The organism is Spongiibacter pelagi (assembly GCF_014705705.1).
Classification (GTDB): Bacteria; Pseudomonadota; Gammaproteobacteria; order Pseudomonadales; family Spongiibacteraceae; genus Spongiibacter; species Spongiibacter pelagi.
On record NZ_JACXLD010000001.1, the window covers coordinates 173,015 to 288,357 of the forward strand.

General features: G+C 51.3%; 105 protein-coding genes and 1 pseudogene. 58 read left to right on the plus strand and 48 right to left on the minus strand.

Annotated elements, in window-relative coordinates:
* The first annotated feature begins 162 nt into the window (after positions 1-162).
* Entirely contained in the window at positions 163-735 is a 573-nt protein-coding gene (locus IB286_RS00830; protein ID WP_190761768.1) for a heme-binding beta-barrel domain-containing protein, read from the plus strand.
* Between the two features lie 38 nt (positions 736-773).
* Here the strand turns inward: IB286_RS00830 and IB286_RS00835 are convergent, their stop codons facing one another.
* Entirely contained in the window at positions 774-1,709 is a 936-nt protein-coding gene (locus tag IB286_RS00835) for a hydrogen peroxide-inducible genes activator (RefSeq protein WP_190761769.1), read from the minus strand.
* Positions 1,710-1,875: 166 nt separating this feature from the next.
* Here IB286_RS00835 and IB286_RS00840 point away from each other — a divergent pair, with 166 nt between their 5' ends.
* Together IB286_RS00840 and IB286_RS00845 are read left to right on the plus strand one after the other, a co-directional pair.
* The gene (locus IB286_RS00840) at positions 1,876-2,517 is read left to right on the plus strand and encodes a carbonic anhydrase (protein WP_190761770.1); all 642 of its coding nucleotides are present in this window, start codon (positions 1,876-1,878) and stop codon (positions 2,515-2,517) included.
* Between the two features lie 27 nt (positions 2,518-2,544).
* Positions 2,545-4,182, plus strand: a complete 1,638-nt coding sequence (locus IB286_RS00845) for a SulP family inorganic anion transporter (protein ID WP_190761771.1) — start codon at positions 2,545-2,547, stop codon at positions 4,180-4,182.
* Between the two features lie 97 nt (positions 4,183-4,279).
* Here the strand turns inward: IB286_RS00845 and IB286_RS00850 are convergent, their stop codons facing one another.
* The 6 genes from IB286_RS00850 to ectA form a co-directional block, all read right to left on the minus strand.
* The gene (locus IB286_RS00850) at positions 4,280-5,692 is read right to left on the minus strand and encodes a sodium/proline symporter (protein ID WP_190761772.1); all 1,413 of its coding nucleotides are present in this window, start codon (positions 5,690-5,692) and stop codon (positions 4,280-4,282) included.
* A 9-nt stretch (positions 5,693-5,701) separates the two neighbouring features.
* Positions 5,702-6,586: a tetratricopeptide repeat protein gene (locus IB286_RS00855; RefSeq protein WP_190761773.1), complete on the minus strand. Its 885-nt coding sequence runs from the start codon at positions 6,584-6,586 to the stop codon at positions 5,702-5,704.
* The gene (locus IB286_RS00860; RefSeq protein WP_223826033.1) at positions 6,574-8,046 is read right to left on the minus strand and encodes an aspartate kinase; all 1,473 of its coding nucleotides are present in this window, start codon (positions 8,044-8,046) and stop codon (positions 6,574-6,576) included. The genes IB286_RS00855 and IB286_RS00860 overlap by 13 nt, the downstream gene beginning before the upstream one ends.
* A gap of 45 nt (positions 8,047-8,091) precedes the next feature.
* Entirely contained in the window at positions 8,092-8,487 is a 396-nt protein-coding gene (locus tag IB286_RS00865; protein WP_190761774.1) for an ectoine synthase, read from the minus strand.
* 102 nt (positions 8,488-8,589) lie between these two features.
* On the minus strand, positions 8,590-9,861 hold the full coding sequence (gene ectB, locus IB286_RS00870) for a diaminobutyrate--2-oxoglutarate transaminase (protein WP_190761775.1): 1,272 nt from the start codon (positions 9,859-9,861) through the stop codon (positions 8,590-8,592).
* Positions 9,862-9,925: 64 nt separating this feature from the next.
* Entirely contained in the window at positions 9,926-10,438 is a 513-nt protein-coding gene (gene ectA, locus IB286_RS00875; protein WP_190762658.1) for a diaminobutyrate acetyltransferase, read from the minus strand.
* A 325-nt stretch (positions 10,439-10,763) separates the two neighbouring features.
* On the opposite strand from ectA, the gene IB286_RS00880 reads away from it, so the two are divergent.
* From IB286_RS00880 to IB286_RS00905, 6 genes are all read left to right on the plus strand, one after another.
* Positions 10,764-11,291: a MarR family winged helix-turn-helix transcriptional regulator gene (locus IB286_RS00880; protein ID WP_190761776.1), complete on the plus strand. Its 528-nt coding sequence runs from the start codon at positions 10,764-10,766 to the stop codon at positions 11,289-11,291.
* Between the two features lie 58 nt (positions 11,292-11,349).
* On the plus strand, positions 11,350-12,315 hold the full coding sequence (locus IB286_RS00885; RefSeq protein WP_317889674.1) for a YbgA family protein: 966 nt from the start codon (positions 11,350-11,352) through the stop codon (positions 12,313-12,315).
* Positions 12,312-13,706: a deoxyribodipyrimidine photo-lyase gene (phrB, locus tag IB286_RS00890; protein ID WP_190761778.1), complete on the plus strand. Its 1,395-nt coding sequence runs from the start codon at positions 12,312-12,314 to the stop codon at positions 13,704-13,706. The genes IB286_RS00885 and phrB overlap by 4 nt, the downstream gene beginning before the upstream one ends.
* Before the next feature lie 110 nt (positions 13,707-13,816).
* Entirely contained in the window at positions 13,817-14,416 is a 600-nt protein-coding gene (locus IB286_RS00895) for a putative ATP-dependent zinc protease (RefSeq protein WP_190761779.1), read from the plus strand.
* Positions 14,413-15,939 (plus strand): UUP1 family membrane protein, encoded by a 1,527-nt coding sequence (locus tag IB286_RS00900; RefSeq protein ID WP_190761780.1) that lies wholly within the window; start codon positions 14,413-14,415, stop codon positions 15,937-15,939. Before IB286_RS00895 ends, IB286_RS00900 begins: the two co-directional genes overlap by 4 nt.
* An 8-nt stretch (positions 15,940-15,947) precedes the next feature.
* Positions 15,948-16,958, plus strand: coding sequence for an alpha-L-glutamate ligase-like protein (locus IB286_RS00905; RefSeq protein ID WP_190761781.1), 1,011 nt, complete (start codon positions 15,948-15,950; stop codon positions 16,956-16,958).
* Positions 16,959-16,983: 25 nt separating this feature from the next.
* Here the strand turns inward: IB286_RS00905 and IB286_RS00910 are convergent, their stop codons facing one another.
* Together IB286_RS00910 and IB286_RS00915 are read right to left on the minus strand one after the other, a co-directional pair.
* Entirely contained in the window at positions 16,984-17,685 is a 702-nt protein-coding gene (locus tag IB286_RS00910) for a thiol:disulfide interchange protein DsbA/DsbL (protein ID WP_190761782.1), read from the minus strand.
* A gap of 164 nt (positions 17,686-17,849) precedes the next feature.
* Complete coding sequence (locus IB286_RS00915; protein WP_190761783.1) at positions 17,850-18,476, minus strand: c-type cytochrome; 627 nt, start codon at positions 18,474-18,476, stop codon at positions 17,850-17,852.
* 292 nt (positions 18,477-18,768) lie between these two features.
* Here IB286_RS00915 and yihA point away from each other — a divergent pair, with 292 nt between their 5' ends.
* Entirely contained in the window at positions 18,769-19,416 is a 648-nt protein-coding gene (gene yihA, locus IB286_RS00920; RefSeq protein ID WP_190761784.1) for a ribosome biogenesis GTP-binding protein YihA/YsxC, read from the plus strand.
* Between the two features lie 17 nt (positions 19,417-19,433).
* Here the strand turns inward: yihA and polA are convergent, their stop codons facing one another.
* Entirely contained in the window at positions 19,434-22,172 is a 2,739-nt protein-coding gene (polA, locus tag IB286_RS00925; RefSeq protein ID WP_190761785.1) for a DNA polymerase I, read from the minus strand.
* A gap of 260 nt (positions 22,173-22,432) precedes the next feature.
* Here polA and IB286_RS00930 point away from each other — a divergent pair, with 260 nt between their 5' ends.
* A complete protein-coding gene (locus tag IB286_RS00930; RefSeq protein ID WP_190761786.1) occupies positions 22,433-22,690 on the plus strand; it encodes a hypothetical protein in 258 nt (85 codons plus the stop codon).
* On the opposite strand, the gene IB286_RS00935 is transcribed toward IB286_RS00930, so the two are convergent.
* A complete protein-coding gene (locus IB286_RS00935; RefSeq protein WP_190761787.1) occupies positions 22,640-23,515 on the minus strand; it encodes a metal ABC transporter solute-binding protein, Zn/Mn family in 876 nt (291 codons plus the stop codon). The two genes, IB286_RS00930 and IB286_RS00935, sit on opposite strands and share 51 nt — an antisense overlap.
* Before the next feature lie 116 nt (positions 23,516-23,631).
* On the opposite strand from IB286_RS00935, the gene IB286_RS00940 reads away from it, so the two are divergent.
* The 3 genes from IB286_RS00940 to IB286_RS00950 are packed head-to-tail and all read left to right on the plus strand — an operon-like array spanning position 23,632 to position 25,664.
* Positions 23,632-24,114 carry a Fur family transcriptional regulator gene (locus IB286_RS00940; protein WP_190761788.1) on the plus strand — a complete coding sequence of 161 codons (483 nt, stop codon included), beginning with the start codon at positions 23,632-23,634 and terminating at the stop codon, positions 24,112-24,114.
* A complete protein-coding gene (gene znuC / locus IB286_RS00945) occupies positions 24,104-24,874 on the plus strand; it encodes a zinc ABC transporter ATP-binding protein ZnuC (RefSeq protein WP_190761789.1) in 771 nt (256 codons plus the stop codon). The genes IB286_RS00940 and znuC overlap by 11 nt, the downstream gene beginning before the upstream one ends.
* Complete coding sequence (locus IB286_RS00950; RefSeq protein ID WP_190761790.1) at positions 24,867-25,664, plus strand: iron chelate uptake ABC transporter family permease subunit; 798 nt, start codon at positions 24,867-24,869, stop codon at positions 25,662-25,664. The genes znuC and IB286_RS00950 overlap by 8 nt, the downstream gene beginning before the upstream one ends.
* Positions 25,665-25,741: 77 nt before the next feature.
* Here IB286_RS00950 and IB286_RS00955 read toward each other — a convergent pair whose 3' ends face one another.
* From IB286_RS00955 to IB286_RS00975, 5 genes are read right to left on the minus strand one after another with little or no spacing between them, the layout of a single operon-like run.
* A complete protein-coding gene (locus IB286_RS00955; protein WP_190761791.1) occupies positions 25,742-26,452 on the minus strand; it encodes an SCO family protein in 711 nt (236 codons plus the stop codon).
* Positions 26,449-27,351 (minus strand): heme o synthase, encoded by a 903-nt coding sequence (gene cyoE, locus IB286_RS00960; RefSeq protein ID WP_190761792.1) that lies wholly within the window; start codon positions 27,349-27,351, stop codon positions 26,449-26,451. The genes IB286_RS00955 and cyoE overlap by 4 nt, the downstream gene beginning before the upstream one ends.
* Complete coding sequence (locus IB286_RS00965) at positions 27,348-28,415, minus strand: COX15/CtaA family protein (protein WP_190761793.1); 1,068 nt, start codon at positions 28,413-28,415, stop codon at positions 27,348-27,350. Before IB286_RS00965 ends, cyoE begins: the two co-directional genes overlap by 4 nt.
* A 23-nt stretch (positions 28,416-28,438) precedes the next feature.
* The gene (locus tag IB286_RS00970) at positions 28,439-29,056 is read right to left on the minus strand and encodes a hypothetical protein (RefSeq protein ID WP_190761794.1); all 618 of its coding nucleotides are present in this window, start codon (positions 29,054-29,056) and stop codon (positions 28,439-28,441) included.
* A complete protein-coding gene (locus IB286_RS00975; protein ID WP_190761795.1) occupies positions 29,057-29,800 on the minus strand; it encodes an SURF1 family protein in 744 nt (247 codons plus the stop codon).
* 45 nt (positions 29,801-29,845) lie between these two features.
* On the opposite strand from IB286_RS00975, the gene IB286_RS00980 reads away from it, so the two are divergent.
* Positions 29,846-30,097 carry a DUF2909 domain-containing protein gene (locus IB286_RS00980; RefSeq protein ID WP_190761796.1) on the plus strand — a complete coding sequence of 84 codons (252 nt, stop codon included), beginning with the start codon at positions 29,846-29,848 and terminating at the stop codon, positions 30,095-30,097.
* A gap of 77 nt (positions 30,098-30,174) precedes the next feature.
* On the opposite strand, the gene IB286_RS00985 is transcribed toward IB286_RS00980, so the two are convergent.
* From IB286_RS00985 to IB286_RS01005, 5 genes are all read right to left on the minus strand, one after another.
* Entirely contained in the window at positions 30,175-31,152 is a 978-nt protein-coding gene (locus IB286_RS00985; RefSeq protein WP_190761797.1) for a cytochrome c oxidase subunit 3, read from the minus strand.
* A 37-nt stretch (positions 31,153-31,189) separates the two neighbouring features.
* Positions 31,190-31,750, minus strand: coding sequence for a cytochrome c oxidase assembly protein (locus IB286_RS00990; RefSeq protein ID WP_190761798.1), 561 nt, complete (start codon positions 31,748-31,750; stop codon positions 31,190-31,192).
* A 12-nt stretch (positions 31,751-31,762) separates the two neighbouring features.
* Positions 31,763-33,316 carry a cytochrome c oxidase subunit I gene (gene ctaD, locus IB286_RS00995; RefSeq protein ID WP_190761799.1) on the minus strand — a complete coding sequence of 518 codons (1,554 nt, stop codon included), beginning with the start codon at positions 33,314-33,316 and terminating at the stop codon, positions 31,763-31,765.
* Positions 33,317-33,327: 11 nt separating this feature from the next.
* Positions 33,328-34,494, minus strand: coding sequence for a cytochrome c oxidase subunit II (coxB, locus tag IB286_RS01000; RefSeq protein ID WP_190761800.1), 1,167 nt, complete (start codon positions 34,492-34,494; stop codon positions 33,328-33,330).
* Between the two features lie 495 nt (positions 34,495-34,989).
* Positions 34,990-35,886 carry a LysR family transcriptional regulator gene (locus IB286_RS01005; RefSeq protein ID WP_190761801.1) on the minus strand — a complete coding sequence of 299 codons (897 nt, stop codon included), beginning with the start codon at positions 35,884-35,886 and terminating at the stop codon, positions 34,990-34,992.
* Between the two features lie 94 nt (positions 35,887-35,980).
* On the opposite strand from IB286_RS01005, the gene IB286_RS01010 reads away from it, so the two are divergent.
* The 5 genes from IB286_RS01010 (at position 35,981) to IB286_RS01030 (ending at position 39,857) form a co-directional block, all read left to right on the plus strand.
* Positions 35,981-36,583, plus strand: a complete 603-nt coding sequence (locus tag IB286_RS01010) for an FMN-dependent NADH-azoreductase (RefSeq protein WP_190761802.1) — start codon at positions 35,981-35,983, stop codon at positions 36,581-36,583.
* Between the two features lie 8 nt (positions 36,584-36,591).
* A complete protein-coding gene (locus tag IB286_RS01015; RefSeq protein WP_190761803.1) occupies positions 36,592-37,470 on the plus strand; it encodes a pirin family protein in 879 nt (292 codons plus the stop codon).
* Between the two features lie 104 nt (positions 37,471-37,574).
* Positions 37,575-38,000, plus strand: a complete 426-nt coding sequence (locus IB286_RS01020) for a CBS domain-containing protein (protein WP_190761804.1) — start codon at positions 37,575-37,577, stop codon at positions 37,998-38,000.
* 186 nt (positions 38,001-38,186) lie between these two features.
* The gene (locus IB286_RS01025) at positions 38,187-39,392 is read left to right on the plus strand and encodes a saccharopine dehydrogenase family protein (RefSeq protein WP_190761805.1); all 1,206 of its coding nucleotides are present in this window, start codon (positions 38,187-38,189) and stop codon (positions 39,390-39,392) included.
* A gap of 57 nt (positions 39,393-39,449) precedes the next feature.
* On the plus strand, positions 39,450-39,857 hold the full coding sequence (locus tag IB286_RS01030; RefSeq protein ID WP_190761806.1) for a CBS domain-containing protein: 408 nt from the start codon (positions 39,450-39,452) through the stop codon (positions 39,855-39,857).
* A 3-nt stretch (positions 39,858-39,860) separates the two neighbouring features.
* Here IB286_RS01030 and IB286_RS01035 read toward each other — a convergent pair whose 3' ends face one another.
* The 5 genes and pseudogenes from IB286_RS01035 to IB286_RS01055 all read right to left on the minus strand — a co-directional run bounded on the left by IB286_RS01035 (position 39,861) and on the right by IB286_RS01055 (position 43,509).
* Entirely contained in the window at positions 39,861-40,070 is a 210-nt protein-coding gene (locus IB286_RS01035; protein WP_190761807.1) for a BrnA antitoxin family protein, read from the minus strand.
* Positions 40,063-40,257: pseudogene (locus IB286_RS15765) on the minus strand (BrnT family toxin); the annotation flags it as partial. The gene IB286_RS01035 and the pseudogene IB286_RS15765, both read right to left, overlap by 8 nt.
* A gap of 432 nt (positions 40,258-40,689) precedes the next feature.
* Positions 40,690-41,076 carry a SpoIIAA family protein gene (locus tag IB286_RS01045; RefSeq protein WP_190761808.1) on the minus strand — a complete coding sequence of 129 codons (387 nt, stop codon included), beginning with the start codon at positions 41,074-41,076 and terminating at the stop codon, positions 40,690-40,692.
* A gap of 100 nt (positions 41,077-41,176) precedes the next feature.
* A complete protein-coding gene (locus tag IB286_RS01050; RefSeq protein WP_190761809.1) occupies positions 41,177-41,464 on the minus strand; it encodes a YheV family putative zinc ribbon protein in 288 nt (95 codons plus the stop codon).
* Complete coding sequence (locus tag IB286_RS01055) at positions 41,464-43,509, minus strand: M3 family metallopeptidase (protein ID WP_190761810.1); 2,046 nt, start codon at positions 43,507-43,509, stop codon at positions 41,464-41,466. Before IB286_RS01055 ends, IB286_RS01050 begins: the two co-directional genes overlap by 1 nt.
* Before the next feature lie 112 nt (positions 43,510-43,621).
* On the opposite strand from IB286_RS01055, the gene IB286_RS01060 reads away from it, so the two are divergent.
* The gene (locus tag IB286_RS01060; protein ID WP_190761811.1) at positions 43,622-44,182 is read left to right on the plus strand and encodes a gamma carbonic anhydrase family protein; all 561 of its coding nucleotides are present in this window, start codon (positions 43,622-43,624) and stop codon (positions 44,180-44,182) included.
* Here IB286_RS01060 and IB286_RS01065 read toward each other — a convergent pair.
* The 8 genes from IB286_RS01065 to IB286_RS01100 form a co-directional block, all read right to left on the minus strand.
* Positions 44,179-45,750 carry a DUF1501 domain-containing protein gene (locus IB286_RS01065; RefSeq protein WP_190762660.1) on the minus strand — a complete coding sequence of 524 codons (1,572 nt, stop codon included), beginning with the start codon at positions 45,748-45,750 and terminating at the stop codon, positions 44,179-44,181. The two genes, IB286_RS01060 and IB286_RS01065, sit on opposite strands and share 4 nt — an antisense overlap.
* Positions 45,751-45,759: 9 nt before the next feature.
* Entirely contained in the window at positions 45,760-47,772 is a 2,013-nt protein-coding gene (locus IB286_RS01070) for a DUF1800 domain-containing protein (RefSeq protein WP_190761812.1), read from the minus strand.
* Between the two features lie 144 nt (positions 47,773-47,916).
* Positions 47,917-48,879 carry a calcium/sodium antiporter gene (locus IB286_RS01075; RefSeq protein ID WP_190761813.1) on the minus strand — a complete coding sequence of 321 codons (963 nt, stop codon included), beginning with the start codon at positions 48,877-48,879 and terminating at the stop codon, positions 47,917-47,919.
* Positions 48,880-48,898: 19 nt separating this feature from the next.
* Positions 48,899-49,726: a shikimate dehydrogenase gene (aroE, locus tag IB286_RS01080; protein ID WP_190762662.1), complete on the minus strand. Its 828-nt coding sequence runs from the start codon at positions 49,724-49,726 to the stop codon at positions 48,899-48,901.
* Positions 49,726-50,625, minus strand: coding sequence for an oxygen-dependent coproporphyrinogen oxidase (gene hemF / locus IB286_RS01085; RefSeq protein ID WP_190761814.1), 900 nt, complete (start codon positions 50,623-50,625; stop codon positions 49,726-49,728). Before hemF ends, aroE begins: the two co-directional genes overlap by 1 nt.
* Before the next feature lie 44 nt (positions 50,626-50,669).
* Positions 50,670-51,239: an L-threonylcarbamoyladenylate synthase gene (locus tag IB286_RS01090; protein WP_190761815.1), complete on the minus strand. Its 570-nt coding sequence runs from the start codon at positions 51,237-51,239 to the stop codon at positions 50,670-50,672.
* Positions 51,240-51,323: 84 nt separating this feature from the next.
* A complete protein-coding gene (gene dprA / locus IB286_RS01095) occupies positions 51,324-52,394 on the minus strand; it encodes a DNA-processing protein DprA (RefSeq protein WP_190762664.1) in 1,071 nt (356 codons plus the stop codon).
* A 95-nt stretch (positions 52,395-52,489) separates the two neighbouring features.
* Entirely contained in the window at positions 52,490-53,500 is a 1,011-nt protein-coding gene (locus IB286_RS01100; protein WP_190761816.1) for a LysM peptidoglycan-binding domain-containing protein, read from the minus strand.
* A gap of 217 nt (positions 53,501-53,717) precedes the next feature.
* Here IB286_RS01100 and def point away from each other — a divergent pair, with 217 nt between their 5' ends.
* The 6 genes from def (at position 53,718) to IB286_RS01130 (ending at position 60,072) form a co-directional block, all read left to right on the plus strand.
* Positions 53,718-54,224 (plus strand): peptide deformylase, encoded by a 507-nt coding sequence (def, locus tag IB286_RS01105; RefSeq protein WP_190761817.1) that lies wholly within the window; start codon positions 53,718-53,720, stop codon positions 54,222-54,224.
* Between the two features lie 24 nt (positions 54,225-54,248).
* Positions 54,249-55,205: a methionyl-tRNA formyltransferase gene (fmt, locus tag IB286_RS01110; RefSeq protein WP_190761818.1), complete on the plus strand. Its 957-nt coding sequence runs from the start codon at positions 54,249-54,251 to the stop codon at positions 55,203-55,205.
* A 28-nt stretch (positions 55,206-55,233) separates the two neighbouring features.
* Complete coding sequence (gene rsmB, locus IB286_RS01115) at positions 55,234-56,541, plus strand: 16S rRNA (cytosine(967)-C(5))-methyltransferase RsmB (protein ID WP_190761819.1); 1,308 nt, start codon at positions 55,234-55,236, stop codon at positions 56,539-56,541.
* 130 nt (positions 56,542-56,671) lie between these two features.
* Positions 56,672-58,045, plus strand: a complete 1,374-nt coding sequence (gene trkA / locus IB286_RS01120) for a Trk system potassium transporter TrkA (RefSeq protein WP_190761820.1) — start codon at positions 56,672-56,674, stop codon at positions 58,043-58,045.
* Positions 58,046-58,053: 8 nt separating this feature from the next.
* Positions 58,054-59,502 (plus strand): TrkH family potassium uptake protein, encoded by a 1,449-nt coding sequence (locus IB286_RS01125; RefSeq protein ID WP_190761821.1) that lies wholly within the window; start codon positions 58,054-58,056, stop codon positions 59,500-59,502.
* 12 nt (positions 59,503-59,514) lie between these two features.
* Entirely contained in the window at positions 59,515-60,072 is a 558-nt protein-coding gene (locus IB286_RS01130) for a class I SAM-dependent methyltransferase (RefSeq protein WP_190761822.1), read from the plus strand.
* Positions 60,073-60,082: 10 nt separating this feature from the next.
* Here the strand turns inward: IB286_RS01130 and IB286_RS01135 are convergent, their stop codons facing one another.
* Positions 60,083-62,851 (minus strand): PKD domain-containing protein, encoded by a 2,769-nt coding sequence (locus IB286_RS01135; protein WP_190761823.1) that lies wholly within the window; start codon positions 62,849-62,851, stop codon positions 60,083-60,085.
* A 165-nt stretch (positions 62,852-63,016) separates the two neighbouring features.
* Positions 63,017-63,808, minus strand: a complete 792-nt coding sequence (djlA, locus tag IB286_RS01140; protein ID WP_190761824.1) for a co-chaperone DjlA — start codon at positions 63,806-63,808, stop codon at positions 63,017-63,019.
* 153 nt (positions 63,809-63,961) lie between these two features.
* On the opposite strand from djlA, the gene glyQ reads away from it, so the two are divergent.
* From glyQ to IB286_RS01155, 3 genes are all read left to right on the plus strand, one after another.
* Complete coding sequence (glyQ, locus tag IB286_RS01145; protein ID WP_190762666.1) at positions 63,962-64,918, plus strand: glycine--tRNA ligase subunit alpha; 957 nt, start codon at positions 63,962-63,964, stop codon at positions 64,916-64,918.
* Positions 64,915-67,005, plus strand: coding sequence for a glycine--tRNA ligase subunit beta (gene glyS, locus IB286_RS01150; protein ID WP_190761825.1), 2,091 nt, complete (start codon positions 64,915-64,917; stop codon positions 67,003-67,005). Before glyQ ends, glyS begins: the two co-directional genes overlap by 4 nt.
* A 79-nt stretch (positions 67,006-67,084) precedes the next feature.
* On the plus strand, positions 67,085-67,753 hold the full coding sequence (locus IB286_RS01155; protein WP_190761826.1) for a lysophospholipid acyltransferase family protein: 669 nt from the start codon (positions 67,085-67,087) through the stop codon (positions 67,751-67,753).
* Between the two features lie 59 nt (positions 67,754-67,812).
* Here IB286_RS01155 and gyrB read toward each other — a convergent pair whose 3' ends face one another.
* The 4 genes from gyrB to dnaA all read right to left on the minus strand — a co-directional run bounded on the left by gyrB (position 67,813) and on the right by dnaA (position 74,155).
* The gene (gene gyrB, locus IB286_RS01160) at positions 67,813-70,233 is read right to left on the minus strand and encodes a DNA topoisomerase (ATP-hydrolyzing) subunit B (RefSeq protein WP_190761827.1); all 2,421 of its coding nucleotides are present in this window, start codon (positions 70,231-70,233) and stop codon (positions 67,813-67,815) included.
* A gap of 32 nt (positions 70,234-70,265) precedes the next feature.
* Positions 70,266-71,420 (minus strand): DNA replication/repair protein RecF, encoded by a 1,155-nt coding sequence (gene recF, locus IB286_RS01165; protein WP_190761828.1) that lies wholly within the window; start codon positions 71,418-71,420, stop codon positions 70,266-70,268.
* A 64-nt stretch (positions 71,421-71,484) separates the two neighbouring features.
* Entirely contained in the window at positions 71,485-72,597 is a 1,113-nt protein-coding gene (dnaN, locus tag IB286_RS01170) for a DNA polymerase III subunit beta (RefSeq protein WP_190761829.1), read from the minus strand.
* Between the two features lie 73 nt (positions 72,598-72,670).
* Entirely contained in the window at positions 72,671-74,155 is a 1,485-nt protein-coding gene (dnaA, locus tag IB286_RS01175; RefSeq protein WP_398284560.1) for a chromosomal replication initiator protein DnaA, read from the minus strand.
* Between the two features lie 502 nt (positions 74,156-74,657).
* On the opposite strand from dnaA, the gene rpmH reads away from it, so the two are divergent.
* The 21 genes from rpmH (at position 74,658) to IB286_RS01280 (ending at position 95,487) form a co-directional block, all read left to right on the plus strand.
* The gene (rpmH, locus tag IB286_RS01180; protein WP_190761831.1) at positions 74,658-74,792 is read left to right on the plus strand and encodes a 50S ribosomal protein L34; all 135 of its coding nucleotides are present in this window, start codon (positions 74,658-74,660) and stop codon (positions 74,790-74,792) included.
* A gap of 31 nt (positions 74,793-74,823) precedes the next feature.
* On the plus strand, positions 74,824-75,201 hold the full coding sequence (gene rnpA / locus IB286_RS01185) for a ribonuclease P protein component (RefSeq protein WP_317889675.1): 378 nt from the start codon (positions 74,824-74,826) through the stop codon (positions 75,199-75,201).
* A 4-nt stretch (positions 75,202-75,205) separates the two neighbouring features.
* On the plus strand, positions 75,206-75,466 hold the full coding sequence (yidD, locus tag IB286_RS01190) for a membrane protein insertion efficiency factor YidD (RefSeq protein ID WP_223826035.1): 261 nt from the start codon (positions 75,206-75,208) through the stop codon (positions 75,464-75,466).
* Complete coding sequence (gene yidC, locus IB286_RS01195) at positions 75,463-77,151, plus strand: membrane protein insertase YidC (RefSeq protein WP_223826036.1); 1,689 nt, start codon at positions 75,463-75,465, stop codon at positions 77,149-77,151. The genes yidD and yidC overlap by 4 nt, the downstream gene beginning before the upstream one ends.
* A 6-nt stretch (positions 77,152-77,157) precedes the next feature.
* The gene (gene mnmE, locus IB286_RS01200; RefSeq protein WP_190761833.1) at positions 77,158-78,513 is read left to right on the plus strand and encodes a tRNA uridine-5-carboxymethylaminomethyl(34) synthesis GTPase MnmE; all 1,356 of its coding nucleotides are present in this window, start codon (positions 77,158-77,160) and stop codon (positions 78,511-78,513) included.
* Between the two features lie 27 nt (positions 78,514-78,540).
* Positions 78,541-80,526: a TonB-dependent receptor plug domain-containing protein gene (locus tag IB286_RS01205; protein WP_190761834.1), complete on the plus strand. Its 1,986-nt coding sequence runs from the start codon at positions 78,541-78,543 to the stop codon at positions 80,524-80,526.
* A 121-nt stretch (positions 80,527-80,647) separates the two neighbouring features.
* A complete protein-coding gene (locus IB286_RS01210; protein WP_190761835.1) occupies positions 80,648-81,442 on the plus strand; it encodes a hypothetical protein in 795 nt (264 codons plus the stop codon).
* Entirely contained in the window at positions 81,439-83,340 is a 1,902-nt protein-coding gene (locus tag IB286_RS01215; RefSeq protein ID WP_190761836.1) for a response regulator, read from the plus strand. The genes IB286_RS01210 and IB286_RS01215 overlap by 4 nt, the downstream gene beginning before the upstream one ends.
* Before the next feature lie 403 nt (positions 83,341-83,743).
* The gene (gene mnmG / locus IB286_RS01220) at positions 83,744-85,642 is read left to right on the plus strand and encodes a tRNA uridine-5-carboxymethylaminomethyl(34) synthesis enzyme MnmG (RefSeq protein WP_190761837.1); all 1,899 of its coding nucleotides are present in this window, start codon (positions 83,744-83,746) and stop codon (positions 85,640-85,642) included.
* 1 nt (position 85,643) lies between these two features.
* Complete coding sequence (gene rsmG, locus IB286_RS01225) at positions 85,644-86,270, plus strand: 16S rRNA (guanine(527)-N(7))-methyltransferase RsmG (protein WP_190761838.1); 627 nt, start codon at positions 85,644-85,646, stop codon at positions 86,268-86,270.
* Positions 86,271-86,299: 29 nt separating this feature from the next.
* Positions 86,300-87,139: a ParA family protein gene (locus IB286_RS01230; protein WP_190761839.1), complete on the plus strand. Its 840-nt coding sequence runs from the start codon at positions 86,300-86,302 to the stop codon at positions 87,137-87,139.
* Positions 87,140-87,157: 18 nt separating this feature from the next.
* A complete protein-coding gene (locus IB286_RS01235; RefSeq protein WP_190761840.1) occupies positions 87,158-88,096 on the plus strand; it encodes a ParB/RepB/Spo0J family partition protein in 939 nt (312 codons plus the stop codon).
* A gap of 229 nt (positions 88,097-88,325) precedes the next feature.
* Positions 88,326-88,718 carry an ATP synthase subunit I gene (locus IB286_RS01240; RefSeq protein ID WP_190761841.1) on the plus strand — a complete coding sequence of 131 codons (393 nt, stop codon included), beginning with the start codon at positions 88,326-88,328 and terminating at the stop codon, positions 88,716-88,718.
* Positions 88,719-88,750: 32 nt separating this feature from the next.
* A complete protein-coding gene (atpB, locus tag IB286_RS01245; protein ID WP_190761842.1) occupies positions 88,751-89,686 on the plus strand; it encodes a F0F1 ATP synthase subunit A in 936 nt (311 codons plus the stop codon).
* A 67-nt stretch (positions 89,687-89,753) separates the two neighbouring features.
* The gene (gene atpE / locus IB286_RS01250; RefSeq protein ID WP_190761843.1) at positions 89,754-89,990 is read left to right on the plus strand and encodes a F0F1 ATP synthase subunit C; all 237 of its coding nucleotides are present in this window, start codon (positions 89,754-89,756) and stop codon (positions 89,988-89,990) included.
* 55 nt (positions 89,991-90,045) lie between these two features.
* The gene (locus IB286_RS01255) at positions 90,046-90,516 is read left to right on the plus strand and encodes a F0F1 ATP synthase subunit B (protein ID WP_190761844.1); all 471 of its coding nucleotides are present in this window, start codon (positions 90,046-90,048) and stop codon (positions 90,514-90,516) included.
* A gap of 11 nt (positions 90,517-90,527) precedes the next feature.
* Complete coding sequence (locus IB286_RS01260; protein ID WP_190761845.1) at positions 90,528-91,064, plus strand: F0F1 ATP synthase subunit delta; 537 nt, start codon at positions 90,528-90,530, stop codon at positions 91,062-91,064.
* A gap of 45 nt (positions 91,065-91,109) precedes the next feature.
* Complete coding sequence (gene atpA, locus IB286_RS01265) at positions 91,110-92,654, plus strand: F0F1 ATP synthase subunit alpha (RefSeq protein ID WP_190761846.1); 1,545 nt, start codon at positions 91,110-91,112, stop codon at positions 92,652-92,654.
* Positions 92,655-92,714: 60 nt separating this feature from the next.
* Complete coding sequence (gene atpG, locus IB286_RS01270) at positions 92,715-93,578, plus strand: F0F1 ATP synthase subunit gamma (protein WP_190761847.1); 864 nt, start codon at positions 92,715-92,717, stop codon at positions 93,576-93,578.
* Between the two features lie 46 nt (positions 93,579-93,624).
* Positions 93,625-95,022, plus strand: coding sequence for a F0F1 ATP synthase subunit beta (atpD, locus tag IB286_RS01275; protein WP_190761848.1), 1,398 nt, complete (start codon positions 93,625-93,627; stop codon positions 95,020-95,022).
* 39 nt (positions 95,023-95,061) lie between these two features.
* Positions 95,062-95,487 (plus strand): F0F1 ATP synthase subunit epsilon, encoded by a 426-nt coding sequence (locus tag IB286_RS01280; RefSeq protein ID WP_190761849.1) that lies wholly within the window; start codon positions 95,062-95,064, stop codon positions 95,485-95,487.
* A gap of 71 nt (positions 95,488-95,558) precedes the next feature.
* Here the strand turns inward: IB286_RS01280 and IB286_RS01285 are convergent, their stop codons facing one another.
* Positions 95,559-96,320, minus strand: coding sequence for an SDR family oxidoreductase (locus tag IB286_RS01285; RefSeq protein ID WP_190761850.1), 762 nt, complete (start codon positions 96,318-96,320; stop codon positions 95,559-95,561).
* 104 nt (positions 96,321-96,424) lie between these two features.
* Between IB286_RS01285 and glmU the strand changes: the two genes are divergently transcribed.
* The 3 genes from glmU to IB286_RS01300 are packed head-to-tail and all read left to right on the plus strand — an operon-like array spanning position 96,425 to position 100,867.
* Positions 96,425-97,792: a bifunctional UDP-N-acetylglucosamine diphosphorylase/glucosamine-1-phosphate N-acetyltransferase GlmU gene (glmU, locus tag IB286_RS01290; protein WP_190761851.1), complete on the plus strand. Its 1,368-nt coding sequence runs from the start codon at positions 96,425-96,427 to the stop codon at positions 97,790-97,792.
* A 48-nt stretch (positions 97,793-97,840) separates the two neighbouring features.
* Positions 97,841-99,670 (plus strand): glutamine--fructose-6-phosphate transaminase (isomerizing), encoded by a 1,830-nt coding sequence (gene glmS, locus IB286_RS01295; protein ID WP_190761852.1) that lies wholly within the window; start codon positions 97,841-97,843, stop codon positions 99,668-99,670.
* Between the two features lie 15 nt (positions 99,671-99,685).
* The gene (locus IB286_RS01300) at positions 99,686-100,867 is read left to right on the plus strand and encodes an acetyl-CoA C-acyltransferase family protein (protein WP_190761853.1); all 1,182 of its coding nucleotides are present in this window, start codon (positions 99,686-99,688) and stop codon (positions 100,865-100,867) included.
* 177 nt (positions 100,868-101,044) lie between these two features.
* Here the strand turns inward: IB286_RS01300 and IB286_RS01305 are convergent, their stop codons facing one another.
* Positions 101,045-101,872, minus strand: a complete 828-nt coding sequence (locus IB286_RS01305; RefSeq protein ID WP_190761854.1) for an ATP-grasp domain-containing protein — start codon at positions 101,870-101,872, stop codon at positions 101,045-101,047.
* A 77-nt stretch (positions 101,873-101,949) separates the two neighbouring features.
* Here IB286_RS01305 and IB286_RS01310 point away from each other — a divergent pair, with 77 nt between their 5' ends.
* Positions 101,950-103,398, plus strand: coding sequence for an SLC13 family permease (locus IB286_RS01310; RefSeq protein WP_190761855.1), 1,449 nt, complete (start codon positions 101,950-101,952; stop codon positions 103,396-103,398).
* Positions 103,399-103,457: 59 nt separating this feature from the next.
* On the opposite strand, the gene IB286_RS01315 is transcribed toward IB286_RS01310, so the two are convergent.
* From IB286_RS01315 to IB286_RS01335, 5 genes are all read right to left on the minus strand, one after another.
* Positions 103,458-105,197, minus strand: a complete 1,740-nt coding sequence (locus IB286_RS01315) for a SulP family inorganic anion transporter (RefSeq protein WP_190761856.1) — start codon at positions 105,195-105,197, stop codon at positions 103,458-103,460.
* Positions 105,198-105,199: 2 nt separating this feature from the next.
* Positions 105,200-106,870 (minus strand): bifunctional protein tyrosine phosphatase family protein/NAD(P)/FAD-dependent oxidoreductase, encoded by a 1,671-nt coding sequence (locus tag IB286_RS01320; protein WP_190761857.1) that lies wholly within the window; start codon positions 106,868-106,870, stop codon positions 105,200-105,202.
* Between the two features lie 79 nt (positions 106,871-106,949).
* The gene (locus tag IB286_RS01325; protein WP_190761858.1) at positions 106,950-107,846 is read right to left on the minus strand and encodes an MBL fold metallo-hydrolase; all 897 of its coding nucleotides are present in this window, start codon (positions 107,844-107,846) and stop codon (positions 106,950-106,952) included.
* 58 nt (positions 107,847-107,904) lie between these two features.
* Positions 107,905-108,897, minus strand: a complete 993-nt coding sequence (locus tag IB286_RS01330) for a cytochrome d ubiquinol oxidase subunit II (protein WP_190761859.1) — start codon at positions 108,895-108,897, stop codon at positions 107,905-107,907.
* Between the two features lie 3 nt (positions 108,898-108,900).
* Positions 108,901-110,259 (minus strand): cytochrome ubiquinol oxidase subunit I, encoded by a 1,359-nt coding sequence (locus IB286_RS01335; protein WP_190761860.1) that lies wholly within the window; start codon positions 110,257-110,259, stop codon positions 108,901-108,903.
* Positions 110,260-110,445: 186 nt separating this feature from the next.
* Between IB286_RS01335 and IB286_RS01340 the strand changes: the two genes are divergently transcribed.
* The 3 genes from IB286_RS01340 (at position 110,446) to IB286_RS01350 (ending at position 113,826) form a co-directional block, all read left to right on the plus strand.
* A complete protein-coding gene (locus IB286_RS01340) occupies positions 110,446-111,849 on the plus strand; it encodes a sigma-54 interaction domain-containing protein (protein WP_223826037.1) in 1,404 nt (467 codons plus the stop codon).
* A gap of 11 nt (positions 111,850-111,860) precedes the next feature.
* Positions 111,861-112,484: a class I SAM-dependent methyltransferase gene (locus IB286_RS01345; RefSeq protein WP_190761861.1), complete on the plus strand. Its 624-nt coding sequence runs from the start codon at positions 111,861-111,863 to the stop codon at positions 112,482-112,484.
* A 79-nt stretch (positions 112,485-112,563) separates the two neighbouring features.
* Positions 112,564-113,826, plus strand: coding sequence for a dicarboxylate/amino acid:cation symporter (locus IB286_RS01350; RefSeq protein WP_190761862.1), 1,263 nt, complete (start codon positions 112,564-112,566; stop codon positions 113,824-113,826).
* 57 nt (positions 113,827-113,883) lie between these two features.
* Here the strand turns inward: IB286_RS01350 and rd are convergent, their stop codons facing one another.
* A complete protein-coding gene (rd, locus tag IB286_RS01355; RefSeq protein ID WP_190761863.1) occupies positions 113,884-115,254 on the minus strand; it encodes a rubredoxin in 1,371 nt (456 codons plus the stop codon).
* Positions 115,255-115,343 lie beyond the last annotated feature (89 nt).

Genomic DNA, 115,343 nt, shown 5'->3' on the forward strand with positions numbered 1-115,343 from the left:
CAGGATGGCGCAGCAGGGCATGCGTATTAGTACCCACCCAGCTGAAAAGAGTCAGAATATAGACCCAGTTCTAAGGCCAAGAAGGGCGGTTGCATTTGCCTATCAGCGCCACCACAATAGCAATACAAAGCATATAACTAACGAAAAACTAAGGAGAAAGCGGTGTCTTCGACAATTATTGATGGCGTGGATTACGGCCCTTTATTTGGCCTGCTTGGCATGTGGCGCGGCGATCGTGGTATTGATAAAGCCCCCGAGCCCGATGGCGAAGATGTGAGCCCGTTTTACGAAACCGTTTTCTTTGAAGCCTGCGGCGATGTCGACAATGCCGAAACCCAGGTGCTGGCCGTGGTGCGTTACCACCAGGTCGTACACCGCAAAAGTAACGACAAAGTGTTTCACAATGAAAGCGGCTACTGGAGCTGGGACAAAGACAGCGACCTGATCATGCAGTCGTTCAGCATTCCACGCGGAGTATCGGTGGTCGCGGGCGGCAAGGCTCATATCGATGATAAAGGCCGCACCGTGATTGAAGTTAGCGCCAAAAAAGGCGATGACGAATGGGGCATTGTAGAAGCGCCATTTATGCGCGACAACGCCTCGTCACGCTCTTTTCAAAAGAAGATCATTCTTGACGGTGACAGCATGATCTACAACGAAGCCACGCTGCTGGATATCTATGGACGCGAATACAACCACACCGACGCCAACCGCCTACAGCGCGACCCTCAGTAAATACTCGCTTACTTATTAGCCCTCAGCTGGTGGTGGTTTTATACCATCACCACTTTCCCTAAACGCGCCTCAATCATTTCTTTCAAACTCGCCGCCAGCTCCCGGAAGAAAATCCGGTTTGGTGCCCCGGCACGCCATACCAAGGCATGTTGACGACGAATAGGTAAGCCCTCTACCTCGGTTACCCATAGCGCCTCGGGCTTATGCATCTCCGAGTGGACATATAGACCCGGCAAAAAAGCCGAGCCCATGCCCATTACCACCATTTGTCGCAGCGTATCGAGGCTAGTGCCCTCATAGTCACTGAGTAGTTCAGCTCCAACTCGGCTGCAAATATCCTTTACCTGATGGTGAAAGTGGTGATGTTCCTGCAGGGTCAAAATACGTTCTGCGCGTAATTTACCCGGCGGCACCAAGGGCAATCCCGCCAAGGGATTTTCCGATGACACCACTAACTTTAGCGGTTCGGTAAACAGCGGCTCTACCACCAAATCATCCGAGCTGACCGGCAGCGGCAAAATTGCAAAATCGTAGCTCCCCATCAGCAAATCCCGCTGGATGGCGGTTGGCCCATCCTCGCGAACATAGAGTTTTAACTTCTGATAACGCTGGTGAAGACCGGGCAACACATTGGGCAAAAGATAGGGGCCCACCGTCGGCGGCACGCCCAGCCGATAGGTGATTTGGTGAGTTTCCCCCAACATATCCGCCGCCTCAATGAAGGTGTTCAGCTTCAATAAAACCTGACGGGCGTGGGGCAATAACTCGCGGCCGGCCGGGGAGAGCAGGGTGCCTGAACGGGAGCGCTCAAATAATTGCAGCCCCAGTTTTTCTTCCAACGCGGCAATTTGGGTGGTCAACGCCGGCTGGCTAATACCGAGCTGGTCTGCGGCGCGGCGAAAATTTTCAAGGCTGGCGACCGCCTCAAAATACTGTAATTGCTTGAGACTGATCGCTTCAGATTTAAGGAACATATTTAAAGAACACGGCCTTGGCTCGGGTGACTTGCATGGAATCCTGATAACAAAAAACTATCAGATATTACTATATTTTTCTATATGACTATCAGCAGAAGATACTGACATCAACTTTGGCCCCGTTGCCGTAGATAAATCACCGACCCATCAAAGGAGAGTAGTCATGGATCACGTTATTTCAGGTGTTAGCAAATTTCAGCGCGAAGTCTATCCCGAAAAGAAAGATCGCTTCCAAAAGCTGGCCAAGGGCCAAAACCCCGAAGTGCTGTTCATTACCTGTGCTGACTCGCGCATTGACCCCAGCATGGTGACCCAAACTGAACCCGGTGAACTGTTTATCTGCCGCAATGCGGGCAATATTGTGCCCCCTCACAGCAACTACACCGGCGGCACCACCGCCTCTATCGAGTTTGCGGTAGCGGCACTGGGCGTATCCCATATTGTGGTGTGCGGTCACAGTGATTGCGGCGCCATGAAAGGCGCAATCGCCCCAGAAAATCTGGATGATCTGCCCCATGTTAAAGAGTGGCTCAGCCACAGCCGCGCCGCCCGCGAAGTGGTTAAAGAGCGTCATGGCCATGTCTGCAAAGACCATCTTGATGAAGTCACTAAAGAAAACGTGCTGCTGCAACTTCAACACCTGCGCACCCACCCTGCGGTGGCCGCCAAAATCGCGACCGGCAAAGTGACCCTGCACGGCTGGGTATACAACATCGAAACCGGCGGCATTGATGCATTTAATGCCCAAACTGGTGATTTTTCTCCGCTCGACGAAGAGCAACAAGCCGCTCTGGTGGGCGGATAAACCGTCACACTCAGGAGGAGTAAGACAATGAATTTAGGTTCCTTTCGTGGTGATCTGACCGGCGGTATTACCGCCGGTGTCGTCGCATTGCCACTGGCTTTGGCACTGGGCGTTGCCTCAGGGCTGGGGCCAATGGCCGGTATGTACGGCGCTATTGCTGTCGGCTTTTTTGCTGCGCTGTTCGGCGGCACACCCTCACAAATTTCTGGACCCACCGGCCCCATGGTCGTTGTGCTGGCGGGTCTTTTTGCCAGCCTTTCCGGCGATGTCGGCCTGATTTTTACCGCCGTTATGCTGGCCGGCTTATTGCAAATCGCCTTTGGCTTGCTCGGCGTAGGCCAATATATTCGCCTCGTTCCTTATCCGGTAATTTCCGGCTTTATGAGCGGCATCGGCGCCATCATTATTATTCTGCAGCTCAGCCCGCTGATGGGCCACACCAGCCCGGCTGGTACGCTTGGCGCTTTGGGCTATCTGCCCACCGCACTCACCGATATCAATTTTGTTTCTTTGATATTGGGCCTTGGCACATTGGCCATGGTGTATAGCTGGCCGGCAGCATGGGGCCGTTATATGCCCGCGCCACTGGCTGCATTGATTGTCGGCACCCTTATTTCCACGCTGTTTTTGAGCGTGCCAGTACTGGGCGCAATCCCCACTGGCCTGCCCAGCTTGCACCTGCCGGAGTTTGACCACGGCAATCTGTGGATTGTGGCAGAAGCCGCCGTCATTCTGGCTATTCTCGGTGCTATCGACAGTCTGCTGACCTCGCTGGTAGCCGACAATATGACCCGTACCCGTCACGATTCAAATCGTGAGCTGATCGGTCAGGGTGTGGGTAATACCGTTGCCGGTTTGATCGGCGGTATCGCCGGTGCTGGCGCCACCATGCGCACCGTAGTCAATATCCGCTCCGGCGGCAGTACCCGTATTTCGGGCATGATTCACGCGCTGGTGCTATTAGCCGTTGTTTTGGGCTTGGGTTCGCTGGCCTCTAATATTCCGCTGGCGGTACTGGCAGGTATTCTGGTGAAAGTCGGTGTCGATATTATTGACTGGAGCTACCTGAAACGCGCCCACCAAGGGCCGCGCTGGGATCTGTTGTTGATGGTATTGGTTCTGGTACTAACGGTGTTTGTCGATCTGATCACCGCCGTGGCACTGGGCGTAGTACTGGCTGCACTGGCCTTTATCAAGCAGCTTGCCGCTCTGCAAATCGAGAATCTGAAAAACCTGCCACAGCATTTGGATTCCCCCGAAGAAAAGGCACTGCTGAGCGCCCATCAGGACCGTATCTCATTGTTTGAGTTTGCCGGCCCCCTGAGCTTCGGTGCCGCTGCTGACCTCGGTCACCATGTTCGTGAGCAAAGTGGTAAGGATTCGCGGATTCTAATTCTGAATTTTGAAGACTCACCCTTTGTTGACCTGTCTGCACTGCGCGCCGTAGAGACCATTGCTACCGACGCCAAGAACAGTGGCAAGCAGTTGTACTTTGTGGGGATGCGTCCGGAAGTGAGAACCCTGCTAGAAAATATGAGCGCCGGATTGCCCTGTGACGCGGAATTCGAGACCCGCCTTGAAGCACTGCAAGCGGCGGTAAATCTAATCGACTCAGAAAAGCGTACACACTCAATATCGCCCACTAAGTTGGCCAACAGCCACTGAGGGTGCTCCCCTTCCAACCCGGTGATTCACCGGGTTGAAAATGTGCATCGGTAATACTCTCCCAATGATGCAATTTGCCCGCCTTGTGCGGGCTTTTTTATGCTCGAGATTCGCCGCCCCGCAAGCCGCGAATCAGCGCGTACACCAGCAAGCCCGCCAAGATGCCCGACAAACCCTCGTAGACCAAGTTGTGTAGATCAAACAAACGCCACAGCAAAGAAGTGAGCAGACCTGCGGCGCTCATCAAAATAGCCGTAGCTACCGTGGGTCTTGCACCCAAGATAAGCACCAGCAAGAGCGGCACAAAGCTGCTGGCCAACCCCGACCAAGCCATGACCACCATGCCAAATACACTCTGCGCACTGAGCAATGCCCAGCCCATAGCGAATGCTGTGACCAGCAGTGTTGCGCCTTTAATATAAAGAGGCCGCTCAATTTTTCCCGGTAATAAATCGTGGCTTAGCGCAGCGGAGGAGCTGAGCACCAAGGAATCAGCGGTGGACAAGGTGGCGGCAAAAATTCCCGCCAGAATCAGCCCCACCAAAACCGGCGGCAATAATTCCAGCGCCATCGTTGGCAGTGCAAGTTCAGCATCGAAGCTACCGGTATCGGGCAAATAAACCCGCGACAACAATCCCACCAGCGTCGCCATGCAGTAGAACACGGTAAACCACAGGTAATACCAAATTCGCGCACGCTTCATTTCACCGGAATCACGCAGGGTCATAAAGCGCACCATAATATGCGGTTGACCCGCTACGGAAAATCCGGCAAACAGCCAGCCCAAGGCAAACAGCACTGCGCCGGCAGCGCCGGGCAAGGCCATATCTTCCGGGAACCAATTGAGATAATCAGGCACCGCTGACAATTGTTGATATGCGCCAGACACACCGCCCAGATTGGCTACCGCCACCCAGAGTAAAATAGCCATGGCAACAATCATCACGATCGACTGCGCGGCATCGGTCCATATAGAGGCGCGGATACCTCCCGCGAGACAATACGCCACAACCAGCAGCGCTCCGGCAACCACGCCACTCCACAGCGGCCAGTCGAACAAAACGTGCAAGGCTTTGCTGCCCGCCAATAATTGCGCCGCTGCGTAGGCCAGCAATAAAACAAGACACACCAAGGCGGCCAAGTTTTGATAAAGGCGCATATTTTTGCCGGCCCAGTTTGAAAGCACCCCGATGTAACTGACTTCACCAGTTTCCGTGGTCATTTCCCGCAGGCGACGGTGAACAATATAAGACGCAATAAAATCGCCGCTAATCCAACCGGCCATCACCCAAAAGGCAGAAAGCCCCACGGTGTAGGTGTAACCAATTACACCAATAAACATATAGCCGCTATTATTTGTGGCGACCGCAGACAAACCCACCAGCCAAGCGCTGACGCTATTGCTTGCCAGATAGTAGTCGCGGCTGTGATGGGTGTTGTAGATCACCGAGGCAAGGCCGATCAGTACAAAGAGCAGTAGAAAGCCCAGAAAGCTGACGATGGTGAGCATGGGGCTTCCTTAAATATCGGCGAGTTGGGGATGATCCTTGAGACCGGCGAGTGCCTCGTCGTGCTGAAGTTCTTCACGGTAAGCATCGGACTGCTCGACCGCTAATAGAAAATAGCGCGCCGCCTCATCGAACTTGTTCACAGCCGTCAAAGCGCAAGCCATTTGATAAAGAGCGTGACCATTTTCGGGATCGCGGCCCAAAGCCTGCTGACACAGATTGATCGCCCACTGAGGCTCACCTTGATCCAAAGCGGCATCGGCCTTGTAGGTCAGCGCTTCAATATCCTCTGGGCGCAACTCAAGAATGTGGTCATAAATCAGAATTTTGGCGGCGGGTGTCACTTCCTGACTGGCCCGCAACCACAGTGAATGCAGCTCTTGCGTTAGGCTAATTTCTTCCCGGTTATTTTGAATATGCGCGGTTTCTTTCTTTAGCTGGCTTTCAATAACCCGCAGCCGTTTTTCATATTCATCGACTAGGTCTGCCACTTGAGCATTGGCAACGCTATGCACTTTTTCCTTAATTTCACGCAGCGAGTTCCAGCCAATTAACACCAAAACCGAACTGGCTCCGGCGATCAGATAAAAGAAATACGTCACCGTATCGGTGGCATAACTAACGGCTTTATCCGCCGCCGCCAGCTCTCGATCAACCACTTCCTCGGCGAGCTCACGATGCTTGCGCTCTAAGTCCATGCGCAGCGTTTTCACCTCATCGAGTAAATAACGCTCGATAAAAGGGGAGTACAGCGGGGCATCGAGCTGCTCGATATGCTGTTCTAGTGCTTTATCTTGCTGCTCAGTAACCGAGGCGGCATCACTTTGCGCAAGGCTGATTTGCGAAAAAAACAGCGACAATAACGCTGCCAGCAGCGAAACTCTTAAGCTACGCATATCGCTTCACCGTGGTCGTGCACTTCCACCAAACAGGAATGCAGGCTGGCTACGGCTTGCTCATAGTCTTTTTCATCGATAACAAACTGCATATCCACCTGGCGCATAGACTGGTGCATGGCCAATACACTGATATTGGCGCTAGCCAGCGCCGAGACGGTTTTCGCCAAAATGCCCGGCACTTGCATATCACTGCCGATAGCCGATACCACTGCGACTTTGCGAGTGCTGACTTCCGCGCCCGGAAACTCTTGTTTTACCGCGCTAACAATCCGCTTTACGGTTTTAAGATTGGCGCCCAGATAATGGGTGATGGTGTTGGCGTTGATATCTTTAGTGATCACGTTGCTTTTAAAACGCTGGATCGCCGCCAGAATTTTCTGCTCGTACTGCCACAGTGAGCCGACCATATCTTGATCGAAAACTTCCAGCGCATAGACCTGCTTGCGACCGGCAATAATTTCCACGCAGGGCTGTTCGCTGCGGTAATCACCATCAATCAAGGTGCCGCCGTGTTCTGGCTCAAAGGTATTTTTTACGCGCAGAGGAATCTCTTGCTGGCGCAAGCCTTTAGCCGCACGGGGGTGGATCGCCTCCATTCCCAAGTTGGCAAGCTGGTCAGCCACATCGTAATTGGTGCGCCCAATAGGCACGACTTTGTTTTCGCCAACAAGGCGCGGGTCGGCACTGCTCAGGTGATATTCCTTGTGGATGACCGCTTCAGATGCCTTGCTAATCACCGCAATACGGCTAAAGGTCATCTCGCTATAACCGCGATCAAAGGTCGCCATTAAGCCTTCCTGACAGTGGGCATAGCCAGTCACGATCGGCAGCACTTTGTCGAGATTGATACCCGCCAGCTCTTGGGCGATATGTTCATCAAGCGGCAAGGTTAATTCCGATTTCCAACCGGACAAATCAACGAACTGGGCTTGAATACCATCGCGTCGCAACAGCTTGGCGGTATTCCAAGCGCTGTGCGCCTCACCGATACTGGCCAGCATTTCTCTAACGGTGAGCAGATGATCTTCCAATCCGAAGTGACCGTGCTGGCAAAGTTTGTGCAAGTTTTCCATGCAGCGCTCAGCCTCGAACAGTCGCCCCTCAATATAGGCGTTTGCTTCATCAAGTTCAGCGCCCTGGGCAAACAGCTCTTCGTTAATCTGGCGCAGGGTATTGCCCACAGCGCTTAGCGCTGCGCGCCAATTTTCTTCATTGGTGTCATCGGCAAAATGCCCATACACACCGGGCTGGCCATTGCGTTTATTCTCCAACAGTAAGTCGGTAACGCCGCCGTAAGCGGAGACCACAAAAATGCGGCCATAGGGACTGCCACCTTGGGCACCCGCCAGAATAATATTGTCGCGCACGGCGGTGTAATCGCTCATCGAAGTGCCACCGATTTTTTCCACACTGTGCTGGGTCAGTGCAGAAAATTCATTTTCCTTCTGGGTATTCATATTTCCTCCAATCCAATTCGATTTTCTGATTTTGTTTGGATTGAGTTATTCGGTATCGACGGGATAAACGCCATTTTCATCGTGAACTTCTTTGCCAGACAGCGGCGGATTAAACACGCAGGCCATTTTCATGTCCTTGCTGCCACCGCGCAGCAGATGCTTGTCGTGTTTATCCAAGATGTAGAGCGTGCCCGCTTCGATGGGGTATACCTTGCCATCGGCGAGGGTTTCAATTTCGCCATCGCCTTCCATGCAATACACCGATTCCAGATGATTTTGGTAATGAATCAGGGTCTCGGTCCCGGCGTAAATAGTGGTGATGTGAAATGAAAATCCCATATTGTCGTCTTTCAACAACATGCGGACGCTCTTCCAGTTACCATTTTCAGCGGTAACGGAACGCTCGGAGTTTTCACAATCTTTTAGTGTTCTAACAATCATAAGAATCCCTACCGCAACCCCTTATCATTTTGGAACGCGGTTTTTAATTTCATTTAAAGTACAAGACGCCTTGCTAAATACGCTTTTTATTTACGGAGCGGCTTATGAAGCATTGCTCAGCTTTTCAGCCATCACTTCTTTTACTGCTTCAGAGACAATATTCAGTCCGCGCTCAAGCGCCTCTATGGAAATGGTTAGCGGACAAAAACATTTAACGACTTGGCCGCGATTACCACAGGTTTCAATAACCAATCCACGCTCAAAACAGGCTGCTACCACCGCATCGGCAATCTCGCCGCTCTGCATTACAAGGCCCTGCATCATGCCGCGACCGCGAGTATTGATTTTGGTAACGCCATAGCGGTCAGAGACCTTTTTAAAATGAGCGCTGACCAGGGCAGATTTCTCGGCAATTTCCTTGGCGAAAGCATCGTCCTTCCAGAAATGACGAATAGCTGCGGTCGCGGTAACAAAGGCATGGTTATTGCCACGGAAAGTCCCGTTGTGTTCACCGGGGCTCCATACATCCAACTCCGGTTTCAGCAACACAATGGCGAAGGGCAGTCCAAAACCGCTCAAGGATTTCGACATGGTGATAATGTCGGGCTTGATGCCCGCCTGCTCAAAACTAAAGAAGCTACCAGTGCGACCACAGCCCGCTTGAATATCGTCAATAATCAGCAGAATCTCATGCTGGCGACAGATTTTTTCCAGACCGCGCAGCCAGTCGGCGTTGGCGACATTCAAGCCACCTTCGCCCTGTACGGTTTCCACAATCATGGCAGCGGGGAGATCAACACCCGACGACGGATCAGTAATCAGCTTTTCAATCATCTTCAAGCTGTCGATATCACGACCGTGGTAACCACAGAACGGCATTCGAGTAACATCACCCAGCGCCACACCGGCACCACCGCGATGGTGCGAGTTACCGGTTGCTGACACCGCGCCTAGGGTTACCCCGTGGAAGCCATTGGTGAAGGAAATAATATTATTGCGACCGGTCACTTTACGGGCCAGCTTCAGCGCCGCTTCTACCGCATTGGTGCCAGTCGGGCCGGTGAATTGGAAGGTGTATTCCATATTGCGCGGCTTGAGAATGTGCTGATTGAACGCTTCCAAAAACTCCGCCTTGGCCGCGGTATGCATGTCCAAGCCGTGAGTAATGCCATCACGCATGATGTAATCCACCAGCGCTTCTTTCAAAACCGGATGGTTGTGGCCATAGTTAAGGGTGCCGGCACCGGCCAGAAAATCGATGTACTGACGACCTTCGCGGTCATACAGGTATTCACCTTGCGCTTTGTCAAAGGTCGTGGGGAATGAGCGTGCGTAACACTGCACTTCGGATTCAAGCTGGTCAAAAATAGTCATACTGTTTCCTCCCTTGTCGGGTTGGTGATGTCTTTATTTTCAGATTTTGATTAATCAATCGGCCCTAAAAAGGGCCGATCCGTAATAATTCTTCGCTGTCGTGCTGCCCCGCGAAGTGGGTGTCTTTTTCAAACCACACCTCGTGATTCAGCTCAGTTTCTCGATCCCGAGCAAAACTCCTAAACAAGGCCCACGAGGCCTCGTTATCGGGCGTAATGGTGGTTTCCATATAGCGCACCGCCACACAGGCCGGACGCTCCACCAAAAAGTGCAGCATTCTTTTTGCCAATCCACGGCCACGCTGGCTGCTATCCACAACCACTTGCCAAACAAACACCGTGTCCGGCTTTTGCGGCGGGATATAGCCGGAAATAAACCCCACCAGTTGACCGTCTTCCTCTACCGCCACAGCGGTGTCGGCAAAATGGCTGCATTGCAACAAATTGCAGTACACCGAGTTGGGATCCAACGGCGGACTGGCGGCGACTAATTGATTAAGGGCATGTCCGTCTTCAGCGCTCGGCGCCCGAAAACGTAGAGGGGGAAGCGCTTCGTAAAGTGCTTTTTTTTGATTCAACACAATTAATTTGTGTTCATTGCAAAGCCATCGTTAAACGCAGCCAATAAATCGCAGCGCAACACCCTTTATGGGCTAAATATTGATCAGTTTTTGACTCAATATCGGCTTTTGAACCCAAATCCTCCTTGGATTTATGCTTAATTAAAATAACTAGATACTTTGAACACGAAGCATTATATCGAAATTTCGCTGTAAATTTCAAGAAACGGCATTGACAACGCTACAATTTACTGATGGAAAACAGCGGCAAAGCCCATACAATGGGCCCTCCAACACCGCTCGCGGTTTTTCCATTGCGTTATAGAAATAGGGCGAATTAGAGATGGATCGCATAGAAGAAGTTTTGATCGCCCTGCGCAGGGTCACCCGGGCCATTGATTTGCACTCAAAGCATTTAATGAAAACGGCCGGCCTGACCGCGCCACAAATGCTGATTCTGCAAAGCCTGCGCGACCACGGCGACGAGATCATCAGCAATATCGCCAATCGGGTAAACCTCAGCCAAGCCACCGTCACCAGCATTATTGATCGCCTGGAAAAACGTGGCTTAGTCGTGCGCGAGCGCTCCAAAGAAGACAAGCGCAAAGTGTTTGCCTGCTTAACCGAGTCGGGCGCCGAGCTGATTCGCAACGCCCCAACGCCACTGCAAGATTATTTTGTGCGCCAATTTCGCGACTTGCAGGAGTGGGAACAGATGCAACTCATTAGCTCGCTGCAGCGGGTTGCACAAATGATGGACGCGCAACATATCGACGCCGCACCGCTGCTCGATGTTGGCGCCATTGACCGACAGGCCGACGGCGATAATCCCCAGTTTGGTTTTAACGCGGAATCTGCGAAGTCCGACTAATCCGACCCGCGCAATCTCACGTACACTGCCGATAAACAGAAAGATTATTGGTACTGCAGTGAGCCAACACGAAACTCCACCCGCCGCTATTCAAATTGGCATTAGCGCCTGTCTGCTAGGCGATTTAGTTCGCTACGATGGCGGCCATAAGCGCTTCCCTTTTGCCACTGACGAACTATCTCGCCACTTTGAATTTATTCGCGTATGCCCAGAGCAGGCAATTGGCTTGGGGGTGCCGCGCCCAACCATTCAGCTAGTCGGCGATCCAGACCAACCTCGCGTACAAGGCAGTAAAGACAAAAACATTGATGTTACCGATGCGCTCGCCGAGTTTGGTCGCAAAACGGCAGCTCAGCTTTCTTATATCAGTGGCTATATTTTCTGCGCCAAGTCACCGAGTTGCGGCATGGAGCGCGTGCCGGTTTACGCCGACAACGGCCACAGCTTGGGCAAAGTAGGAGTAGGCGCCTTTGCCAGGCAGATCATGGAGCACAACCCGTTACTGCCGGTTGAAGAAAATGGCCGCCTAAACGATGTGCTGCTGAGAGAGAATTTTGTGCTGCGGGTAATGGCCTATTCGCGCTGGCAGCAATTACAAATAGAAGGGATTAGTACAAAGGGTCTGCAGGACTTTCATCGCCGTCATAAATTTTTACTATTGGCCCACAATCAAACGATTTATCGCCAACTCGGCCCCTTGGTGGCAGACGCACACCAAGATATTGAGCAGGCCGCCCAACAATATATAACGCAATTTATGACCGCCCTCGCCAAACCCGCCCGGCCCGGCGATCACTGCAATGCCATGCAGCATATACAGGGTTTTTTACGGGAACATATCAGCAGCGAAGATCGCCAACAGTTGCGTCGCATGATTGATGACTACGCCGCCGGGCAACTACCACTGCTTGCGCCACTGGAAATGCTGCACGTGATGTTGCAGAAATATCGGGTAGATTATTTGCTGGATCAGTATTACCTCAATCCCTATCCCAAAGACCTGCGCCTGCGAGTGGCTTTATGAGTGCATCGACCGATACCGGCTTGGTTTGGTTTCGCCACGATCTCCGTGTACTCGACCACCCAGCCCTTACCGCCGCAACCCAGAATCATTCCTCGGTAAGGGCGATTTATCTGCTCTGCCCGCAACAGCTTGATGAGCACATTATTGCGCCTATTCGCCGCCAGTATTTGCGCCTTGCGCTAGACGAGCTGTCTCGCAATTTAGCCGCGCTGGGCATTCCATTAGACATTGTCGATGCCGGCCACTTTTCAAAGGTACCCACCACATTAGCAACTTACTGCCAACAGCACGATATTGCCCAGGTCTATGCCCATAGAGAATTTCTGGTCGATGAGATGCAGCGAGACCTGCGCTGCAGCGAACAAAATATTCCCTTAACGTTACTTAGCGACGCGCTGATTTTGCCCGAGCAGGCGCTCAAGCCTGATGGCAAACCCTATCAAGTGTTTACGCCGTTCTCGAAGCGCTGTCGGCAGTGGCTGGCTCAGCATTTTCCACAGTGCTTGCCCAAGCCCTATGTAAAAGCCGACAAGCTCATACTCAAACCCAGCGTCTGCCCAGTATTTGGCGAAGAGCGAGACGCCGGCGACTGGCCAGTGAAAGAAAGCGCTGTGTTAGATGCCATGCGCCAATTCTGCCGCGAGCGAGCGCACCGTTATAAAGAGGAACGCGATTTTCCCGACTTGGCCGGCACCTCAAAACTGTCGCCGGCATTGGCATTGGGTTTAGTAAGTGCTAGGCAATGTTTAGCGCGACTGCAAATGGAAGCCGGCGAGGAAATCTGGGATGCAAAAACCGGCGCCGGCTGCTGGTTTAATGAATTATTGTGGCGTGAGTTCTATCGCCATATCGCCTTTCATTTTCCCCGCATTGTGCGTGGGCACGCCTTTCAGACCCATACCGACCAACTGCGCTGGCAGGGTAGCGATACCGATTTTGCCGCATGGTGTGAGGGGCGCACCGGCTTTCCTATTGTTGACGCCGCCATGCGACAGCTCAAACAAACCGGCTGGATGCACAATCGCCTGCGCATGATTGTGGCATCCTTTCTCTGCAAAGATTTGCATTTGGATTGGCGACGCGGCGAGGCGTATTTTTTGTCTACCTTAATCGACGCCGATTTCGCCTCTAATAATGGCGGCTGGCAGTGGGCCGCTTCAACGGGCACTGACGCTGCTCCGTATTTCCGCATATTCAATCCCACCAGTCAGAGCCAGCGTTTTGATCCCAACGGGAACTTTATCCGCCGCTTCTTGCCTGAGCTTGCTCATTGCTCCGACAAAGACATCCACGCTCCGATGCCGCAGGCAAACTACCCGGCACCTAGGATCGACCACGCCCAGGCCAGAGAAATTAGCTTGAGCATGTTTGCCGAGCTAAAAGCCAGCTAAGCACCGGAAGCCTTTAACTCTCAGGCTTTATTCACGTTTTAAGCCTTCTATGGTGGATGAAATCACCGGTAGTGATCTATGCTTTCCCAAAAAAGGATTTGAGTGAAACTATGAAAATCATCGCACTGGGGATGACCCTATTGCTCACCTCACTGGCCGCCTGCGCAAGCAATAAGGACATTGCCACGCGCCCCATTTTTGGCACCAGTGAATATGTCTATATCGAAGAATTTGACCAGTGTTTTCTGGCTAAAATTGATACCGGCGCCGGCAGTGCATCGATCAATGCCATTAATATCAAGCTGGATGAAGGCCCCAAAGCCGACGATGATATGGTCAGCTTCGATCTCGTTCTGCCCGATGGCAGCCTCAAACCCTATAGTCTTCCGGTCAGCAAATATGTCTTGGTCAAACGCCGTGCGGCGGATATTGGCAAAGATGGTCGCGCGTATAATCGCCGTCCCTCGGTAGACCTGCACCTAAATATCGGCGGCACCACCCACCTTACCTCGGTGAATCTGGCTGACCGCCGCAGCTTTTCCAAGGCCATGTTGATAGGTCACGGGCCACTGAAAGCCTTTCATGCGCTGGTCGATGTGGCCGACGAAAAAGTACAGGGCAACTGCGCTAAGAGCGAACCCTCCGAGCCTGAACACGACCAACAAAACGAACAAGCCGATACCACTAACACCGATGAGAATGCGTCATGAAAGGGGTAAAACTGCACGTTAAAGTAATCGCCTTACTGCTGGCAGTATTCGGCGCTGCCAGTGTCGCTTGGCAAATATTTGCCCAGAACATTCCCGTCTCTGCCGAAATTACCGAGCCCGTTTGGGTGATTGATACCCGCATTAGCTTCTCGCCACGGGAAAACATGCCGGTAAAAATCAAACAATACCTGCCCCCTAGCTGGAGCCGCTTCATCACCCTCGACGAGAGTTTTATTGCCCGCAATTACGGCGTGAACGTAGACACCCAAGGCAATAACCGCGTTGCCTTGTGGTCTGCCCGGCGCACCAGCGGCAACCAAGAACTGTTTTACCGCTTAATGCTGACCCAGCGCAGCAATACCCGCCTTTCAAGCGAAGAGCCCGGCCCGGTTTTTCGTGACAGCCCGCAGTTAAGTGGTGTTGAAGCGGTGGCCGTAGACGCTTTGCTAAAACCGATTCGCGAGCACTCGGCGGATATTGAAACCTTTATCCGCGAAGCGATTAAACTGATTAACGACAACAGCAACGACAACGCCCGGTTATTGCTTGGTAATAATTATTCCGAGCAAAGCCGCGCCGCGGTTCTGGAACGCCTGCTGTCCTCAGCCCATATTCCGGTTGAACAAGTACATACCCTGCGCTTGAGCGATACCGCCCAACAAACGCCTGAGCTGTGGATGCGCAGCTACAATGGCCAGCGCTGGCTGTACTTCAACCCACAAACCGGCGCACAGGGCTTGCCTGAAGATCGCATTGTTTGGTGGACCGGCAACGATCCCATGATTCAGGTCGACGGGGTACGCAATCTGAAAGTTCAGATCAGCAGCCGCCAGCGCATTGTGAATTCCATCGAGCTCACCCAATCGCTATCAGAAAGCCGTGGCATGAGTGGCTGGTCTATGGCCATGTACTCGCTGCCGCTGCAAACCCAGCAGACTTTTAACTTTGTATTGATGATTCCGGTTGGCGTGCTGCTTATTCTGCTGCTGCGTAATATTGTCGGCCTGCAAACCCTCGGCACATTTACCCCGGTACTGATCGGCCTTGCCTTTCATGAAACCGGTGTGATTTGGGGCGTATTGTTCTTTACGGTGATTTCCTGCCTCGGCCTGGCCCTGCGTTCATATCTGGAACATCTGCACCTGCAATTGCTGTCGCGCCTGTCCACGGTACTCACATTTGTAGTGATTATGATGGCCCTGATCAGCGTGCTGGGGCATCAATTGGGCATGAAGCACAGCCTGTCCATCGGCTTGTTCCCCATGGTTATTCTCACCATGTCGATTGAACGCCTTTCCATTGCCTGGGAAGAGCGGGGCGGGCTACACAGCATGAAACTCGGCTTGGGAACCTTGGTCGCCGCCACGTTGGCACACCTGATGATGAGCTACTCCCCGTGGGTGTATTTCATTTTTACCTTCCCCGGCACCCTGCTGGTGTTAATGGCCATTATGCTGGCACTTGGTCACTATCGCGGTTATCGGCTTACCGAGCTGTTCCGCTTTAAAGCCATGGCCAACTAGGGGGCACTATGTCGCTATTTAGTACTTGGCGCAGCTTGCGCAAGCGCGGCGTAATGGGGATTAACCGGCGCAACAGCGATTATGTGTTGCGCTATAACCCGCGCCATTTATTTCCCTTGGTGGACGATAAGATCACAACCAAAATGCGCGCCATAGAGGCGGGCATTCATGTGCCGCCGCTAATCGGCATTATCGATTCGGAAAAGCAGATTGGCCAGTTCGATCAGCTGGTCGCCAATCACCGCGACTTTGTCATCAAACCTGCGCAAGGCGCTGGTGGCGACGGCATTACCGTGATTGCCGATCGCTTTGAGGGCTATTACCGAACCACCTCTGGCCGCCTGATGAGCAGCGAGGAAATTGAATTTCAGCTCTCCGGCATTTTATCTGGCATCTACTCGCTGGGCGGTCACCGCGACCGAGCACTGATTGAATACCGGGTTAAACCCGATCCGGTGTTTAGCGCCATCAGCTATGAGGGCGTGCCCGATATTCGCATTATTGTGCTGCAGGGTTATCCCGTTTTGGCCATGCTGCGGCTGCCCACTAGGCAGTCCAACGGCAAGGCCAATCTGCATCAAGGCGCGATTGGCGTCGGGGTCGATCTCGCCACCGGCATTACCTTGGACGGCACCTGGCACAACAAAAAAATTCAGAAACACCCAGACACGGTGAATCCCGTGCGCGGCGTTCAACTACCTTACTGGGACGGCTTTATCAGCTTGGCGACCCGCTGTTACGAGCTGACCGGCCTCGGTTATCTCGGCGTGGATATGGTGTTGGATAAAGATATGGGGCCGTTGATGCTGGAACTGAATGCCCGGCCCGGCCTGAATATTCAGATCGCCAACGATGTTGGCCTAGCGGCTCGCTGTAAAGTCGTCGAAAAAGAAATAGAGCGTTTAAACAAGGCGGGAGTAACAACAGCGTCGCCAGAACAGCGGCTGGCTTTCTGTCAGCGCGAATTTGCCACGCTGACAGAGTCTTTTTCTCAGAACACCGCCGAAAGCGCGTCCTGAGATATTTTGCAGGTGTGCAATGGGCTTATTTCGCCATTGCCGCCCGCTCTTTGGCAATCAACTGCTCTGCCACTTTCAGCATTTCCGTATGACCACCTGCCGAACGGCCGGTAATACGGTATTTACCATTAACAATCAGCTCCGGCGTACCGGCAATACCGTAGCTACGCGCACGTGAGTCGGCTTGTTTAACCTGGCTTTTCACACCGAAAGAGTTAAAGGTTTTCTTGAACTTCTCTGGATCAACGCCAGCCGCTTCCTGAAGCAGTTTGGCCATCGAATCTTCATCGGACAAGCGGTTATTGCGCAGATTGATTTCATCAAAAATTAACTGATGTACCTGATCCAGCACGCCCAGCGTCTCGGCGGTATAAAACAATTGCGCATGCACCACCATCAACGGATTCCACATGGCAGGAGAAGGGCGGAAATCCACATCCGCAGGCAGCTTCTTGGCCCACGCCTTAACCATGGGCTCGAAGTGGAAACAGTGGCTACAGCCGTACCAAAACACTTCGGTTACTTCGATTTTGTCGGGATGCGCAGTGCGCACTGGCTGCGCAATTTCAATATAACCCTGACCGGCTGGCGCGACTGCCGGCGCGGACTCCTGTACTTTAGCCTCAACCTTGGCGGGCGCAGGGGTAGGTGTTCCCGCATCGCTGCAAGCACTTAACGACATACCAATGACCAATGCCGCAACTAGGAAAAAAATACGATTCAACATTCCATCCTCTTGGATAATAGGGATTTAAAAATTATGTGACCGAAGCATAGCACTCCAGTTCCATTTCGTCCCCAAGGGGCAAAACGATCGCGCACAAAAAAGGCGGCTTATCGCCGCCTTCTTCCGTGACACCACCCAATTAGGTGGCGCTAACGCGGTAAAGCTTAGTTGTGCAAACCTTGAATAAAGCTAGATACCGCTTCAATTTCAGAGTCGCTCATTTTGAACGCGATGGTGCGCATCACTTTAATATCACCGTCGTTGCTGCGGCCTTCACGACCATCCATCGCCGCACGGAAAGCTTTCAACTGAGCCGCCGTGTACTCGGCATGTTGACCTGCCAAGGCAGGGAAGCCCGCACCGGCCATACCTTGGCCGCTGGGTGAGTGACAGGCAGAGCAAGCGGGAACATTGCGATCGGCAATGCCGCCGCGGTAGATTGCTTCACCCTTGGCCAGCAGTGCTTCTTTAGCCTGACCTGTAGACGCGGTTTTGCTGGCGTAGTATGCGGCGATATCCGCAATATCTTGCTCGCTCAGCATATCCGTCTGGCCGGCCATCATCGGCACAGGACGCGCGCCGGATTTGATGTCTTTAATTTGCTTGATCAGGTATTTCTCACCCTGGCCCGCCAATTTTGGGAAGCTTGGGGCAGCGCTATTGCCATCTGCGCCATGACAGGCCGCGCAGGCTGCAGTCTTGGCTTTGCCTTTGCCCGCATCACCTTCCAGCGCAAGCGCCGAAGTGGCACACAGCATGGACAGCATCATCATCAAAACGGTTTTTTTCATTGTCACACACTCTTTGAATTTGCAAATTCAATTTCGCCGCCGCGCCTTCGCTGAACTCTGTCATTGAACTATGCGCAAGCGACAAACTTATTAAAGATTATTTTCTATTGGCATTTTCCCAAACCGAATTCTGTTCTAGGTATTTCCGTTGAACATTGCTCAGCTCAAGGTGACCGATTGTGAAATCTGCGGCATTATACACAACTCAAAAGATAGAGGACATTTTTGCCCTGTATCACTTTCTATTGCGAATTATTGCAAAGACCCGCAACATTTTCTGAAGCCCAATATAATGCCTGATAGCCCCACGCTAAATTATCGCAACTGCCAATTTATCACCAGCGCCCCAAAACTGGCGCAATGCCCAGACGATTCCGGCTCTGAGGTCGCCTTTGCTGGCCGCTCCAACGCCGGTAAATCCAGTGCGATTAACGCCCTCACCGGCAATAGCAAAATGACCAAGACCAGTAAAACCCCGGGCCGCACCCAGCTGATTAACTTTTTCTCAGTGGGCGGCAATCCGGAGCAGCGACTGGTCGATCTGCCCGGTTATGGCTTTGCCAAGGTGCCACTGAAGGTAAAGCAAGAGTGGGAGCGCAATCTCGACCACTACCTACAGCATCGCCAATCTCTGCGCGGCTTGGTATTGCTAATGGATATCCGCCATCCGATGACGGATTTCGACTTAATGATGATGAATTGGGCAGAGCAGGCACAAATGCCGGTGCGCATTCTGCTAACCAAGGCCGATAAGTTAAAGCGCGGCCCGGCCATGAACACCCTGTTGCAGGTTCGCAAGCAATTGGAAGTTCACGGCGGCCTGATCAACGCCCAGCTATTCTCCGCCGTGAAAGGCGAGGGCTTAGACGACCTGCGCGGCCAACTGGATTTGTGGTTAGAAGAATCGGAAGACGCCGATGAGGCGCCTTCAGAGCAATGACACCCAAGAGCAATAACTTAGTGGGCTTCATCCCAGTTATCACCCACACCAATTCCTACTTCTAGCGGAATCGCCAATTCCGCTGCACCCGCCATCAGTGCCTCTAGCTTGGCGCTGACCTGCTCGATTTGGTGTTCGGCGACTTCCAGCACCAATTCATCGTGTACCTGCATAATCATACGGGCGTCGACTTCACCGCTCTGCAACCACGCATCTACGGCAATCATCGCTCGCTTGATAATATCCGCTGCCGTGCCTTGCATCGGCGCGTTAATCGCGGTGCGCTCCGCCGCCTGACGACGCTGGCCATTGCTGGCATTAATTTCAGGCAGGTGCAGGCGTCGACCAAATAAGGTCTCCACATAGCCTTTCTCTGCAGCTATGGCCCGCGTTTCATCCATATAGCGCTGCACACCGGGGTAGCGCTGGAAATAGAGATCAATATATTGCTGAGCCTCATTGCGGCCTATATGAAGCTGACGCGCCAAGCCGAAGGCGGACATGCCGTAAATTAAGCCAAAGTTGATCGCCTTGGCACTGCGGCGCTGCTCATCGGTCACCGCGTCTTTTTCCATACCGAATACTTCGGCAGCAGTTGCCCGGTGAATATCCTCACCGCGCGCAAACGCCTGAATCAGACCTTCATCGCCCGACAGATGCGCCATAATGCGCAGCTCGATTTGAGAATAATCCGCCGCCAAAATTTTATAGCCTTGCGGCGCGATAAACGCCTGACGAATACGCCGACCTTCTGCGCTGCGGATCGGGATATTTTGCAAATTCGGATCAGAGGACGAAAGTCGCCCAGTGGCGGCAACCGCTTGATGATAGGAGGTGTGCACCCGGCCGGTCGTCGGCTCAATCAACAGCGGTAATTTGTCGGTATAGGTCGATTTAAGCTTGGCTAAACCGCGATATTCCAGCAGCACCTTAGGCAGCTCATAATCGTGTGCCAGCTCAACCAACACTTCTTCAGCAGTACTTGGCGCACCCTTGGGCGTTTTTTTAATAACTGGAATATTAAGCCGCTCAAACAGGATTTCACCCAATTGCTTGGGCGAGGCCAAATTAAATTCGCCACCGGCAATCTCAAACGCCTGTCGCTCGAGTTGCACCAGTTTTTCCGCAATTTCCATGCTTTGCTTGGCCAACATATCGCGGCTGACCAAGGCACCGTTACGCTCTATTCGCGCCAAAATGGGCACCAAGGGCAGCTCGATGTCCCGATACACTTTTTCCAGCTCGGAATGTGCCGCCAATTGCGGCGCCAAGGTTTGGTGCAACCTTAACGTGATATCGGCATCTTCGGCGGCGTAAGGCCCGGCCTGTTCGAGCGCAATTTGATTAAAGGTGAGCTGCTTGCTGCCTTTACCAGCAATGTCTTCATAGTGAATGGTGCTATGGCCAAGGTATTTCAGCGCCAAGCTGTCCATATCGTGTCTGGAGCCGGTGGAGTCGAGCACATAGGACTCCAACATGCTGTCTTCGGCAATGCCGCGCAGGCTAATGCCGTGATTGGCCAGCACATGGCTGTCATATTTCAGGTTCTGCCCCAGCTTGGCGACATTGGCATCTTCAAGCAGGGGTTTGAGTGCACCCAATACTTGCTGTTCGGTAAGTTGCTCTGGCGCATCCAAATAATCGTGCGCAAAGGGCACATAAGCTGCTTTACCCGGCTCAATGGCAAAAGACACGCCCACTATCCGCGCCTGCATATAATTCAGGCTCGTGGTTTCGGTATCAAAGGCAAATAATTCGGCCTTACGCAGTTGCTCCAGCCAAGCATTAAATTCCGCTTCTGCGAGCACCACCTGATAATCTGTTTCGCTGACCGCTGCTGGCGCAGCCGCTTCGTGACCCGCCTTGTCGGTAACACCACCACTTTGCAACTCGTCTATCCAAGACTTAAATTCCATTTCTTGGAACAAGCTCAGCAACTTGTCATTATCCGGTGGGGTGGGGGTTAATGCCGCCAGATCCAGCTCGAGATCCACATCGCATTTAATGGTGGCCAGCTTGTAAGAAAGCTCCGCCATATCGCGGTTTTCTTCCAGCTTTTTACCTAGGCTTTTGGCACCGCGTACATCCAGCTCAGCGACTTTATCCAGATTCGCGTAGATATCTTTCAAGCCACCCAAACCCTGTAAAAGGGCGAGGGCGGTTTTTTCTCCCACGCCGGGAACACCGGGAATATTGTCGACTTTGTCGCCCATCAAGGCGAGAAAATCGATAATCAAGCTGGGCGGTAGGCCGAACTTTTCCTCCACCCCAGCCTCATCCATCACCGTTTCGGTCATAGTATTTACCAGCGTGACGTGGGCATTCACTAACTGCGCCATATCCTTATCGCCGGTAGAGACAATAACCGGGCGCTCGGAACCCGCCTGCGCCGCCAAGGTGCCGATAACATCATCGGCCTCCACCCCCTCAACCACCAAGCGGGGCAGGCCCATGGCGTCAATAATATCGTTAATGGGCTGTACCTGTACCCGCAAATCATCGGGCATCGGTGGCCGCTGCGCCTTGTACTGATCAAACATTTCGTCGCGAAAGGTTTTGCCTTTGGCGTCAAACACCACCGCAATTGGGCTGTCGGGATAATCTTTTTGCAAGCGCCGCAACATGGCGATAACGCCTCGAACAGCGCCAGTTGGCTGGCCAGCAGAGTTGCGTAAATCCGCCTTAAACATGGCGTGAAATGCGCGGTAAAGGTAGGAAGATCCATCAACCAGGATCAGGGGGGTATTTGCAGACATAAAACCGAATTAGCAAGGTAAACGTGCCGCAAGTGTAGCACGCCAGCCCGGCTGACCACCCCCTCGTGAATACGCTTTCCCCAGCCCGCGATAGGCGTTACCAATCAACACAATTGCAGATTGCATTACCGCTATATTGCCTATTAATTAACCAAATTTAACGGGTTTAGTACATCCATCGTCGTTACAATACGTAACACAAGGTAACAAAACCTTGTTGATTCACGAAACTGTGAATCACATTACTAGGAGTAAAAACGATGAAAAAAGTAACCAGCGCAATTGCGATATTGCTTGCCAGCACCATGGCGATGGCGGTTGAGCCCTCTGCGGGCACCCAGTCGCTGGTATTGGCTGAAAACACCATCAACGCCGAGATTAACAGCGGAATGGTAAGTGAAGAGTTTGTTTCGAATGCCCGCTCAGCTCAGGTTTTGCGAAAAACCTTGAATGCGGTGTCTGCAGAGCTAACTACGGAGCTTGACCGTCCGTTTGAGATCCTCTTCGCCGCCCAGTAAGTTACGGCGAGTTGGCCCGGCGGGCCAATTGCTTGATGACCAGCCTGCGGCAGCAGCGCATTTAAGATAACTGCTGCCAACGGCTTGATAGAAATCGACGAAATACGCCCCTGCAGGCTGCTTCAAGCCCAGCAAATCCAGCTCAATCACCTGACTTTCCACCCCTTCTAACAGTGACGCCAAGCGACTCATTGGAAACTGCGGCTCTTTAAAGACGCAGGTAAATTCTCCAGCCAGTAGGCCTTCACGCAAACTGGCCATATGACGAGCGCCGGGCAACTGATGCTCGGACTTCATTACCACTTTACCCGGCCCAATACCGTAGTGACTTTCAAAACGACTGAAACCGTCATGCACCAGAAGGTACTTAAATTTCGGCACGTGCTGGAGCTGTGCCTGTAACGATTTATCGTACTGGCGCAGATCAGAAATAAATCGGGCGGCATTGGCGTGAAAATACGCACCCCGTGTAGGGATCTGGCGAGAAAGGGTATTGGCGATTTTTCTCGCCATATCTTGCACAAGCTGCAAGTCCAACCACACATGTGGATCTTCACCACGCGCTAAGTTTGGCGCGAGACTAACCGCCGCCGCGTGTTTGCCGGCAAGTTTTTTGAGGCTGTTTTCAAGTTCGGGGCTAACCCAAAAGAACACATCTGCGCCCATCATGCGACGGATATCAGAGGGACGAAACTGGTAATCGTGGGGAGAAACACTGGGTGGCAACAGCAGGGAGGCGTCGACGGCGTCGCCGCCAATTTCCGTAACCATTAGATTCAGGGGAAGAATACTCGACATTACTTGCAGGCGAGATTGCGCACTCACTAGAGAGCTCATGCCTAGCAAAACAACGATTAGCAAGGCTCGCAATACCGCGCCCTCATTTTCAATTCCCCAAATAATGCAATATTATAACATATCTTCTCATTCATCCCTGAGTTATGACCACGTCCAACCACAATCACCAGAAATGCATTCGCACCGCATTGTGCCAAGCGGAAGCGCTCTGCAAGGCTCGCGCACAGCGATTGACGCCAATACGTGAGCAAGTGCTTCGCTCTGTATGGTCATCACACAAAGCGATTGGCGCCTATAGTATTATCGACGCCCTGGCGAAACAATCCTCGAAGCCCCCGGCGCCACCCACAGTTTATCGAGCTCTCGACTTTTTACTCGATAACGGCCTCATACATCGAGTCAATTCACTCAATGCATTTATCGGCTGCAATGCTCCCGGGCATCAGCACAATAGTCAGCTATTGATTTGTCGACGCTGCAGCAATACCACCGAGTTGGTTTCAGAAGCACTCAACTCACAGGCTAATAAAGCCGCGAAACAGGAAAACTTCGTATTGGAACAAACCTGCGTGGAACTCACTGGACTTTGCGAAACTTGCAGTAGGGAAATAGCACATGACGAATGAGAATGCATTACTGTCACTGCAAAGCGTAGGCGTTAAACACGAAAAACGTGTTCTGCTTAACAATATCGACCTGCATATTATGCCAAAAGAGATTGTCACCATCATTGGCCCTAATGGCGCGGGCAAAAGTACTTTGCTGCGAGTCGCGCTGGGATTAATGAACGCTGACAGCGGTCGCATTGTACGCAAAAAAGGGCTGCGCATTGGTTATATGCCCCAACGAATGACGCTAAATCCACTGCTGCCTTTAACGGTAGAACGGTTTTTAGGCATGGCCGTCACCGGCAAAAAGCGCGGCGAGTCGCACGACATTGAATCCGCACTCGCTCGCACCGGCGTTGCCCACCTGCAAAAACACTCCATGCAAAATCTTTCCGGCGGCGAGACCCAACGCGTTCTGCTTAGCCGCGCCTTATTAGCCAAGCCAAAATTACTGGCGCTGGATGAGCCCGCGCAAGGCGTTGATATCACCGGTCAAACGGAATTGTATGAATTGATTACCCAGTTGCGCGACGAACTCAGTTGCGCCGTATTAATGGTGTCTCACGATTTGCATTGGGTAATGGCAAAAACCGATACCGTGATCTGCCTTAATCAGCATGTTTGCTGTCACGGCCACCCTGAAAAAGTCAGTAACGATCCCGCCTACCTGCAATTGTTCGGTCGCCGCCATGCCGAGGCGATCGCCCTGTACCACCACGACCACGATCACCGCCACACGGTTCATGGCGATATAGAGTGCGACCATCACCATGACTGATTTACTGATTTACGCCGCTCTTGCCGGACTGCTACTGGCATTGATCTGTGGCCCACTGGGCTCGCTGGTGACTTGGCAGGGCATGGCCTATTTTGGCGATACCCTCGCACATTCGGCGCTATTGGGTCTCGCGCTCGGCCTCTTTCTCGATACCGACCTCAATATTGCCGTGCTATTCACCAGCCTACTGATAGCGGCATTATTGTTTTTACTGCAATGGCGTAATCCCCGACAAAGCCTAGATAGCCTGCTCGGCATCCTCTCGCACAGCAGCCTTGCCCTGGGTTTGGTGGTTTTGTCGCTGCTAAGCAACGCCCAATTTGATCTCAGCGCATTTCTGTTTGGCGATCTGCTTTCCGTAAACCAACAAGACCTCTACCTTTTGCTCGGTATTGTTGTGGTGATGATCACGTTATTAATCCGCTTTTGGGGCGACTTAGTTAGCATGACCGCTCACGCCGAACTCGCCGCAGTGGAAGGCTTGCCAGTAAAGCGCCTGCGCCTGCTAATGATGTTGATGATTGCCGGCACCGTGGCAGTAGCCATGAAAATTGTTGGCGTGCTGTTAATCACCGCCATGTTGATTATTCCCGCATCGACAGCAGGAAGATTAGCTCGCAACCCGGAACAGTCCGCGTTCATTGCGATTGCCCTTGGCTGGGCGGCCGTACTTGGCGGACTGACCGTCGCTTGGTATGCCGATACCCCGGCAGGGCCCAGCGTAGTGCTGAGCGCGGCGGGCTTCTACGCCTTAAGCTTTGTGTTTACTGCCAGCCGGCGCGCGGTTTAATTTGAAAAACAAGAAGCTGGGAATAGGGGGGTAGGAAAGCCGGGGACTAAACCGCCCCGGCTTTGAAGACCTGAATTTTAGGGCGTAAAGTGTTGGTGAATCAGCATATAGCTCTGGGTTAATTTGCCAATTTCCAAGGGCGCCTTAAAGAAACCCAGTGAATGCCCTTCGGGGTTGATCAGGGCGACATTGCCACTGTGCTCCACCAAATAATCTTCACCACCGCCCGGCACCTTCGCAAAAGGAATATTCAGCGAGGTCGCCAAGCGGTGAATATCGAGAAACTCACCGGTAATACCGCGAAATGCCGGATGGAAAAACGCCAAATAAGCATCTAGCGATTGCGGCGTATCTCGCGCTGGATCAACACTCGCCAACCAGACTTGAGTATCCGCACGCACTTCCGCAGGTAATTCCGTATAAAAGGTTTTTAATTGCGCGAGCGTGGTCGGGCAAATATCCGGGCAATAGGTGAAGCCAAAAAACACCAGATTCCACTTACCCATAAACCCGCTTGGGGTAAAAGCCGCACCTTTGTTATCTACCAAATTAAAACCAGGCAGCATGCGCGGATTTTCATACAAATACGCACCCATGGATTTCAGCGCATCGCGGTCAAGCTCGCGCGACTGGGTCATGGAATAGAAAAATCCACCCACCAAACAAACCATGGCCACAACAACAATGCTAACCGTGCGACGAACACCTCGGCGCTGACGTTCTAGGCCACCACCAATAGCACCAATCGTTGCCGGATTTTGCTGCTCCGAATTATTTTCCTGGCTCATACACCGCCCCCGTAAACATAGGCCGCCGGGATCAAATAGTGATCCAGCAACATCACAATAAACAGCGCCATTAGATAAATGATGGAATAAGCAAAGGTCGCCATTGGCGCTTTAGGGTTATTACCCCTCATCAACACAATCGCCCAGTAGATAAAACCCGCACCCAAACACACCGCGCCAAGCAGGTACAACACGCCGCTCATACCCGTAGCGAAAGGCAGCAAGGTCACCACAAACAATAAAATGGTATAGAGCAAGGTATGGAACTTGGTATAACTGATGCCGTGTGTGACCGGCAGCATAGGAATATCAACCTTGGCGTATTCATCCCGGCGATGAATCGCCAGTGCCCAGAAATGCGGCGGCGTCCACACAAAAATAATCAGCACCAGCAGCAGGGCATGACCATTGATTTCGCCAGTGACTGCCGTCCAGCCCAACAGCGGCGGCGCCGCGCCAGCGATACCACCAATAACAATATTCTGTGGCGTCGCGCGCTTCAAAAACAGGGTGTAAACCACGGCGTAACCCAACAGCGATGCCAGTGTTAGCCAAGCAGTTAGGGCATTAATCCACAGCAGCAAAATTGCCATGCCCAAGCCACCGAGAATTGCGGCAAATACGGCAGCATTCTTGGTTTTTACTCGCCCCTGTGCGATGGGGCGATTGTGGGTACGCGCCATCTGAATATCAATACGCTGATCAACCAGATGATTCACGGCCGCCGCGGAACCCGCACAGAGGGCGATACCCAAGTTGCCGAGTATCAACACATCCAGTGGCACCATACCCGGCACCGCCATAAACATGCCGATCACCGAGGTCAGCAGCATCAGCAAAACTACATTGGGTTTGCAGAGCTCGTAATAATCGCGCCAGCTCATAGATTCGGCTGTCATCGTTTCGACCCCGGCTTTTTCAAATACGCAGTGCGCAGGTAATAATTCACCGTCACCATGGTCAGCAATAACAGTGCCCCAACTAGGTTATGGGCAACCGCGACAAAAATGGGGAAGCCAAACACAATATTGCTTACACCCAACAACAGCTGCACACCCAAAACCGCAAGGATTACCCACGACAACTTGGTAAAACGCTTGCTGCCTAAAAAGCGCAGCCGGAAGAACAGCAGCAACAAAATCAACGTGACAAACAATGCGCCGGTGCGATGGCTCACATGAATTGCCACGCGAGCAGCATTGTCCAATTGCCCACCCAAATAATTGGGGCCAATGTGCTGAGTGATATTAAAACCGCTGGCGAAATCCATGGGCGGAAACCACTGTCCCATTTGGCAGGCTGGAAATTCCGGGCAGGCGATATCGGCATAGTTAGACGTCGTCCAACCGCCTAGGGCGATTTGAATCACTACCGCGATTAACGCAATCATCGCAATTGGCTTAATTGCTTGCAGACGAGGTGCCATGCTGCGCTGAACCGGCCAGTGTTTATTGTTTAAACGCAGGGTCAACAACCACAGCAAGCTGATCGTAGTAAATCCACCTAAGAGGTGCGAAGTCACCACTTGTGGCCAGAGTTTCAGCGTTACCGTCCACATGCCAAACAGGCCCTGCAGAATGATAAAACCAAGGAGAAACGCCGGCAGTTTCAACGGCTGCTGTTCTGGTTTAGCCGCTTTTTTACGCGCGAGAATGGCCATACCAAGAATCGCGATAGTAAACAGGCCAAGACTGCTCGCAAGATAACGGTGGATCATTTCTGGCCAAGTTTTATCGTGCTCAACCGGCATATCAGGATAGGCCGCATTGGCTGCCTCAACCTCATGATCCTCATTGGGCCACAAAACATGGCCGTAACAACCCGGCCAATCCGGGCAGCCCAAACCGGCATCGGCCAAACGGGTAAACACACCCATGCCCAAGACAATGACCGCAACCAAACAAGCGACGAAGGCCAATCGGAAGCTGGGCTTTCTCTTTTCAGGAGAATTTATAAAATTCATAACAAATCCACACAATATCTGCGTTAACGGAGCAGACGTTTCATATCTTTCAAAATATCTTTGCCCAAGCTGGTCAGAGTCATTAGCTCAGTATCTTCAGCCTGGTAATACATCATCAACCAACCGCGTGGATCGACCACATAAAATACATTGGCTGCTTCTGGGTTTATGTCCAATTGCGGAAGGCTATTTAAAAACGCGGCGCGCTCAGCATAGAGCACGGAAATATCGCTGTGCGCGACTTTTAGTTCTTCCTTCAACTCATCGGAAATTTGACCATCCAAGGCGAGGTAAACCCGCTCAACACGGTTGGTTTTTTTGCCCAAGGCGATATGTGTCTGGCGCGTGAGATACAACATGCGCTCACACTCAGCAACACAAGTCTGGCCACCAGCGACCATATAGACCCACTTCGATTCCGCCAAATTGAACAGAAACTCGCTGCCATCTTCGCGCTTTAATTTTAAAAGGGGCAGCTCCGCTGGCGGTTGTACCAAAACACCGCGATTGATATTGCCGAGGCTGATGATATTTTTCTGTGCCAGAAAAAACATCACGCTAGAAAAGGCGACGACTAGCACCGGGATTGCCAGAATCAACGTGAGTTGCCGCTTATTGCTGGCATTAACTTCAGTATTCATTTATTCGTCCATATTGGGCGCTTTTCGACTGCGCCAAACTTGCAACACATTGGTGTTGCGCAAAATAAAAATCACGCTCAAGACAAAGGCCATGGCAAACCACTGAACGGCATAACCGGTATGCTTTTGCGGACTGACATTGACGACCAAGCGCTGTACAGCAAAGGCGTTCGCATCTGCCGCATCCAGCCGTAGCATGGTCGGCAGAAGCGTAGGAAACTCTTGCTGTAAAGTCTCAATTTCCAACCACTGTTGGCGACGCGGCCACTTTTTTTCTGCTTCAAAACCTGTGGAGTAATTCTTGCCTAGGCCTTTATACAGCTCGCCTCGCAGGGTCACCTCACCTTCGGGAAAACCGACCTCTGGCAAAATATTGCGGTCCTGACTGCCGGCAACCCAACCCCGATCTACCAGCAATTCTCGGCCGTCCGCCAATTTGAGGAGCGCGATTATCTCATAACCAAAGCGTCCCTGAAAAATACGGTTATCCATCAGCCAATAGCGCTGACTATCGAACACTCCGGTAGCGGTAACCGGCCGATAGTTTTCAAACTTCTCAAGCTTGCCGATGGCAACTGGCGGCTGCTGTTGCAAGCTTTCAGCCTGAGCAAGTATCAGTGCTTTTTCATCTGCCCGGCGCAGCTGCCAACTACCCAAGCTCAAAAGCACAGGCAAAATCAGCAATATCGCCAGCGCCGATTTCCAGTCGAGCTGCCATTGCAATCTGTTTTCGCTGTCGCTCATCTGCACTCGCTCTTGTGTATACTGCGGCAAACCAAGGAGCTTGCTATGTGGCTTAAAGTCGTCATTGTTGTGTTGTTTATCGCGCTGGTTATCAGCTTGTTCAGTAGCCTTGCCTTCCTGATGAAAGACAAAGGCTCAACCATGCGAACCTGGCATACCCTCAGTATTCGCCTAGTGCTTGCGAGTTTATTAATGGGCTTTCTAATTTACGGAATCTACACCGGTCAGCTCGGCTCAAACGCACCTTGGGATCAGCGCTATCTCGAAAAAGGTTCTGCCGTTCTCAATCAGCCTTAATTTTTTACTTTCACAAGCCCGATGCAAAAAGGCCGGAGCTATATGGCTCCGGCCTTTTATTTTACGTCCTGTTTTGTTTAGAGGATATAAACAAACAAGAACAGGAATACCCACACTACGTCAACAAAGTGCCAGTACCAAGACGAGGCTTCAAAACCGAACTGGTCTTCACTATTGAAATGACCTTTGGTGGTTGAGCGCAGAAACTGCACCAACAACATAACGGTACCCATGATTACGTGGAAACCGTGGAAACCGGTCAACATAAAGAAGGTGGTACCGTAAACACCGCTAGACAGACTCAGGCCGTATTCAACCAGTGCTTCATGGTATTCCATGTATTGCAGCACAACGAAGATCAGGCCCAGGCCAACGGTAATACCCAGCCACAGATTGAATTTCTTGCGGTTATTTTCTTTCAGACCCACATGCGCAACGTGGCAAGTGAAGCTGGAAGTCAGCAGCACGATGGTGTTCCACAGCGGCAACCAGTGCAGCATATTGCTCCAACCTGGGAATGACAGGTGATGTTCCGGGCCTGAGAATGCACCGTTGTTTGCCAGGTGACCTGCGGCCATTTGTCCGCTAACACCACCAACGGCTTGCTGTGGCGTTTCCATCAGCGGCCAGCTGTATTCAAAGCCGGGCCATAGCAGAGTGTTCATATCACCGGCACCCGCACCCGCCAGCCAAGGGCCCGCCAAGTTACGGATGTACCACAGTGCGCCAAAGAAGGCGGCAAAGAACATTACTTCAGAGAAGATGAACCACTGCATACCAATCACATAAGAGTGCTTGAGTTGAGCGCTGTTCATGCCCTGAATGTTTTCGCGGATGGTGGTCGCGAACCATGAGAACAGGGTAATCGCGAACCAGACCAGACCGGCAACCAGAATAAAGCCGGCATTGCTGGGCTCTTCTGGCTTGCTCAGGTGATCAATATAGTGGGAAGCGCCCCACACAATCATCACCAGACCAATGGTCGCTCTGATTGCGAGGCTGCTGCTTTCTGGCACGTAATAGGTTTCGTGCCCTGTATTACTTTGACCTGCCATTTATAAACTCTCCGTTCTTCTAGCAGAGAAACCTTAATTATTGAGCAGCCACTGAATCTTGTGCAGCGGCTCTCTCTGTAACATCAAAAATTGTGTAGGACAGGGTGATCACGTGAATATCCTTGGGGAGATCACGGTCAACAATGAATCGCAGCGGCATATCTGCAGAGGCACCGGCCGCCAGTGGCTGCTGGTTAAAGCAAAAACACTCTGTTTTGTGGAAATATTCCACCGCCCGCGAAGGCACAATGCTGGGAATAGACTGCGACACCATGTAGCGACTTTCATTGTTTTTGGCAAAGAATGTCACTGTGGCCGGCTCACCGGGGTGAACTTCAACCTGACTGGTATTTGGCCCGAATTCCCAGGGCATCATTTCATTGTTTTGCGCCACAAACTGCACTTTAACAACACGCTCAGTATCAACGCTGGACTCTACAACCGTGTATTGGCCGCGAGTCTTACCGTTGATGCCGAGCAAATCACACATTGCATTATAGAGTGGCGGCATCACCCACATGGCGAAAGCAAACATTGCCACCACCAGCACGCTGAGCTTGCCGGCGGTTTTTGCAATATTTTCGTTCGCTTTCGACACGTGTTTATCCTCTTACTTCACTTCTGGTGGAGTAGTGAAGGTGTGGTAAGGCGCTGGTGAAGGCACTGTCCACTCAAGGGTAGTTGCACCTTCCCAAACTTTGTCACTGTTCACAGGCTTGCCATGGGTAATGGTACGCACAATGTTGAACAAGAACAGCAACTGGCTCGAACCGTAAATGAAGGCACCGATTGACGACATCATGTTGAAGTCAGCAAACATCATGTTGTAGTCAGGGATACGGCGTGGCATACCTGCCAACCCGGCGAAATGCTGCGGGAAGAAGGTCAGGTTGAAGCCAATGAACGAAATCCAGAAATGGGTTTTACCCATGGCTTCGTTGTACATTTTGCCGGTCCACTTTGGCAGCCAGTAGTACACCGCTGCAGACAAGGCGAAGATCGCACCCGCAACCATGGTGTAGTGGAAGTGAGCAACAACAAAGTAGCTGTCGTGGTACTGGAAGTCAGCAGGCGCAATCGCCAGCATCAGACCAGAGAAACCACCCACGGTGAACAGGAACACCTTGGCAATCGCAAACAGCATTGGCGTTTCAAGAGTGATAGAACCCTTGAACATGGTGGTGATCCAGTTGAACACCTTGGCCGCTGTTGGCACCGCGATCAGCATGGTGGCGTACATGTAGAACAGCTCGCCCGCCAGTGGCAGACCAACAGTGTACATGTGGTGAGCCCACACGATGAACGACAGGAAGGCGATAGACGCTGTTGCGTAAACCATTGAGTCGTAACCGAACAAAGGCTTGCGCGAGAACACTGGGATAATCTCAGACACCACACCGAAGGCGGGCAGAATGATGATGTATACCTCGGGGTGACCGAAGAACCAGAACACGTGCTGGAACAGAACCGGGTCACCGCCACCAGCAGCAGAGAAGAAGCTGGTACCGAAGTGAATATCCATCAGCATCATGGTTACTGCACCGGCCAGTACGGGCATTACCGCAACCAGCAGGAAGGCCGTGATCAACCAAGTCCATACGAACAGCGGCATCTTCATGTAGGTCATGCCGGGAGCGCGCATATTAACAATGGTTGCGATGATGTTGATCGAACCCATGATCGACGAAATACCCATGGCGTGAACACTGAAGATAAACAGGGTTACGCTTGGTGGGGCATAGGTGGTCGACAGTGGCGCGTAGAACGTCCAACCGAAGTTTGGCGCACCGCCTTCCATGAACAGGCTAGAAGCCAGAATCAGGAAAGTGGGTGGCAGAATCCAGAATGACCAGTTGTTCATCCGTGGCAGGGCCATATCTGGCGCACCGATCATCAACGGAATCATCCAGTTAGCCAAACCAACGAACGCCGGCATGATGGCACCAAATACCATCACCAGACCGTGCATTGTGGTCATCTGATTGAAGAACGCGGGATCAACAATCTGCAGGCCGGGCTGGAACAGCTCGGCACGAATAATCATTGCGAAAGAACCACCTAACAGGAACATCGCAAAGCTGAACCAAAGGTACATGGTACCAATGTCTTTATGGTTGGTTGTAAACAACCAACGGCTGAAACCCTTAGCAGGTCCGTGAGCCATGACGAATCCCCCTACTGACCTTTCTTGAATTTGTAGACATCAACTGGCTGCAACATGTCACCCATGTTATTGCCAAATGCGTTGCGCTGGTAAGTAGTGACGGCCGCCAGGTCGACCTCATTGAGCTGGCCACCAAACGCCTGCATCGCAGTGCCGGGCACACCATTCACAATCACGTCCAGATGTCCTTTGGTTGAGCCAGTCGCCAGCGGGCTGCCAGCAATCGCTTTACCCACGCCGCCTTCACCGTTGGCACCGTGACAGGCCAAACAGTTGCGCTCGTAAACTTTCTTACCGCGCGCCACCAGCTCATCCATGGTGAATTCTTTAGCCATCAGCTCTTTCAACTCAGCCGCTTCAGCCAGTTTACCGGCCAACCACTGGTCGTATTCTTCTTGCTCAACCACGTTTACCACAATCGGCATAAAGCCGTGATTGCGGCCACACAGCTCCGCACACTGACCGCGATAAACGCCAGTTTCAGTGGGCTTGGTCCACGCTTCGTTGACAAATCCGGGGATCGCATCGCGCTTAACCGCCAACTCAGGAACCCACCACGCGTGCAGTACGTCGTTGGCAGTAACCAGGAAGCGAGTTTTGGAGTTCACAGGTAGAACAACGGGCTCATCAACTTCCAACAGGTAGTTCGAGCCTTTCTCTTCTTCGTTGCCAATCTCGGACTCAGGCGTGCGCAGATTAGAGAAGAAAGTAACGTTATCGCCATTCGGGTTGATGTATTCGTACTTCCACTTCCACTGATAACCGGTGATCAGGATGTCCTGAGCCGCGTCGTCAGTGTCGTAAACTTCGATCAGTACTTTAGTGGCGGGAACCGCCATGATGATCAACAACAGGAAAGGCACCACGGTCCAAGCGATTTCGAGCTTGGTATTTTCGTGGAAAGTAGCGGGCTCAGAGTGACGCTCTTTGCGGTATGCAAATACCGAATAAAACATCAGACCGAAAACGATGATACCGACTACCACACAGATCCAGAAAACCAGCATATGCAGGTCGTAGATCTTGTGGCCGACTTCGGTCACCCCCGGTGTCATATTTCCGCGCCAGTGCTCTGCTTTCTCAGCAGTTGCGGCCCATACACCTGAACTCATCAGGCTGAGCAGCACCAGCACAGGATTAAGCGCCAGCTTTAACAGCCGCTTCGCTTGTTGTTGCATCTCCCGTGTCTCCATAAACATTAAAAGGAAACCCTCAGCCCGTCCCGGCAGCAACGCAGAAATATATAGCCTGTTATGTGAGTACCAATGCGGTTTTTTATAATCAGGTCAAAAGGGACCACCAAATCCACCCCTGCGGGCGAATCTGGTCATCTCTCTCGATCATATTTTCGCGTCGTCAAACCCCGATTTTGGCTTTGGGTGCGACAAAACGCCGCAATTATAAACCGCAAAATTCTGGTAAGGCTACTCTGATAGAAGCAAACGGACTTAGTCAGTCGCTATTTCATAAGGTTCGCTTTTCTACACAAAACACAATCTTGTGTGTTTATTTTTTATCCAAGCACAATATATGGTCTATTTTTCAAGTTTTACGCGAATTGAGCCGGTAAAAAATTTCATTCTTCTTTCTTATATATTTGTGGCCTTGGCCGAATTAAACAACCATGTTGGCAAATCTCACGCGTCGATCTCCGCCTTTCGACAGCACACCCACTAACAAGACAGCGCCGTTATCGCCCCCTTAATCAAGCGCTCCGCGGCCAGTGCCGCAGGACCTGCCAAATCTCGCTCGGGCAATACGATAAATAACTCCGCAAAACGCTCGCCACCCTCAAGCAAGGGCAGCGGCTTCAACAAACCGCTGGCCAGCTCCTGCCGAATGGCCACCTCCGGCAGCCAAGCAAAGCCCATTCCTTTAGACACCGCCTCTACCGAGGCCTCCATGCGGCTCACCGTGAGGCGCCTTGCCGCATCCAGCCAACCGGAATCGCGTTGACGGCGCTGCCCCGTATCCCGAACAACCACCTGACAAAAGGGCCGCAAGTCCCGGTAATCCAACGCGCGCTCCATTTTGTGCAGCGAATGTTCCGCATGGGCCACCGCCACAAACCGCACCCGCAAAAGTTGGTCGCCGAGAAAGCCCGGCGGCACAATTCCGGTAATGACCAAATCCGCCCGACGCTCCAGCAGCGCCTCTTCACCACCGCTTAATACCGATTCCAAACACTCCACGCGGGTTTCCGGGAACTGATTCATCACCTCATTTACGCAGTCCAACAACACACTGCGCGGAAACAATGTATCCGCCACGATTCTCAGCGATGGCTCCGCGCCCGAAGCCATAATGCGCGCCGAGGATTCCAAGCGTTGGGCCTCTTCTAACAGCGCTCGCCCGCGCCGGTGCAGAACCTGTCCCGCGTCCGTCAGTACCGCCTTCCGCCCCTCAATACGAAACACCGGCACCCCAAGCTGCTCCTCCAGCTTTTGCACCGCATAAGTCACCGCCGACTGGCTTTTATTTACAGCTTCAGCAGCTTTGGCATAACTGCCTTCATCCACCACCGCCAAAAAACAAAACCACTGCTCCAATGAGGTTCTTGGGCTGCGCATAAATATCTATTTTCCTGATTGGTTTGGCGTAAAAAATGCGCTTTTTAATTCGATTTATCAATAGTTAAATACAAACACACCGAGGAGAAATACCATGAAAACCATCTTATACATCAGCAGCAGCCTACATGGCGAAGAAGGCCAATCCAGCCAATTGGCGCGCCAATTTCTATCCACCAAACAAGAAGTTGAAGCCGGTCTGCGTATTATCGAGCGAAATGTTGGCTTAGAGCCCATTCCCCACTTAAATGCGGAAACATTCCAAGGCTTTCAACTTGAACCAAGCCAGCGCAATGCCACCCAAACCGCTGCCGCTAATTTATCAGACCAATTGATTAACGAGCTGCGCAGTGCCGATGAAATCCTTATTGGAATGCCCCTGTACAACCTGGGTGTACCCTCAACCTTCAAGGCCTGGATCGACTACATTGCCCGCGCCGGCCAAACGTTTAAGTACACCGAAAATGGCCCACAGGGCTTACTCGAAGACAAAAAGATCACCATTATTGCAGCGCGAGGCGGCAGCTATCAGGGTACCGCACTGGACACCCAAAGTGATTATCTACGACATATCTTCGGCCTGATCGGGTTGACCCAACTTGAATTTATCTATGCCGAAAATCTTGCTTTGGGCGGCGATATAGCTGAAAAATCCCGACAAAACGCGCTAGACACTATTCGCCAACACGCAGCCTGAGTGATGCTATGAAACCGACGTATCGCCAAGTTCGTCAATTAATACCCGCCAGAGCGGTGAGTGAAGGTGCCGGCGTGCGACTGTTCCGCAGTTTGGGGCAGTCGGCCGGCACCCGGCTCGATCCGTTTTTGATGCTCGATGAGTTTGTTTCCGACAACCCGAATGACTACATTGCCGGTTTTCCCTCCCATCCTCACCGAGGTTTTGAAACCGTAACCTATATGCTTCACGGCCATATGTTGCACGAAGACCATATGGGCAATAGCGGGCATTTACGCGCCGGCGACGTACAGTGGATGACGGCGGGGCGGGGCATTATTCACTCAGAAATGCCACAGCAACAGGAAGGGCTGATGCACGGCTTTCAATTGTGGATCAATCTGCCCGGCAAAGAAAAAATGACGCCCGCGTTTTACCGCGATGCCGCTGCCAGTGAAATTCCGAAGCATGAGGTTTGCCAAGGCGTATCTATTCGACATATCGCCGGCACAGCCCATTACCTTCCCTCAGGCGAGGAAAGTACTGGTTTTTTTAATGGCTTGGATCAGCGCCCGCGCAGCAGCGATCCTTTATTCCTTGATATTTCACTCAGCCCCGGCAGCCAATGCGAGATTCGTTTCGCTTCTGAACACCAAGCCTTCTGTTATGTATACCAAGGGAAGGCCGAGATAGGCGAACACAGTATCCCCAAACGGCACGCCGCCAATCTCAGCGAGGGTGAAACTTGTTTAATCAAAAGCCAAACTGAAACACGGGTATTACTACTCGCCGGCAAACCCTTTCTCGAACCCATTGCCCAGTACGGCCCCTTTGTAATGAATACCGTGGATGAAATTGATCAAGCGCTGCGAGATTACCGCGATGGCCGCCTTACTGAGTCAAGCTAAAACACATCCATTAAACCCCAAGGGGTATTTGATTTCGGTTGGAAATCGGCTGATTTTGGGTATAGTGAAGAACTCTTGTCCCCATAAATACGTGAGGTTGTTGTATGGCAAGCAGTATTCTAGTTCGTGAGATTATGAAAAAGCCGGCTCCTTCGGTTTCCGATCAAGTCTCCATTGCCGACGTCATCGATGCCCTAAGCCGCCACAACGTGATGGGCCTGCCCGTGGTTAATGAGTTTGGCAATATTGTCGGCTTCATCTCCGAGCAAGACTGCATCCACTCCATGCTGGTCAGCAGCTATCACTGCGAGGGCTCACCGAGCGTGAAAGAAGTGATGCGCACCGAAGTGGTGACGGTCTCTCCAGAAACCTCGATTGTCGACCTTGCCGAAAGCATGAACCACAACCGCCCCAAGCAATATCCGGTAGTTGAAGACGGTGAACTGGTTGGCCTGGTCACACGTAAAGCCATCCTCAAAGCCCTGTGGGAAAACCGCGCTCACTGCGACGCCCCGAGTAAAATTGCCTGATCGGAAGCCTATTTTGCGCCTTGTTTGTCTCATTTTGAGCTCCGCTTTACTGCTTACTGCTTGCGTTAACAGTGATTACGACAGTGACCGCGAATGGCGGCTAAGACAATGCGAAAAGCTGCTTGATTCGAACGATCGAGAAAAGTGTAAAGCGGATACTCCCCACTACACCCATTAAGGAACTCCATGAATAACAACTACGATGTGGTGGTGTTTGGCGCCACCAGTTTTGTCGGCCAAATTCTATGCAACTACCTTAAAGAACACCAAGAACAGCCCGCTCTAAACTGGGCCATTGCCGGCCGCTCCAAAACCAAGCTGGAGCAAGTCAAAGCCGAGCTGGGGCTGACCCAAGATATTTTAGTGGCCGATGCTAGCGACGCCAGCGCACTGAACGCGCTGTGCCAGCAAACCAAATTGATCATTACCACCGTTGGCCCCTACGCCTTGTACGGCGAACCGCTGGTGAAAGCCTGCGCTGAAACCGGCACCGATTACTGTGACCTTACCGGCGAAGTGCAATTTATTCGCAGCATGATCGACCGCTATGAAGCCACCGCTCAGCAAAGCGGAGCGCGCATTATTCACTGCTGCGGCTTTGACTCCATTCCCTCGGATATGGGCGTGTGGTTCACCCAACAACAAAGCATTAAGCAGTTTGGCGAACCCTGCCAAAACATTCATATGCAGGTAAAAGCGGCCAAAGGCGGTCTCTCTGGGGGCACCATTGCCAGCCTGATGAATGTGATAGAAGAAGCCTCGAAAAACCCGGCGCTGCGCAAGCAAATGGCCGATCCTTACATGCTGTGCCCAGAGGGCATCAGCAAGACTCGCCAGCGCAACAACCCCATGTTTACCAAAGATTCCGACTCCGGCCGCTGGGAAATTCCCTTCTTTATGGGCGCCATTAATACCCGAGTCGTTATGCGTAGCGAGCACTTACTTTCACCACTTTACGGCACTGGCTTTAGCTACGACGAAGCGCAATCGACTGGCGCCGGTTTTGGCGGCCGCCTCAAGGCAATGGCGGGCGGAGCGGGATTAGCCAGCTTTATGCTGACCGCCTCATTAGCCCCCGGCCGCTGGCTGCTTGGCAAAATCCTGCCCGAACCCGGCGAAGGCCCCAGCCCCAAAGAACAACTGGAAGGCTTCTTTGATATTCGCTTTACCGGCACCACCGCCAGCGGTAAAACCCTGAGCTGTAAAGTGACCGGCGACCGCGACCCCGGTTACGGCTCTACCGCAAAAATGCTGGCGCAATCGGCAATTTGCCTCGTTAAAGACAAGGATCAGCTAGCCGGCGGTTTTTGGACTACCGCCAGCGGCTTGGGTGAATCATTAGTGACCCGGCTGGAAAATCACGCCGGCCTAAGCTTTGAAGTGCTCAAATAGCGAAAAGTTGAGTTAGACAATCAAGCGGTAGAAAATCAGCGCAAGGGAGGCGCGTTAATGACCGTAGACGAACTGATGAGTACCCGGCTAGTCAGCGTGAGTCTGGATGACCACCTGGATATTGTGCGGCAGATATTTTCCCGCACCGGCTTTCACCATTTATTAGTGGTGGAAGAGGGCCTGCTAGTTGGCGTGCTTTCAGATCGAGACTTGTTTAGAGCCATTAGCCCCAACCTTGGCACCCCCGCCGAAACTGCCAAAGACATCGCCACCCTTAACAAACATGTTCACCAAATCATGGCGCGGCAGCCCATTACCCTAACAAGCGGCGCACCTATAACCGACGCCATCGCCCTGATGGCCGACCAGCCGATTTCCTGTGTTCCTATCGTGGATGAAAAGCAGCGCCCACTAGGGATAATTACTTGGCGCGACGTAATGCGCTGGCTAAAGAAACAAGGCTAGCCTTCATTGCCACTCGAGATTCAGCTGCCTATGAGTTTGAGCACAATCTCTTAGGTAAAGGTTTATCAAGCCTTGATAGGGAAGACCTTTTTCCTCTGCCATCGCCTTAAAATATTCGATTGTATCTTCATCAATCCGAATGGTGATCTGCTTCTTGAGCTTAGAAGCATAGGGGTTGGGCTTTGAATCAGAGAAATCATAATGTTTACGCATGACGGAAACTCTCGTATATCAAATGTTCTCGTTTATCTGCCTTTCTCGCAGAGATAATGCGGATGCTTTCGTTATCACGAATACAATGGCAAACAACTAAAAGCCTAGAATGGATGCTACTACCCAAAAGAATGAAACGATCTTCTTCATCAGAATGGTCGGGATCACTAATGATTCGAGCAAATGGATCTGTAAAAGCGGATTAGGCCTCTTCGAAGGAAACCTTATGCTTCTTTTGGTTAGAGGAATCCTTGGCAAGATCCCACTCGAATACCATATTAGACATAACTACATTGTAGTTACACGGAGAGGAAGGTCAAGGTGACGGTGCCGTCATGTAACGCCCGCAGCAATTAATCAACAGAAATCCCATGATTCATGTTGGCGAGGCCGCCACGACATTTTTATTTACAATTCCAGATTAATGTCGCGAGCGATACAAGGTTAGTCATCGCCGGAGCGCAGCAATTAATCAACAGAAATCACATGATTCATGTTGGCGAGGCCGCCACGGCAAGGAAAAATGGCCGAAAAAGCGCAGTTTACGCAGTGTAAATGAGCATTTTAAGGTCATTTTTTAACGCCGCCGTTGCAACGCAGGTAATGAATCAGTGGTTTCTTAAATTTCTTCGTATTCTTCCAATTCATCCTCACAAGCCCAAATCAAAGCCTCATCGCGCTGAATTGGAGTGAAATGCTCAAGATTGGTATTGGGCAGGCGGCGCCCGAGAATCATTGCCGATCGACGGTACCAGGCTAATTCTGATACCAATGCGATGCGGGTGAGGCGGGTATATTCTTCCGACATCAGGCGCAGTTCGCGCAAGAAATTGCGCAGGGAAAACCCATCGAAACTTTCTATTTCGATGTACATGGCCAGCTTTTCGTCCTTGCCCACTTTACTGTGAAATTCATCCAGCATATTGAGCATATCCTGATGATCCACTGGGCCTTTTACGCGCACTCCCACTAAATCGGGAGATGCTATTGGCAGGACTTCCAGCATTGCCGTTCCTCCAAGCGATAATTGACTCTAAGTATAGAGCGTAATTTGTACTTGGCTATCCTAAAATTACCATTGAACCGATGCGGTTAACGATGGTCGCTTAGTGCTTTCGCGGCGTCTTTGTCGAAGAAGGATCGATAATAGACACCACGGTAATTTCATCTTCGTGAGCGAGGGGTTTTTCGCCCACTCTAGGTTGATTCACCCGGGTGCTGATTTCCTCTGGTGCTTGCGGGTCATCGTAAATGGATTCTTTAAAGTCGCAGCGCACACACTCGCGGATTTGCTCAGAATCAGATACCCGGTACATCACTAATTTATCCATCTCTGCGCACTTTGGGCAGACCGCGCCAGCAATAAAACGGCGGGGACGAAATTCCGTTGCCATTACTTGCCTCCCACCGCTTGCGCAGGGGTAATGCCGCTGTGACGCAACAAGGCATCATTGGCAGGCTCGCGACCCCGGAACCGTTTGAACAATTCTGCCGGCGCTTCAGAACCGCCGCGCTCTAGAATTTCCCGGCGGAATTGAGCCCCCACCTCCGGATTCATTACGCCGCGCTCTTCAAACAAGGAGAAGGCATCGGCAGAGAGCACTTCCGCCCATTTATAGCTGTAGTAACCCGCGCAATAACCCCCCGCAAAAATATGGCTGAAGCTGTGCTGGAAGCGGTTAAATGCTGGCGGCATCCACACAGAAACCTGCTGACGAACACCGTCCATCACCGCATCAATAGCCTCTTCCGAGGTGATCTTAGTCTGCATATGCAGGCGGAAATCAAACAGGGCAAATTCCAGTTGGCGTAACATCATCATGCCGGACTGGAAATTTTTGGCGGCCAATAGTTTATCCAGCATATCTTCTGGCAGCGGTTCAGCACTTTGATAATGCGCTGAAATATCGGGGATGACTGACTTCTCCCAGCACCAGTTTTCAAGAAACTGGCTGGGCAATTCCACCGCATCCCAAGCCACACCATTAATACCCGACACTGCCAAACAATCTATTTGCGTCAGCATATGGTGTAGGCCGTGACCAAACTCGTGGAACAGGGTGGTCACTTCATTATGCGTTAGCAGAGAAGGGCGCTCGCTGGTCGGCGGGGTAAAATTACACACCAGAAACGCGACCGGTTTTTGCAGACTGCCATCGTCAAGGCGACGACGGCCACGGCAGTCGGCCATCCACGCTCCGCCGCGCTTATTTTGACGGGCAAATAAATCGAGATAGAAAGCGGCAATCGATTCGCCATGGCGACTGATTTCAAAACAGCGGGCATCGTCATGCCACATATCAACGCCCACCAACTCGCGAATCTCAATGTCAAACAAGCTGGAACAAACCTTAAACAGCCCCTCGATCACTTTATTTACCGGGAAGTAAGGCCGCAGTTGTTCCTGAGAAATGGCGTAACTCGCCTCTTTTAATTTCTCACTGTAGAAAGGCACATCCCAGGCCTTTAAATCACCCAAGCCCTGCTTGGCAGCATAGGCTTTAAGCTCTTCATACTCCTGTTGTGCCATCGGGCGGCTGGCCACCGCTAATTCTTCCAGAAAGCTCACCACCTGCTCGGGACTTTCTGCCATTTTGCTGGCCAGAGAATCTTCGGCGTAATTGGCAAAGCCCAATAACGCGGCCAATTCTTGGCGGAGCTGCATAATCTCAACCATCAGCGGGCCGTTATCCCACTGTCCAGCCTGAGGGCCCAGTTTAGACGCACGGGTAACATAGGCCTCGTACAGCTCGCGGCGTAGTTCGCGGTTTTCCGCGTACTGCATAATTGGCAGATAAGAGGGAATATCCAGACTCAGGCGATAGCCGCTGCGCTCTTTTTTAGCGGCCGCTTCACGCAACATAGCCATTGCCGACTCCGGCACACCCGCCAATTGGCCTTCATCTTCAACAAATTTTTCCCAGCCATCGGTGGCATCTAACACATGGTTGGAAAAATCGGTGGAGAGCTTACTCAAGCGCTGCTGAATATCGGCAAAGCGTTTTGCCGCCTCACCTTCTAATCCAACACCTGACAGGGTGAAATCGCGCAGCAGATTTTTCACTGCCTGCTGTCGTGGCTGATCCAAGGCCGCAAAATCCGCGCTTTCTGCCAAGGCCTTAACCCGCTCATACAAGGGCTTGTTCTGTCCCATTTCGCTGTTATAGGCCGTCAGCAAAGGCAAGCACTGGTTGTACGATTCACGCCAGGCATCGCCACTGATAACCGAATGCAAATGGCTAAGCGGCGACCAAAACTGTTCAATACGGTCGTTAATATTCTCCAGCGGCGCCATTAAATTCTGCCAACTGGGCGCAACACTATTTGAAACCAATTCCGCCACTTCTTTTCGTGCGCTGCTTAATAGCGTTTCGCAATCGGCGGGAAAGGTTTTAGGGTCGAGGGTGGAGAATTTTGGCAGGCTTGCTTGCAAAGACATGGTGACGAACTCTTAAAATCGTTCAAATATGACGTTAGCATACCAGAACTGATGCCCGAGCTAGCAGGATCGCGGGCCTTGTTACGCACTCTTTCAAGATTGGAAATCCACCATGAGCTATCTCGCCAGTAATTATATTCGCCCATTTGAAGGCCACACCCCGCAACTGGGAGAGGGCGCATTTATTGACCCCAGCGCAGTGGTGATCGGTGATGTGCAGCTCGGTGCAGACAGCTCCGTGTGGCCCAACACCACAATTCGAGGCGATATGCACCGCATCCGTATCGGCGCTCGCACCAGCATTCAAGACAATAGCATTCTGCATATCACCCACGCCGGGCCCTACAATCCAGACGGCTACCCACTCACGATTGGCGATGATGTCACCGTGGCCCACAGCGTGACACTGCACGGCTGCACCATTGGCAACCGCGTGTTGATTGGTATGGGCTGTATTGTGATGGACGGCGCGGTGATTGAAGACGATGTCGTGCTGGGCGCCAACTCACTGGTGCCGCCCGGCAAAAAACTGGAAAGCGGTTTTTTATATGTCGGCAGCCCCGCTAAAGCGGTGCGCGCACTCAGCGAAAAAGAAATGAGCTACTTCTGCTACAGCTCAGCGAATTACGCCAAGCTGAAAGATCGGCATATTGCTTCGCTGTCTGGAAATTAAATCGGCAAGCTCAACAATAAATCGATAATTGGAATACCCGAGCCGCCAACGGTGCCCTGCGAATTTAACATCCCCGGCACATAGGCGCTGCTAATTGGCGCGGTGGGCGTACTTTTGAAATTTGCCAGATTGGGAAATAAGCCCGGCATTTCTTCATCCGTAACGCCAAACCAATTGCACAGGGTTGCCAAATACTGGTCGATCGCAATGGTAGGTATCATGCGGCCTTTACTGCCGGTGTCGCTTTCTCCACCGAGCCGCATATCTGGCATTTCACCAATCATGGCGCCACCATTAACATCGCCGCCAACCAATAGATTATGGCCTGCCCAAGCGTGGTCTGTGCCATCACCGTTATTGCCCAGTGTGCGACCAAAATCCGACAGTGTGAACATGGTGACCTGCTCAGCAAGCCCCAGTGAATCCATCGCCTGCTGAAAGCTCCACATGGCTAGGCTGATTTCACGCAGCAATAAGGGATGTTGATTCAGCAGGCCACTGTGGTTATCAAACCCACCCATACCAATAAAGATTATTTGCCGACCCAAATTCAGCTCATTGCCCAACTTAATCATTTCCGCCGCCGCCTTGGCGCCGCGCAAGGCACTGCCATTAATGCTACGCGACAGGTTTAGCTGTTGTGCCGTGGGGCTTGTAAACAACACATTACCGTAAGGATCAGTAAGGTGATCAAAGGCCGCTGGATCAATCAGAGCCAGCGTATCTGCCAAGCTGATAGTGCTGCGATTGGCCGCTTTTAACACTCGACTCAAGGGCTGCTCGCCAGCGGTGGCGCGATTCATTTCAGCAAACAAATCAAAGCTAAAGCCACTGCCATTTTCCGAGGGGAATAGTTGAGTACTGCCGGGCTGCAATATCACCGGACTATTATTGTCTCCGGTTAACATGCGCCGCGCCCCGGCATAGGAAATATTGATACCCAGGGGCGAACCATTATTGATGGCGTTATTGTGCACGCCCCACATATCTGCCAAACGCCCGGCCCAACCACCGGCATTCAGATTATCTGCCCAACCGGTTTCCATGGCGCGCTGCTGGTGATTGTGGGCATAGAGAAAGGGCGGCAAGCGTGAGGTTTTGAGCGTATCTTTACTCACCGGCTCAACCAAGGTGCCCATATTCGCCACAATAGAGGCGCGGCGATCGGTAATCAGCTGAGCCACTTCCGGCATCATGCCATTTAGTCCTACGTCACCAAACTTATACACACCCTTGGTGTAAGACGTAGCATCCGTCGCAGATAAATAGGGGTTGCTGCCGGTATCGGTGCGCTGACCTAAAGCCGGATTCAATGACAAATTATTAATCGCCATCGCCCCGCGACTAAGCGCATAGGTTTCGTAACCATTATTGCCATCACCCAGCGGCACCATCATATTGAAAGAATCATTGCCGCCAAGCAGAAACAGCACCACCATCGCCTTGTAGTCATCCACCTGTTGCGCACGCGCAATGGAGGGGAATAACGATGTTGTGCCGCCGAGACTCGCCGCCGCACCAGCACTGGCCAACATATTGAGGAATTGGCGTCGTTTTAAATTAGTCATGCCTCGTCCTCAGTGTTGAGCCATATTTTCTGGCGACATAAACAGGTATTGCACCGCCCCCGAAACCACCCGAATGGCTTCCTGCGCGGGGTCTTTATTCACATTGAAGTAGGGGGCAGTATCCAGATAATCCAGCAACTGGGCTCGACTGCTTTCCGTTAGCGCTTTTTTGCCGAGTAAGCCCAGCTCCAGTTCATCTAACATTGCGGCCAAGCCACGCTGCTTTGGTGTGAGTCCGTTTTCATCGGCATTTGTGTCATGAATGGAGAGGAAGTCTCCATTGCTGTCACCTTCTAGCGCCAGCTCTAATGTTTTCAGCGCCCACGCAAAATCGATCAGCGCCAAAGCGCGACTGCCATTCCAATTGCCAGACTGCTCATTGCCTTTTTGGTTGCGGTCGGCAACGTAAGCCTGCACCGAACCACTACTGCGATTCAGTTCGTTTAGCTCAAGCATATGTCGGTTTAAGCGGCTTAGCTCAAACAGATAGGCGATATTATTAGCGGAGCGGAGCTGCATTTCCGGCAACACCCGCTGAGGATTAGTGCCGCGATAGAAGCTGTCTTGAGGCACATGATCCGGGTCGTAAAAATTAAAAACGCTGGGCGAGCGCAGTGGCCCCTGACCCAGTAAAGACTCTATGCCATTAAAGAAATAAATACCGCTAGCCGGCACCCGACCATTTTCAGAGTTGATCTGCCAACCATCCACAGGCCTTACTTTAAAAGCCCTCAACAAACGGGTAAACGCCAGCAAATGCTCATCCGCCTTACCAAATTCTGCTTGCGCGGCCGCGCCATCACTGCGCGCTTCATCATCCAATAAAATGGCGCGCACCACCGCCGCCAAATCGCCACGCACACCCCGGCCATTGTCATTAAATACCCCCGCAACACGCGCAATGTAGTTCGGCGAGGGATTTGAACTAACCAAGCGCTGAATCAATTGCTTGCTGATAAACGGCGCCGCATTTGGATGTTCGAATAACATATCCAGGGCATTTTCCAGATCGCTGCCCGCACCATCATCCGCAATGCTGACGCCCATTACCTGCTTATCCTCAAGCTGGTGATGGTCAGGATTAAACTCCATGGCCTGCGTGTAATCGCCTAACAAATTACCGTAGCGATTGTTATGACGAAGATCCCAGCCGGTCATCACCTTGGCCATTTCTTCGATGTCGGTCTGGGTATAGGTGGGAATATAGTCGCCACCTGCCGTTTGCTTTGGCGAGCCATCTAAGTTGAGTTGGTATAAACCCACGGTGAATAACTGCATCAATTCACGAGCAAAGTTTTCATCGGGCAGGGTTACTCCATCTGCACTGGCTTTTTCATTGCCCTGATGCGAGAGAAATACGCCCATCGCAGGGCTTTTTGCTACATCACCAATGAGCTCTCGAAAATTCCCAAAGGCATGACGGGCCAAAATATCGTTGAAATGTGCCAGCGCTTCAGCATTTCGCTCCAATTGCGGATCACTGGCAGAGGTAACCAAAATCTGACTCAGTGCATAGGCCACACGCTGGCGCAGTTGATCTTGGCCTTGCAGCGCATTTTCAAACCACGCGCTCATCTGATAACTGTCGGCAAAACCCGAGGCACCGCCAAAGAAGATTTTCTGACCATCAGCCCCCGCCGGCTTTTCAATAAACCAACCGGCTCGCGGTTCCAATGTTGTGGCAATTTCAATCATGCGCTCAAGATGGGTTTTGCGGGCATCATTCGGCGAGGTGTAGGCTGAACTCATCGCCATTTGCGCATTCAGCCAAGCGGGAATTCCGCGGGCAATAACCAGTTCAATATCCGCAGGTGTTGGCCCAAAGGTCGCTTGACGTAAAAAACGATAGGCTTGTTCGTAACTCGGGCTAGCCGCCCCGCCCGAACCTGATTGAATCGAACCAAAACTGTTTTCTGCGGTTTCTGAGCTATCGCCAGAACCCCCTCCGCAAGCGCCGAGCATACTCAGCACAGCAATAAGGATAAGCCAGCGCATATTTAGCAATGAGTAAGAGCGCAACACAAAACCACCTAGCCAATTCGTTAGATTCTAACGATGCCGCAACTCTAGATTTAAAGCCAGCTCCCAAGGGAGAGGTTTGTCACATTCAGGGAAATTTGTGGCGAAATCGAAATTTCACCACATTCAAAATCTAGGGCAGGGAAATTAAATCGAGGAATACACCAGATAGGCGGTGTAGCCAATATACAAGGCCAAGAAACCACCGCCTTCTATACGGCTGATTTTACGACCTTTGCGGCTGGCAAGCGCGGAGAGATAGAAGATTACGGTCATTAACAACATCACCGGGTAGTCACGACTCACCACCGCGAGATCAATATCGCTGGGGGCGATGATACCGGGCAGGGCCATTACGCCCAGCAGATTAAAGAGGTTGGAGCCAACCACATTGCCAATGGCAATATCGTGTTCGTTTTTACGCGCGGCAACAACAGAAGCGGCAAGTTCTGGCAAGCTGGTGCCAATGGCAACCACGGTCAAACCAATAATCAAATCACTGATGCCAAAATACTCGGCGAGATCGACCGCGCCCCAAACCAGCATCCGCGCCGATACCATAAGCAAAACTAAGCCGAGCAATAACCAACCCAGCGCCACGCCCAAGCTCATGTCGTGGGGAATTTCTTCTTCCAGCTCTTTTTCCAGTTCATCGTTGTCGGCATGTCTGGCTTCCCAAATCTGACGGAATACCACGGCAACAAAACCGGCAATTAAAATCCAACCATCGAAACGGGAGAGGTTGCCATCGCGAACCAGGAAAAAACCCAGCACCATGACAATCAGCAGCAGAGGAATTTCACGAGTAATCAATTTTGATTTTACCCGCAGCGGAATAAACAGCACCGTAAGGCCCAGAATCAGGCCGATATTGGTGATATTAGAGCCCAGCGCATTACCTACCGACAGGCCGCTTTGCCCTTGATAGGCGGCAATACCAGACACCAACATTTCTGGCGCAGAGGTGCCGATACCCACCACCAGAATACCGATTACCAAGGTGGAAACACCCAAAATCGATGCGGTGGCCGAGGCGCCCAAAACAAAGCGATCGGCGCTCCACACCAGTAATACAAGCCCGAGAAGAATGGCTGCCAAGGTAAAAATCATGGGTTATTGATTCCAAAAATTAGAGAGAGTGACGCAATTGTTCGATAACCGGTTTGGTCTCTGGACGAATTCCGCGCCAGATGCAGAACGACTCCGCAGCTTGTTCAACTAACATACCTAAGCCATCAGAAACCGCCCACGCCATTTCCGATGCCGCCCAACGCATAAACGGAGTGGGGTCAGCGCCGTACATCATGTCGTAGCAACAGGCTTCTGCCGACATAATCTGTCGCGGCAGTGGCGGCAAATCACCGCTCAAACTCGCGCTGGTGCCATTAATAATCAGGTCAAATTGTTGACCGGCAAGATGCTCAAAGGCGCAGGCCGAGATCTCGCCACGGGCACTGAAAATCTCCACCAGTGCCTGTGCTTTTTCTACGGTGCGATTCGCCACCACGATGCTGGCCGGCTGTTGCTTGAGCAAAGGCCCAAGAATACCGCGCACCGCACCGCCGGCACCCAACACCAAAATACGCTTGCCCGGAAAAGTCCAACCGAGATTATCGTGAATATCGCGCACCATGCCGACACCGTCGGTGTTGTCGCCGTAAATGCTGCCATCTTCCGCGCGAGCCAGCGTGTTTACCGCTCCAGCAAGGCGAGCACGATCGCTCAGCACATCTGCAAATTCAAAGGCATCCAGCTTGAACGGCACGGTAATATTCAGCCCGGCGCCGCCATTATCAAAAAACTGGCGAGCGGCCTCGGCAAAACGACCCAGCTCCACTTTATGACTGCGATAATGCATTTGCTGAGCGGTCTGCTCGGCAAAGGCCGCGTGAATCCAGGGCGACTTGCTGTGTTTGATCGGATTGCCAAACACCGCATATTGATCGAGTTTTTCCATCATCCGTTCAACCAATCCCGATGCGGTAAAAAGTCTCGCGTCAGTGCTGCCTCGGGCGAACCAGCCTCCGGCTCCCAGCAATAATCCCAAGCCACCAGCGGCGGCATCGACATCAGGATCGACTCGGTGCGCCCACCACTTTGCAAGCCAAACAAGGTGCCGCGATCAAATACCAAATTGAATTCCACATAACGGCCACGGCGATGCAGTTGAAAATCGCGCTCGCGCTCACCCCATGCCATAGCTTTACGGCGTTGGATAATCGGCACATAGGCTTGGGTGTAGGCATTACCCACCGCCTGCATAAACGCAAAACAGCGCTCAAAACCGCCCTCATTCAAATCATCGAAGAATAGACCGCCGATGCCGCGCGATTCGTTGCGATGCTTGAGAAAGAAATACTCGTCACACCATTTTTTGTATTTGGGATAAACCTCGTCGCCAAAGGGCGCACAGGCATCCGCTGCGGTTTGATGCCAGTGTTGGCAGTCTTCTTCAAAACCGTAATAGGGTGTGAGATCAAAGCCGCCACCAAACCACCAAACCGGATCTTCGCCGTCTTTTTCGGCAACAAAAAAGCGGACATTGGCATGGCTGGTGGGGATATAAGGATTCTCGGGATGGATGACCAAGGAGACGCCCATCGCCTGAAAACGACGACCGGCAAGTTCTGGTCTATGTGCCGAGGCACTGGCCGGCATGGCATCGCCACTAACATGAGAGAAATTCACGCCGCCTTTTTCAATCACCGCACCGTTGGTGATCACCCGACTGCGACCACGGCCCCAGTCATCTTCTACAAATTTGGCAACGCCATCAGCCTGCTCCAGTTCCGCGCAAATGCGATCCTGCAAGTCCAACAGATAGTTTTTTACTGCGTCGATATCAATCGTGCTCATTATCCTATTCCCTGCGAGCCAATTGCGGGTGTTTCCGCACCGGCTTAACTTCCGCGCAGTATTTTACCACTAAGCGCATCGCGTATTGTGGTGGGTTGTCCCAAATCGCCGCAGGCGCCACTCAAATAGTAATCCACACCCTTAGCAAAATAGGCCTGCGCTTCATGTTGCGTGCGCGCCGGTTCGCGGCCAGCGGGATTAGCCGAGGTGGAGACAAGACAACTGTTGGCAGCTTTGCACAAGGCCGCTGCCAATGGGTGATCGGTAACCCGAACCGCGACACTTTGATGAATACCGCGCACCCAAACCGGCGCCCATTGCTGATCAGGGATTACCCACGTATTCGGCCCCGGCCAACTGGCCGCTAGTGTGTTACGGACATCTTCGGGCAAGCCATCTAGGAGTGGTGCCAAGCGGCGCACATCATCACAAATCAGCAATACGCCTTTGGCTGGGTCGCGGCTTTTGAGTTCCCAAATTTTTTCCACCGCTTTGCGATTATCGGGCAAACAGGCCAAGCCCCAAACCGCTTCCGTGGGGTGGGAAACCACGCCGCCGTTTTTAAGCACGGTGGCCGCAGTGTGTAATCGGTAATGGCTGAATAAAGCGCTCATCGGCTGGAATTTCCCGGATGCAGGAGGCGCCGCCAAAGTACTTAAGCCCACCCCGAATTGCAAGAGCCAGAACAGCCTGCGAATTTAGCGCGTTCGCAACCAATAAGTACCGCGAACTTCCGCCCAGCCAGCCATTTCCAACTGGCTGAGCTGCACCAGCAATTCAGCTATAGGCAGCTCGGATTTTTGTGCCAACGATTCCAGCGTTTGTGGTTCAAAATCCAGATGCTGATAAACCTCGTTTTCGGGAGTGTCATTGTCTACCGCGTCTATGTCATTTAGATGAAGCTGCTCTTGTTTTTGTTGAGGCGGCTCAATCATGACCCAGCCGGAAAACGCCTCAATAATTTCCGCTACCGTTTCCACTAACTGCGCGCCCTGCCGGATCAAGGCATTGCAGCCTCGGCTTGAGGGATTGTGAATAGATCCGGGAAGGGCGAAGACCTCGCGGTTTTGTTCTAGCGCCAGCCTGGCGGTAATGAGCGAGCCACTTCTTTCCGCCGCCTCCACCACCAACACGCCCAAAGATAAACCGCTAATTAAACGATTGCGCCGGGGAAATTGGTGGCGCAATGGCGGTGCGCCAGTAGGATATTCGCTCAGTATCTGGCCAGAAATTGCCAGTTGCTTATACAGCTCCATATTAGAGCGCGGGTAGGGCACATCAACCCCGCAACCCAGCACCGCCAAACTACTGCCGCCAGCTTTAAGTGCGCCCCGATGTGCGGCTGCATCCACACCTAACGCCATACCACTGACCACGCAAAATCCCGCTTCAGCAAGGGCGGCACCAAAAGCCTCCGCATCGCGCTCGCCGGTTCGACTCGGACGACGACTGCCAACCAATGCAATACAGGGCTTGTCGAACAAGGCCTTTCTGCCACGGCAAAATAAGAGTGGCGGTGGGTCGGATATTTCGAGCAGTAGGGCAGGGTAAGCCGGCTGATTAAGGCTTAATAGCGAAATATCTTGGCGCTCAAGCTGTGCGCGAAGATTTTTCGCGGCGGAGTCATCTTCAAGATTTTGCTGAAATTGTGCCCATTGCTTGTGTAGCAGTAACTGACGATCAGCGTCGCCGGCCATCATAATGACCCGTAGCTGAGTGTCAGTTAAACCGAGGGACTGCTGGCAGTGCAGCCAGCGATAAGGCGTCATATCCACATTGCATCCTTGCCTGTGGCATTTTACTTATTGTTAGCAAGGCACTTAGGCCTCGCCGCAGTTGATCAGTTTAGTGCAGAAATGTCCGATTAGCGCGGCGACGAAACCCGGTCGCCCACTTTGAGTGACTGCTCGGCTTTGAGTACCAAGGCATAACTCAATTTTTCATAGCTTTGGAACACCATCAAAATGCCCGCCTGAATATCCGGTGCCTTAATGCGCTCATTGGTAATAGGGTCGCGCACCAAAATACCGTGGGAATAAATCGCCATCACATCGCCGGTTGTAACTTGGTTGCGCTCGCCCAAATTCAGAGTCACCACATCCATGCTGCCAATCTGAGTCAAACCACCTTCAACCGCGATAATGTAGCCATCCACCCCTTCCGGTGCCGCATTCGGTTCAAAGTGGGCGTTTAGTTTGCGCTCTTCGGGTGGGAGTAAACGGTCGGCGCGACGAATTTCTTGGGTGCTGCGGTGCAGATCAATAGTGGCAACATCACCTTCAAGAGATTGCAGCTGCCCGCCGCCAATATCAATCGCCTCAACGCCGAGCTTTTCTCCAGTTTTGGGGTCACGATAGAGTTGACCAATACGGTAAATGCCATAGTTGGTTTCTTGACCAAAATTGCCGCGACCCAAAATCTGGTCGCCCGCACCAGCAACAATATTGCCGCGCTCGCCAGCCAACACATAGGGTGCCGCCTTGAGCTCATCCTCAGTCAGAATACGGCTACGACTCAGGAAGGGCGCCACCGCATCCAGCGGGATAGAAGGAATGGCACTGCCAACATCGGAAATACGCATCTGCGGGTCGAGCTTAACGACACCGCTGCCTTTGACTAAACGCGGCTTGCCGTCGATCCACACCAGATTAAGCACATCGCCGGGATAAATAAGATGAGGGTTATTCACCTGCGGGTTGTAATGCCACAACTCCGGCCACAACCACGGGTCTTCAAGATACATGGCGGAGATATCCCAAAGGGTATCGCCCTTTTTCACCACATAGGTTTGCGGATGCCCGGCCTTGAGAGACAGTACATCGGCGTTGGCCGCCATGATCAAGCCCAAACACAATCCCAGAACTGCTTTTTTCATTTTCTAGTCCTTATCCGCGCCCAGTGGCCGCCTGACAATACCGTTTTGGCAGAACTCCGCCCCAGCACAAGGTATAATATAAAAGTTTTCCATGAAAGATGGCTGATCCCATCATTTTTGACGCGAACAGCGATGCAATCTAGTCTGGAAAATCCTTATTACCGTAATATCTTAGCAAGTGTTTTAAAACTTTCACGACAACTCGGTCACAATCGTTATGGCAATCCTAGAAATTCTCGAATTCCCCGACCCCCGGCTACGCACAGTGGCCAAGCCCGTGGTCGAGGTTGATGACCGGGTTCGCACCCTGATCGACGATATGTTCGAAACCATGTACGACGCCCCCGGTGTCGGCCTAGCCGCCACCCAAGTCAATGTACACGAACAGATTGTAGTGATTGACGTCAGCGAGGATAACAGCGAACCACTGGTGTTTATCAACCCGGAAATTACCGTACTAGACGAAGAAATCTTCAAATACGACGAAGGCTGCCTATCCGTACCCGGTTTTTATGAGTCGGTTCAGCGCCCTCGCCACATTCGCGTAAAAGCCTTGGATCGCAATGGCGACAGCTTTGAAATCGAGCCAGAAGGGCTGCTGGCCGTGTGTATTCAGCATGAGCGCGACCACTTGTTGGGCAAATTATTTGTCGATTACATCTCGCCGCTGAAACGCAACCGCATCCGCGACAAGCTGGAAAAACAGCACAAGCGTCAGGCCTGAGCCCCCAATTCAAAAGAACACCTCATGAATTCTACTGCCAATAAACCACTGCGGCTGGTCTTTGCCGGCACGCCGGATTTTGCCGCCCATCATCTGCAAGCGCTCATCGACAGCGGCGAGCACGAGATTATTGGGGTTTACACCCAACCAGACCGGCCCGCCGGACGCGGCAAAAAAACTCTGCCAAGCGCGGTAAAAGCCTGCGCCGAAGCTGCCGGTTTGCCGGTATTTCAGCCTTTGAACCTCAAGAATGAAGCCGACCACAATGAGTTAGCCGCACTCCAGCCCGACGTCATGGTCGTGGTCGCCTACGGCCTGATTCTGCCGCAAGCGGTACTGGATATTCCGCGCCTGGGTTGCCTTAATGTGCACGGCTCCATATTGCCGCGCTGGCGTGGTGCCGCACCGATTCAGCGGGCTATTGAAGCCGGAGATGCCGAATCCGGGGTCACTATTATGCAAATGGAGGCCGGACTGGATACCGGCCCGATGCTGAACAAACAGTATTGCGATATTACCGCCGATGACACCGCCGCTTCCCTGCACGACAAACTTGCCGAGCTGGGCGGCCCGGCGCTCTTAGAAACATTACGAGAACTGCAGGCCGGCACCGCCAAGCCAGAAGTACAAGATGACAGCCTGAGTAATTACGCCAGCAAGATTGAGAAGCAGGAAGCCGAGATCGACTGGAGCTTAGATGCCGCCACCCTCGACCGCCGCATACGCGCGTTTATCCCATTCCCAATCTGTTACACCACTTTGGGTGATGACCGGGTACGCATTTGGCACGTGCAGGTATTAGCCGAATCAGGCCAAGCCGGCACCATTTTACGCGCCGACAAAGCTGGAATAGTGGTGGCCTGCGGGCAGGGCAGCCTCGCTATTCAGCGCCTACAATTGCCCGGTGGCAAACAATTAAGCGCCGCAGAAGTACTGAACTCCCGTGCAGAATCTTTCAAACCCGGCACGATTTTAGGATGAACAAAATGAATGTAAGGACTTACTTACAGTGAATAAAAAAGGACGCTGCCCCCGTTTAGCCGCCGCCCATTGTTTGGTCAGCGTGGTTGCCGAGGGCAATTCATTAAGCCGGGTAGTGGGCCTGTTTGAAAAAGATCTGCCCGCCGAGCAGCGCTCTCTGTACCGCGAGCTTTGCTACGGGACGCTGCGCCAATTTTGGCGGCTCGATGCGGCCCTGACACCCAGCTTTAAAAAGCCGCTGAAGAACAAAGATCTCGACATCAAAATGCTGGTCATGATCGGTGCCTACCAGCTTTTTTATACTCGTATTCCTCCGCACGCATCGATCAATAGTGTGGTCGACGCCTGTAAAGCCCTGAAAAAAAACTGGGCCACCGGCATGGTCAATGCGATTTTGCGCAACGCCCAGCGGCAGGGTGATGCATTTTTTGAAGGTCTCGCCCCGGCCGCCCAAAGCGGCTTTCCCGAATGGCTATTCGATGCAATATCGCAAGCCTGGCCCACCGAGGCCAATGCCATCTTTGACGCCAGCAATAGCCATCCACCTTTTTGTTTGAGGGTAAACCGCCTTCATCACAGCCGCGATCACTATCTGGATTTACTCGCTGAGCAGCAAATCGAAGCAAATGCCTGCGATTTTGCCAAGCAGGGCATTCGCTTGGAACATGCGATTCCCGCATTTCAGCTTCCCGGTTTTGAATCCGGGTGGGTAAGTGTGCAGGATGAAGCGGCTCAATTGTGCTGTGAACTATTGGACTTACAAGCCGGGCAACGAGTGTTAGACGCCTGCGCCGCCCCCGGCGGAAAAACCGGCGCAATTTTAGAATCCCAATCAGATCTGAGCGAGTTGATCGCGATTGAGCTGGAGCCTCGCCGCCTTGAGCGAATTGAAGAAAACCTAGAGCGCTTGCAACTTCACGCCAGCGTCATCTGTGCCGATGCTGCAGATACCGAAAGCTGGTGGGATGGCGGCGCTTTTGATCGCATCTTGCTCGACGCCCCTTGCAGCGCCACCGGTGTGATTCGTCGCAACCCAGATATTCGCCTACATCGCAAGGCCGACGATATTGCCGAACTCAGCAAGCTACAATTGCGCCTGCTCAACTCGCTATGGCCAACATTAAAGCCCGGCGGCTTGCTGGTATATGCCACCTGCTCAATTCTGCCCCAAGAAAATGAAGCGGTGGTTCAAGCCTTTACCGAACAAACCGAGGATGCCTCAGTGCAGACGATTCAGGCGGAGTTTGGCACAGACCGCACCGGAACCCGGCAATTGTTTCCCCAGATTGAAGGACACGATGGCTTCTTCTACGCGGTGCTGAAAAAGTCCGCCTAGATTCGCTTCGCTCTTGAGTGGCTACAGCAATCAACGCACAATACTCCCAAATTATTGAAGCTCTGCGTGTTTCATTGTTCTCATTACCGCTCGGAGCTTTCTTCGCGATATCTGTTCAGCGGAACACCTTATGAAAATTATTATTCTGGGCGCGGGACAAGTGGGCGGCACACTCGCGGCCAACCTCGCCAGTGAGCACAACGATATTACTGTTGTCGATACCGATGCAGACCGTCTGCAGGATCTACAAGACCGCTTGGATATCGGCACCGTATGCGGACTGGCCTCCCACCCGGATATTCTGGCCCGCGCCGGCGCCGACGATGCCGACATGTTGATTGCGGTGACCAGCTCAGATGAAGTCAATATGGTTGCCTGCCAAATTGCCTACACCCTGTTCCGCACTCCCACAAAAATCTCCCGCATTCGCTCCAGCTCCTATACTCGCGAAGAAAAACTGTTCGGCAGCGATGCCATTCCCATCGACGTTTTTATCAGCCCGGAAGAATTGGTCACCCGCTATATCAAGCGTTTGCTGCAATACCCCGGCGCTCTGCAAGTGCTGGATTTTGCCGATGGCCTGGTGCAATTAGTCGCCGTAAAAGCCTATTACGGCGGCCCGCTGGTGGGGAATGAAATCGCAGCGATTCGCGAACATATGCCCAATATCGACACTCGCGTGGCGGCCATTTTCCGGCGCGGCAATGCCGTTGAGCCCACTGCCGAAACCATTATTGAAGCGGGCGATGAAGTGTTTTTTATCGCCGCCAAAAACAACGTCATGCCGGTAATGAGCGAGCTGCGCCGCATCGACACCAAGTACAAGCGGCTGATGATCGCCGGTGGCGGTAATATCGGCGAGCGCTTATCCAAGGCCTTGGAAACCCGTTACAACGTCAAAATTATTGAGCGCAATTACGACCGCTGTCGCTATCTATCAGAACAAATGAGCAGCGCCATTGTGCTCAACGGCAGCGCCTCTGATCACGAATTGCTCACTCAGGAAGGCATCGACGAGATCGATGTTTTCCTCGCCCTGACCAACGACGACGAAGCCAATATCATGTCTTCTCTGCTGGCCAAACGCATGGGCGCAAAGAAAGTGGTCACCCTGATTACCAATCCCGCCTATGTTGATCTAGTGCAGGGCGGCGAAATTGATATTGCCGTGTCGCCACAGCAAATCACCATTGGCAGCCTGCTCACCCACGTGCGTCGGGGCGATATTTACAATGTGCACTCACTGCGCCGGGGCGCGGCAGAAGCGCTGGAAATTATCGCTCACGGCGACAATCGCTCTTCGCGGGTGGTTGGCCGCCGGCTGGATGAAATCGAATTACCCGATGGCGTGAGCATCGGTGCGCTGGTGCGCAACGAGGAAGTGTTGATCGCCCACAAACACTTGGTCGTGGAGTCTGAAGACCACTTAATTTTGTTCTTGGTGGATAAGAGCAAAATCAAGGCGGTGGAAAAACTGTTTCAGGTCGGGTTTACCTTTTTTTAAGAGCCATCATGCACCTTATTGTTGTCGCCCGCATAATCGGCATTTTGCTGATGATTTTCAGCCTGACCATGGCGCTGCCCGCTACGCTGTCTTTTATTTTTGTAGACGGCGTGCTCAACGCGTTTCTCACCGCGTTTGCGGTTACTCTGGGTTGCGGCGTGCTGCTATGGCTGGTCAGCCGAGGCAAACAAGCGGATCTGGGTATTCGCGATGGCTTTCTGGTGGTTTCCCTATTCTGGACGGTGCTGGGGCTATTCGGTGCCTTGCCCTTTTATTTAGCCGAACATCCGGGCCTGTCGGTTAGCGAGGCTGTGTTTGAGTCCATCTCTGGCCTCACCACTACCGGCGCCACGGTGATTACCGGCCTCGATGACCTGCCTATCTCAATCCTGTTTTATCGCCAGTTTCTACAGTGGCTGGGGGGCATCGGTATCATCGTTATCGCGGTGGCGATTTTGCCAATTCTGGGCATCGGGGGCATGCAGTTATACCGCGCCGAAACTCCCGGCCCGGTGAAAGACAATAAACTCACACCGCGCATTACCGGCACCGCCAAAGTCTTATTCTTAATGTATGTATCGCTCACCGCCGTATGCACCTTGGCATACTGGCTGGCGGGCATGAGCTTTTTCGATGCCATTTGCCACGCCTTTTCTACCATCGCGATTGGCGGCTTCTCAACTCACGATGCCAGCATGGGCTATTTCGACAGCCCCTTAATTTTGTTGTTATGTTCGGCGTTTATGTTGTTTGCCGGCTTGAGCTTCTCGATACATTTTCAGGTTTGGCGCAACCGTACGCCGGGCCAGTATTTTCGTGATTCGGAAAGTAAATTTTATCTAGGCGTGATTTTAATTTCGGCAATTATCATCTGCGCCTACCTCATGATTGCCGAACACCACCAGCCTTGGGAAGCGCTATACCACGGCATATTCCACACCGTGTCGATTACCACCACCGCCGGCTTTGGCGCCGATGACTTTTCCAGTTGGCCCACCTTTCTTCCGGTTGCGCTGATTATGTTGTCGTTTATTGGCGGCTGTGCCGGCTCTACCGGCGGCGGCATGAAAGCTGTGCGAGTAATGTTGATTGGGAAACAAGGCCTGCGAGAAATGAAGCAATTACTGCACCCCAATGCGGTAATTCCACTGAAGGTCGGTCAACATCGAGTAGAGGCCAAAGTGGTAAGCGCGGTGTGGAGCTTTGTCGCCATGTACCTGATTTCTTTTGTATTCATCACCTTAATAATGATGGCGCTTGGGCTGGATTCTCTTTCTGCTTTTTCGGCAACCGCCGCAGCGATCAACAACCTCGGCCCCGGCCTCGGTGAAGTAGCCGCCAATTATCACAGCGTAAGCGCCGCCGGAAAATGGGTATTGTGCTATGCCATGCTGCTGGGCCGCTTGGAAATTTTCACCCTCCTGGTGGTAATGTCACCCGGCTTTTGGCGACACTGATCTCTGCCTTACATGAATAAGTGGGATCTGAAATATCAGGGTGAATCGGCACAAACCGAGCCCTGTTTTATTCTGAAACAACAGGCTGCTTTCCTACCCGACAGCGGAAACGCCTTGGATTTGGCCTGCGGTCTCGGTGGCAACGCGGTGTATTTAGCCGAGCATGGATTCACTGTCGATGCGATGGATAGCTCAGCAGTCGCCTTACAAATCATTGGCGAATTTGCCACAGAAAAGCAGCTAAAAATAAACCTTATACATCGTGATGTGGAGCGCGGCGCTTTGCTACCGGCCAATACCTACGATGTTATTGCGGTGAGTTACTTTCTGTTTCGGCCGCTGTTTCCCGCTTTAATTAGCACACTGAAGCCCGGCGGACTGATCTATTACCAAACCTTTAATCGTCTTCGCCGTGATAAGGGCGGACCGCGAAGTCCGGATTTCCTGCTTGAAGTTTCCGAGTTGGCGGCACAATTTAAGGAACTCGAGACGCTTTTCTACAGCGAGGACTTATTTCAACAAATGGACAAGCCGGCGATCAGCGCCGGCGTGTTTCGCAAACCCAGCTAACTGATCCGCTTTAAAAACCCAAGCTTGGGTACAAAGGGCTATTGCCATCCCAAATTTCCGGAGGTTGGCAATAGGGTAGTGGGGTTTCACCCGGCATAATCCACACCGGCGCAGCAAATGCGATGGGGCGGGCGCCATCGTAAACCCGAACAAAGGCGTAATACTTTACGGCTTTCACCGGCAAATTTCCAAGCAAGGTATTACCCGTCGATTCCAACAAAACTTCATTACCCGCGCCCACCAACTGAATACGCATGGCGCCTTCCAGCGCCCGATTTGGATTCACGCTAACACGAACGGGCAAGGAATCGCCTTGTGGACGACGCAAGCGTGCACCCATTGGCTCGCCATCAACAACGTATTCCAACTTCACGTGATTATATTCTTGTGCGACCGCATAGGTACGCCGCGCCAACATGGCTTCGCGTAAATCATCGAGCGCGACAGATCGAGCGACAAAAACCGTTTTGGGCAGGGAGCCACCACCCCAATCGGTGCCGTGATGGTCCTCGCTGCCAATCGGTGATAAGTGCCAACCCTTGTCTAGCGCATAGGCAAACCAACTGCCATTCGGGCCACCGCTATCGTATTCGCTGCCCTTGCCAAATACTTCGAGACCGACAACGCGATAATCCGCGCTATCAATATATCTGAAGTCGTTAAAGGTATAGGCTGGGTCGCCGAGGCCAAGATTTTGCAAAACGCCTTCAACAGCATCTTCCCGTCCGGGGTGATTGAACGACAACAAACCATCCGAACCGCCACCCAGCATGGCGGGCTGGGTAAACCACTCCCAGAACAAGGCCATGCTTACCGCATAACCGGGGCCGGTTTTGGCATTCACAAAATTGCGGGAGAAAAAGATATTGGCGTGACCAAAGCGATCCGAGGTCCATTCAAACCCGCGAATGCCCGTAAAACTGTTGGGCACAGTGGCACCCTCAGCCTGCTCTAAAGTGGAAACCCACTTGGTAAAGGCTTCCGTTTCGTAGCCCTCGCCAATAAGCAGATAACAGTAAAGCAATTGCTCAGGCGGGCATTCTCCATCGCCAACAGTTAACGGAATATTCAATGTGTCTGAATGGTCGGTCACGCCGACAAAATCAAATTCCCGCTCTTTAACCTGTTCATACACATCTTCTGGCCGCGTTAACAGGGTGCCATCGGAGTAGGCAGTATGCTCATGGAGCGAGCCGCGATAGTGCTCAAAAGTACTGCTATCAAAGGCTGGCGTGCAGTGATCCGCCGGCTCTTCCGGGCCGATTTGCTCCAACAAATAGCTTGGATCTGCCAGCGCAGACAGTACCGAAACACAATTCTCCCCAGGCGAGGTCAAGCAATCCACAATACTGTCACCGAGCAGATCGCCCAGTAGACAGTCGCTACTGAGCGGCGAGGTCGCGCAACTTTCGTAATAACTGGTATCAAATAAACTGGAGAGCGGATACAAGGGGCAGCCTTTTTGCAGCGGCTCGGTAACGCACACTTCTGGGCTGGGGTTTAAAACTTCTCTTGGTACGGCGCGAACAATAACGCTCCGATTATCCTGTGCGGCACCATCATCCAAAACCAATTCAAACTCGAAATCGGTTGCCTCCGTCACTTGCGGAATCACCACGCCAGCATCCGCCGTATTGGCGTTTTGTATCCCTGCGGCAGGGGCACCATTGTCGCGCTGTTGCCATAAATATGTCAGCGTGTCGCCGTCGGCATCCGTGCCCTGCGCGGAAAATGCGACTGACTCGGCATCATAAACCACACCGGGATCAGCGCTCACGCTGAGAATTTCCGGTTCGCTGTTCACCGAGGGCTGAACCGTTACCGTCAACTGATCTCGCGCCTCGGCACCTTGATCATCTACAACCTTAATTTCTACGATCAGGTTTTGCACCTGTGCCACATTCGGCGCTTTGAAATTGGCGGTGGCTGTGTCTGCGTTATTAATCAATACATCAGAAAATGGCGGTAATACTCGCCACTGATAAGACACAATGCTGCCATCAGCATCGCTGGCCAGTGCACTTAGCTCAACCACCCGGCGGCTCAAAACTTGTTTATCGCTACCCGCTGTCACGGCGGGCAATTGGTTCGCTAGGGTATTAAGGATGGTCACGCTAACCGTGTCACTTGCCACAAAGCCGCCGCTGTCCTCAGCGCTAACCGTAAACACCAACTCTGTCGGCGCCTCGACTTGAGGCAATTTCAAACTTAAGCCATTTTGGTCCGCCGCCCCATCAATCGCCGGAATACCAGAAACTTGCTCCCATTTAAGTTTGCGAATGGTACGACCCGCTTTGGCGCTGGTAGTGGCATAAAGTTGCTGCTGGCTGTTCTCAGGCCAACTGCGATCTTCCCCAGCATCAACAAGAGGAATTGATGTTGGAAAATCTGCGGGTAAAACGCTAATTCGCCGGCGTGCATCACCTAAATTTTCGCCACTGGTAGCGTCTGCAGAAAGATTCACAATTGCCGTTTCCGCCTGACTAACAGGTGGAGCGGTATAACTCAGGCGATTGCCACTGATCTCAATGTCCAGCAGTTGCAAATAATCCGGCGAAATTTCCCAAGTCCAAATTACCGAGCCATCCGTTGGCGCCGGGTAGCCGCGCAAACTCTGGCGCGAACCACTGGCCACCTCAAACTCACCCAGCATTCGAATACCCGTTTCTCGATCATCGGGCAGCTCGGTTTCAGAAACGCTGCTATCACCAGAACCACCACAGGCGGAAAGCAATAAAGGAAGACACAGAAAAACTGAGTGCAAGATACGGGAGGACACGGACAACTCCGGAAGCGGCAAATTCGGAAAGACCGTGTATTCTAGAGAGCAAAGATGACAGGCTTATTAAGGGGTATGATAAGCCCGTGTTTCTTAAGCCAATGTTTCTTAAGCCTTAGCTTCTGTTGGTTTTTTATACTATTTTATAAGCTTCAATACGCGCGGCTATTTAGCTTTTCGGTGTTTTTGTATCAGGTCGTAAGCCGCCTGAATTTCCTGTGCCTTCTCGGTGGCGATTTTAATCATATCCTCGGGCACACCCTTGGCGATCAGCTTATCTGGGTGATGCTGACTCATTAATTTGCGATAGGCTTTTTTCAGCTCGGGGGCGCTAATTGACTCGCTAACACCCAATGCTTGATAAGCCTCTTGGAGAGCATTTCGGCATGGTGCGCGCTGGCCGCCACTACCCTGACCATGAAAGTGCTGCTGGGCCGTCGCCATCTGCAATAAGCGTTGAAAGTCGCGCTCCGGCACACCTAAATAATGCGCAACTTTACCAAGAATGTCTGTTTCTGCAGGGTCTAGCTTGCCATCCGCAAGGGAGATACTGAGCAGGGCTTCCAACAGCATTTGCCGCATCAGCACCTGACGGCCACAGCGCTGTAAAAAACGCGACATCTCTGGCTCTAACGTAAAATCGGCGGCGCTGCCTTCTTTAAATAGGTTTATCGCTTGCTGGCGGCGCTCGTTTTGCAGCCCCAACTTGGCAATGATCGCTTCCGCTTGGGCGACTTCATCTTCACAAACTCGACCATCGGCCTTGGCAATATGCCCCATAACCCGGAAACAAGTTTCAAAAAACTGGGTCTGCAGCTCGGCTCTGGCGCCAGCGTAATCGAAACCCATCGCTTGCCCCAAGCCGCGATCAAAAAAATGTCCCGCCGCTAATCCCAGTAGTGCGAAGAGGGGGCCGCCCACTAAAAAACCCAACACCGCACCAATTAGCTTGCCCATGACTTCTCCCGGTTAAACACGTAGCGGGCCAGATCATAACAGTGGAACATGACAGCAACCACCCACACAGGCGAGGTGGGCATACCTACCGGCGGCACAAGCCTGTATAATTCGCTATTTTTTGCCAAATCAGATTTGACGGGAACACAGCGCATGGCTACCGCCACACCAACCGCCGATGTCAGCACTTTTCAAGGGCTGATTCTGGCACTGCAACAGTACTGGGCCCAACAGGGCTGCGTCATTCTTCAGCCCCTTGATATGGAAGTGGGCGCGGGCACCTTTCATCCCGCAACCTTTTTGCGCGCCATTGGCCCGGAAAACTGGAATGCCGCCTATGTTCAGCCCTGCCGCCGCCCCACCGATGGCCGCTACGGCGAAAACCCCAACCGCTTGCAGCACTACTATCAATTTCAGGTAGTAATGAAACCGTCGCCCTTGAATATCCAAGAGCTGTATTTAGATTCCCTGCGCATGTTGGGCATTGACCCCACGGTTCACGATATTCGCTTTGTGGAAGACAACTGGGAATCACCAACGCTGGGCGCTTGGGGTTTGGGCTGGGAAGTATGGCTCAACGGTATGGAGGTCACCCAGTTTACTTACTTCCAGCAAGTGGGCGGACTGGAGTGTTATCCGGTAACCGGCGAGATCACCTACGGTCTTGAGCGTATCGCCATGTACCTGCAGGGTGTGGACAGCATTTACGATTTGGTTTGGACCGAAGGCCCACAGGGCACGGTGACCTATGGCGATGTGTTCCATCAGAACGAAGTGGAAATGTCCCATTTTAATTTTGAAGAAGCCAATGTTGATCAACTGTTTGGCTACTTTGATCACTGTGAGTCGGAAAGCCAGCGCTTGATTGAAAAAGGCCTGCCATTACCCGCTTACGAAATGGTGATGAAAGCCTCTCACTCTTTTAACTTGCTGGATGCACGTCACGCAATTTCTGTGACCGAGCGTCAGCGTTTTATTTTGCGAGTACGAACCTTAGCCCGCGCTGTCGCCCAAGCTTATTTTGATGCCCGCGCAAAACTGGGCTTCCCCCTAGCGGAGCAACGCCTTCGCGACGAGGTTTTGGCCAGCATTGAGGAGGGCGCCAAATGAGCCGTCGCGATCTATTAATTGAAATTGGCACCGAAGAACTGCCACCAAAATCACTGGCTACCCTAAGTCAAGCATTCACTGACTTTATTGCTAATGCTTTGACCGAGCAGCAATTGGAAAATGAAGGCGTGCAAAGTTTTGCCAGTCCACGTCGCCTGGCGGTTCTGTTTAAACAACTGCAAGAACAAGCGCCCGAAAAAACCGTTGAGCAATGGGGGCCACCACTCAAGGTCGCATTAGATGCTGAGGGCAATCCCAGCAAAGCGGGTTTAGCTTTTGCAGAGAAAAACGGCATCAACCCGACCGAACTGAAAAACTTTAGCCGCAACGATGGCAAACAAGACAAATTATTTATCAGCAAAACCGAAGCGGGCGCAGAAACCAAATCGCAGCTTGTTTCAATTGTTAGTGGCGCACTTGCCGCACTGCCAATTGCCAAGCGTATGCGCTGGGGTGCCAGCCGCGAGCAGTTTGTACGCCCTGTTCACTGGGCAAGTATTATCTTTGGCGAAGAAGCTCTGCAAGGTGAAATAATGGGCCTTGCTCTTGGCAACACAACCCGCGGCCACCGCTTCCATAGCAGTGGCGAAATTGCGCTATCAAATGCCGCCGATTATGAATCCCTGCTAAAAGAGCAGGGCCGTGTTATTGCTTGTTTTAACACGCGCCGCGAGATGATTCGCCAACAAGTGATCGAACAAGGTAGCAAACTGGGCGGCACTGCCGTTATCGATGAAGACCTGTTAAACGAGGTTACGGCTCTGGTTGAGTGGCCTGTTGCTTTGTCTGGCCGTTTTGAAGAGCGCTTCTTGAAAGTCCCGGCGGAAGCCCTCGTTTCCTCCATGAAGGAACACCAAAAGTACTTTCATGTAGTCGACGCTAACGGATCGCTCATGCCGCACTTTATTACCGTGTCGAATATTGAGAGCAGCGACCCGCAACGGATTGTTGATGGCAATGAGCGCGTTATTCGCCCGCGTTTGAGCGATGCCGCCTTCTTCTTTGAAGTGGATTGTAAAACCACTCTGGAAGCCCGCCGCGAAAAACTTAAAACCGTGGTCTTCCAAGACAAGCTGGGCACTATTTACAACAAAACCGAACGCCTCGAAAAACTAGCCGCCTATCTCGCTGACAAGCTGGGCGTAGAAGCGGAGCAGCCAGTTCGCGCCGCCGCGCTGTGCAAGAGCGATCTCGTTAGTGAAATGGTGTTCGAGTTCGACGATATGCAAGGTATTGCCGGGCAGTATTACGCCCGCAATGATGGCGAAACCGAAGACGTTGCTCAGGCCATGCACGAGCAATATCTACCGGCATTTGCTGGGGATAAACTACCTGAAACCATGAGCGGCACCATTGTTGCGCTTGCCGATCGCCTCGATACCATCAGCGGCATTTTCGGTATTGGTCAGATTCCTACTGGATCAAAAGACCCCTTTGCTTTGCGTCGCGCCTCTTTAGGTGTGCTTCGGATTATTATCGAAAAAGATCTGCCACTGGATTTGAAAGAGCTTATCGAGACTGCTCTGCAACAACATCCAGGAATTTCTTCGAGCGTGGAATTACTCGACACCACCACTAACTACATTCTCGATCGCCTACAGGCTTGGTATGAGGATCAGGGGATCAGTGTAGAAATGTTCCGTGCGGTTTCTGCGCGCGGCATTACCGCACCCAGCGATTTTCACCGCCGTATTCTCGCTGTACAGAGCTTTAGCCAACTCGCCGAAGCTCAACCGCTCGCTGCCGCCAATAAGCGGGTTGGCAATATTCTTGAAAAATCTGATGCGGCTGATATCAGCGGCGAAATCGACAGCAAGTTGCTTGAGGCTGGTGCCGAACAGCAATTAGCCGATGCTATTTCTGCCAGCACCCAAGATATTGCACCGCTGCTTGAGGCCGGTGATTACCAGCAAGTGCTAACTCAGCTTTCGGTATTAAAAGAGCCTGTTGATCAATTTTTTGATCAGGTGATGGTAAACGCGGAAGATCCTGCGCTGCGCCAAAACCGTTTGCGCCTGCTAACCGCATTGCGCACCTTGTTCTTGGAAGTGGCGGATATTTCTCAACTGGTTCCGGCTAAAGATTAATTCCGCAAAACAACGGCGAGCGTTAAAGATGAAAAAATCGTGGTATGCATGTAGGTCACATCTATTTTTGTTTGGCCAAGTGCTTATCACTTTTTTCTTCAGTGTGACCGGTATTTTATTATCGCCGCTGCTTGGGCAGTACAATACCGGTCGCTATTTTGTGATTGGAAACTTTCTGATTATGAAATGGCTGCGCCTCTGCTGTGGTGTAAAGCTTGTTGTTGAAGGACAACTACCAACGCCAAACCATCCCTACGTCGTCATCGTAAATCACCAAAGCCAGTGGGAAACTTTTTTTCTACAGTGGTTTCTGTATCCCGTCGCCACCGTGTTAAAGAAGGAGCTGCTTTCAATTCCATTTTTTGGCCACGCACTTAAAACCATGCAAGCGATTGGCATTGATCGCAGCAAACCCCGCGAAGCGATTAAGCAAACCTTGGAGCAGGGCATTGACCGCCTTGATAAGGGCTACAACCTGCTGATTTTCCCTGAAGGCACACGCTCACCACATGGACAGCTTGGCAATTTTGCCCGCGGCGGAGCGAATATTGCGATTCGTGCCGAGAAAGCCATCATCCCTATCGCCCACAACGCGGGAAAATGCTGGCCATCAAAAAGCCGGATTATTTATCCCGGCACAGTTACCTTGGTGGTGGGGCAGCCGGTTGCTACGGCTGATCGTGACCCGAGAGCGATAACCCAAGAAATTCAAGACTGGATCGCGGAGCAGTGCCAACGAATCGGCTAATAAAAAAGCCGAGTGCAAGGCAACTCACACTCGGCTTTTGAGACTTGCTCTGGTCGTTTTTAAACGTCCAGATTCGCCACCTTCATCGCATTGGTTTCAATAAACTCACGGCGCGGTTCAACCTGATCACCCATCAAGGTGGTGAAAATCTGATCCGCGGCAATGGCATCTTCGATGGTGACTCGCAGCATCCGGCGGGCTTCAGGGTCCATGGTGGTTTCCCAAAGCTGATCCGGATTCATTTCACCCAAACCTTTATAGCGCTGGATATTAAAACCGCGCTCGGCTTGTGCCATTAACCAGACCATGACCTCGTCAAAATCCTGCACATCGTTGCGGCGTTCACCGCGCTGAATAAAGGCGCCTTCTTCTAGCAAGCCGTTGAGCTGCTCACCCAGTTCAACAATCGCCGCATAATCAGAGGACTTAAAGAAATCACGACCAAACTGATAGTGTGTACTTACACCGTGAGCGATAATTTCTACTTCCGGAATAAAGATATGCAGCTCCTGATCTTCCTTCAAACGCACATCATAACGCTGCTGAGGATCGCGAGCCTCAAGCTCTACTGTCGCCTCTGCCAGTGCTGCAGTCCATTTTTCAGTTACCGCTTTATCCGCTAACTCATCCACACTAAGAGTGGGCAAATAAACCATTTCTTTCAGCACTTTTGGCGGATAAATGCGGGAGAGGCGATTAATAACCGACTCTACCTTGCGGTATTTTTCTACCAAAGACTCAAGCCCTGCACCGGTAATTGGAGCCGCATCTGGATTCACAAAAAGCGCCGCATTATCCAAAGCACTCTGGGTAAGGTAAGACGCTAAGGCCGCCTCATCTTTCAGATACTGATGCTGTTTGCCGCGACCAATTTTGTACAGCGGTGGCTGAGCGATATATACATAACCGTTTTCAATAAGCTCTGGCATTTGCCGGAAGAAGAAGGTCAGCAATAGGGTGCGGATGTGCGAACCGTCAACGTCCGCATCGGTCATAATAATAATTTGGTGGTAGCGCAGTTTTTCTGGATTGAACTCGTCCTTACCAATACCGCAACCCAGCGCGGTAACAATAGTGCCAACCTCGGCAGAGGAGAGCATTTTGTCAAAGCGCGCCTTCTCAACGTTAAGAATTTTACCCTTCAGCGGCAGGATGGCTTGGGTGCGGCGGTCGCGACCTTGCTTTGCAGAACCGCCCGCAGAGTCACCCTCCACCAGGTAGAGTTCAGAAAGGGCAGGGTCTTTTTCCTGACAGTCCGCCAACTTTCCGGGCAGGCCAGCAATATCCAACGCACCTTTACGGCGAGTCATTTCGCGTGCTTTGCGTGCTGCCTCACGGGCGCGCGCCGCATCCAGCATCTTTTGAACAATTTGCCGCGCTTCGTTAGGGCTCTCCAGCAGGAAATCGCCAAATTTGGCGCCCATCGCCTGCTCAACAATCGTCTTCACTTCACTGGAAACCAGCTTGTCTTTGGTCTGAGAAGAGAACTTAGGATCAGGGACTTTTACAGAAATAACCGCCGTTAAACCTTCACGTGCATCATCACCTGTTGTGGCAATTTTGGCTTTTTTAGCCATGCCTTCACTTTCAATATAGTTGTTCAGGTTTCTGGTTAAACCGGCACGGAAACCAGCAAGGTGGGTGCCACCGTCACGCTGAGGGATGTTGTTGGTGTAGCAGTAGAGGTTTTCTTGGAAGCCATCATTCCACTGCAGGGCGACTTCCACCCCAACACCGTCTGCCTCAGTAACAAAGTGGAACACCTTGTTTACTGGGTTTTTGTTGTGGTTTAGGTATTCAACAAATGCAGACAAGCCGCCTTCGTAGCAAAAATTTTCCTTTTCGCCGCTGCGCTCATCAATCAGGTCAATATTGACGCCAGAGTTCAGGAAGGCCAGTTCCCGCAAACGCTTGGCCAAGTAATCAAAGTGAAACTCGATATTGGTAAAGGTTGCAGCGCTAGGCTTAAAACGAATCTCGGTGCCGCTGCGATCAGTCTCGCCAACCACGGACAGCGGGGCATCTGGCACACCATGGCGATAAATCTGCTCGTGAACCTTGCCGCCACGGCGGATTGTCAGCCGTAATTCTTCTGAAAGGGCATTAACTACCGAGACCCCTACACCGTGCAGACCGCCCGAAACCTTGTAGGTGTTGTCGTCGAACTTACCGCCAGCATGGAGCACCGTCATAATAACTTCTGCCGCAGACACACCTTCTTCGTGCATCTCAGTCGGGATACCCCGACCATCGTCAGATACCGATATCGACTCATCGGGATGGATAATAACTTGGATCTTTGAGCAGTGACCTGCCAGAGCTTCATCGATGGAGTTATCAACAACCTCAAACACCATGTGATGCAGACCGGTTCCGTCATCCGTATCACCAATGTACATGCCCGGACGCTTACGTACCGCGTCGAGTCCCTTCAGTACTTTGATACTACTGGAATCGTATTCTTTTTTTTCTTCGCTCATTACACACCTATATCTAGTGCAGATCCAACTTACTATTCTGTGGTTGCTACAGGATTTACTACCCCATGTTCCACGTGAAACCTTTTTATTTGCCGCCCCTGAAACCAGGAAGAGTCCAATTCTGATGGCTCAATAGACGTGGCAAAGACCTGTGAAGCCACATCTAAAATTTGCTCGATCAAGGCCGCTCGCCGGTATTGATCCAACTCAGCAGCAATGTCGTCTATCAGGAACACGCTATCGATATTGTGTTCCTCTTTTAGCCATTTAGCTTGTGCAATTTTAAGCGCACAAACCACGGTTTTTATCTGGCCTCTAGAGAGTCGCTCAGCAGCATCAACCCTACCGATCTTAAGCTTAACATCCGCTCGGTGTGGGCCAACTCGAGTAAAACCCTGTCGAACATCGCCCTCTAAAGCCTGAGATAGGGCCAGCTCAAAATCCGAAATCCCCTGATCCCAGCCGGGTTGATAATCCAGCTTTAACTCAGAAAAAGGATTCTCCGCCGCAGGCCTCTCACCATCATCAGCACCCAACACCGTGGATTCACCGAGGCGCTGGCATACCAAATCAAAAACCGGAGCTACAGCATTAAAGGAAGAGCGACGAATCTCATCCAATGTCTTGCCATGCCTCACCAGCTCCATCGACCACGGCTCTATTTCGGCACCCATTTTACCACGTCTTAGCAAGGCATTTCTCTGGGATAAGGCTTTTCTATACCTGCTCCAAGCCTCAAAAAAACCAGAATGTTTCACGTGAAACATTGGCCAGTCTAAAAACTGACGCCGATTACCGGGGCCACCCTCCAGCAAATCAAAACTATCTGGATTTATTAGCTGAACCGGAAGCAGACCCGCTAACTGACCAAAGCTTCGCACAGCTTCGCCAGACACTTTTACTAGAGACTTATCATCCAGGCTGCGCCTGACACCCAAGCTATAATCAGTCTCGCCAAGAGCACTGATTAGCCCCCGAACAATAAAATCCCGCTCACCCTCACGAATCACCAACTTGGTCTTGCGTGTGCGAAAGGAGCGCGTCATCGAAAGACTGTAGACAGCCTCAAGCACCGAGGTTTTACCACTGCCATTAAGGCCATGAATCAAATTAACAGGGCCCAAATCCGAAAGGCGAGCCTTGCTGATATTGCGAAAGTTGTGGATATCCAGACTATTAAGCTGCATTCGCGGGAGAGAGAAGAGGGCTTATCGAAATGAAAAGGGGGCAGAAAAGCCCCCACAAAATCAATTAAAGACGCATTGGCATCACAACGTACTGGCAATCACTTTGTTCTGACTCTTCAATAAGGGCAGAACTGTTAGCGTCGGACAGAGAAAATTTAACCGTCTCGCCATTAAGTGCAGAGAGAACATCCAGCAGATAGCTTACGTTAAAACCAATCTCCAAGCCGTCTCCTTGGTAATCAACCGCTACCGTTTCTTCAGCTTCTTCCTGCTCCGGGTTGTTGGCAATAATTTGAATATTGCCGCTACTCAGAGTCAGGCGGATACCCCGGTATTTTTCATTGGACAAAATCGCTGTACGCGCAAAAGCCTCTTTAAGTCCCGCACGAGAACCCAAAACGGTTTTGGTGCTTGAGCGAGGTAGTACCCGCTCATAGTCGGGGAATTTGCCATCAATCAATTTCGAGGTGAACGTGAAGTCAGGGGTAATCACTTGGATATGGTTATTACCTACCACCACTTCCGCCGTCTCGTCCTCATTCATCAGCAGGCGAGACAATTCAATAACGCCTTTACGCGGCAAAATCACCTGAGATTGATTGTCTACTGCAATCACATCACTGCTAAAAGTGGCCATCGCCAAACGGTGACCGTCAGTAGCCACTAGGCGTAAACGGCCATTGCTCAACTCAATCAACATACCGTTGAGGTAGTAACGAACATCTTGCTGAGCCATAGCAAAGCTGGTGCGTTCAATTAAACGCTTTAGATCACCCTGTTTGAGGGTAAAACGCTGACCACCCGCACCTTGCTCAACCGCAGGAAAATCACTGGCAGATAGCGTTGAAAGCTGGAAGCGGCTGCGTCCAGATTTGATCACCAGCTTTTGCTCATCGAGTTGAAAGTTAAGCTCAGCGCCATCTGGCAGCGCCTTACAGATATCAACCAGCTTTTTGGCTGGGACCGTGATTTCACCTTCTACCGAATCGGCAGACTCACTGACCGGCACACGACCGACAAGCTCAACTTCGAGATCGGTCCCCGTTAATGACAGGGTCTTTCCTTCAAGCACCAGCTGAACATTTGCAAGAATTGGCAAGGTTTGTCGACGCTCGACCACACCCGCAACTAGGTTCAAGGGTTTGATTAACACATCCCTAGAAATCGCAAATTTCATTCTGACATGATCCTTATTAGTAGCACGTTATAACTTATAAAAAGAGGGAATAACTTAAACTGTAACCATACCATTAGGTGGTCAACAGTCGAATCAAATTCTGATAATCCTCACGAATATCTGCGTCGCTCTCACGCAATTCTTTAATTTTTCGCGTGGCATGCAACACCGTGGTGTGATCTCTGCCGCCAAAGCCCTCACCAATCTCAGGCAGGCTGTGATTAGTCAGTTCTTTCGACAAGGCCATCGCGAGCTGTCGAGGCCGAGCCACCGAACGACTGCGGCGCTTTGACATCAGATCCGAGACCTTAATTTTGTAATATTCCGCTACGGTACGCTGAATATTATCGAGGTTAACCAGCTTATCTTGCAGAGCGAGCAAGTCTTTGAGGGATTCCTTGATTAGAGGAATATCGATGGGGCGGTTCATAAATCGCGAGCTTGCGATAACCCGCTTCAGCACCCCCTCAAGCTCGCGAACATTAGAACGCACACGCTGACCAATAAAGAAGGCGGCGTCTTCTGAGAGTTTTACCTTTTCCAGCTCGGCCTTTTTAAGCAGAATCGCCACCCGAGTTTCCAACTCCGGCGGCTCAACCGCAACCGTCAAGCCCCAACCAAACCGGGATTTGAGGCGCTCCTCCAGACCTTTAATTTCCTTCGGGTAGCGATCACAGGTCAGAATCATTTGCTGACCACCTTCAAGCAGGGCATTAAAGGTGTGGAAAAACTCTTCCTGTGAACGTTCTTTATTAGAGAAAAATTGAATATCATCAATCAATAGCGCATCAACACTGCGGTAGTAGCGCTTGAACTCATTTATCGCATTAAGTTGTAGCGCCTTAACCATATCAGCCACAAAACGCTCAGAATGCAGATAAACCACCTTGGCATTAGGGTTTTGTTGCAACAGGGAATTACCCACAGCGTGCATAAGGTGGGTTTTACCCAGACCGACACCACCATAAAGAAATAGTGGGTTATAGGCTCTACCGGGATTTTCAGCAACCTGACTCGCCGCCGCGCGAGCGAGTTGGTTTGATTTACCCTCAACAAAAGAGTCAAAGGTATAATTGGGTAGCAGCGCACTTTGCTGATGGCGAATAGCCCCTTCAACCTCAACCGCACGCTCGTTCACCGGCTTGGCCATATTTTCTGCAACTGGCCGATCCGTAGAGCGCTCAATGATGGGTGGAAAACTTGGTGATTCAATAATGGGAGCGGCGGGAGCAATATTATCCGCCGTTGCAACAGCGGTATTTGCTGCGGGTTGATTCAGCGTCGCTTCAAAGTGGCTTTTGGGCGTGCTGGCAATTTCCAGACGCACTTCGGGTCGCGATACCGGATCTACAGAAATCTCAGAAACGAGCTCTTGGATACGCGCCAGAAAACGATCACTTACCCAGTCACGAACAAAACGGTTTGGCGCTTCAAGGCAAATCACACCCTCAGCAGCTTGAAGTCGCAGCGGTCTGATCCACGTATTATATTGTTGCGAGGGCAGCTCATCCTGTAAGTAGGAAAGGCACTGTGCCCAGGTTGACTCAGACAAGCTCAACTCCGTTTTATAGCGTGATTATTTAGAGGATAACATTGGTGCAAGGTGGAGTATTTTACTCTTCGAGTCGAGAGTTATCCACAATTTTTATATTCCATTTAAAATGGAATTTTCTTTTTTATTCAATAAGATAAATCTTATTCTAGGACTTTCTGTTTGACAAGATGACATTATTATAAGCTGTGGATAAACCCCCATGAATTGCTGTGGATATCCTGTTTGTTAACTGTTCAGATAGTCACCGGCTTATGGTTTTAGCCAAGGGGATAGAAACAAACAATTCTCAAAATAAGCATTGGATAAAAAACCGCCAAAATTCTACGTGTTCTCGCGTTTTAGCATTGCCAATCGACGCCCGGTACTTTAAAATCCGCGATCCAATTTTCAGCTGTTCTTCTAAAGCGTGAATCGAGAAGTCTTGCTTCCTTTTATATAGGTAAGCAATAAACCACGCCCAAGAAGATCGCTATAGTTTCAATTTAAAAGTTGACCGGACACGATCATGAAAAGAACTTTTCAACCAAGCAATCTGAAGCGCGCTCGTACCCACGGTTTCCGTGCTCGCATGGCAACTAAAAACGGCCGCAAAGTTATCAACCGTCGCCGCGCCAAAGGCCGCGCTGTTCTGTCTGCTTAATTCAGACTGATAGCACCTTTTTGGAAGGGCGGTGACTTGTCGTTTCGATAAATCGCTGCGGCTTCTTAACGCGCAGGACTACCAGTCAGTTTTCGACAACTCGACGGTCAAGGTGTCCTGTGCGGAATTCCTTTTTCTTGCCCAGCAAAACCAGCTAGATCACCCGCGACTAGGCTTGGTTATCGCCAAGAAAAATGTTCGCCTCGCTGTTCAGCGCAATCGTCTCAAGCGAATTATTCGAGAAACTTTTCGACAAGAACAATCCCGCTTGCCCGCAATTGATGTTATTGTGCTCGCCAGACGCGGGGCAGACTCCTTGGAAAACCCCGAGCTACACCGCCAATTTCAACAACTTTGGCGTCAACTCGATAAGCGTGCAAAAAAACGTCTGGGGCTTTCGGAGGAATAATCACATGCAGCGCCTGCTTATCGCCTGCATACGTTTCTATCGCCATTGCATTAGTCCGCTAATGGCTCCGCACTGTCGTTTTTATCCCACTTGCTCACAATATGCGGTTGAAGCAATTCAACAACATGGCGCCGCGCGGGGATCGCTGTTGTCAGCAAAACGGCTGTGCAAATGCCACCCATTTCATCCCGGTGGCTACGACCCTGTTCCAGACGCTAAACCCACAAAATTAGAAACCCATACTCACCAGGCTTCTCAGCAATGATTGATTTCCAGCGTTACCTTCTTATTGCCGCCATTGCCGCACTTTCTTTAATGCTGTTAGTGGAATGGCGAAATTTTGAGTTAGAAAACTCAACGCCGTTATCGGCATCCGCTACCGTAGACACCAGCGCACAAAACCCAGCCGAACCCGCTGCGCTCACTAGCAATAATGAAGAGATGCCAAGCTTGCAGAGTGCATCTGCAGCATTACCTGATCCCGTAATGAAAAAGGCAAGCGAGCAATTAATCAGCCTTAGCAACGATGTGCTTAAACTGAAGATTGATCCTCGCGGCGGCGATATTGTTTATTCCGAGCTGGAAAAATTTGCCGCTGAACTACATTCGAAAGAGCGCTTTGTACTACTTGAAAACAATGGCCAGCGCAGCTTTATCGCCCAGAGCGGATTGATTGGTGACAATGCCACCGACACTGCCGAAGGTCGCCCGCTGTTTAGCGCCAACTCAAACAGCAAAACGCTGGAAGAGGGAAGTGATGAAGTGGTGCTGGATCTGCACTATGCCTATTCCGACAGCATTTCTATTATTAAGCGCTTTACTCTGAAACGCGGTGAATACCAGGTAAGAATGGACTATCTGGTAAACAACCTCAGCGATCAGCCCTTTAATGCAACCCTATTTACTCAGTTGCGCCGAGATAACAGCACAGACCCAGGTGCCAGTAATAATGGCGGCATGTTTGCCATGCACCCCTTCCTTGGCGTGGCCTATGCCTCAAATGATGATCTCTACAATAAGTTGAGATTTGAAAAAATGCGAGAGAAGCCCTTAAACCAAACGGTTAACGGTGGCTGGATCGCCATGGTACAACACTACTTTTTAAATGCTTGGGTGCCACAACAAGACAGCCAAAATCAGCTATCGACGGTTGTCACTCAACAAAGCATGAACATCGCCCGTATTACCCAGCCCGGCTTTAGCGTTGCTGCAGGAAGTCAAGGCGGCGCATCCGCTATTTTGTACAGCGGCCCCAAAGACCAATACCGCTTAGAAGAGATTGCACCCGGCCTAGACCTGAGTGTGGATTACGGTTGGTTGTGGTGGATCGCTCAACCTATTTTCTGGTTGCTGGTTAAATTGCACGGTTTCTTGGGTAACTGGGGTCTATCGATCATCGCCGTTACCGTTCTGGTTAAAGCACTATTTTTCCAGCTCAATGCCAAGGCCTTTACCTCTATGGCAAACATGCGCCGTGTTCAACCCAAGCTGGTTGAATTGCGCGAGCGCTACGCCAACGACAAACAAAAACAGTCCCAGGCCATGATGGAGCTGTACAAAAAAGAGAAAATCAACCCGGTGGGTGGGTGCTTGCCCATGGTGGTACAAATGCCGGTATTTATTTCTTTGTATTGGGTATTAATGGAAAGCGTCGAATTGCGCCACTCGCCCTTTATGCTGTGGATTCACGATTTGTCATCCATGGATCCGTATTTTGTGTTGCCCTTAATTATGGGTACTACAATGTTCTTCCAGCAAAAACTGAATCCGCCGCCACCAGATCCAATGCAAGCCAAAGTAATGCAATGGATGCCGGTTATCTTTACCTTCTTCTTCCTGTTCTTCCCAGCAGGTTTGGTACTGTACTGGGTTGTGAACAACAGCTTGTCGATTCTGCAGCAATACATTATTTCCAAGCGAATCGAAAAAAGCGGCTTACCTACTCGCTGATCCTGAATGGACTCAACGGACACCATCGCCGCCATTGCGACACCACCGGGTAAAGGTGGTGTCGGCATTGTCCGGGTTTCCGGCCCAGCTTGCGGCTTGATTGCTGAACAAGTTCTTAGCAAAACCCTAACGCCTCGATATGCTCACTACGGCAATTTCTATGAACATGTCGCAGGGCAAAAAGCGGTTCTCGATCAAGGCATCGCTATTTATTTTCCCGGCCCCCATTCCTTTACCGGCGAAGATGTTTTGGAATTACAGGGTCACGGCGGCCCGGTACTGCTAGATTGTTTGCTGCGCGAAGTTATTGCCACGGGTGCAAGAATGGCCCGCCCCGGCGAATTTTCAGAGCGTGCTTTTTTAAATAATAAAATTGATTTGGCTCAGGCTGAGGCCATTGCTGACCTAATTGATAGCGCTTCCGAACAGGCCGCCAGACAAGCCATGCGCTCACTGCAAGGCGAGTTTAGCGACAAAATTAATGAGCTTGTTGAAGCTGTTACTGTACTTCGCATCTATGTTGAAGCGGCTATTGATTTCCCTGAAGAAGAAATTGATTTTATCAGCGACGGCCGTATTCAAAACGATCTCGCCTCGATAAAAGAAAAATTACAGCGGGTATTTCAATCTTCAAAACAAGGCAGTTTGCTGCGCGAAGGTATGACCGTGGTTATTGCCGGTAAACCCAATGCCGGTAAATCCAGCCTGCTAAATGCGCTTGCCGGACGAGAGTCCGCCATTGTTACCGATATCGCCGGAACCACGCGAGATGTCTTGCGCGAAAATATCCTAATCGATGGTATGCCACTGCATATTATTGATACCGCTGGACTTAGAGACAGTGATGACCCCGTAGAACAAGAGGGTATCCGCCGCGCCTGGCAGGAAATCAATAATGCTGATCGCGTGGTTCTTTTAGTCGACAGCAATACCGAAAAACAGGACATCACGGTTCCTGAAGACTTTAAACCGTTTCTATCTACTAACCGACTTACGGTTATCTTTAATAAAATCGATTTATCTGGGGAAATCTGCCGAGAAGAACAGGGCGAATATCCAAGCCTATATCTTTCCGCCAAAACCCAGGAAGGTATCGAGCTGTTACGGCAACATTTAAAAGAAGCGGTTGGATTTAAAGAAAGCGACTCCTGTTTTATCGCCAGACGTCGGCATATCGATGCCCTAGAAAAAGCGATGCACCACCTCTATACCGGTGAGCAGCAGTTACTTGAGTTTCAAGCGGGTGAACTATTAGCAGAGGAATTGCGGCTGGTTCAAGAGAACTTGTCTGAAATAACAGGAGCGTTCAGTTCAGACGAACTATTAGGAAGAATATTTTCCAGTTTTTGTATCGGAAAATAATTCGTTTAGAAATAACGGATAATCTTTATGAAAAACCTTCGCGCCAGCTTGCTATCAAGCTGCTTGGTCTTTTCTTGTAGTCTGTCGCTCAGTAACACCAGCTATGCCCAATTGTGGGAAGAAGAAACTCTACCCATCGTTTTAACTGCGGTTCGACTAAAACAGGATCGCAGCGAAGTTCCTGCCAGCGTCAGTATTATTGATAGACGAATGATTGATGCTTCAGGTATTCGCAAAATACCGGAATTATTTCGATTGATTCCCGGCACCATGGTCGGTGCCCGCGACGGTTGGAATTATGTGGTTAGCTATCATGGCACTAACTACCGCGACTCGCGCCGTATGCAGGTATTGATCGATGGTCGCTCAGTCTATCAACCGGGCCTGTCTACAATCGATTGGAATGATCTGCCAATCACCATTGAAGATATTGAACGCATTGAGATCGTTCGCGGCCCATCTTCGGCCAGCTACGGTGCCAACGCTTTTTTGGGTGTGATCAATATTATTACTCGGCATCCCGCCGATACCGAAACCATTCATGTGCTAGCAAAAAAAGGCAGTGGTAATACAGAAGATTATCGACTTGCCCATTCAGGTTCACTCAACGAAGGAAATTATCGCGTTACTGTTGCCAGCCGAAGAGATGATGGTTTTGACAGAAAAGCCAGTGGTGAAGATCGCCGCGACAGCGACAAAACCAAGCTAATAAATGTTCGCTACGATAAAAATTTAAAAAACAGCGCGCTGCAATTATCTGCAGGCTACAAAAACGGCGACATTACCGACGATATTAATGATCCGTGGATCACACCCATGGACACTGAAACCACGGATATCTCCGCATCTGCAAAACTGTCTTGGGATTTAAGCGATACACACCAGCAGCACTTCCGAGTGGATTTTGCCGAGCAGGAATCCCTGCGTGAACTTACCGCACTTATTCCGGCGGCGTTTATTGACCTGCCACTTTATCCAGCTGCAGTGGTACTTGCTGATACCAATGAGGACCAACTCACTCGGCGCTATGATATTGAGTTTCAAGATACCAAAATCTGGAACTCAAAATTAAAAACGGTATCCGGTATTCATTTTCAACAAGATGAAGTGGAATCTGATACCTACTACGACGGTAAAGTCGATAATTTAGGTTCTCAGATTTTTGCCAGCGCAGAATATAAATGGACCGATAAGCTGACTTCTACAACCGGCTTTTTTTGGGAAAACCAAGAAATTTCCGGCAGCTACTTATCACCCAGAACCGCCATCAATTATCACATTGATAAAAACCACAGCCTGAGAGCAGTGTATTCCGCCGGTTATCGCACTCCAGACTTATTGGAAACCTCTGTCGATTGGCAGTACTACGCCTACAATGTGAGGCAAACCGATGGCACAACTATTCCAGGCATGACCAGCGGACGTTTCGATTGCCCCATACAATCCAACAAAGGTCTAAAAGCCGAAGAAATTCGCTCCCAAGAGCTGGGCTACTACGGTAATTTCCAACAATACGGCTTACAAGTTGATGTAAAAATCTATAAAGATCGATTGAAAAAATTGATCTCAGACACATTAACCTGTGACCGCGGTTCACCCTTTAATTCCAACTATTTAGATCTGCAAGGCGCTGAAATTGAAGTGGATTACCGGCCCAATCCGCAGTGGATGTTTCGTGCAAATTACGCCTATGTGGATTCAGAAACGAATCACCATACCGAGAAAACATTTACCCCCAGAAATATCGCCAGCCTATTGGCTTCTTATGCTTTGACAGATAGCACCAGCCTCTCTTACGCTAGGTATTACACGGAAAAAATTCCACATCCCAATAGAAACACCACTTTTTCACGTAGTGATATCAAACTGAGTCAAACCTTTACGTGGAATAGACACCATGCTGAACTCGCTTACATAATGCGACTCAGGCATGAGGAAAACAGCGAGTTATTAAACGACAACCGTTACAATGATCAATCTCGGCATTTGATCACCCTCAGTTATTACTACTGATCAAAGGCTTGCGCTGAGAGAGACAGAAACCAAGAGCCAGGATGGATTCTTGAATACGCTTAGACGGATATTATTAGTTTGTGCGTTTCTGCTGGCTGCCAAGCCGGCAGTCGTATTTGCTGTGCAAGTCGATTTGGTATTGCCCGCAGAAAATACCGAACTTCTGAAACTCGCTGATCAAATCAAACAAAGCGATTTATACACCGTTACCACTTACATCAAGCAAGCACCGGAAACCAATCGCGGTGATATTCTGGTTTTCATTTCAGATAATTTGATTCAATTATCCCAGCTTGAATATCCGGCAATTTTTGGCGTGTACATCGATAAAAGCTTATATCGGAATAATCAAAAACCAAATTTTACTGCCGTTTACAGCCAACAGGCTTTTATAAGACAACTCAAGCTCATTCAAATACTGTCAAACAACAAGCCCACTATTGTTGGCTTTCCGTTTTTTAATTCCGAATATCGCGATCGCGTAAAAAAAATCGAAGCTAAATTTCCCACTCTGGATATTCGCTATGAAGCGGTCACTGATGAAGATCAAAACCGGAAAATAAATGCCCTTATTCAAGAAGTGGATTACCTGCTAAGCAGTGCTGAAGTTGAAATTTATAATCAAAAAACAATCCGATCCTTGCTACTTAGTAGCTACCGACACCGCACCAAAGTTATTGGCCCCAATATCAGTTTTGTTAAAGCCGGTGCATTAGCAACCGTAAGCTCCAACAGCCAACAATACGCCGCGACCGTTGTGCAAATATTGGAAAAGTATCTTCAAGATAAGGTCTTACCCGAAGCCACCTACCCCAGTGAATACAGTATAAAAATTAACAAAAATGTGGCGTTCTCTCTCGGTGTGGGAGAGTTAGACGAACAAGAAATCCTAGAAGAAATGGGGAGTGAAAAATGAAAAGCACCCCTATTTTTGGTAAACAAACTCTGCTTACGCAAATTTTGCTGGTGAGCTTGCTGCCTATTTTGTTCTTATTTTTTAGTCTCTACATCTATACCGTTTCTGGCAGGCTCAGTGATGGTAAAAAACATCAACAGGAAATCACTCAAGGCATCGCCGATAATATTGCCGCTATTAGTGAACTCGCCTTTATCAGTGAAGACACCACTCAACTTAATGCAATCTTAGCGTCATCACTGCATAACGATATTATTTCAATCACTCTCAAAGACCGCGATGGTAATTTCGTTCTTGATTTGAAAAACCCAGCTCGACTGGGCGAGCCAAGCTTGAATGCCAGCAGTGTAGTTATACAACAATCCACTCCACTGGAAGATCCCATTACTGGCCAGATCATTGTCGATGATGATGTTCCCCTGAGCTTGGGTAATGTCACTGTTAGCCGTTCACTAAAAAGCTATCTGCAACAGCGCCAAGAAATTATTCGCACCTCCTTTACCATTGGGGTAATCGGCGCCTTGTTTGGTATTTGGCTGGCCTGGTTAGCCAGCCGAAAACTCAGTCGACCGCTAAAAGAAATGAAGCAGGTTACTTCTGAGATCTCCCAGGGAAAAGAAGGCTCACGCTTACACACCAAGGTTTCGGGTGAGTTGTTAGAACTAAGCGATCACATAAACGACATGGCAGAGAACATTGAAAAGCAACGCCATGAATTAAAGCTGTACATTGAAGAAGTTGAACAAGCCAGACTAGAAGCCGAACAAGCTAACCAAGCCAAAAGCCAATTCTTAGCAAATATGACCCATGAGCTTCGCACCCCAATGAATGGCGCGCTCGGGATGATGCAGCTGCTCGAAGATACCCCATTAAATGAAGAACAGCGTGAATTTCTCACCCACGCGAAACATTCCAGCCAACACCTGTTAGCGATTGTGAATGAAATTCTTGATTTCTCGCAGATAGAAAAGGCCAAGCTCAAAGTTCAATACGACTACTTTAATGTCAAAACCTGTATTGAAGGCTTAATGCCACCTCTATTCGTGCAGGCCAGCGCAAAAGGCATTGGCTTGCGTTGGGAAGCAAGCGAACTTTTTGATCACTGGCTGATATACAGCGACCAGACTCGACTTCGCCAGATTTTGATCAACTTAATCAGCAATGCGATTAAGTTCACTCAAGAGGGGATTGTTAAGCTAAACCTAAAGGGCACAGAGGTTGGCGAAAACAGGATTCAGATTGAACTGCAGATCAGTGATACCGGAATAGGTATTCCGGAAAATGAGCAGAATAGCGTCTTTGAATTATTTCAGCAGGCCGATAATGCTTCGCAAAATGCCACCGCCGGTTCCGGACTGGGCTTAGCCATAGTCAAAAAACTCTGCGAAGCCCTACAAATTGATTTGGCCATGAGCAGCCAGCTTGGAAAAGGCACACAATTCAGCCTTTATTGGGAAACCAAAGCATTAACCGTACCCCATCGGCTAGAGAGCATTGAAGAGGGTAGTGCCGAGGAGCTGAACGACCTTAGGGGCTGCAAAGCCTTGGTTGTCGAAGATAATCCGGTAAATCAGTTGCTTGTCTCCAATGCCTTACAGCGCTGGGGAATGAGCGTAATCACAGCAAATCACGGCCAGCAAGCCATTGAGCAACTCACCGAGCATTCCGTAGATATTATTCTGATGGATCTGCGTATGCCGGTTATGGATGGATTGGAAGCCACTCGCATTATCCGCTCCAAGGGCTTAAATACTCCTATTATTGCCCTCACCGCCAACACCTTAGCTGAAGAGCGCCAACACTGTCTTGAAAGCGGGATGAACCAGTTTCTTTCCAAGCCAGTAAGCTTATTGAAATTACGTAATACCATTGCCAATTTGCTGCCTTCGCAACGCTAATGCCAGCAGTAGCAAGCTGGGGATAACACGTCGACATCCTCTCTATAGTCTGCTGAGAAGACCAAGAGTTATCCCCACTTCTCCACAGTTAAAAACCGAGCTGCACTTATCCCCAATACACTACACCGGTTTTTGACGTCTTAATCACAGACTTCAACGGGGTCTTTCCAAGGGACTATCCACATATAAAAATCAATGTATTTCATGCAGTTAAGTTAGTTATTCACAGAATATGGCTACCCCAATAACAACATAAAAAAATAAAAAGAATACTTTCATAAGAAAATATATTCTTACTTATATATAAAATTAACTGTTCATTTTTTCATCAATTTATTGAAGACATCCTGTATAACCGTATAATCACCCACCTTTTTCAAACCCCATTTCCGCAGGTGTAAACGTGGACTATCCAAATAGCTATGACGTTATTGTGATTGGCGGCGGTCACGCTGGAACTGAAGCTGCCTTAGCCGCAGCCAGAATGGGGTGCGCAACACTATTGTTAACTCACAATATTGAAACGCTGGGACAAATGTCTTGTAACCCGGCGATTGGCGGAATTGGAAAAAGCCATCTAGTTAAGGAAGTCGACGCTCTAGGTGGCGCAATGGCCTTAGCCACAGATCGTGGTGGTATTCAGTTTCGGGTATTGAATGCCCGCAAAGGACCTGCGGTAAGAGCAACACGCGCTCAAGCCGATCGCGTGCTATACAAAGCCGCCATCCGCCACATTCTGGAAAACCAAGCTAATCTGAGTATTTTTCAGCAAGCTGCTGACGATCTAATTATTGAAGGTGAGCGTGTTGCGGGTGTGGTAACCAATACCGGTATCCGCTTTCGCAGTAAAACGGTGGTGCTAACGGCCGGGACTTTCCTTGGCGGTAAGATTCATATTGGCCTTGATAATCATAGCGGCGGTCGCGCCGGTGATCCTCCTTCCATTGCCTTAGCTCAACGTTTACGTGAACTGCCATTTCGAGTGGATCGCCTTAAAACCGGTACACCACCGCGCATCGATGCGAAATCCGTTAATTTTGATGGCTTAGAACAGCAGTGGGGTGATCAGCCTATTCCTGTGATGTCGTATTTGGGGCGCCGTGAAGATCATCCCCAGCAGGTTTGCTGCTGGATTACCCATACCAACGAGCGCAGCCACGAGATTATCCGCAGCGGTTTAGATCGTTCGCCGATGTACACCGGTGTTATTGAAGGCATTGGCCCGCGTTACTGCCCCTCTATCGAAGATAAAGTGCACCGTTTTGCGGATAAAAATTCCCATCAGGTGTTTATTGAGCCCGAGGGTTTAAATACCCATGAGCTTTACCCCAATGGAATTTCAACCAGTCTACCCTTTGATGTTCAGCTCAATTTGGTGCGCTCGATCAAGGGATTTGAAAATGCGCATATTACGCGCCCGGGCTATGCCATTGAGTATGACTTCTTTGAGCCGCGTGATCTGAAATATTCGCTGGAAACCAAGTTTATCGGCGGTCTGTTCTTTGCTGGGCAAATCAACGGTACCACCGGTTACGAAGAAGCCGCTGCTCAAGGCTTGCTGGCCGGCGCCAATGCTGGCTTACAAGCACAGGGCAAAGAGGCGTGGTGCCCGCGTCGAGATGAGGCCTATATCGGTGTATTGGTCGATGACCTCATTACCATGGGTACCCGCGAACCCTACCGTATGTTTACTTCCCGCGCGGAATATCGCCTGCTCTTACGTGAAGATAATGCCGATCTGCGCTTAACGGAAAAAGGCCGCGAGTTGGGCTTGGTCGACGATATTCGCTGGGCGGCCTTCTGTGAAAAACGCGAAGCCATCGTGCGTGAACGTCAGCGCTTAGCTAGCACATGGGTACAGCCAGGCAGTGCAGCGGCACAGCAATTGGCAGAAAAATTGGATAAACCTCTTAGTCATGAATACAACCTGCTGGATCTGATTAAGCGTCCGGAACTGGGGTATGCCGATGTTGCTAATTTAAATAGCGAAAACACAGCGGATTCAGACCTGAATGAGGCTGTGGCTGAGCAGGTAGAGATCGACGTGAAATACGCCGGTTATATTGCTCGACAGAAAGAAGAAATTGAGCGCCTTCGCCGTCATGAAGAAACACCACTGCCGCTCGATTTTGATTATCGCGGTATTGAAGGCCTATCCAACGAGGTTAAACAAAAACTGATCGACACCCGACCAGAGACCTTGGCCCAAGCGGGACGAATTCCCGGGGTGACGCCGGCGGCGGTTTCGCTGTTGCTGATCTACCTGAAAAAACGCGGACTGCTAGACAGGAAAACAGCCTGAGGTGGAACAGCTTCGCGAACAACTAAAACACGGTGCTCAGACACTGGGGCTCGAACTTTCCGAGCCCCAGCTGGCGCTACTTTGGCAGTATCTTGAATTACTGCAAAAATGGAATAAAGCCTACAACCTCACTGCCATTCGCGATGCAGAAGGTATGCTGCATAAACACTTGCTCGATAGCTTGAGTATCGCACCGCATATTCAGGGGCAACGCTTTCTCGATGTGGGCACCGGGCCGGGGCTCCCCGGCATTCCACTGGCAATTTGTTTTCCAGAGCGTGAATTCAATCTGTTAGACAGCAATGGCAAAAAAACCCGCTTTCTTTTGGAAGCTGTACGCGAGCTTCAACTGAGCAATGTCAGCGTATTCTGTGAGCGCATAGAGAAATTTAGCGATACACAGGGTTTTGATGGCGTGTTATCGCGGGCTTTTTCATCCCTTGACGATATGGCTCAGGCCTGTGCGCCACTGCTCAATCAAACAGGCAAACTGCTGGCTATGAAAGGGCTTTACCCCGAACAGGAGTTGAGCGAATTGCCAAAACACTTTATTGTCGAGCACTGTTATTCACTGCAGGTGCCCGGTGTTTATGAAGCCCGCCACTTGTTGGTGATCAGCCCCGGCTGAGTTCAATCAGCCAACTCTAGGGATTCACAGTGGCAACCATATTCGCAATCACCAACCAGAAAGGCGGGGTCGGCAAAACCACGACGACGGTAAATTTGGCCGCCTCACTGGCTGCCACTAAACGCCGTATCCTGTTAATTGATCTCGATCCCCAAGGCAATGCCACCATGGGCTGTGGCATAGATAAAAACAGTGTTGAGTTTTCAATCTACGATGTCTTGGTCGATGGCCGTGCGATAGCAGATACGGCTTTGCCCGCGCCGGATTCGGGTTTTGATGTATTGCCGGCCAATCAAGATTTAACCGCGGCCGAAGTGGAGCTAATCAACGAAATTGGCCGCGAGTTTCGTCTGCGCGAAGCGGTTGCCGCAGTGGCAGACAGCTATGACTACGTGCTGATTGATTGCCCGCCGTCTCTGAACATGCTTACGGTGAATGCGTTGGCGGCGGCCGATGGCGTTATTATTCCAATGCAGTGTGAATACTATGCGCTGGAAGGTTTAAGCGCCCTGCTTAACACCATTAACCGCGTGACTCAGTTGATTAATCCAAAACTGCGGATTGAAGGCATTTTGCGCACCATGTTTGATGGTCGCAACAGCTTAACCAATCACGTAACCGATGAGTTGCGTACGCATTTTGGTAATGACCTTTACAGTACAGTTATCCCCAGAAATGTTCGTTTGGCAGAGGCACCAAGCCACGGTTTGCCAGTATTGCATTACGATAAACAATCCAAAGGGGCGCTGGCTTATCTGGCGTTAGCAGGAGAATTACTGCGGCGCGAACGAGCTAGAACGGGAATAGACACACCCGTTTCTGGCGATGAATTAGAAACTGCGCAGGCAAGCGAAGAAATCAGCGATTAAAAGTAAGGCGACGAGTTCATGGTAAAAAAACGGGGATTGGGCCGGGGATTAGATGCGCTACTGGGCGCCAGTGCGGCACCAGTTGCAGTGGCTCCGCAGACCGAGCTTACATCGACGCCAAGCTCATTGGCTGCTGCGCCAACTCATAGCGAAGGCGATGATAAAGGGCCAACAGATGGCAGCTTGCGCAATCTTCCCATAGAATTTTTGCAGCGCGGCAAATACCAGCCTCGGCGTGATATGCAGCAGCAGGGTTTGGAAGAACTGGCTGAGTCAATCCGATCCCAGGGCATTATGCAGCCGATTGTGGTTAGGCAAGTCAGTGCCGATCGCTATGAAATTATTGCCGGTGAACGCCGCTGGCGCGCCTCGCAACTGGCCGGTTTGGATACTGTACCCACGCTGATTCGTGAAGTGCCGGACGAAACCGCTGCGGCAATGGCCCTGATTGAGAACTTACAGCGCGAAGACCTCAATCCCATGGAAGAATCACTGGCCATGGTGCGTTTACAGAAAGAATTTGAATTAACCCATGCCGAAATTGCCAGCCTAGTCGGCAAATCGCGCAGCACCATTACCAATTTAATGCGCCTTACCGCGCTGCGCGAAGACGTGCAGAAGCTGCTTGAAAATGGCGATATTGAAATGGGCCACGCCCGCTGTTTATTGGGTTTGCCGTTGGAGCAACAATCCGCTGCCGCCGCTAGTGTGGTCAGCCGAGGCCTATCGGTGCGTCAAACCGAAGCCATGGTGCGGCGCATGCTGGAGGAAGATAAATCCACTGCCAATGCGGTGCCCGCCAAACTCGATCCGGATATTAAGCAACTACAAGATCGCTTGTCAGATACCTTGGGTGCAGCGGTACAAATTCAGCACAGTGCCAAAGGTAAGGGAAAATTGACGATCAACTACAGCAGTCTCGATGAGCTGGATGGCATCCTAAACCATATTAAGTAGATGATATTGGGCCTGAACAAAAAATAGACACATAATGTAGTGGTTCAGGCGAAATACAATGACCAGAAACGGTCTGAATTTGTTGCTAACTGACGGAAAATTCACACGATTGTTCGACTTAAGTCCAAACGATATTAGTTGATACTCCGTTATTGGCATCCTATAATTCGCCCCGTTTTTTTGACAAGTACAGAACCGGTCGGGACGGGCCATTTGGATGACAAGCCCAATGCGAAGGCCTAGAACAGCCCTCGATAATATCCGTCCACCGCTGACAAAAGTTTATTTATTACAAAGTCTGATCTTGTTATTGGCCAGTGCCATAGTGGTCCCCTTTGATAGCGTCTCTGCGTATTCGCTATTGATTGGAGGAATGATTTCCGTTGTGTCCAATGCCTATTTTGCGCGCCAGGTATTCAAATACGCCGGCGCGCTTCGCGCGCGCGAAGTAGAGCGCGGCTTTTACAAGGGTGAAGCGGGAAAATTTGTTGCGGTGATGTGTTTTTTTGCCGTCACCTTTGCACTGGTAAAACCGATTAATGTGATGGTGTTGTTTGCAGCGTATTTGCTCACAACACTACTGAATACAGGGCTGCTTGCCGGTACTAAACGCAAGAGCTAACAGAATTCAAAGTATTTTTTAGAGAGTAACTTATGGCTGCTGAATCACAGAGCACGGTGGGGTATATCCAACACCACCTGACCAACCTGACATACGGCAAACTACCTGCAGGTTACGAGCGTCACGATGCCGAAGGGCATGTGCACGTTCTTGAGCACGACACTTGGACTATGGCGCACAGCGGTGAAGAAGCCTCTGCGATGGGTTTTAACGCCATCCACGTCGATTCCATGTTCTGGTCAATTGCACTGGGCTTCCTGTTCCTGGTGTTTTTCGCCCGCGTTGCCAAGCGTGCCCATAGCGGCGTGCCAACCGGTGTTCAAAACGCCGTGGAAATGGTGATCGACTTTATCGACAGCACCGTTAAAGATGGCTTCCACCACAAAAATGCCATGATTGCACCAATGGCACTGACCATCTTCGTGTGGATTGTGCTGATGAACACCATGGACTTGGTGCCGGTAGACTGGATTCCTGCGGCGATGGCCAAACTCACCGGCGACCCGCACTTCTTCTTTAAAGTGGTACCCACCACTGACCCGAACGTGACTTTGGGCATGGGTTTCACTGTATTTGGCCTGATGATTTTCTTCACCATCGCCAAAAAAGGTTTCTTGGGTTTTGTAAAAGAGCTAACCCTGCACCCTTTCCACCACGAAAAGTGGTACGTCAATATTTTCCTGATTCCGATCAACTTTGCGCTGGAGTCCATTGCTTGGATCTCAAAACCGATCTCTCTCGGTCTGCGTTTGTTCGGAAACATGTATGCCGGTGAAATGATCTTTATCCTGATCGCCACCATGTTTGGTGCGGGTCTGGTTCTGGGTCTGTTTGCTGGTGTGTTGCAGTGGGCGTGGGCGGTGTTCCACATTCTGGTTATTGCCCTGCAGGCGTTCGTATTCATGGTGCTGACTATTGTCTATATGGCGCAGGCACACCAGATTGAAGAAGAAGATCAGTTTCACTGATCTAACTGTTTGAAAACGAGTTTTAAACAACATTACTTTTTAACTTTAAAAAACTAGGAGAACTATCATGGGATTGGCACTGATTGCTGTTGCACTGTTGATCGGTCTGGGCGCACTGGGTACTGCTATCGGCTTCGCGCTGCTGGGCGGTAAACTGCTGGAAGGTTCTGCGCGTCAGCCTGAACTGGCCCCAATGCTGCAAGGTAAAATGTTCCTGATCGCTGGTCTGCTTGACGCGGTTCCAATGATCGGCGTTGGTATCGCTATGTACGTTCTGTTCGTTGTTGTTCCTGGTCTGGCTTAACTCCAACCGGTTTTGGTAACAACACTTACAGTAAACACATAGCAGAGGTATCGGCGTGAATATTAATCTCACACTGATTGGACAATCGATTACCTTTCTGTTCTTCGTATGGTTCTGCCACGCTTTCGTATGGAAAGCGATTCGCGGCGCCATGGAAGAGCGTGAAAAGCAAATTGCAGACGGTCTGGATGCCGCTGATCGCGCAGGTCGCGATCTGGAACTGGCACAGGAAAAAGCCGGCAAGCAATTGCGCGAGGCCAAGGCTGAGGCCGCATCGATTATCGACGCCGCAAACAAGCGCGCCAATCAAATTGTAGAAGAAGCCAAAGACGCCGCCCGCCAAGAGGGTGACCGGCTGAAAGCCGCCGCCCAGGCCGAAGTGGAGCAAGAAATGAACCGTGCTAAAGAAGCACTGCGTTCTAAAGTTGCCACACTGGCTCTGGCAGGTGCAGAGAAAGTTCTCGAAGCGTCAATCGATGAGTCTGCTCACAAAGACATGCTCGACAAGCTGGCTGCAAGCCTGTAAGCGAGGAAATCATGGCTGAATTGAGCACAATGGCTAGACCCTACGCCAAGGCGGCTTTCGAGCACGCCCTGGCGTCGTCGGCCTTGGCAGAATGGTCAACCATGCTGAAAACCGCCTCGGCGGTTGCCAGCGATGTACGCGTTGCCAAAATGCTGAGCAACCCGGCGCTAACATCGGAACAACAGGCTGAGTCCTTTGTTGCGGTTTGTGGCGACGAGTTAAATGCCGGTGGCAAAAACTTTATCAAAATTCTCTCAGACAATAAGCGCCTGGCACTGCTGCCAATGATTAGTGAGCTGTTCGATGCCCACAAATCACAGCAGGAAAAAACAGTTGATGTAGAACTGACCACGGCCTTTGCTCTGGATGCCAGTGCGGAAGCGAATTTGGCAGAGGTTTTGAGCAAAAAACTGGAACGTCAGGTCAAGGTAAGCAGTAGCGTGGACAAGAGTCTGCTAGGTGGAGTGCTGGTTCGTGCCGGCGACCTAGTAATTGATGGTTCAGTACGGGCTCGCTTGGCGAAACTTGCCGAAGCGGTAGCTTCTTAAACTTATAAACCTGAGCGTTTAAAAAATAGGATTGAGGAACAGAGCATGCAGCAACTGAATCCCTCCGAGATTAGCGATATTATCAAGCAGCGCATCGACTCTCTCGATGTATCTGCCCAAGCCCAAAACGAGGGCACTATCGTCTCGGTATCTGATGGTATCGTACGTATCCACGGCCTGACCGATGTTATGTACGGTGAAATGATCGAGTTCGAAGGCGGCCGTTTCGGCATGGCATTGAACTTGGAGCGCGACTCCGTCGGTGCGGTTGTACTGGGCGACTACTTCGGCATCGCCGAAGGTCAAACCTGTAAATGTACCGGCCGTATCCTTGAAGTTCCGGTTGGTCCAGAACTGCAAGGTCGTGTAATCGACGCACTGGGTAACCCCATTGATGGTAAAGGCCCAATCGACGCCAAACTGACCGATGCAATTGAAAAAGTTGCACCCGGTGTAATCTGGCGTAAGTCGGTTGACCAACCAGTACAAATTGGTTTGAAAGCGGTTGACGCGATGGTGCCAATAGGTCGCGGTCAACGCGAACTGATTATCGGTGACCGTCAGATCGGTAAGACTGCAGTCGCAGTTGACGCCATCATCAACCAAAAAGACTCCGGCATTAAGTGTGTATACGTTGCCGTTGGTCAAAAAGCCTCTTCTATTGCTGCCGTTGTGCGCAAACTGGAAGAGCACGGTGCAATGGATCACACCATCATCGTAGCCGCGACCGCATCTGACCCAGCGTCAATGCAATTCATCGCGCCATTCACTGGCTGTACTATCGGTGAATACTACCGCGACCGTGGTGAAGATGCCCTGATCATCTATGACGACCTGACCAAGCAAGCTTGGGCTTACCGTCAAATCTCCCTGTTGCTGCGCCGCCCACCAGGCCGTGAAGCTTACCCAGGGGACGTTTTCTACCTCCACTCTCGTCTGCTTGAGCGTGCTGCTCGCGTATCTGAAGAGTACGTAGAAAAATTCACCAATGGTGAAGTGAAAGGCAAAACCGGTTCTTTGACCGCACTGCCAATCATTGAAACCCAAGCGGGTGACGTATCTGCATTCGTACCAACCAACGTAATTTCGATTACTGACGGTCAGATCTTCCTTGAGACTGACATGTTCAACGCGGGTATTCGCCCAGCAATGAACGCCGGTATTTCGGTATCTCGTGTAGGTGGTTCTGCGCAGACTAAAGTTATCAAGAAGCTGTCTGGCGGTATCCGTACTGCGCTGGCGCAGTACCGCGAACTGGCGGCGTTCTCGCAGTTTGCTTCTGACCTGGATGAAGCCACTAAGGCTCAGCTGGCTCAGGGTGAGCGCGTTACCGAGCTGATGAAACAGAAACAGTACAGCCCATTGAATATCGCCGATATGGCCTTGTCTCTGTACTGTGCTAACGAAGGTTATCTGAAAGATATCGACGTTGCTAAAGTTCTGGATTTTGAATCAGCCCTGCAATCATTTGCCCACGCTGAATACAGCGCGGTAATGAAAGAGATCGCAGATTCAGGTAACTGGAACGATGAACTGGAAGGCAAGTTCAAAGAACTGGTCGAGAAGTTCAAGTCAACCCAGACTTGGTAAGACGGATGAAGCGGCATTAGTTTTTAATTAATGCCGCTTTACTGCTTGAGGATGATTTAAATGGCAGGTGCAAAAGAAATACGCACCCAAATTTCCAGCATCAAGAGCACGCAGAAAATTACTAGCGCCATGGAAATGGTGGCCGCCAGTAAAATGCGTAAAGCTCAAGATCGCATGGAAGTGGGTAAACCCTATGCTCAGCGCATGCGCGCTGTGGTAGGGCACATCGCAAACGCCAATCCAGAATACCGTCACCAGTACATGGAGCAACGCGACGTTAAGCGCGTGGCATTCGTGATTGTTTCTACTGACCGCGGACTGTGTGGTGGCTTGAACACCAACCTGTTCAAGGCGGCCATTCGCTCTATGAAGTCTTGGAGCGATCAAGGTGTTGACGTTGATCTTTGTCTGGTCGGTGCTAAGGCCGGCAGCTTCTTCCGCAACTTTGGCGGTAATGTTGTTGCTGCAGTACGCGACATGGGCGAAGCCCCAACCGTTGGCGACCTGATCGGTAGTGTTAAGACTGTGCTGGACGCTTACAGCGAAGGTCGTATCGATCGTTTGTTCTTGGTCGGTAACGAGTTTGTTAACACCATGACGCAAACACCTTTCGTTCGTCAGCTGCTGCCACTGGAAGCAGAGGAAGACGAAAGCCTGAAGCATCACTGGGACTACATTTACGAACCCAATCCAGAAGAGTTGTTGGAAGGTTTGTTAACGCGTTATGTAGAGTCTCAGGTGTATCAGACGGTTGTTGAAAATGGTGCTTGTGAACAAGCGGCACGAATGATCGCGATGAAGAACGCCACCGATAACGCTGGTGATCTGATTGATGGACTACAGCTGATTTACAACAAGGCCCGCCAGGCAGCAATTACCCAAGAGCTGTCAGAAATCGTGGGCGGTGCAGCGGCTGTATCTTAAGACAGCGTGACGGATTTTGAATTTTAAGGTTTAAGAGGACCGGACAATGAGTAGCGGACGTATCGTACAAGTTATCGGCGCCGTTATCGACGTGGAGTTTCCACGCGATGCGGTACCGCAGGTATATGATGCACTGACAGTTACCGACAGCGGTTTGACCCTGGAAGTACAACAGCAGTTGGGCGACGGCGTAGTTCGCGCTATCGCGCTGGGTTCTTCTGAAGGTCTGCGTCGTGGACTGGATGTAAGCAACACCAAAGAAAAAATCAAAGTGCCCGTGGGTATCGAAACCCTGGGTCGTATCATGGACGTACTGGGTAACCCCATCGACGAATGTGGCCCCATCGGTGAAAAAGAGCGCATGGAAATCCACCGCGCTGCACCTAAATACGAAGAGCTGGCAGCCTCTGCTGACCTGCTGGAAACTGGCATCAAGGTAATCGACCTGGTTTGCCCGTTTGCCAAGGGCGGTAAAGTTGGTCTGTTCGGTGGTGCGGGTGTTGGTAAAACCGTAAACATGATGGAACTGATCAACAACATCGCAACCGAGCACAGCGGTCTGTCTGTATTCGCGGGTGTTGGTGAGCGTACTCGTGAAGGTAACGACTTCTACCACGAGATGCAGGAAGCTGGCGTTGTAAACGTTCAGGAATTCAGCAAATCTAAAGTAGCAATGGTTTACGGTCAGATGAATGAACCACCAGGCAACCGTCTGCGTGTTGCTCTGACTGGTCTGACCATGGCTGAAAAATTCCGTGACGAAGGTCGTGACGTACTGTTGTTCGTTGACAACATCTACCGTTACACCCTGGCCGGTACCGAGGTATCTGCACTGCTGGGTCGTATGCCTTCTGCGGTAGGTTACCAGCCAACTCTGGCGGAAGAGATGGGTGTTCTTCAGGAGCGCATCACCTCAACCAAGACTGGCTCTATCACTTCTATCCAAGCGGTATACGTACCTGCGGATGACTTGACCGACCCATCACCAGCAACCACCTTTGCTCACCTCGACTCAACTGTTGTACTGAGCCGTGATATTGCTGCAAAAGGTATCTACCCTGCGGTAGACCCACTGGATTCAACTTCTCGTCAGTTGGACCCACTGCTGGTTGGCGCGGAGCACTATGAAGTGGCTCGCGGTGTTCAGACTGTTCTGCAGCGCTACAAAGAGCTGAAAGACATCATCGCAATTCTGGGTATGGACGAATTGTCTGAAGACGACAAGAAGACTGTTGAGCGCGCACGTAAAATCGAGCGCTTCCTGTCTCAGCCATTCCACGTTGCGGAAGTGTTCACTGGTAGCCCAGGTAAATACGTGTCTCTGAAAGACACTATCAGCGGTTTCCAAGGCATTTTGAACGGCGATTACGACCACCTGCCAGAGCAGGCCTTCTACATGGTTGGTACCATTGAAGAAGCGGTCGAAAAAGCAGGCAAACTGTAAGCTCGGTCTCCGAGCTTATCAGCCTTAGAGGCTAACTATATGTCTATGACAATTCACTGTGACATCGTAAGTGCCGAAGCAGAGATCTTCTCTGGTCGCGCCAAGCTGGTTGTTGCCAATGGCATTCAGGGTGACCTGGGTGTGACCTACGGTCACGCGCCATTGCTGACTTCACTTGAGCCCGGCCCGGTACGTGTTGTGATGGACGGTGGCGAAGAGCAGATCTATTACGTATCTGGCGGTTTTCTGGAAGTTCAGCCCAATGTGGTGAGCATTCTGGCAGACACGGCTCTACGTGCAGATGATCTGGATGAAGCCGCTGCTCTGGAAGCACAGAAAGAAGCCCAACAGGCCATGTTGAATCAAAGTGGTGAAGTCGATTACGGCCGCGCGGCCGCACAATTGGCTGCTGCCACCGCACAGCTGCGCACCCTGCAGCAGATTCGCAAGACGATGGGCAAATAATCGGATTAGAATATTTCTGTTCGGTTTGACGAAGGCAGCATTAAGCTGCCTTTTTTATGTCTGGGATTTACTCAGAGCCGCAGGCCGCCATCTAATTCAATGATCCGTCCCGAGTAATAGTCGTTTTCGAAAATATAGCGGGCGGAATGGGCAATCTCTTCTACCTGACCCATGCGGCGCAAGGGAATACGCTGAGTCATACGCTCAAGGGCTTCCGGTTTCATCTGCGCGACCATATCGGTCATGATAAAACCGGGGGCAATAGCGGCGCAGCGAATGCCATAACGCGCTAATTCATTCGCCCACGTTACTGCCATTGCCGCGACACCGGCTTTAGCCGCAGAGTAGTTTGTTTGGCCGGTATTGCCCGCCTTGGCAATGCTTGAAATATTAATGATCACACCGGGATTACCGGCCTTAATCATTTGTTCCGCCGCCGCGCGACCACACAGAAAAACCCCGGTCAGATTGACGTCAATGACAGATTGCCACTGGGATAAGCTCATTCGGTCGACAATTTCCTTGTTTTTTACCTTAATCAACATCCCGTCGCGTAAAATACCGGCATTGTTAATTAAGCCGTCCAACTGGCCATGATTTTCTACTATGGTGCTAAAGCAATGGTCCACTTGTTCTTCATTGGCGACATTGCAGGTATAGGCCTGAGCGGCAATCCCTAAAGATTTAAGGCGATCAACCGCGTCATTTAATTGCTCTGGATTTAAATCAATGAGCAGGGGAATAGCACCGGCCTCGCCGAGATGTTTTGCCATTGCAAAACCTAAACCGCGAGCGGCGCCAGTGATGGCAATTTTTTTATTGTGGAGATTCATACGGGTCTCTATGTGGTTGTTAGCAATGCCATTGTTTACCATTGCAGTACAAGTTAAAAGTCATTCAATATGTCATCGTATTTAAGAGAAAATAAGAGGTAGGAGTGAAACTCGACGTTGTTATTCTTGCGGCCGGAAAAGGCACTCGCATGAATTCGGATTTGCCAAAAGTGCTACACCGACTAGCAAATAAACCCATGCTGGGCTGGGTAGTTAATGCTGCAGAATCTCTGGCTCCAGAAAATACTCATGTGGTGATTGGTCACGGCGCCGAGCAAGTAAAGTCTCTTTTTGAAGGCAGCAAGCTTTCTTGGGTTTTGCAGGAGCATCAGCGAGGAACAGGTCATGCTGTGGCGCAAGCATTGCCTCATATTGCGGATGATGCTGTTGTCTTGATTACTTACGGTGATGTGCCGCTGGTTAAAGCCGAAACGCTACAGGCGATGGTCGAGCAAGTGGATAATCAGACGATGTCACTGCTCACCGTAAACCTGCCAAACCCACAGGGTTATGGTCGAATTGTTCGCGATGCAGAAAATGCAGTTATCGCCATTGTTGAGCAAAAAGATGCCAGTGACGCTCAGCGTGAAATCAAGGAAGTGAACACCGGCATTATGGCGGTGTCTGCCAGCTTGCTAAAAAATTGCCTACCAAAACTTTCCAGTGATAATGCCCAGGGCGAGTATTACCTTACCGATATTATCGCCATGGCTGTTGAACAAGGTGTCGCGGTCAAAACTCTGCAACCAGAAAACCTGTACGAGGTTGAGGGCGTCAACAATAAGCTCCAGTTGCAAAAACTAGAGCGCGAGTTACAGCGCGTACAAGCGGAAAAATTGCTCGAGGCTGGTGTCGGTCTGGCCGATGCGGCAAGACTGGATATTCGCGGTGAATTAAAAACTGGTCGCGATGTCTTTATCGATGTCAACTGTGTGTTTGAAGGCGATGTGGTGCTGGGCGATGGCGTTCACATTGGGCCTAACTGTGTGATTAGTGATAGCCGCATAGCGGCCGGTGCGGTTATTAAAACCAATTCAGTGTTGGAAAATGCGGTTGTTGGCGAAAACTGCAATATCGGCCCCTTTGCTCGTTTGCGGCCTGGTACGGTTTTGGCGGCAGATGCCAGAATCGGTAACTTCGTTGAAACTAAAAACGCGCAAATTGGACTTGGCAGCAAGGTCAATCACCTGAGTTATATCGGCGATGCGGTGATTGGTGAGCAGGCAAATATTGGTGCGGGCACCATCACCTGTAACTACGATGGGGTGAATAAATTCAAGACCGAAATTGGCGATCGGGCCTTTATCGGATCAAACAGCTCACTGGTTGCTCCAGTGGTTATCGGCAAAGATGCCACTGTCGGTGCGGGGTCAGCACTTACTGGCAATGTTGAAGATGGCGAGCTGGCAGTTGCGCGGGGTCGTCAGCGCAATATAAGTGGTTGGCAACGTCCAGAGAAAAAAACTAGATAAGATAATTAGCCGATAAAAAGCTTAAATTTGTCGGCGAGGGAAGTGTATATGTGTGGAATTGTGGGCGCGGTTGCCCAGCGTGAAGTATCAGCAATCCTTTTGGAAGGACTGCGTAGACTAGAATACCGTGGCTATGACTCAGCCGGTATGGCGGTGATTTCTGAATCGACAGAATTAAACTGTTTACGGCGTGTTGGCAAGGTCGCTGCTTTAGGCGAAGCGCTTGATCATCACCCACTTACAGGTCGAACTGGTATTGCCCACACCCGCTGGGCAACACACGGGGTTCCCGCAGAAAAAAACGCCCACCCACATCTTTCTGAAGATATTGCCCTAGTTCACAACGGAATTATCGAAAACCACGCTGAACTGCGTGAGCGCCTCACCGCCAAGGGTTATGAATTCCTTTCAGATACCGACACAGAAACCATTGTCCACCTGATTCATTCTTATTATGAGCAGCACCGCGACCTGCTGAACTGCGTCAAACTGGCCATCAGCGACTTGGAAGGTGCTTATGGTTTAGCAGTGATCCACGCCAGCCAGCCCGATCGTTTGGTTTGTGCACGGAAGGGCAGCCCCTTGGTAATTGGGGTGGGTATTGGTGAAAACTTTATCGCCTCCGATCAATTGGCACTGCGCCAAGTGACCGACCGCTTTGTTTATCTTGAAGAAGGCGATGTCGCGGAAGTAACCGCAGGCCATTACCGCATTTGGGATGAAAATAACGAGCCGGTAAGCCGTGAGCTGGCAATCATTGATGCCAAGGCCGAGTCAGCAGACAAGGGCGAATACCGCCACTTTATGCTGAAAGAAATTTACGAACAGCCAAGCGTTATTCGCCGCTCCTTGGCCGGTCGCCTAGGCAGTAAAACCGTTTTGGCGGAAGCATTGGGCGCGCGTGCCAACGAAATTTTATCGCAGGTAGAAAACGTTCAGATAGTTGCCTGTGGCACTAGCTACCATGCTGGCATGGTGGCCAAATACTGGATTGAAGGCATTGCCGGTGTCCCCTGTCGCGTGGAAGTAGCCAGCGAATTCCGCTACCGCAAATTTAAAGTCCACAACAACACCCTGTTGGTAACCATTTCCCAGTCTGGTGAAACCGCCGATACCCTAGCGGCTTTGCGTCTCGCCAAAACCTTGGGTTATTCAGCGACCATGACTATTTGTAATGTGGCGCTTAGCTCTTTGGTTAGGGAATCGGATTTATTCCTGATGACCGAGGCGGGGCCGGAAATTGGTGTGGCTTCGACTAAGGCCTTTACTACGCAATTGGTTGCCTTGCTGTTACTTACGGTCGCCTTGGGTCGTCACCACGACCTCAAAGCGGAGCAAGAGCAAGAAATCGTTGCGGCACTGCATAAACTGCCGCAATTGATTACTGAAACCCTTGGGTTGGATTCGGCTATTCAACAAATGTCCAATGCCTTCGCCGAAAAACACCACGCACTATTTTTGGGGCGAGGTGCCCAATGGCCAGTGGCAATGGAAGGCGCACTAAAGCTCAAAGAAATTTCTTATATTCACGCCGAAAGCTATCCCGCTGGAGAGCTTAAGCACGGCCCGCTGGCGCTGATCGATGCCGATATGCCGGTGATTGCGGTAGCGCCCAATGATGAGCTTCTGGAAAAACTGAAATCCAACTTGGAAGAAGTGCGCGCGCGCGGTGGGCAGCTGTTTGTTTTTGCCGACAAGAACTCCGGTTTTAGCTCGGCCAACGCGGTAGAGATTTTGGAATTGCCCCATACCGAAGATGTGATCGCGCCAATCGTTTATACTATCCCGCTGCAATTACTGTCCTACCATGTGGCGATTTTGAAAGGCACTGATGTCGATCAGCCGCGAAATCTCGCGAAATCCGTCACTGTTGAATAATCTGGAGAAAGAAATATGACTCAAGACGTTGTTGTATTGAGCGCGACGCGCTCTGGCATTGGTAGCTATGGCGGTGGCCTGAGCGGTATCGAGCCCCACGAGCTGGGTGGCCAGATTATGAAGGCGGCAATCGAGCGCTCCGGTGTTGATGCCCAGCAAATCAACTACGTCACCGTGGGTAACTGTATTCCAACAGAATCGCGCTATGGTTATGTGGCTCGGGTTGCGGCCATTCAAGCCGGCCTGCCTATGGACTCTGTGGCAATGGCGGTAAACCGCCTGTGTAGCTCTGGTCTGCAAGCCATTGTCACCACCGCGCAAAACATCATGTTGGGTGATTGCGACTACGGTATTGGTGGCGGTGTGGAAGTAATGTCTCGCGGTGCCTACCTGTCCAATAATATGCGTAACGGAGCGCGCATGGGCGATGTAACCATGGTTGATGCCATGACCGCCATCCTCACCGATCCCTTTGGTGTGGGTCATATGGGAATTACCGCTGAAAACCTGGCGGAGAAATGGAATATCACACGCGAAGATCAAGATGCCTTGGCAGTGGAATCTCACCGCCGTGCAGCCGCTGCAATTGAAGCTGGTTACTTCAAAGAGCAGATCGCGCCAGTGACGCTAAAGACCCGCAAGGGCGATATTATTTTTGATACCGACGAGCACGTTAAGCCCGGCACCTCCATGGAAACCTTGGGCAAACTGCGTCCCGCTTTCCAAAAAGAGGGTTCAGTCACCGCAGGTAATGCTTCTGGTATTAACGATGGTGCGGCATTTATGGTGCTGGCTTCAGCAGAAGCGGCTAGCAAAGCGGGCCAAAAACCGATTGCACGTTTAGTGTCTTACGCTGTTGCCGGTGTTCCCAATCACATTATGGGAGAAGGTCCGATTCCTGCTACGCAGAAAGCGCTGAGCAAGGCCGGCCTGAAGATTTCTGATATGGATGTGATTGAGTCTAACGAGGCATTTGCGGCGCAAGCGATAGCGGTTGCCAAAGCTCTGGATTTAGACATGAGTAAAACCAACCCCAATGGTGGTGCGATTGCTCTAGGTCACCCGGTAGGTTGTTCCGGTGCGTTTATCGCGACTAAGGCGATTTATGAGCTGCAGCGGATTCAGGGTAAGTATGCGTTAGTTACCATGTGTATTGGTGGGGGGCAGGGTATCGCTGTCATCTTCGAAAGAGCCTAAGAAACGATCTGCGTTGCGGCAGCGTCGTTAAAAGCCAGCTCGAATTGCTCATTTATTATTTATAAATTCCGCTTTCTCGCCGGCTTTTGCCTCGCTGCCGCTGCCTCGAAACGCTTCTTCGAGTGTGCTTGGGCACACGACATTATCTTTTCGTTCTTTGATTCTGTAGAAAATCTGTTAAGCCACTCTTCGTAGTTTTCTTGGCGTGACCGGTCGGGTAGGGAAGTTTGGCCCGGTTGGTACCGACTGTCGGTTTAGGTAATCCACGATCGCGTCCCGGATTTTAACGTCGCCACCTTCAATCCCTTGATTGCCGAATAGACGGTTAAACTCAAAAACATAGGGGTGACCGCCGACCATGGCGATATCAAACCCCGCGTGATCAATGCCCAGCTGTTGGGCGAGATTCAGTGCTAGGTCAACCGCGACTTGTGGTACTGGGCTGTGATCGATGCTGCCGCCTTTGGCGACATTATTGTAAAAACCGCGACTGGCTTGATGACGCCAATAAGCAGCAATGCACTGGTCGCCAATAATCACCACGCGAATGTCTCGGTCGATGGGCAGGTACTCCTGAACATAAAGTACATCGGTTTTGGCGACATAGTCTCTCCACGCTTGCCGATCTTCAATCAGCCAAACACCGTTACCCAATGCGGCTTTGGGCAGCTTTGCAACAAAAGGTGTTTGCATCAGCCCCCAGAGTTCTTCGGCATTTTCTTGGGTATTCGCGCGTATTTCTGTCCAAGGAATATTAGCGGGGGCCACCACTTCAAAGGCGCGGGTCATTTCGATTTTATTGTGGCCAAGCCGATAGCTGGCCTCGCTGGGAAACACTCGCGCCTTTAATCCGTAGACCAAGGTGTTAAGCTGCCAGTACTCGGGAAAGAGCACCCATTTGGCCTCGCGCAGTTGTTCTTTGTGGGAGAAAATCTGGCTGGGTTTTAACAGCAGGGTATTGTCAAAACCCAAGGTGCGGAAAATATCAAAAGAGATCCACGACATTCACAGTGACCGGAAATTAAGGTGCGCTATTCTTGGGCTGGCGATCGTTTTCGTCAAGCAGATTTATGAGGCAGGGGATGACGGAAAATACCGATTCTGAAGGCTCGGTTACGGGAGTAAGTACCCGCAAACCCATTGCGGGAATAGTACTGGGGCCGCTACTTTTACTGCTGAGCTTTATTTTCCCCAGCCCGGAAAGTTTGTCGGATCAGGGTTGGCACACCCTGGCCTTGGCTTTGTGGATGGCTAGTTGGTGGGCGCTGGAAATTATCCCTATTCCAGCTACGGCTTTATTACCGCTGGTGGCTTTTCCGCTACTGGAAATCAGTGCCTTAGAAAGCACGGCCAAGGCGTATTCCCACCCAGTAATCTATCTATTTATGGGCGGCTTTATTCTGGGAATTGCCTTACAGCGCTGGAATCTTCATCGGCGTTTGGCCTTACTTATCTTGCTGAAAACCGGCAGCAATCCGCGACGACAGCTCGCCGGCTTTATGTTGGCAACCGCCTTTTTAAGCATGTGGGTGAGCAATACCGCCACCAGCATTATGATGCTGCCTATTGCGCTATCAGTGATCAGTTTAGAGGGGCAGGAGAAGTCCGAATTTGCCACGGCCTTGTTATTGGCAGTGGCATATAGCGCGAGCTTAGGTGGTATCGCTACCTTGATTGGTACGCCGCCCAATGCCCTGTTGGCGGCGTATTTAGAGCGCAGTTTGAATATGGACATCAGCTTCGCGAGCTGGATGTTGGTCGGTCTGCCGGTAGCTGCAAGTATGTTGGTTTTTACTTGGTGGTGGTTGAGTCGCCCTTTGCTGGTATGTAGTGAATCGCAAAACTCATCTAGCCAGCAATTATTGCGTGAACAATTATTGGCTTTGGGCGCCATGAGCCCAGCAGAAAAACGGGTTTTAGCAATATTTGCCGCTACCGCTCTGTTGTGGATTTGCCGGCCGCTATTGTCTGGGCTGATTCCGGGAATTAACGACAGCAGCATTGCTATCTTGGCGGGCCTAAGCCTATTCCTGATGCCTTCCGGCAGTGGTGGCGCATTATTAAACTGGAAAGAAGCCGAGGGCTTACCTTGGGGCATTCTTTTATTATTTGGCGGCGGTCTGGCGTTGGCATCGGCAATTCAAGCCTCGGGGCTAGCCGATTGGATAAGCTCGGGTTTGCAGGGTTTTGATGGCTGGCCGGTGTGGTTATTGATGGCCTTGGTGGTCACCATGATTATTTTCCTAACGGAGCTGACCAGCAATACTGCCACTACCGCCAGCTTTCTGCCGTTGCTCGGTGCCTTTGCGCTTGCGCAAGATAGCTCCCCGTTACTCTTTACCGTTCCGGCGGCGATTGCCGCTTCTTGCGCATTTATGATGCCGGTAGCCACGCCGCCAAACGCCGTTATTTTTGGCAGTGGCAAAATCCAAATTGCCGAGATGATGCGCCAAGGCTTGGTGTTAAATCTGGTTGGCGTGCTTGTTGTCACCGCAATCAGCTACGCAGTGGTGACAGGGTTTTGGTTATGAGGAAAAAAGCCCCCGCCGCTTAGGAGAGTAAGATTGCGGGCGGGGGGAAGGGAAACCGATTAAATCGTCCAGTCGCTGCCAGAGCGAGATTCGTTCAAGGCGGCGTTTACCGCCAAGTGATGAGTTAAAAAAACCTGCCCATTTAGCTCGGACAGAAAATGGGTTTTCTGCAGCATATCCATCACCGGGCCTTTGACCTCGGAAAGGTGCAGTTTTATCCCGCTGTCTTTTAAGCGGTGATTGATCGACTCCAGCGACTCCAGCGCACTGAGGTCTATCTCGTTCACCGCCGTACACATCAAAATCACATGGCGGGTTTTGGGGTATTTCTCTAAGAGCGCGTAAATGCGGTCTTCAATAAAACCGGCATTGGCAAAGTACAGGCTTTCATCAACCCGCAGCGACAGAACTTCCTCGTGGGTTAATACCTCGTGGCGATCAATATTGCGAAAGTGTTCAGTCCCCGGTACTTCTCCCACCACCGCCATATGCGGTTTTGAGGTTTTGTATAAATGCAGCGCCAGAGAGGCGAACACGCCGCAGGCCACGCCCATTTCAACGCCTAGGCTCAAGGTCAGACCGATGGTGGTGATGACCGCGACAAAATCCGAACGGGCAAACTGCCACGTCTTTTTGATGATGGAAAAATCCACCAGTGACAATACCGCTACGATAATTGTTGCCGCCAAGGTCGCTTTGGGCAGATAAGCCAAATAAGGGGTGAAGAAAATCGCTGCTAAACCAATGCCGATAGCGGTAAACATTCCGGCGGCTGGAGTTTCGGCGCCGGCATCAAAGTTCACCACGCTGCGGGCAAAACCACCGGTAACCGGATAACCGCCGGAGCAGGCCGAGGCGATATTCGATGCGCCGAGTCCGATTAATTCTTGATTCGGAGAAATTTTCTGACGGCGTTTTGCGGCCAAGGTATGGCCCACGGAAACGGATTCCACAAAGCCGATAATGGAAATAAACACCGCTGAAACCAGAAGTTCACGCCATGCCGGATGGAAAAAATCAGGCATCACAAAGCCGGGCAAGCCGGTGGGAACTTCACCAACGAGTGAGACGCCGTGCTCGCCTAGATTCCAAACATAAGCGGCGATACTGGTGCCGACCACGCCAAAAACCGGCCCGGTTTTAGACAGCATACTGGCGCTGAAGTCGGAAAGCCCTGCTTTTACTAACAAGGGTTTTAAGCCGCTTCTTACCCAAAACAAAAAGGCCAATACCGGCACCCCGACCATGACCGTATAGAGATTGGTATCGCCGATGTGCGCAATGATGCTTTGCACGATTTGCAGTAGGTTTTCACCGTGGGCCTTAATGCCTAGCATATGTTTTAACTGGCTGGTGGCGATCAAAATCCCCGATGCGGTAATAAATCCGGCGATAACAGGGTGCGAAAGAAAATTGGCCAAAAAGCCCATTTTCAACAAGCCCATAATCAACAGGAATAAACCTGACATTGCGGCCATTAAAACCGCCGCTGCTAAATAAGAAGCGGAACCGGCATCAGCAATCGCGCCGGCGGCAGAGGCGGTCATTAATGAGGCGACGGCAACCGGGCCCACCGCTAAGGTTCGGCTGCTACCGAAAATACCGTAGGCCACCAAGGGAGTAATACTGGCGTATAAGCCAACCTCTGGCGGTAGACCGGCCAACAAAGCATAGGCGAGCGACTGGGGGATCAGCATGATGGTGACAATCACCGCCGCCACCAGATCGCTCATCAATGTTTGCTTGTTATAGACCCGGCCCCATTCGAGAATGGGGAAGTACTGTTTCAATTGCGTCATTTTTAGTCTTCGCCGATGACTGGTTTGGCCATCCACTCATGCCCGCGTAGCATCCCCTTCCAATAGAGTGGCGGCAGGAAGCGCTCTTTTAGCAGCCATGCAAGGCGGGTGGGTTTTTGGCCGTTGATAATCCACGAAGGGAAGCTGGGTAACAGCTTGCCACCATAACCAAATTCCGCCAGTACAATCTTGCCGCGCTCAACGGTTAGCGGGCAGGAGCCGTAACCATCGTAGTGGGCAATACCTTTGGCCTTGCCCATATCCGCGAGTAAATTATTAGCGACAACAGGTGCTTGTTTACGGGCGGCGGCCATGGTTTTGGCGTTAGGCGCATTCATTACATCACCCAGCGACCAGATATTGTCGAAAGACTTGTGGCGCAGGGTATTTTGATCCACGTCGACCCAGCCGGCAGCGTCGGCTAGCGGGCTGCTGCGAATAAAGTCTGGCGCAGTTTGATGGGGCACTACGTGAATCATGTCGAATTCACGCTCAATCGTGGTGTCGTTGCCATCGGCATCTTTGGTAGCAAACCAAGCGCGTTTAGCGGCGCCATCAATTTTCGTGAGCTGGTGACCGAAATTCAGTTGGGCATTGTATTTTTTAACGTATTCCATCAACGCAGGCACATAGGCTTCTACGCCAAATAGCACCGCGCCGGTGTTGTAGAACTCAACATCGATATTGTTCAGCACGCCCTGCTTGTACCAATAGTCACAGGACAGATACATGGCTTTTTGGGGCGCGCCTGCACATTTGATTGGCATTGGCGGTTGGGTAAATAAGGCTTTGCCGCCTTTTAGATTTTGTACCAGCTCCCAAGTATAAGGAGCTAAATCGTAGCGGTAATTTGAGGTAACACCGTTGCGGCCCAGGGTTTCGCTGAGGCCCTCAATGGCATCCCAATTCAGTTTAATGCCGGGAGCAACCACTAAGCGGTCGTAGCGAACTAGGCGGCAACCTTCCAAAATGACGGCATTGCGCGAAGGATCAAATGCGGCCACGGCGGCTTTAATCCAGTCAACGCCGTTGGGAATCAGAGAGGCCATGGTGCGCGCGGTCACTTCGGGGCGGAAAATACCGCCGCCAACAAAAGTCCAGCCGGGCTGATAATAATGAATGTCAGCGGGATCAATAATCGCGATATTCAGATTGTGCTGACGCGCCAGCAAACTGGATGCGGTTGCAATACCACCGGCGCCGCCACCAACAATCACCACATCGTATTTGGCCAAACTACTGCCTTCACCAAGATTTTCACTGCCGCCGATGCGGGCGGCAATGCCGGTCATATCGTAGCCGGCTTCTTTGGCGGTTTTCACAATCTCGGTCAGTGGCATGGTTTTGCCATTGGCCAATGACCACAAGGTGGTGCAGCGCATTCCACTGCGGCAGAAAGCATGAATGGGGCCTTCTGCACTGTTGAGCACCTTGGCGAAATCCTCGGCATTTTCATCAGTCACACTGCCAGACACCACGGGCAGGTAGTGGGTGGTCATGCCCAGTTCTTCGGCGCGGCGGGCAATCTCGCTGAAGTTAGGTTGATCTGAACCTTCGCCGTCGGGACGGTTACAAATCAGATGCTTCACTCCTTTGGCGGCGAGTTCATCAAGATCGCTTGCGCTGATCTGACCGGAGACGGTGAGTTTGCCGTCGAGTTTTTTGAATTCCATGTTCTTTCCCTCAATGTGTCTGCATCGTTGGCCAGCTTTTGTTCTAGGCTGCCAACAATAGTGGAATTAATGGTTCTTGTTACAACAAGTTTAGCGGCAGTTTCAGGTAGACCGTACCGTTGCTATCTGGTGCCGGCGTGTGACCGGCGCGCATATTGATTTGCAATGAAGGCAGAATCAAACGCGGCATTCCCAATGTGGCATCGCGGGTCTCGCGCATTTCCACAAACTGGTCTTCGTTAATGCCGGTGTGAACATGAATGTTTTTCGCTTTTTCTTCGCCAACCGTGGTTTCGTATTCGACCTCGCGCCCGCCTGGCATATAGTCGTGACACATAAACAGGCGAACTTCTTCAGGCAGGGTGAGTACCCGTTGAATCGATTGATACAACACGCGCGCGTCGCCACCGGGGAAGTCGGCGCGGGCGGTGCCACCATCTGGCATAAACAAGGTGTCGCCGACAAAACCGGCATCGCCCATAACGTGAACCATACAGGCCGGTGTGTGGCCGGGGGTGTGTATGGCAAAGCAATTCATATTGCCAACTTGATAGCTATCGCCATCTTCAAATAATTGGTCAAACTGGGAGCCATCGCGAGCAAATTCGGTGCCTTCGTTAAAAATCTTGCCAAAGGTTTCTTGCACCACGGTAATCTGGTTGCCGATGCCGATTTTGCCGCCCAGCTTCTCTTGGATATAGGGCGCGGCGGAAAGGTGATCGGCGTGAACGTGGGTTTCAATCAGCCAATCCAGTTTTAGCTTGTTGGACTGAATGTAGTCGATAATTTTATCGGCGCCTTTTAGCGTGGTGCGGCCCGAGGCGTAATCCAGTTCCATTACTGAGTCCACCACCGCGCAGGCGTTGGAGCTCGGGTCTTTGACCACATAAGAGAAGGTATTGGTGCCTTCGTCAAAAAAAGCCACCACTTCAGGCTTGTGGGATAAGTCCAGTTGCAGTTTGCTGACATCGCTCATTGTGCGTCTCCTGTCATGATTATTTGCTGCTTTAGCATAGGCGGATACAGCGCGCCCCTTATTCGTAAGACAATTCTTTCGCTTTGCCTCGGAAAATCCGATAAACGAAAACCGTGTAGCCAAGAATGGCTGGAACCGTTATCACCACCCCGACCAAAGTAAATAAAAGAGATTCCGTTGCTGCCGCCGACTCCCAGATGGTCAGTTTGCCGATGATAATGTCTGGAAACAGGCTGTAAGCCAAGCCGATACTTGCCATCAAACAAATCCCCACGGTGAAGGCGTATAACAGCCAGCCGTGACCGCGGTAAATCCAGTTATCTTGACGCAGCAGATACGCAATAGCGCCATAGCAGGCCACGGTTAACAGCGGGATCGGTGCGAGGCTGAAAAACTGAGGAAAGCTAAACCATTTCTCGGCAATGGCTGGGTTTACCAGTGGCGTTGCAATCGAAACCAGAAACAGGCCAAGCCCCATGGGCAGCATACTGTTGCGCGCCCAGTGAATCGCTTTGGTGAGCAAGCTGCCTTCGGTTTTAATCAGTAGCCAACCACAGCCCAAGAGTAAATACAGCGCAGGCAGAGTCAGGGCGATCAATAGTGAAAAGGCTAAGTTGGTTGTGGTGCTTTCAAGCCCGGTAATAAACGAGCCCAGCATCCAGCCCTGCGCCATAGACGCAATTAAAGAGCCTAAAAAGAACGCCTTGTTCCACATTGCCTTGCGGGCATCACCGGCTTTGACGCGCAGGTCAAAGGCCACACCGCGCAACATCAAGCCCATTAACATAATGGTGACGGGCAAATAGAGATGCGTCAGTACAATGCCATGGGCGGTGGGGAAGGCGATCAGCAAAATGCCCACACCGAGCACAATCCACGTTTCATTGGCGTCCCAGAAAGGGCCGATCGAGGCAATCATGGTGTCCTTTTCGGCATCATTGGCCAGCGGCAGCAACATGCCCACGCCAAGGTCGTAACCATCTAGAATCACATACACCAACAGGGCCAAGCCCATTGCACCCATATAAATAATTGGCAGCCAGTATTCCATGATTTACACCTCCCCTTTATTGCTAGCTTGTTCGGGCAGGCGGAATCCCGCAGGTGCCATTGCCAGTGATGCGGCGGGTTTTTGCGACAGATAGCGCAGCGCACCAATATAAGAAACCAGTAAGAATCCGTAGAGCGCGATATAGCCAAGTAAGGTGCCAGTAACGGTGGCACTGCTGTGATCGGCAACCACGTCTTTAACCGAAATGATGCCTTGAACTATCCAGGGTTGGCGGCCAATTTCGGTGACATACCAGCCGGCCAAAACTGCAATCCAACCGGAGAAGGTCATCAGTGACAGGGCGCGCAGCACATTGCGTCCGGCTTCCCGGTTGCCGCGCAGGCTGTACATGGCCCACCAAGAAACCAGTAACATTAAGCCGCCCACGGCCAACATTACCCGGAATGACCAGAACACAATGGGCACTGGTGGGTGCTGGCCTTCAAATTCATTCAAGCCTTTGATTTCGCCGTTAAGTTCATGGGTCAAAATCAGGCTGGCAGCGTAGGGAATTTCAATAGCGTATTTATTGCTGCGGCTTTCGGCATCGGGCCAAGCAAAAGCGGTGAATGGTGCGCCCTGTTCGGTTTCCCAAACCGCTTCCATGGCGGCGACTTTGGCCGGCTGATGATGGAAGGTGTTTAGGCCGTGTAAATCGCCCACAAAAATTTGGATGGGTGCCGCAATCGCCGCAATGGCAACGCCGGTGCGCAGTACTTTCCACGTTGCCGGGCCATCGACATTTTTAAGTGCGCGCCAAGCGCTGACACCAGAAATAAGGAAGGCGCTGGTTAATAGTGACGCAAGCAACATATGCGCAAAGCGGTAGGGGAAAGAAGGATTAAAGATGACTTCCCACCAGCTCTCCACAAACATCACGCCGTTTTCAATTCGGTAGCCGGTTGGGGTTTGCATCCAAGAGTTCAGACTCAAAATCCAGAACGCCGACAGTGTGGTGCCAAAGGCGACCAAGAAGGTGCTGATTAAGTGAGTGCGGTTGGAAACCCGATCTTTGCCGAACAGCATAATGCCGAGAAAGGAGGCTTCGAGGAAGAACGCGCTTAACACCTCATAACCCAATAATGGGCCGGCGATATTGCCCGCTTTTTCCATAAACCCCGGCCAGTTAGTGCCGAACTGAAAGCTCATGGTAATGCCGGAGACCACACCCATGGCAAAGGTCAGGGCAAATATTTTTACCCAGAAAAAATACGCGTATTCCCAAGCGCGATCACCGGTTTGGGTAAATCGCAGGCGGAAAAACAATAGAATCCAGGCCAGCCCAATGGAGATCGCTGGAAACAAAATATGAAAGCTGATGTTAGTGGCGAACTGAATTCGCGCGAGCACAAAAGGGTCCATGATGGTCCTTATTAAAGGAGAAAACTCCCTATAGTTCAAAATAGAATAAACTTATTTCCAAATCTATCTAATATATAAAGAGCAACGCCTGTGCCAGCTTCGGGGTTTTGTGAATTTCCTTGCTAACCTGCTGATAAATAAAAGAATAAATTCAAATTTTAAGGGCTTTGGAAAATCGAGATTCACATGGCGACAGATTTTCTGCCAGAATTGGCGGCAGATTTGCCAAATTTGGCAGAGCTTGGCTGGCCATTTAGAGAGAAATTCATGGACACAATCGCATCCGATGTGGGCCTACAGCAGTTTGAAGAATTGGTGCCGATGCTGGAGGGCTTTGAGCATCCCGCCATTTTGGTCTCGGCGGATTACCAAATTCTGGCGACCAATAGCCACTATATCGATGCCTTTGGTGAAATTGAGCACCAACCGGGCAATCCGGCGCGCTGTTACGGCGTTTCTCACGGCTATAGCGTGCCCTGCGATCAGGCGGGAGAGAGCTGCCCACTTTCCGCCTGTAAAAGCTCCGGTCGCAAAGAGCGGGTGCTGCACATTCACAATACGCCCAGAGGGCGCGAGCATGTGGATGTGGAAATGCTGCCGATTAAAGGCCGCAACGGTGAGCTTAAATATTTTGTCGAGCTATTAAAGCCGGTCAGCATTGCCAGTGCCGAGTTCAGCACCCAGCAGATGGTGGGCAGCAGTCCGCGATTTAATGAGATGATCAACTTGATAAACCTTGTGGCGAGCCGCGACTCCTCGGTGCTGCTGCTGGGCGAGTCGGGTACGGGTAAGGAATTGGCGGCCAAGGCGATTCACGACGCCAGTGACCGGCGCGACAAGGTGCTGGTCACGGTAGAGTGCGCAGGTTTAACCGAGACCTTGTTCGAAAGCGAATTGTTTGGTCATGTGAAAGGCGCATTTACCGGCGCGAGCCAAAATAAGCCGGGCCTGCTGGAAAGCGCCGATGGTGGCACCTTGTTTCTCGATGAAATTGGCGATGTGCCGCTGGGAATGCAGGTTAAACTGTTGCGCTTATTGGAAACCGGAACTTACCGGGCGGTGGGCAGCACTCAGGTAAAGCGCGCGCAATTCCGTCTGGTCTGCGCGACTCATAAAAACTTGCCGGAACTGGTGGCCAAGGGCGAGTTTCGCCAAGACCTGTATTACCGGATAAACGTATTTCCCATTGTGCTGCCAGCCTTGCGAGATCGCGGTGATGATCTGGCGCTAATCGCAAAATCGCTGCTGAAAAAACTCGATCCGGAAGGGAATTACCGCCTGACAGACTCGGTAGTACGCCGCCTGCGTCGGCACCCATTCAGCGGCAATATCCGTGAGCTGAGAAATATTCTGGAGCGGGCGATTATCTTTGCCCATTCCAATGTGATCGACACCAGCGTGATCGAGCGTTGTCTGCTGGATTCTGTCCCGGCGCTTGAGGATAGCGCCGAGCAAAAATGGTTAGATCTGCCCAGCCAAGAGCGGGAGTATTTGCATAAGCTGCTCGATCACTGCCGGGGCGACAAGGATAAAGCCGCGCAGATTGCGGGCATAAGTGTGCGCTCACTTTACAGAAAACTTGAACAATAAAAGGGGTTGTTATGAGCTTTTACGAAAACCGCATTCTGCCGTATGTGATCGACAAGGCCTGCTCCATGCCGATGGCTATGGAGTTTCGGGAAAAAATTGTGCCGCTGGCCGAGGGCGTAGTGCTCGAAGTCGGCATGGGCAGCGGTATTAACTTGCCGCTCTACAATACTGACAAAGTCGAGTTTGTCTGGGGCTTGGAACCCTCCGAGGGAATGCGCCGCAAAGCCCAGCCAGCACTGGAGGCTTCACCGGTAGACGTGCGGTGGTTGGGTTTAAAGGGCGAGGAAATTCCGCTGGAAGACAATAGCGTGGATACCATTGTGCTGACTTACACCCTCTGCACGATTCCAGACTGGGAAACGGCGCTCAAACAAATGCAGCGGGTACTCAAGCCCGAAGGGCGCCTGCTGTTTTGTGAGCACGGATTATCCCCCGATGAAAAGGTGGGCAAATGGCAGAACCGCATTACCCCGGTGTGGAAAAAATTTGCTGGCGGCTGTCACTTGAATCGGCCCATCGCCACCCTGCTGGAGTCGGTGGGCTTTGTGCTCAGCCCGCTGGATAATGAATATGCCCACGGCGCACCAAAGTTTGTTGGCTATATGTATTACGGCTGCGCCCGTCACGGGTCTTAATTAGCCCTCGACTTGCACAGGGGGAGGAGCGCGGGCTAGAGTGTTTGCCATCCCCCTGAGCTACGTATGTAAACACAATATGAAACTTGCCCTGCACTGGCAAATTGCCATCGCCATGGTTTTGGCCGCCCTCGCTGGCGTGCTCGGTGGCGCCGATGCCCACTTATTTGGTATTCGTCTTACCGACAGCTATGAGTTTGTCGGCACGCTGTTTCTCAATGCCTTAAAAATGCTGATTGTGCCCTTGGTGGTGTCATCCATCATTAGCGGCATGGCGGGTATTGGCGGCGACAAACTCGAACGTCTTGGCGGCAAAACCCTGCTGTTTTATACCGGCAGTAGTCTGATTGCGATTCTGATTGGTCTTGCGGTGGTCAATGTGATTGCGCCCGGCAGTGGCGACACTCAAGAGCTGGTGCACAGCCTGAGTGGTGATGATCCAGAGTTGGCGGCGACCTTGGCCAAGGTAGAAGGGCGCAGTGCCAGCGATATTGTGCAGGTCTTTGAGCGCATGATTCCCACCAATATCGTCGCGGCGGCGGCCGATGGGCAAATGCTTGGCCTGATATTTTTCAGCTTGCTGTTCGGTTTTTTTCTCGCCAGAAGTCACTCGCCCTATGCGGGAACCTTGACCCACTTTTGGCAGGGGCTAATGGATATCATGACTGAGATTACCCTGTGGGTGATGAAGTTTGCGCCTATTGGCGTGTTCGGGCTGATTGCAAAAACTGTGGCGACTACCGGGTTTGATGCGTTTATTCCGCTGCTTAAATTCTTTATTGCGGTGGTCTTGGCGCTGGCCCTACATACCTTTGTGGCGCTGCCCTTGGCGCTGCGCTTTATTGCCAAGGTGAATCCCGTTAAACACTATCAGGCGATGGCGCCGGCCATGCTTACCGCGTTTTCAACGGCTTCTAGTTCAGCAACCTTGCCGCTGACCATGGAATGTGTGCGCGAACGCTCAGGGGTTTCGCACCGCACCAGTGGCTTTGTTTTGCCTCTTGGCGCCACGGTGAATATGGATGGCACGGCGCTCTATGAATGTGTGGCGGCCATGTTTATTGCGCAGGTTTACGGTTTAGATCTCAGCCTGATGCAGCAATTTACCGTGGTATTGGTGGCTTTGTTAACCTCGATTGGCGTGGCGGGGATTCCAGCGGCGAGTCTGGTGGCAATCTCGGTTATTCTCGGCACTATCGGTTTGCCGTTGGAGGGCATCGGCCTATTGCTGGTGACCGATCGTATCTTGGATATGTTGCGCACTGCAGTAAACGTATTTAGTGACTCCTGTTGTGCGGTGGTGATTGCTCGTAGTGAGGGTGAAGATACTCTCCTTAGATAAGGAACCTTAAATAAAAAAAATGGGGAGCAAATGCTCCCCATTTTTGATCGCTGAGCCTTAAGCCATAATCGGCGGCAGCTCTTTTTGCAGTGCCATTTTCTGTTTAATGCCTTCGCCAGTCAGGGCAAAGCCCAGCAGTTGGCCACTGGGGTCGCGGAAGGTGGCGACCACATTATTGCCATCTTGCTCGATGCTCCATTCACCTTCGGCATCGCGCGGTACCGGCGACACGTTCACTGGGCAAGTCGGGGTCTTAATGGCTACCGGCATAGCGGGGTAGCTGACTTCGGTTGCTTCACCGGCCAGTGTTTTAGCCAGAGCCCGACCTTGGGCCATCAGTGGTGCAACGTACACTAATACGTGGCCATTCACTTCGGCGCAGTCGCCAATCGCGTAAACATTGGTCGCGCTGGTTTCGCACAGGCGATTGGTGACAATACCGCGATTCACCGCAAGGCCGGTTTCCTTGGCCAGCTCAATACGAGGGCGAACGCCCACCGCAGATACCACCAGATCGCAGGCAAGTTTATCGCCGCTGTTTAGGGTGACTTCCAGGCCATTGGCACCCTTGTTTACTTCGGTCACTAGCTTGCCAAAATGGAAGGTTGCGCCCTGTTCTTCCAGCGCCGCCTGTACCGCCTTGCCCGCTTGTTCTGGCAGCAGCGTTGGCAGGCAGTAGCCCAGAGGGTCAACGGTGTCGATTTCAAAACCGCCATTCAGCAGGTCGTTAGTAAATTCACAGCCGATCAGGCCGCCGCCGATAATGCAGATTTTCTTCACATTATTGCGTTCAACCGCTTTGCGGAAATCGTCGTAGTCCAGCAGATCATTGACGGAGTAAACAAACTCCGTGGCATTGCCGCCAATGGGCGGGCGAATAACGTCGGCGCCCAAGGCCAGTACCAATTTGCTGTAGTGAATCTGGGTTTGTTGATCGCCCACGGTCACAATTTGTTTGTCGGTGTCGATGCTGGTGACTTTGGTAGAGGTCCAAATACTGGCATCCAATTCTTGGCCCATGGTGCCAGCATCTTTTTGTACCAGTGCGGCGGCATCCATGTTGCGGGTAAAGCCGGTAGACAACATCGGTTTGGAGTAAGCCGCGCCATCATCGCTGGTAATCATGATTACCGGCGTTTCTTTATCCAGTTTGCGCAGCTCTTTCACTAGGCCATAGCCGGCCAGACCGGTGCCAATCACTACAATGGCGGGGGTATTCTCGGCACTGCTGGGCTCTTCGTGGTGGGGAGTCTCCGCTAGTGGAGAGCTTTCAATCAGCTCAAAGTCTTCTTTGCCAACGCCACAATCTGGGCACAGCCAGTCTTCGGGTATGTCTTCCCAGCGGGTGCCGGGGGCAATGCCGGAATCCGGGTCGCCTTTTTCTTCATCGTAAACCCAGCCGCAGACAATACATTCATACTTGCTCATGGTGCTTTCCTTTATCTAATTCTCGTGCGCGTGTGCAAACAACATGTTGCCTGTAAGGCTTGAAAGCGTCTGCGCTTTTGCGCATTCTG

Bases quoted from the DNA above. Each gene is read 5' to 3' on its own strand.
- IB286_RS00835 (WP_190761769.1), bottom strand. From the start codon at position 1,709: ATGTTCCTTAAATCTGAAGCGATCAGTCTCAAGCAATTACAGTATTTT.
- IB286_RS00840 (WP_190761770.1), top strand. From the start codon at position 1,876: ATGGATCACGTTATTTCAGGTGTTAGCAAATTTCAGCGCGAAGTCTAT.
- IB286_RS00845 (WP_190761771.1), top strand. From the start codon at position 2,545: ATGAATTTAGGTTCCTTTCGTGGTGATCTGACCGGCGGTATTACCGCC.
- IB286_RS00850 (WP_190761772.1), bottom strand. From the start codon at position 5,692: ATGCTCACCATCGTCAGCTTTCTGGGCTTTCTACTGCTCTTTGTACTG.
- IB286_RS00855 (WP_190761773.1), bottom strand. From the start codon at position 6,586: ATGCGTAGCTTAAGAGTTTCGCTGCTGGCAGCGTTATTGTCGCTGTTT.
- IB286_RS00860 (WP_223826033.1), bottom strand. From the start codon at position 8,046: ATGAATACCCAGAAGGAAAATGAATTTTCTGCACTGACCCAGCACAGT.
- IB286_RS00865 (WP_190761774.1), bottom strand. From the start codon at position 8,487: ATGATTGTTAGAACACTAAAAGATTGTGAAAACTCCGAGCGTTCCGTT.
- ectB (WP_190761775.1), bottom strand. From the start codon at position 9,861: ATGACTATTTTTGACCAGCTTGAATCCGAAGTGCAGTGTTACGCACGC.
- IB286_RS00880 (WP_190761776.1), top strand. From the start codon at position 10,764: ATGGATCGCATAGAAGAAGTTTTGATCGCCCTGCGCAGGGTCACCCGG.
- phrB (WP_190761778.1), top strand. From the start codon at position 12,312: ATGAGTGCATCGACCGATACCGGCTTGGTTTGGTTTCGCCACGATCTC.
- IB286_RS00895 (WP_190761779.1), top strand. From the start codon at position 13,817: ATGAAAATCATCGCACTGGGGATGACCCTATTGCTCACCTCACTGGCC.
- IB286_RS00900 (WP_190761780.1), top strand. From the start codon at position 14,413: ATGAAAGGGGTAAAACTGCACGTTAAAGTAATCGCCTTACTGCTGGCA.
- IB286_RS00905 (WP_190761781.1), top strand. From the start codon at position 15,948: ATGTCGCTATTTAGTACTTGGCGCAGCTTGCGCAAGCGCGGCGTAATG.
- IB286_RS00910 (WP_190761782.1), bottom strand. From the start codon at position 17,685: ATGTTGAATCGTATTTTTTTCCTAGTTGCGGCATTGGTCATTGGTATG.
- IB286_RS00915 (WP_190761783.1), bottom strand. From the start codon at position 18,476: ATGAAAAAAACCGTTTTGATGATGATGCTGTCCATGCTGTGTGCCACT.
- yihA (WP_190761784.1), top strand. From the start codon at position 18,769: ATGCCTGATAGCCCCACGCTAAATTATCGCAACTGCCAATTTATCACC.
- polA (WP_190761785.1), bottom strand. From the start codon at position 22,172: ATGTCTGCAAATACCCCCCTGATCCTGGTTGATGGATCTTCCTACCTT.
- IB286_RS00930 (WP_190761786.1), top strand. From the start codon at position 22,433: ATGAAAAAAGTAACCAGCGCAATTGCGATATTGCTTGCCAGCACCATG.
- IB286_RS00940 (WP_190761788.1), top strand. From the start codon at position 23,632: ATGACCACGTCCAACCACAATCACCAGAAATGCATTCGCACCGCATTG.
- znuC (WP_190761789.1), top strand. From the start codon at position 24,104: ATGACGAATGAGAATGCATTACTGTCACTGCAAAGCGTAGGCGTTAAA.
- IB286_RS00950 (WP_190761790.1), top strand. From the start codon at position 24,867: ATGACTGATTTACTGATTTACGCCGCTCTTGCCGGACTGCTACTGGCA.
- IB286_RS00955 (WP_190761791.1), bottom strand. From the start codon at position 26,452: ATGAGCCAGGAAAATAATTCGGAGCAGCAAAATCCGGCAACGATTGGT.
- cyoE (WP_190761792.1), bottom strand. From the start codon at position 27,351: ATGACAGCCGAATCTATGAGCTGGCGCGATTATTACGAGCTCTGCAAA.
- IB286_RS00965 (WP_190761793.1), bottom strand. From the start codon at position 28,415: ATGAATTTTATAAATTCTCCTGAAAAGAGAAAGCCCAGCTTCCGATTG.
- IB286_RS00970 (WP_190761794.1), bottom strand. From the start codon at position 29,056: ATGAATACTGAAGTTAATGCCAGCAATAAGCGGCAACTCACGTTGATT.
- IB286_RS00975 (WP_190761795.1), bottom strand. From the start codon at position 29,800: ATGAGCGACAGCGAAAACAGATTGCAATGGCAGCTCGACTGGAAATCG.
- IB286_RS00980 (WP_190761796.1), top strand. From the start codon at position 29,846: ATGTGGCTTAAAGTCGTCATTGTTGTGTTGTTTATCGCGCTGGTTATC.
- IB286_RS00985 (WP_190761797.1), bottom strand. From the start codon at position 31,152: ATGGCAGGTCAAAGTAATACAGGGCACGAAACCTATTACGTGCCAGAA.
- ctaD (WP_190761799.1), bottom strand. From the start codon at position 33,316: ATGGCTCACGGACCTGCTAAGGGTTTCAGCCGTTGGTTGTTTACAACC.
- coxB (WP_190761800.1), bottom strand. From the start codon at position 34,494: ATGCAACAACAAGCGAAGCGGCTGTTAAAGCTGGCGCTTAATCCTGTG.
- IB286_RS01005 (WP_190761801.1), bottom strand. From the start codon at position 35,886: ATGCGCAGCCCAAGAACCTCATTGGAGCAGTGGTTTTGTTTTTTGGCG.
- IB286_RS01010 (WP_190761802.1), top strand. From the start codon at position 35,981: ATGAAAACCATCTTATACATCAGCAGCAGCCTACATGGCGAAGAAGGC.
- IB286_RS01015 (WP_190761803.1), top strand. From the start codon at position 36,592: ATGAAACCGACGTATCGCCAAGTTCGTCAATTAATACCCGCCAGAGCG.
- IB286_RS01020 (WP_190761804.1), top strand. From the start codon at position 37,575: ATGGCAAGCAGTATTCTAGTTCGTGAGATTATGAAAAAGCCGGCTCCT.
- IB286_RS01025 (WP_190761805.1), top strand. From the start codon at position 38,187: ATGAATAACAACTACGATGTGGTGGTGTTTGGCGCCACCAGTTTTGTC.
- IB286_RS01030 (WP_190761806.1), top strand. From the start codon at position 39,450: ATGACCGTAGACGAACTGATGAGTACCCGGCTAGTCAGCGTGAGTCTG.
- IB286_RS01035 (WP_190761807.1), bottom strand. From the start codon at position 40,070: ATGCGTAAACATTATGATTTCTCTGATTCAAAGCCCAACCCCTATGCT.
- IB286_RS01045 (WP_190761808.1), bottom strand. From the start codon at position 41,076: ATGCTGGAAGTCCTGCCAATAGCATCTCCCGATTTAGTGGGAGTGCGC.
- IB286_RS01050 (WP_190761809.1), bottom strand. From the start codon at position 41,464: ATGGCAACGGAATTTCGTCCCCGCCGTTTTATTGCTGGCGCGGTCTGC.
- IB286_RS01055 (WP_190761810.1), bottom strand. From the start codon at position 43,509: ATGTCTTTGCAAGCAAGCCTGCCAAAATTCTCCACCCTCGACCCTAAA.
- IB286_RS01060 (WP_190761811.1), top strand. From the start codon at position 43,622: ATGAGCTATCTCGCCAGTAATTATATTCGCCCATTTGAAGGCCACACC.
- IB286_RS01065 (WP_190762660.1), bottom strand. From the start codon at position 45,750: ATGACTAATTTAAAACGACGCCAATTCCTCAATATGTTGGCCAGTGCT.
- IB286_RS01075 (WP_190761813.1), bottom strand. From the start codon at position 48,879: ATGATTTTTACCTTGGCAGCCATTCTTCTCGGGCTTGTATTACTGGTG.
- aroE (WP_190762662.1), bottom strand. From the start codon at position 49,726: ATGGAAAAACTCGATCAATATGCGGTGTTTGGCAATCCGATCAAACAC.
- hemF (WP_190761814.1), bottom strand. From the start codon at position 50,625: ATGAGCACGATTGATATCGACGCAGTAAAAAACTATCTGTTGGACTTG.
- IB286_RS01090 (WP_190761815.1), bottom strand. From the start codon at position 51,239: ATGAGCGCTTTATTCAGCCATTACCGATTACACACTGCGGCCACCGTG.
- dprA (WP_190762664.1), bottom strand. From the start codon at position 52,394: ATGACGCCTTATCGCTGGCTGCACTGCCAGCAGTCCCTCGGTTTAACT.
- IB286_RS01100 (WP_190761816.1), bottom strand. From the start codon at position 53,500: ATGAAAAAAGCAGTTCTGGGATTGTGTTTGGGCTTGATCATGGCGGCC.
- def (WP_190761817.1), top strand. From the start codon at position 53,718: ATGGCAATCCTAGAAATTCTCGAATTCCCCGACCCCCGGCTACGCACA.
- fmt (WP_190761818.1), top strand. From the start codon at position 54,249: ATGAATTCTACTGCCAATAAACCACTGCGGCTGGTCTTTGCCGGCACG.
- trkA (WP_190761820.1), top strand. From the start codon at position 56,672: ATGAAAATTATTATTCTGGGCGCGGGACAAGTGGGCGGCACACTCGCG.
- IB286_RS01125 (WP_190761821.1), top strand. From the start codon at position 58,054: ATGCACCTTATTGTTGTCGCCCGCATAATCGGCATTTTGCTGATGATT.
- IB286_RS01130 (WP_190761822.1), top strand. From the start codon at position 59,515: ATGAATAAGTGGGATCTGAAATATCAGGGTGAATCGGCACAAACCGAG.
- djlA (WP_190761824.1), bottom strand. From the start codon at position 63,808: ATGGGCAAGCTAATTGGTGCGGTGTTGGGTTTTTTAGTGGGCGGCCCC.
- glyQ (WP_190762666.1), top strand. From the start codon at position 63,962: ATGGCTACCGCCACACCAACCGCCGATGTCAGCACTTTTCAAGGGCTG.
- glyS (WP_190761825.1), top strand. From the start codon at position 64,915: ATGAGCCGTCGCGATCTATTAATTGAAATTGGCACCGAAGAACTGCCA.
- gyrB (WP_190761827.1), bottom strand. From the start codon at position 70,233: ATGAGCGAAGAAAAAAAAGAATACGATTCCAGTAGTATCAAAGTACTG.
- recF (WP_190761828.1), bottom strand. From the start codon at position 71,420: ATGCAGCTTAATAGTCTGGATATCCACAACTTTCGCAATATCAGCAAG.
- dnaN (WP_190761829.1), bottom strand. From the start codon at position 72,597: ATGAAATTTGCGATTTCTAGGGATGTGTTAATCAAACCCTTGAACCTA.
- rpmH (WP_190761831.1), top strand. From the start codon at position 74,658: ATGAAAAGAACTTTTCAACCAAGCAATCTGAAGCGCGCTCGTACCCAC.
- yidD (WP_223826035.1), top strand. From the start codon at position 75,206: ATGCAGCGCCTGCTTATCGCCTGCATACGTTTCTATCGCCATTGCATT.
- yidC (WP_223826036.1), top strand. From the start codon at position 75,463: ATGATTGATTTCCAGCGTTACCTTCTTATTGCCGCCATTGCCGCACTT.
- mnmE (WP_190761833.1), top strand. From the start codon at position 77,158: ATGGACTCAACGGACACCATCGCCGCCATTGCGACACCACCGGGTAAA.
- IB286_RS01205 (WP_190761834.1), top strand. From the start codon at position 78,541: ATGAAAAACCTTCGCGCCAGCTTGCTATCAAGCTGCTTGGTCTTTTCT.
- IB286_RS01215 (WP_190761836.1), top strand. From the start codon at position 81,439: ATGAAAAGCACCCCTATTTTTGGTAAACAAACTCTGCTTACGCAAATT.
- IB286_RS01235 (WP_190761840.1), top strand. From the start codon at position 87,158: ATGGTAAAAAAACGGGGATTGGGCCGGGGATTAGATGCGCTACTGGGC.
- IB286_RS01240 (WP_190761841.1), top strand. From the start codon at position 88,326: ATGCGAAGGCCTAGAACAGCCCTCGATAATATCCGTCCACCGCTGACA.
- atpB (WP_190761842.1), top strand. From the start codon at position 88,751: ATGGCTGCTGAATCACAGAGCACGGTGGGGTATATCCAACACCACCTG.
- atpE (WP_190761843.1), top strand. From the start codon at position 89,754: ATGGGATTGGCACTGATTGCTGTTGCACTGTTGATCGGTCTGGGCGCA.
- IB286_RS01260 (WP_190761845.1), top strand. From the start codon at position 90,528: ATGGCTGAATTGAGCACAATGGCTAGACCCTACGCCAAGGCGGCTTTC.
- atpA (WP_190761846.1), top strand. From the start codon at position 91,110: ATGCAGCAACTGAATCCCTCCGAGATTAGCGATATTATCAAGCAGCGC.
- atpG (WP_190761847.1), top strand. From the start codon at position 92,715: ATGGCAGGTGCAAAAGAAATACGCACCCAAATTTCCAGCATCAAGAGC.
- atpD (WP_190761848.1), top strand. From the start codon at position 93,625: ATGAGTAGCGGACGTATCGTACAAGTTATCGGCGCCGTTATCGACGTG.
- IB286_RS01280 (WP_190761849.1), top strand. From the start codon at position 95,062: ATGTCTATGACAATTCACTGTGACATCGTAAGTGCCGAAGCAGAGATC.
- IB286_RS01285 (WP_190761850.1), bottom strand. From the start codon at position 96,320: ATGAATCTCCACAATAAAAAAATTGCCATCACTGGCGCCGCTCGCGGT.
- glmS (WP_190761852.1), top strand. From the start codon at position 97,841: ATGTGTGGAATTGTGGGCGCGGTTGCCCAGCGTGAAGTATCAGCAATC.
- IB286_RS01300 (WP_190761853.1), top strand. From the start codon at position 99,686: ATGACTCAAGACGTTGTTGTATTGAGCGCGACGCGCTCTGGCATTGGT.
- IB286_RS01305 (WP_190761854.1), bottom strand. From the start codon at position 101,872: ATGTCGTGGATCTCTTTTGATATTTTCCGCACCTTGGGTTTTGACAAT.
- IB286_RS01310 (WP_190761855.1), top strand. From the start codon at position 101,950: ATGACGGAAAATACCGATTCTGAAGGCTCGGTTACGGGAGTAAGTACC.
- IB286_RS01315 (WP_190761856.1), bottom strand. From the start codon at position 105,197: ATGACGCAATTGAAACAGTACTTCCCCATTCTCGAATGGGGCCGGGTC.
- IB286_RS01320 (WP_190761857.1), bottom strand. From the start codon at position 106,870: ATGGAATTCAAAAAACTCGACGGCAAACTCACCGTCTCCGGTCAGATC.
- IB286_RS01325 (WP_190761858.1), bottom strand. From the start codon at position 107,846: ATGAGCGATGTCAGCAAACTGCAACTGGACTTATCCCACAAGCCTGAA.
- IB286_RS01330 (WP_190761859.1), bottom strand. From the start codon at position 108,897: ATGGAATACTGGCTGCCAATTATTTATATGGGTGCAATGGGCTTGGCC.
- IB286_RS01335 (WP_190761860.1), bottom strand. From the start codon at position 110,259: ATGGACCCTTTTGTGCTCGCGCGAATTCAGTTCGCCACTAACATCAGC.
- IB286_RS01340 (WP_223826037.1), top strand. From the start codon at position 110,446: ATGGCGACAGATTTTCTGCCAGAATTGGCGGCAGATTTGCCAAATTTG.
- IB286_RS01345 (WP_190761861.1), top strand. From the start codon at position 111,861: ATGAGCTTTTACGAAAACCGCATTCTGCCGTATGTGATCGACAAGGCC.
- IB286_RS01350 (WP_190761862.1), top strand. From the start codon at position 112,564: ATGAAACTTGCCCTGCACTGGCAAATTGCCATCGCCATGGTTTTGGCC.
- rd (WP_190761863.1), bottom strand. From the start codon at position 115,254: ATGAGCAAGTATGAATGTATTGTCTGCGGCTGGGTTTACGATGAAGAA.